This window comes from Flammeovirga aprica JL-4 (assembly GCF_012844305.1).
Classification (GTDB): Bacteria; Bacteroidota; Bacteroidia; order Cytophagales; family Flammeovirgaceae; genus Flammeovirga; species Flammeovirga aprica.
Genome location: NZ_JABANE010000017.1, coordinates 1 through 103,464, shown reverse-complemented (window position 1 = coordinate 103,464; position 103,464 = coordinate 1). Strand labels below are relative to the sequence as shown.

At 35.2% G+C, this 103,464-nt stretch carries 78 protein-coding genes; 33 read left to right on the top strand and 45 right to left on the bottom strand.

Annotated elements, in window-relative coordinates:
- The first annotated feature begins 156 nt into the window (after positions 1 to 156).
- From HHU12_RS08555 to HHU12_RS08540, 4 genes are all read left to right on the top strand, one after another.
- Positions 157 to 624: a hypothetical protein gene (locus HHU12_RS08555; RefSeq protein ID WP_169656322.1), complete on the top strand. Its 468-nt coding sequence runs from the start codon at positions 157 to 159 to the stop codon at positions 622 to 624.
- Between the two features lie 13 nt (positions 625 to 637).
- Positions 638 to 1,909 carry a S41 family peptidase gene (locus HHU12_RS08550; RefSeq protein WP_169656321.1) on the top strand — a complete coding sequence of 424 codons (1,272 nt, stop codon included), beginning with the start codon at positions 638 to 640 and terminating at the stop codon, positions 1,907 to 1,909.
- Positions 1,910 to 2,008: 99 nt separating this feature from the next.
- The gene (locus HHU12_RS08545; protein ID WP_169656320.1) at positions 2,009 to 2,323 is read left to right on the top strand and encodes a MoaF-related domain-containing protein; all 315 of its coding nucleotides are present in this window, start codon (positions 2,009 to 2,011) and stop codon (positions 2,321 to 2,323) included.
- A gap of 140 nt (positions 2,324 to 2,463) precedes the next feature.
- Positions 2,464 to 3,840, top strand: coding sequence for a family 43 glycosylhydrolase (locus HHU12_RS08540; protein ID WP_169656319.1), 1,377 nt, complete (start codon positions 2,464 to 2,466; stop codon positions 3,838 to 3,840).
- Between the two features lie 146 nt (positions 3,841 to 3,986).
- Here HHU12_RS08540 and HHU12_RS08535 read toward each other — a convergent pair whose 3' ends face one another.
- Positions 3,987 to 5,666, bottom strand: coding sequence for a M1 family metallopeptidase (locus HHU12_RS08535; protein ID WP_169656318.1), 1,680 nt, complete (start codon positions 5,664 to 5,666; stop codon positions 3,987 to 3,989).
- Between the two features lie 181 nt (positions 5,667 to 5,847).
- Positions 5,848 to 6,144, bottom strand: coding sequence for a protein kinase family protein (locus HHU12_RS08530; RefSeq protein ID WP_205959828.1), 297 nt, complete (start codon positions 6,142 to 6,144; stop codon positions 5,848 to 5,850).
- A 254-nt stretch (positions 6,145 to 6,398) separates the two neighbouring features.
- Here HHU12_RS08530 and HHU12_RS08525 point away from each other — a divergent pair, with 254 nt between their 5' ends.
- The 5 genes from HHU12_RS08525 (at position 6,399) to bglX (ending at position 11,734) form a co-directional block, all read left to right on the top strand.
- Positions 6,399 to 6,590 (top strand): hypothetical protein, encoded by a 192-nt coding sequence (locus HHU12_RS08525; RefSeq protein ID WP_169656316.1) that lies wholly within the window; start codon positions 6,399 to 6,401, stop codon positions 6,588 to 6,590.
- A gap of 83 nt (positions 6,591 to 6,673) precedes the next feature.
- Entirely contained in the window at positions 6,674 to 7,120 is a 447-nt protein-coding gene (locus tag HHU12_RS08520) for a hypothetical protein (protein ID WP_169656315.1), read from the top strand.
- A 323-nt stretch (positions 7,121 to 7,443) separates the two neighbouring features.
- Positions 7,444 to 7,671, top strand: a complete 228-nt coding sequence (locus HHU12_RS08515) for a hypothetical protein (protein ID WP_169656314.1) — start codon at positions 7,444 to 7,446, stop codon at positions 7,669 to 7,671.
- Between the two features lie 314 nt (positions 7,672 to 7,985).
- On the top strand, positions 7,986 to 9,470 hold the full coding sequence (locus HHU12_RS08510) for a glycoside hydrolase family 30 protein (RefSeq protein WP_169656313.1): 1,485 nt from the start codon (positions 7,986 to 7,988) through the stop codon (positions 9,468 to 9,470).
- Between the two features lie 11 nt (positions 9,471 to 9,481).
- On the top strand, positions 9,482 to 11,734 hold the full coding sequence (bglX, locus tag HHU12_RS08505; RefSeq protein ID WP_169656312.1) for a beta-glucosidase BglX: 2,253 nt from the start codon (positions 9,482 to 9,484) through the stop codon (positions 11,732 to 11,734).
- Between the two features lie 122 nt (positions 11,735 to 11,856).
- Here bglX and HHU12_RS08500 read toward each other — a convergent pair whose 3' ends face one another.
- The 11 genes from HHU12_RS08500 to nrfH form a co-directional block, all read right to left on the bottom strand.
- Positions 11,857 to 12,618 carry a DUF4272 domain-containing protein gene (locus HHU12_RS08500; protein WP_169656311.1) on the bottom strand — a complete coding sequence of 254 codons (762 nt, stop codon included), beginning with the start codon at positions 12,616 to 12,618 and terminating at the stop codon, positions 11,857 to 11,859.
- Between the two features lie 105 nt (positions 12,619 to 12,723).
- Positions 12,724 to 13,440: a hypothetical protein gene (locus HHU12_RS08495; RefSeq protein ID WP_169656310.1), complete on the bottom strand. Its 717-nt coding sequence runs from the start codon at positions 13,438 to 13,440 to the stop codon at positions 12,724 to 12,726.
- A 316-nt stretch (positions 13,441 to 13,756) separates the two neighbouring features.
- Positions 13,757 to 14,296 carry a DKNYY domain-containing protein gene (locus tag HHU12_RS08490; protein ID WP_169656309.1) on the bottom strand — a complete coding sequence of 180 codons (540 nt, stop codon included), beginning with the start codon at positions 14,294 to 14,296 and terminating at the stop codon, positions 13,757 to 13,759.
- A 59-nt stretch (positions 14,297 to 14,355) separates the two neighbouring features.
- Entirely contained in the window at positions 14,356 to 14,805 is a 450-nt protein-coding gene (locus HHU12_RS08485) for a hypothetical protein (protein ID WP_169656308.1), read from the bottom strand.
- Positions 14,806 to 14,981: 176 nt separating this feature from the next.
- Positions 14,982 to 15,737 carry a hypothetical protein gene (locus HHU12_RS08480; protein WP_169656307.1) on the bottom strand — a complete coding sequence of 252 codons (756 nt, stop codon included), beginning with the start codon at positions 15,735 to 15,737 and terminating at the stop codon, positions 14,982 to 14,984.
- Between the two features lie 10 nt (positions 15,738 to 15,747).
- Complete coding sequence (locus HHU12_RS08475; RefSeq protein WP_169656306.1) at positions 15,748 to 16,761, bottom strand: hypothetical protein; 1,014 nt, start codon at positions 16,759 to 16,761, stop codon at positions 15,748 to 15,750.
- A 684-nt stretch (positions 16,762 to 17,445) separates the two neighbouring features.
- Positions 17,446 to 25,515, bottom strand: coding sequence for a PKD domain-containing protein (locus HHU12_RS08470; protein WP_205959827.1), 8,070 nt, complete (start codon positions 25,513 to 25,515; stop codon positions 17,446 to 17,448).
- 17 nt (positions 25,516 to 25,532) lie between these two features.
- Positions 25,533 to 26,603, bottom strand: a complete 1,071-nt coding sequence (locus HHU12_RS08465; protein ID WP_169656304.1) for a PorP/SprF family type IX secretion system membrane protein — start codon at positions 26,601 to 26,603, stop codon at positions 25,533 to 25,535.
- Positions 26,604 to 27,051: 448 nt separating this feature from the next.
- Complete coding sequence (gene ccsA, locus HHU12_RS08460) at positions 27,052 to 30,204, bottom strand: cytochrome c biogenesis protein (protein WP_169656303.1); 3,153 nt, start codon at positions 30,202 to 30,204, stop codon at positions 27,052 to 27,054.
- A gap of 116 nt (positions 30,205 to 30,320) precedes the next feature.
- Positions 30,321 to 31,823 (bottom strand): ammonia-forming cytochrome c nitrite reductase, encoded by a 1,503-nt coding sequence (gene nrfA, locus HHU12_RS08455; RefSeq protein WP_205959826.1) that lies wholly within the window; start codon positions 31,821 to 31,823, stop codon positions 30,321 to 30,323.
- Positions 31,824 to 31,828: 5 nt separating this feature from the next.
- Entirely contained in the window at positions 31,829 to 32,422 is a 594-nt protein-coding gene (gene nrfH / locus HHU12_RS08450) for a cytochrome c nitrite reductase small subunit (RefSeq protein WP_044205878.1), read from the bottom strand.
- A 375-nt stretch (positions 32,423 to 32,797) separates the two neighbouring features.
- Between nrfH and HHU12_RS08445 the strand changes: the two genes are divergently transcribed.
- The 5 genes from HHU12_RS08445 (at position 32,798) to HHU12_RS08425 (ending at position 38,080) form a co-directional block, all read left to right on the top strand.
- Positions 32,798 to 33,277 carry a thioredoxin family protein gene (locus HHU12_RS08445; protein ID WP_169656302.1) on the top strand — a complete coding sequence of 160 codons (480 nt, stop codon included), beginning with the start codon at positions 32,798 to 32,800 and terminating at the stop codon, positions 33,275 to 33,277.
- A 191-nt stretch (positions 33,278 to 33,468) separates the two neighbouring features.
- A complete protein-coding gene (locus HHU12_RS08440; protein WP_169656301.1) occupies positions 33,469 to 35,193 on the top strand; it encodes a hypothetical protein in 1,725 nt (574 codons plus the stop codon).
- Positions 35,190 to 36,188 carry a sensor histidine kinase gene (locus HHU12_RS08435; protein ID WP_169656300.1) on the top strand — a complete coding sequence of 333 codons (999 nt, stop codon included), beginning with the start codon at positions 35,190 to 35,192 and terminating at the stop codon, positions 36,186 to 36,188. Before HHU12_RS08440 ends, HHU12_RS08435 begins: the two co-directional genes overlap by 4 nt.
- A gap of 3 nt (positions 36,189 to 36,191) precedes the next feature.
- The gene (locus HHU12_RS08430) at positions 36,192 to 37,310 is read left to right on the top strand and encodes a histidine kinase (protein ID WP_169656299.1); all 1,119 of its coding nucleotides are present in this window, start codon (positions 36,192 to 36,194) and stop codon (positions 37,308 to 37,310) included.
- A 14-nt stretch (positions 37,311 to 37,324) separates the two neighbouring features.
- Entirely contained in the window at positions 37,325 to 38,080 is a 756-nt protein-coding gene (locus HHU12_RS08425; protein WP_169656298.1) for a LytR/AlgR family response regulator transcription factor, read from the top strand.
- A 105-nt stretch (positions 38,081 to 38,185) separates the two neighbouring features.
- On the opposite strand, the gene HHU12_RS08420 is transcribed toward HHU12_RS08425, so the two are convergent.
- From HHU12_RS08420 to HHU12_RS08380, 9 genes are all read right to left on the bottom strand, one after another.
- Positions 38,186 to 39,634, bottom strand: a complete 1,449-nt coding sequence (locus HHU12_RS08420) for a hypothetical protein (RefSeq protein WP_169656297.1) — start codon at positions 39,632 to 39,634, stop codon at positions 38,186 to 38,188.
- A 163-nt stretch (positions 39,635 to 39,797) separates the two neighbouring features.
- Complete coding sequence (locus HHU12_RS08415; protein WP_169656296.1) at positions 39,798 to 41,471, bottom strand: sulfatase; 1,674 nt, start codon at positions 41,469 to 41,471, stop codon at positions 39,798 to 39,800.
- Positions 41,472 to 41,489: 18 nt separating this feature from the next.
- Positions 41,490 to 42,140, bottom strand: coding sequence for a bifunctional 4-hydroxy-2-oxoglutarate aldolase/2-dehydro-3-deoxy-phosphogluconate aldolase (locus HHU12_RS08410; RefSeq protein ID WP_169656295.1), 651 nt, complete (start codon positions 42,138 to 42,140; stop codon positions 41,490 to 41,492).
- Positions 42,133 to 43,116 (bottom strand): 2-dehydro-3-deoxygalactonokinase, encoded by a 984-nt coding sequence (locus tag HHU12_RS08405; protein ID WP_169656294.1) that lies wholly within the window; start codon positions 43,114 to 43,116, stop codon positions 42,133 to 42,135. The genes HHU12_RS08410 and HHU12_RS08405 overlap by 8 nt, the downstream gene beginning before the upstream one ends.
- 4 nt (positions 43,117 to 43,120) lie before the next feature.
- Positions 43,121 to 44,584 (bottom strand): aldehyde dehydrogenase family protein, encoded by a 1,464-nt coding sequence (locus HHU12_RS08400; protein ID WP_169656293.1) that lies wholly within the window; start codon positions 44,582 to 44,584, stop codon positions 43,121 to 43,123.
- Complete coding sequence (locus tag HHU12_RS08395; protein WP_169656292.1) at positions 44,541 to 45,701, bottom strand: mandelate racemase/muconate lactonizing enzyme family protein; 1,161 nt, start codon at positions 45,699 to 45,701, stop codon at positions 44,541 to 44,543. The genes HHU12_RS08400 and HHU12_RS08395 overlap by 44 nt, the downstream gene beginning before the upstream one ends.
- Positions 45,702 to 45,714: 13 nt before the next feature.
- A complete protein-coding gene (locus tag HHU12_RS08390) occupies positions 45,715 to 46,779 on the bottom strand; it encodes an L-rhamnose/proton symporter RhaT (protein ID WP_169656291.1) in 1,065 nt (354 codons plus the stop codon).
- 44 nt (positions 46,780 to 46,823) lie between these two features.
- Positions 46,824 to 50,078: a glycoside hydrolase family 2 TIM barrel-domain containing protein gene (locus tag HHU12_RS08385; RefSeq protein WP_169656290.1), complete on the bottom strand. Its 3,255-nt coding sequence runs from the start codon at positions 50,076 to 50,078 to the stop codon at positions 46,824 to 46,826.
- Positions 50,079 to 50,180: 102 nt separating this feature from the next.
- On the bottom strand, positions 50,181 to 52,211 hold the full coding sequence (locus HHU12_RS08380; protein ID WP_169656289.1) for a glycoside hydrolase family 127 protein: 2,031 nt from the start codon (positions 52,209 to 52,211) through the stop codon (positions 50,181 to 50,183).
- Between the two features lie 963 nt (positions 52,212 to 53,174).
- On the opposite strand from HHU12_RS08380, the gene HHU12_RS08375 reads away from it, so the two are divergent.
- The 7 genes from HHU12_RS08375 (at position 53,175) to HHU12_RS08345 (ending at position 57,199) form a co-directional block, all read left to right on the top strand.
- Entirely contained in the window at positions 53,175 to 53,483 is a 309-nt protein-coding gene (locus HHU12_RS08375; protein WP_169656288.1) for a hypothetical protein, read from the top strand.
- Positions 53,484 to 53,545: 62 nt separating this feature from the next.
- Positions 53,546 to 53,854 (top strand): hypothetical protein, encoded by a 309-nt coding sequence (locus tag HHU12_RS08370; RefSeq protein ID WP_169656287.1) that lies wholly within the window; start codon positions 53,546 to 53,548, stop codon positions 53,852 to 53,854.
- A 64-nt stretch (positions 53,855 to 53,918) separates the two neighbouring features.
- Positions 53,919 to 54,227 (top strand): hypothetical protein, encoded by a 309-nt coding sequence (locus tag HHU12_RS08365; protein WP_169656286.1) that lies wholly within the window; start codon positions 53,919 to 53,921, stop codon positions 54,225 to 54,227.
- 64 nt (positions 54,228 to 54,291) lie between these two features.
- Complete coding sequence (locus HHU12_RS08360; RefSeq protein ID WP_169656285.1) at positions 54,292 to 54,600, top strand: hypothetical protein; 309 nt, start codon at positions 54,292 to 54,294, stop codon at positions 54,598 to 54,600.
- Between the two features lie 110 nt (positions 54,601 to 54,710).
- Entirely contained in the window at positions 54,711 to 55,355 is a 645-nt protein-coding gene (locus HHU12_RS08355) for a YiiX/YebB-like N1pC/P60 family cysteine hydrolase (RefSeq protein WP_169656284.1), read from the top strand.
- 4 nt (positions 55,356 to 55,359) lie between these two features.
- A complete protein-coding gene (locus tag HHU12_RS08350) occupies positions 55,360 to 56,328 on the top strand; it encodes an oxidoreductase family protein (protein ID WP_169656283.1) in 969 nt (322 codons plus the stop codon).
- A gap of 1 nt (position 56,329) precedes the next feature.
- Positions 56,330 to 57,199 (top strand): 3'(2'),5'-bisphosphate nucleotidase CysQ family protein, encoded by an 870-nt coding sequence (locus HHU12_RS08345; protein WP_169656282.1) that lies wholly within the window; start codon positions 56,330 to 56,332, stop codon positions 57,197 to 57,199.
- Between the two features lie 109 nt (positions 57,200 to 57,308).
- Here the strand turns inward: HHU12_RS08345 and HHU12_RS08340 are convergent, their stop codons facing one another.
- On the bottom strand, positions 57,309 to 57,905 hold the full coding sequence (locus tag HHU12_RS08340) for an SRPBCC family protein (protein ID WP_169656281.1): 597 nt from the start codon (positions 57,903 to 57,905) through the stop codon (positions 57,309 to 57,311).
- 234 nt (positions 57,906 to 58,139) lie between these two features.
- Between HHU12_RS08340 and HHU12_RS08335 the strand changes: the two genes are divergently transcribed.
- On the top strand, positions 58,140 to 58,424 hold the full coding sequence (locus tag HHU12_RS08335; protein ID WP_169656280.1) for a hypothetical protein: 285 nt from the start codon (positions 58,140 to 58,142) through the stop codon (positions 58,422 to 58,424).
- Positions 58,425 to 58,573: 149 nt separating this feature from the next.
- Here HHU12_RS08335 and HHU12_RS08330 read toward each other — a convergent pair whose 3' ends face one another.
- The 6 genes from HHU12_RS08330 to HHU12_RS08305 form a co-directional block, all read right to left on the bottom strand.
- On the bottom strand, positions 58,574 to 58,987 hold the full coding sequence (locus tag HHU12_RS08330; protein ID WP_169656279.1) for a hypothetical protein: 414 nt from the start codon (positions 58,985 to 58,987) through the stop codon (positions 58,574 to 58,576).
- Positions 58,988 to 59,057: 70 nt separating this feature from the next.
- A complete protein-coding gene (locus tag HHU12_RS08325) occupies positions 59,058 to 60,053 on the bottom strand; it encodes a DNA-directed RNA polymerase subunit alpha (RefSeq protein ID WP_044205936.1) in 996 nt (331 codons plus the stop codon).
- Positions 60,054 to 60,349: 296 nt separating this feature from the next.
- Positions 60,350 to 63,565 (bottom strand): response regulator, encoded by a 3,216-nt coding sequence (locus tag HHU12_RS08320; RefSeq protein ID WP_169656278.1) that lies wholly within the window; start codon positions 63,563 to 63,565, stop codon positions 60,350 to 60,352.
- A 4-nt stretch (positions 63,566 to 63,569) separates the two neighbouring features.
- Positions 63,570 to 64,112 carry a heme NO-binding domain-containing protein gene (locus tag HHU12_RS08315; RefSeq protein ID WP_169656277.1) on the bottom strand — a complete coding sequence of 181 codons (543 nt, stop codon included), beginning with the start codon at positions 64,110 to 64,112 and terminating at the stop codon, positions 63,570 to 63,572.
- A gap of 129 nt (positions 64,113 to 64,241) precedes the next feature.
- Positions 64,242 to 65,303: an SGNH/GDSL hydrolase family protein gene (locus HHU12_RS08310; protein ID WP_169656276.1), complete on the bottom strand. Its 1,062-nt coding sequence runs from the start codon at positions 65,301 to 65,303 to the stop codon at positions 64,242 to 64,244.
- Positions 65,293 to 65,952, bottom strand: coding sequence for a hypothetical protein (locus tag HHU12_RS08305; protein WP_169656275.1), 660 nt, complete (start codon positions 65,950 to 65,952; stop codon positions 65,293 to 65,295). Before HHU12_RS08305 ends, HHU12_RS08310 begins: the two co-directional genes overlap by 11 nt.
- 381 nt (positions 65,953 to 66,333) lie before the next feature.
- Between HHU12_RS08305 and HHU12_RS08300 the strand changes: the two genes are divergently transcribed.
- Positions 66,334 to 66,708: a hypothetical protein gene (locus HHU12_RS08300; protein WP_169656274.1), complete on the top strand. Its 375-nt coding sequence runs from the start codon at positions 66,334 to 66,336 to the stop codon at positions 66,706 to 66,708.
- Between the two features lie 201 nt (positions 66,709 to 66,909).
- Here the strand turns inward: HHU12_RS08300 and HHU12_RS08295 are convergent, their stop codons facing one another.
- The 5 genes from HHU12_RS08295 to HHU12_RS08275 form a co-directional block, all read right to left on the bottom strand.
- The gene (locus HHU12_RS08295) at positions 66,910 to 67,929 is read right to left on the bottom strand and encodes a LacI family DNA-binding transcriptional regulator (protein WP_169656273.1); all 1,020 of its coding nucleotides are present in this window, start codon (positions 67,927 to 67,929) and stop codon (positions 66,910 to 66,912) included.
- A 337-nt stretch (positions 67,930 to 68,266) separates the two neighbouring features.
- Entirely contained in the window at positions 68,267 to 69,412 is a 1,146-nt protein-coding gene (locus HHU12_RS08290) for a PepSY-associated TM helix domain-containing protein (protein ID WP_169656272.1), read from the bottom strand.
- Between the two features lie 450 nt (positions 69,413 to 69,862).
- A complete protein-coding gene (locus tag HHU12_RS08285) occupies positions 69,863 to 71,128 on the bottom strand; it encodes a DUF4374 domain-containing protein (protein ID WP_169656271.1) in 1,266 nt (421 codons plus the stop codon).
- A 242-nt stretch (positions 71,129 to 71,370) separates the two neighbouring features.
- Positions 71,371 to 73,710 carry a TonB-dependent receptor gene (locus tag HHU12_RS08280; protein WP_169656270.1) on the bottom strand — a complete coding sequence of 780 codons (2,340 nt, stop codon included), beginning with the start codon at positions 73,708 to 73,710 and terminating at the stop codon, positions 71,371 to 71,373.
- Positions 73,711 to 73,723: 13 nt separating this feature from the next.
- Positions 73,724 to 74,665, bottom strand: coding sequence for a helix-turn-helix domain-containing protein (locus HHU12_RS08275; RefSeq protein ID WP_169656269.1), 942 nt, complete (start codon positions 74,663 to 74,665; stop codon positions 73,724 to 73,726).
- Positions 74,666 to 74,999: 334 nt separating this feature from the next.
- Between HHU12_RS08275 and HHU12_RS08270 the strand changes: the two genes are divergently transcribed.
- The 6 genes from HHU12_RS08270 (at position 75,000) to HHU12_RS08245 (ending at position 82,745) form a co-directional block, all read left to right on the top strand.
- Positions 75,000 to 76,532, top strand: a complete 1,533-nt coding sequence (locus HHU12_RS08270; protein WP_169656268.1) for a pyridoxal phosphate-dependent decarboxylase family protein — start codon at positions 75,000 to 75,002, stop codon at positions 76,530 to 76,532.
- Between the two features lie 11 nt (positions 76,533 to 76,543).
- Positions 76,544 to 77,857 carry a lysine N(6)-hydroxylase/L-ornithine N(5)-oxygenase family protein gene (locus tag HHU12_RS08265; protein ID WP_169656267.1) on the top strand — a complete coding sequence of 438 codons (1,314 nt, stop codon included), beginning with the start codon at positions 76,544 to 76,546 and terminating at the stop codon, positions 77,855 to 77,857.
- 164 nt (positions 77,858 to 78,021) lie between these two features.
- On the top strand, positions 78,022 to 79,212 hold the full coding sequence (locus HHU12_RS08260; RefSeq protein WP_169656266.1) for an MFS transporter: 1,191 nt from the start codon (positions 78,022 to 78,024) through the stop codon (positions 79,210 to 79,212).
- Between the two features lie 5 nt (positions 79,213 to 79,217).
- Entirely contained in the window at positions 79,218 to 79,841 is a 624-nt protein-coding gene (locus HHU12_RS08255) for a GNAT family N-acetyltransferase (protein WP_169656265.1), read from the top strand.
- A gap of 6 nt (positions 79,842 to 79,847) precedes the next feature.
- On the top strand, positions 79,848 to 81,659 hold the full coding sequence (locus HHU12_RS08250) for an IucA/IucC family protein (RefSeq protein WP_169656264.1): 1,812 nt from the start codon (positions 79,848 to 79,850) through the stop codon (positions 81,657 to 81,659).
- 3 nt (positions 81,660 to 81,662) lie between these two features.
- Entirely contained in the window at positions 81,663 to 82,745 is a 1,083-nt protein-coding gene (locus tag HHU12_RS08245) for a heparan-alpha-glucosaminide N-acetyltransferase domain-containing protein (protein WP_169656263.1), read from the top strand.
- Between the two features lie 79 nt (positions 82,746 to 82,824).
- Here the strand turns inward: HHU12_RS08245 and HHU12_RS08240 are convergent, their stop codons facing one another.
- Complete coding sequence (locus tag HHU12_RS08240; protein WP_169656262.1) at positions 82,825 to 83,685, bottom strand: hypothetical protein; 861 nt, start codon at positions 83,683 to 83,685, stop codon at positions 82,825 to 82,827.
- A gap of 398 nt (positions 83,686 to 84,083) precedes the next feature.
- On the opposite strand from HHU12_RS08240, the gene HHU12_RS08235 reads away from it, so the two are divergent.
- Together HHU12_RS08235 and HHU12_RS08230 are read left to right on the top strand one after the other, a co-directional pair.
- Complete coding sequence (locus HHU12_RS08235; RefSeq protein ID WP_169656261.1) at positions 84,084 to 85,400, top strand: O-acetylhomoserine aminocarboxypropyltransferase/cysteine synthase family protein; 1,317 nt, start codon at positions 84,084 to 84,086, stop codon at positions 85,398 to 85,400.
- A 180-nt stretch (positions 85,401 to 85,580) separates the two neighbouring features.
- On the top strand, positions 85,581 to 86,750 hold the full coding sequence (locus HHU12_RS08230) for a WG repeat-containing protein (RefSeq protein ID WP_169656260.1): 1,170 nt from the start codon (positions 85,581 to 85,583) through the stop codon (positions 86,748 to 86,750).
- A 106-nt stretch (positions 86,751 to 86,856) separates the two neighbouring features.
- On the opposite strand, the gene HHU12_RS08225 is transcribed toward HHU12_RS08230, so the two are convergent.
- A complete protein-coding gene (locus HHU12_RS08225) occupies positions 86,857 to 89,061 on the bottom strand; it encodes a SulP family inorganic anion transporter (protein WP_169656259.1) in 2,205 nt (734 codons plus the stop codon).
- Positions 89,062 to 90,372: 1,311 nt separating this feature from the next.
- On the opposite strand from HHU12_RS08225, the gene HHU12_RS08220 reads away from it, so the two are divergent.
- Entirely contained in the window at positions 90,373 to 90,846 is a 474-nt protein-coding gene (locus HHU12_RS08220) for a methyltransferase family protein (protein WP_169656258.1), read from the top strand.
- A gap of 88 nt (positions 90,847 to 90,934) precedes the next feature.
- On the opposite strand, the gene HHU12_RS08215 is transcribed toward HHU12_RS08220, so the two are convergent.
- The 7 genes from HHU12_RS08215 to HHU12_RS08190 form a co-directional block, all read right to left on the bottom strand.
- Positions 90,935 to 91,303 carry a phage holin family protein gene (locus HHU12_RS08215; RefSeq protein ID WP_169656257.1) on the bottom strand — a complete coding sequence of 123 codons (369 nt, stop codon included), beginning with the start codon at positions 91,301 to 91,303 and terminating at the stop codon, positions 90,935 to 90,937.
- A gap of 169 nt (positions 91,304 to 91,472) precedes the next feature.
- Positions 91,473 to 92,531: a vWA domain-containing protein gene (locus HHU12_RS08210; RefSeq protein WP_205959825.1), complete on the bottom strand. Its 1,059-nt coding sequence runs from the start codon at positions 92,529 to 92,531 to the stop codon at positions 91,473 to 91,475.
- An 84-nt stretch (positions 92,532 to 92,615) separates the two neighbouring features.
- Positions 92,616 to 92,945, bottom strand: a complete 330-nt coding sequence (locus tag HHU12_RS35005) for a VWA domain-containing protein (RefSeq protein ID WP_205959824.1) — start codon at positions 92,943 to 92,945, stop codon at positions 92,616 to 92,618.
- Positions 92,946 to 93,087: 142 nt separating this feature from the next.
- Positions 93,088 to 93,762: a VOC family protein gene (locus HHU12_RS08205; protein ID WP_169656256.1), complete on the bottom strand. Its 675-nt coding sequence runs from the start codon at positions 93,760 to 93,762 to the stop codon at positions 93,088 to 93,090.
- 211 nt (positions 93,763 to 93,973) lie between these two features.
- The gene (locus tag HHU12_RS08200; protein WP_205959823.1) at positions 93,974 to 94,801 is read right to left on the bottom strand and encodes a DUF4261 domain-containing protein; all 828 of its coding nucleotides are present in this window, start codon (positions 94,799 to 94,801) and stop codon (positions 93,974 to 93,976) included.
- Between the two features lie 36 nt (positions 94,802 to 94,837).
- The gene (locus HHU12_RS08195) at positions 94,838 to 95,272 is read right to left on the bottom strand and encodes a DUF3995 domain-containing protein (protein WP_169656255.1); all 435 of its coding nucleotides are present in this window, start codon (positions 95,270 to 95,272) and stop codon (positions 94,838 to 94,840) included.
- Entirely contained in the window at positions 95,269 to 96,402 is a 1,134-nt protein-coding gene (locus HHU12_RS08190; RefSeq protein WP_169656254.1) for an FAD-dependent monooxygenase, read from the bottom strand. The genes HHU12_RS08195 and HHU12_RS08190 overlap by 4 nt, the downstream gene beginning before the upstream one ends.
- Before the next feature lie 109 nt (positions 96,403 to 96,511).
- Here HHU12_RS08190 and HHU12_RS08185 point away from each other — a divergent pair, with 109 nt between their 5' ends.
- Positions 96,512 to 97,114, top strand: a complete 603-nt coding sequence (locus HHU12_RS08185; RefSeq protein ID WP_169656253.1) for a TetR/AcrR family transcriptional regulator — start codon at positions 96,512 to 96,514, stop codon at positions 97,112 to 97,114.
- 11 nt (positions 97,115 to 97,125) lie between these two features.
- On the opposite strand, the gene HHU12_RS08180 is transcribed toward HHU12_RS08185, so the two are convergent.
- On the bottom strand, positions 97,126 to 101,334 hold the full coding sequence (locus HHU12_RS08180; RefSeq protein WP_169656252.1) for a caspase family protein: 4,209 nt from the start codon (positions 101,332 to 101,334) through the stop codon (positions 97,126 to 97,128).
- Between the two features lie 340 nt (positions 101,335 to 101,674).
- Positions 101,675 to 103,378 (bottom strand): hypothetical protein, encoded by a 1,704-nt coding sequence (locus tag HHU12_RS08175; protein WP_169656251.1) that lies wholly within the window; start codon positions 103,376 to 103,378, stop codon positions 101,675 to 101,677.
- Between the last annotated feature and the right edge of the window lie 86 nt (positions 103,379 to 103,464).

The window sequence follows — 103,464 nt, the reverse complement described above, 5'->3', positions numbered from 1 at the left end:
TTATCTCTTTTGGAAGAAATTGTACAAAATAAATACAATTTTCCTTGTTTTAATCATAAGAGAAATGAAGAAGAAGGAAGCTTGAAAGTAGAATAATATTAAGCTTGTAGAAATATCGTTTGAAACTTTTACATAGTACTAATCATAACTTAAATAATGCTACTCAAAAAAACACACTTCCAAAAGGGAATTGGGGGAATATTAGTCCTGCTCTCTCTGACTTTAATACTCATAGAATACAATACTATTTTTAATGATGGAAATACACAACGCTATACAGATTATTCTATTTTGCTCTTTATCAGCCGTTGGTCCATCTATTTTGTGCTTCTTTTAGCAGGGCTAAATACTTTCTTCAAAGCGAAGAGTACCAATCTGTTTTTATTGCTATTCAGTCTCAGTGCATTATTAGAGATTTATATTAATGAGAACTATTACATCATAAAAAGTATAGATGATTTTCATGCGTACCTCTTTCTGATGCTTTCCGTAATAGCACTAATTATTGCTGTATTCAATGTATTGAAAACAGGTCAATTGAAAGTAATTAGTGTTGTTTTGAGTATAATATTGGCAGGTGTGATTGTCTATTTACCCAATGCTTTAATTACTTATTACTTTTAAAAAAATAGCTACTATGAAATTCTCTTTTTATACTAATATCCTCTTTTCAATAGTGCTATTTTTTATAAGTTGTGAAAGCGCACCTGAGGTCAAGCAAGAAATGACACCTGAAAAGTGGAAAAGCGATATTGAATATCTTATCAGTACCTTAGAAGCAAAACACATTCACCTTTATCATAGTACTACTAAAGATAGCATTCAACAACAAGTCAATGTTTTACTAAAGAAAATACCTGACCTATCAGATGATGAGATCTTTCTGCAACTGGCCAAGATCATAAAGTCTCTCGATGATAGTCATACAGGAATATGGAAACCCGGTGGTTTTTATGATAGTTACCCATTGGATGTTTTTGTCTTTGGAGACGAAGAAGTGAGAGTGGCTCGAATTGAAAAAAATCACTCAGAGCTGATAGGTGCAAAACTGGTATCCATAGATGGCACTCCATTACAACACATTTTAAAAGAAGTCTCTTCTGTAGCACAATGCACCGACAATTGGTACTCAGAAAGCGAACGATTTGCTTCTTACTTGAAATACTCAAAAATCTTGAAAGGGCTTGGCATCGCAAAAAAAGAAGATTCGGCCGTTTTTGAATTTCAATTGGAAGATAGTAAAAGGAAAAAGGTGACATTAAATGCTGTTCCCGAATCAGAATACCGCTCTACACTTAGTGCTCCGATTCAGCTGGAGAGCCCATTCCAATTTGAAAATGCGGTGATTGGTGTTCCTTACCTATGGTATCAACCGCTGGAAGAACTTCACACAGCCTATATTTATTTTTCAGGATACCCAGAATTACTGCAAATGCGACGTTTTGCTATTGCACTCACTAGAGATATTATCAAAAAAGACCTCCGAAAAGTCATCATTGATTTTAGGGATAATGGCGGTGGCAACTTTTATATAGGTCTAGAACTTATAAAGTCACTTTCTTTTATCAATCAAATTGATTGGAAAGATGGGGTGTACGTGATGGCTGATCGAACAACTTACTCTGCTGGAATGAGTAATACGGCTCAATGCAAGGAATTACTCAATGCCAAAATTATTGGTGAACCTACAGGCTCGAACCCCAATGATTACCAAGATGCTGAAGGTTTTCCACTCCCTAATTCTCAGTTGTGGGTACAGTTTTCAAAAAGGCGTTATCAATTTCAAGACAGTATTTCTAATGGAATCATTCCTGATGTACATATCCAACCTCAATGGGAAAATTGGAAAAATAAAGTAGATGCTGAATTGAATTGGATACTGGAGGATATTCGTAAGAATAATAAATGAGAGAAAAATCCTATCACTCTATAAAGCACAACAATAATCATCTGTATATTAATTCAATAGCACTAAATTAGATGACTTATCAATTTAAATAGAGTGAAAATGAACAAAAAAGACTTAGCAGGTAAAACTCTTGTTTATGCTTATGATAATGGTGAATCCTATCAATTAGATTTTGAAGAGAAATTAGTGAAATGGACTTGTATTGCAGGGAGTGCAAAGGGATATTCAGGAACTGAAATTTATGATTTTGCAGAAGTTGCTCCTGATATACTTTTCGTTAGTTGGCTAGAAAAGTCAAGAGAAGTAGTCAGTGCTGTTTTTAACCTCAATACCATGAAAGTGTTTTGCAGTTATGTTTATGAAATGGAAAAGCATCAGTGGGAGGGAAAAATTATCTCTTTTTCTGGCAGATAGAAATTAACAGAGGTCAAATTTCCCTCATTAAAAGGGTGTTTTATTATTCGATTAAAGAAAGAAAAATTACTTCCCAATCCTTGAAGTTGTTTTATGTATTATGTTTCTAGAATAAAGTTAAACTCAACGCTAGAAATGAAATGACAAATAAGCATTACCGATTTTTTAAGTACCTCATTCTGATTTTGTGTACTTTTTCTTTCTCCTGTATCAAAACACAACAACAAACCGTCAAACATCAACCTGTAAGCATCAATAGCATTGCACCCGACAGAGGTTTGGCTGACCCTCATGTTATCATTGTGAACGACACTTTATATACGATGTGCGGTCATGATAAAAGCTGGAATACTTACGGTTCTTGTGTAATGGACCGCTGGGAATTGTGGTCTACCACCAACCTCAAAGACTGGCAACATCACCTGAATATTTTGCCTACTCAAACCTATATTGGTGATCAAGACAATTGTTATGCAGGGGATGTAGCCACAAAAGACGGGAAATTTTACTGGTATTTTTCTAATAGAACTTTTAGTACTGGTGTTATGGTCGCTCCTTCTATGAAAGGCCCTTGGAAAGATGCTTTAGGTGAACCTCTGATTCCTGAAAAACTCACTTCTACCAAGTCTTACGACCCAGAGGTTTTTGAAGACAATGGAAAACACTATATCATTTTTGGTGCAGGGCAATACTTCATAGCCACATTGGGTAATGATATGATTTCATTAGCAGATCAACCTCAAAAATTGTCTATCTTTTTTGAAAACGGTAAGCAAAAATTCACAGGTGATAAACCCGCTGTTTTCAAAAGAAACGATTGGTATTACCTATTTTGGGGAAACCAATATGCTATGGCTAAAACGCTTAAAGGTCCTTACACTTACAAAGGTGAATACCTAGACGGTGGTCATGGCAGTGCTTTTGAATGGAAAGGACAATGGTACAGTATTCAAGAAAATCATGAAACTAATGCTTTTTATAGAGGCGTACAGCTCAGACCATTGTATTTTAATGAAGATGGCACCGTCAAAATTCCAGAAGTCAATCTAGAATATCCTTTGCCAGGTCGAAATTATACTTTCAACCATTCTACTCAAGGATGGCAAGCACAACAAGGAACTAATTTGAATTACGATAAAAAGGAAGGGAAAATAGTTGGTAAAACCACTGAAAAAGAGGCTATCATCACTTCCACCCCTTACCTGCACAGCCCAATTTATTTGTGTAAACAGCTTCGTGTTAAATTCAAAAAACAAAAACCTTCTCAACGTTTAAGGATTGCATTATATAGTTATGAAAGTCCAAAACGATATACCAAAAACAACCCTCATAATGTGGATTGGTCAAAAGAGGATTGGATAACAGTGGATGCTTCGAACTCAACAGAATGGCAAGAAGTCACTATCCCTTTATCTTCTTTCAAAAGCCATAAAAAATACTTGCATCAGATTGGTATTCAACCCGCTTTTGATGATGAAGATACCATTTGGGAGATTGAAAGTATTGTGGTGGAGTAGTTGAGATCAATTATGAACCTATAAAAAAAAGAGATGCCTTGTATTACAAAGCATCTCATCTACTGATCTTTTTTTTCTTGTATTCCTTAACATCAACAAACTTAGATCAGGTGAACGTATGAGAAGTACGTTCAAGTATTTTTTCATTATTTTATTTCCATCACAGAGATATAATAATTTTTATTCACCTCCAATGTTTTAACGTCTTCCTCTAAAGTAACCGTTTGCCATTGCTTTCTCGCTTTGATACGTTGAGATTTTCCATTGATTTCAACATCCACTTCCATTTCAAAACCTTCATTGCAATTTACAAAGCGGTAAAAAACAGCATCACCAAAAAATCTGTATTCTAAAGTAGGAATAATGGTTGATCTTAAATATTGATCAAAAATTGGAGACAAGTCTTTCCCTGTTTTTTGAATCATATAGCCTTCAACCTCTTCCGTATCAACCGTTTTATGATAAAAGGTCTCATTCAATCCTCTCAAAGTTGACAACCACAATGAATCATTATCGACGATCTGACGCATCATGTTCAACATATTAGAACCCTTATAATACATATCTCCAGATCCTTCCGCATTCACATTATAGGTACCGATAATTGGTATATCATTTTGAATACTAGAACGAGTGCCTCTTACGTATTCCTGCCCTGCCTCTTTTCCATAAAAATAATCCAAGAAAAGTGATTCAGAATAAGCCGTAAAACTCTCGTGAATCCACATATCAGCAATGTCCTTGTCAGTGATATTATTCGCAAACCACTCATGACCAGCTTCGTGAATGATGATAAAATCAAACTTCAAGCCCCATCCTGTTTGACTCAAATCTCTTCCTAGATATCCATTCTTAAATTGATTTCCATAAGTCACCGAACTTTGATGTTCCATCCCTAAATAAGGAACTTCTACTAACTTAAATCCATCTTCATAAAACGGATAAGGACCAAACCAATGCTCAAACGCTTCCAACATCTGTTTTGTCTGTTGAAACTGTACTTTTGCTTTTTCCACATTTGGTTTTAACACATAGTAATCTAAAGTGAGTTCACCTTTCTCCCCTTTATAACGATCATCAAAATGAGCATAATCCCCAATATTCACGTTCACACCGTAATTATTGATGGGGTTGGTAACATACCAATGATAGGTTTTCGTCTTTTTCTTTCTATTCTTCTCTACCTTAGTTAAGCGACCGTTAGAAACATCCATCAAATGTTGAGGAACTTCCACTGAAATTCTCATAGAATCTACTTCATCATACATATGATCTTTCAAAGGCCACCAAACACTCGCTCCCAAACCTTGGCAAGAAGTGGCAATAAAGTCATTTCCGTTTTCATCTTTATCCCAAGTGAAACCACCATCCCAAGGAGCTTTTACCGCTTCCTTTGGATTCCCTTCATAATAGACCTTTATACTGTTTACCTCTCCTACTTTTTGTTTTTTCTTTAGGTCAATAAAAAAAGCGTTACCATTTCTTTTATACTTAAGCTCTTGTTCCGCTTGCGTCACCTTAGTAATGATCATTGGCTCTTGCAAGTCCACTTGTATCACTTGATATTCCTTTAGAACCGTATACTCAATAATGTTTGATCCTTTGATAAATTTTTCATTGGGCATTACTTCAATATCTAAATGATAGTACTTTAAATCCCACCACTCTCTTTCAGGTGTAATACTACCTCTTAGCGTATCTTGTTCGGTAAAATGTTGGTGATTGTGATGTAATAGTTGTGCATTACTGCTGTGAAATGCTAGAAATAGAACTAAAATTAATGTTGATTTTAATGTGTTTAAAATAAATCTCTTTTGATTGATCATTATGGTTTTTACTGTGATTTGAATTGATATAAGTACAAATTCAAAATTATCTATTTTATTTTTGACTTTGTATTTAAAATCTAAAATTACGAATCCTAATTAGTTTTCAGCACTTCACCCTAAAATTTTGAACAAAAAAAAGGCACTAAATAAATAGTGCCTTTTCTTCAGGTTGGTAAGTTTATGCCACGGCATATTCTAAAAGGTCTTTTGCTTTTTCGTTACCTTCGGAAGTGATCTGCGCAAAAATACCCTTTGGACTTTTCTCGATAGAGTGTACATAACCTCTGTCATGTAGCTCATCAATCATCTGTTCCAGTTCGGGCGTTGATGCTTTGATTCCAAATTGACGGACAATTGTCTGAAGTGATGTCCCGTAGTTAAGGCAAATACCTGCTAATAGTTTAGTAATTTTAGATTCAGTTGACATGTTAAACTTGGTAATTTCAATAAATAGTGTGTTTGCAATAATATTCATTAATATTTAAATAGTAAAATGAGTTAAGTCACTTTTATAATAAATTGCTAATAAATAGGAGTTTTAACAGTCTTGTTTCATAATATTTTTGAAAACTAAAGGAAAAGCCATCCCATTTTATTGCATAAAAAGCTGAACTGATTGCACTTTCGCTCTTCTCTGCAACATTTATAACTCACTGATTGTAATAGCAATACAAGTACTTGATGAACACTCGTATTATATTCAAAAACCAATTTTATTACTACAATCTTATGAAAAACAATAGCCGTCTTATTATAATACTATCAAGTATTGTAATATTAATATTTTTAGAAGGGAAAAATCTCCAAGATAGTTTTGGATGGGGTATAGAAGAGCAAAATACCGTACTTGAAGAGTGGTTTTCAAGTGAAGAAAAGGACCTATTTCTTGAAAACGAAGTCACATTGAGAAATTCATATTAGAAAAGTTAAAATGCCATTTTGGGGAACTAAAATGAAGAGAATAGAATTCATCAATTAAAGTGGTTGGCTAATTTATTGAAACTATGATGTACAGATATATTCTCACTATTTTACTAATAATAGTAACGGAAAGTGCCATTGCACAATCGGATCATGCAGAAGCTACGGGTTACCTCGACTACTTTATATCTACCTATAATACCTATCAAACATCAGAACAGGATTCCGCACTTTTTATTAAAGACGGTGCTTACATAGGTAATGAGAAGGTGTATTTACAATATCATGTGGAGGTTGACCCTAAAGATGATTTTAAAAAAGAAGAAGATTTCTATCAGTTTTTAAATGAAACTGCCCATCATCCATTAGAAATAGAGGCGTTTGAACTACAAGTCTATGCCATTGATTACCAACTAAGTATCAGTTATCACTTTGAAGACGACTCTTATTTATTGATTAAAAAGTACTCTCAATTAGAACAAGAAGCAATCTATTTTGACAAGGATAAGAAATTGGTCAAGAAGTTATAAGGAAGGAAAATACATAAGCGACAAAATCGCCAAAAAATATCTTTGATTTCGTCGCCTGAATGTACAATTGCACTTCAAATTTATTGATTAATTAGGGTTTTTCAAACGTATTGAAAAAAGATAATCTATATCATGAATTAAAAGTATGAATTTGAACCAATTGTATTTCGAGAAATCGTTGTATAACATATTAAAGATATAATTTTCATTTTTAAAGAGAAAGTTCCCCATTTCATGTATCTTTTTTTTGTTAACGCCCGTTTACTAAGGTAAGTACCAAAATCAGTTGGTATGGTACTATTCTAAATAAACTAAATAAGGTGATGAGTTTACAATATAAATCTCTACAGATTGTAAAGGCTCTTGAACCAGGGGCTTACCATTCTATACTTGTATTAGCCAAAACAATAGGACTTACAGCTTCAGTCCATGAACTAAAAAGAATTACACACACACTGTGTAGAAATGGACTGATAGAGGCAAAAGAAGAAAAAAACGATATCAAGATCATTTTGACAGATGAGGGTATTGAAGTACTACCCTACCTTTAAAACCAAAAAGAAATTCAAAAAAAGGAGCTTGTCTCCTTTTTTTTATGCGTAAAAACTAATCCCCTAAACCAAAAATTTCAATCTCCTTTCTAAGAAACAGAATCGCACTTCAAAAAAATCTGTTTTAAATTTATACCATATAACAACATTAAACCACTGTATAACTGATACTTATATTTACCTGTAGACTTTTCGTAGACTCTCCTATTTTATTTGTAGACTTCATTTAGGCATTTGCTGTACAAAAAATTATAAGTGCACACTCTACATTTGTAAACGAAATGAAAATCAAACATTACAAATCAATTCTATCCATGAAAAAGCAAATAAGCAATATTCTAAAGGCCATTATCGCCCCCGTAATATTGACTGCATGTGTTCAATCCAATGCAGTAAATGAAGAAACAAAAGTAGAAGAAGTAAAAACTGCTTTAGCACTTAAAGAGGTTAAAATTGTAACGACTGCTTCAAATACAAAACATAGATTATCTGAAACTGGGAAAGAAACTTTTCAAAAAGCAAATCAGCCAAGAGAAGATGAAGTTTCAGTTTTTGTAAACCCTAATAAGTCTTTCCAAACATTTATGGGGATTGGTGGAGCCATTACGGATGCTTCTGCTGAAGTATGGGCAAAATTGCCAAAAGATAAACAAGATGAATTAATCAAAGCATATTATACTGAAGATGGCATTAAATATTCTCTTTTGAGAACTACTATCCACAGTAGTGATTTCTCTCCTTATTCTTATACTTATATTGAAGAAGGTGACAAGGATTTGAAAACATTCTCTATCAAACATGATTTAGAATATAGAATCCCAATGATGAAGAGAGCCATTGCTTCTAGTGGTGGACAATTAACAACATACGCTTCACCTTGGTCGCCTCCTGCATTTATGAAAGGGAAAAAAGACATGCTGAAAGGCGGTACACTTCAACCTGAATTCTATCAGTCTTGGGCCAACTATTATGTGAAGTTTATTGAGGAATATGAAAAGCAAGGTATCCCTATGTGGGGTGTAACGATCCAAAATGAACCAATGGCCACTCAAACTTGGGAATCGTGTATTTACACTGCTGAACAAGAAAGAGATTTCTTAAAAAACTACTTAGGACCAACTTTTGAAAAAGCGGGTATGTCTGATAAAAACATTGTGGTTTGGGATCACAACCGTGATTTAATTTCTCAAAGAGCCAATGTGATTTTCGAAGATCCTGAAGCTTCAAAATACGCTTGGGGTATTGGAATGCACTGGTATGAAAACTGGACTGGCGGTGAAGAGATGCAAAGAAACTTGGGTAACATTAAAGAATCATTCCCTGATAAAAACATCTTATTTACTGAAGGTTGTCAAGAGGGTTTTGATGCTAAGCACTACCAAAGATGGAGCAACGGTGAAAGATATGGCCGTAATATGATCAATGACTTCAACCAAGGAACTGTAGGTTGGACAGACTGGAACATCCTTTTAGATCAAACTGGCGGTCCAAACCATGTAAATAACTTATGTTTTGCACCAATTCACGCTGACGTATCTAAAGGTGAATTGATCTACACTCCTTCTTACTACTACATTGGTCACTTCTCTAAATTCATCACTCCTGGTGCAAAAAGAGTAAGTACAACGACAAGCCGTAGTACGCTGATCAGTACTTCATTCCAAAATGAGGATGGAAGTGTAGCGACTATCGTAATGAATGAAACAGACGAAAATATTAAATATAATTTTATTGTAGGCGATCAGGAAGTTCATGCTGAAATTCCAGCCCACGCCATTCAAACATTGCTATATAAATAAGAAAAAATAGTATGAATAGAGTGAATAAATATGTTGCAGCACTGGTATTATTGCCAGTGCTTGCACTAAATAATATGCTTTTTGCCCAATCTAATACTGAGGTCGAAAACAAAGTAAATGAGATCTTCAATCAACTGACATTAGAAGAAAAAATTGGACAGATGATCCAAATTGCTTCTACCAATGGTGATGAAGTACCACAATATGTAATTGACGCTATTAAAGAAGGACGTGTTGGTTCTATCCTTAATGCGGGTACGCCAAAAGCCATTGCAAAAATTCAAAAAATTGTAGCCAAGGAAAGCCCTAATAAAATTCCATTGATTATCGGAAGAGATGTGATTCATGGTTACAAAACTATTTTCCCAATTCCGTTAGGACAAGCCGCTTCATGGAACAGAGGTTTAGTAGAAACAGGAGCAAATATCGCAGGTAAAGAAGCCTATGATGAAGGTATCAACTGGACTTTTGCCCCTATGATTGACATCAGTAGAGATCCGCGTTGGGGAAGAATTGCTGAGTCTTTGGGTGAAGACCCTTATTTAACGGCTGAACTTGGTGCTGCTATGGTTGTAGGTTTCCAAGGCAATGAGCTTTCTGCAGAAGAAGGAAGAATTGCCGCTTGTGCCAAACACTTTATCGGTTATGGTGCCACAGAGAATGGAAAGGATTACAATGCGGTCTCTATTCCTGATTACCAATTATGGAATACGTACTTACCTCCTTTTAAAGCCGCTTTAGATGCTGGTGTGGGTACATTTATGACAGCTTTCAACGATATTAATGGAGTACCGGCTTCTGCGAATCAGTTCTTATTAAAAGAAGTTTTAAGAGACCAGTGGAAATTTGATGGTTTTGTGGTGAGCGACTGGGAGTCTATGTCACAAATGATCAAACAAGGCTACAGTGAGAACCTAAGAGATGTGGCATTACAATCTGCCTCAGCACAGTTGGATATGGAAATGGTTTCTTCTTCTTACCAAGCTCATTTAAAAGAATTGGTAGAAAGTGGTGAGGTCGACATCGAAATGGTCAATACTGCTGTAAAAAATATTCTAAGAGTAAAAGTAGCTTTAGGGCTGTTTGATAAAGATTATAAAGGAGTTCCCAAGAATACTGAAATTCTAAGCGACGCTCACAAAGAGGAAGCAAAGAAAATGGCAATTGAAAGTTTGGTGTTATTGAAAAATGACAATGCACTTCCATTAGCTATCGGAAAAGAGAAAATTGGTATTGTAGGACCATTGGCTGATGCTCCGGCAGAACAAGTGGGTACTTGGTCTTTGGATGCTGTAATTGATCAAGTGGAAACACCTTTAAATACATTCCAAGAAGCTTATGGTGATCAAATCGTTTTTGCAAAAGGATTGGAAAATGCAAGATCAAATAAAACGGATCAAATCAAAGCGACTGTAGAAGCAATGAATGAGGTGAAAGATGTAATTGTTTTTGCTGGTGAAGATGCCATTTTATCTGGAGAAGGACACAGTAGAGCATTTATCAATTTACCGGGTGCTCAAGAAGAATTAATTAATGCTTTAGCCGATGCGGGTAAAAATATCATTCTTGTAGTTCAAGCCGGCAGACCTCTTACTTTAGAAGCAGTCGAAAATAAAGTTAACGCCATTCTTTATGCTTGGCATCCTGGTACAATGGGTGGCCCTGCCCTATTGGATGTGATCACAGGTAAAGTTTCTCCTTCTGGAAAATTGCCCGTTACTTTCCCTAGAACAGTAGGTCAAGTTCCGATTTATTATTCATCGATTGAATCTGGAAGACCTGCCAACCCTCAAATGTTAGGAATTCCAACTGGTACACCATTAGATCCTGTAGGTTTAACGAACAATTACCTTGATGTTTCTGTTACACCAGCCTATGCATTTGGCTATGGATTAACGTATACTTCTTTCAGTATTTCTAAACCAAAATTCTCTAAGCTAGAGTTGACAAAAGGCGAAAAAATCACTGTTGAAGTAGAAGTGAAAAACACTGGTAAAAAGGAAGGTGCTGAAGTAGTGCAATTATATATCCGTGACAAAGTAGCTTCTTATATGCGTCCAAAATTGGAATTGAAAGGTTTTGAAAAAGTATACCTTGCTCCAGGGGAATCTAAAAAAGTTACTTTTGAAATTGGCCCTGATCAATTATCCTTCTTTGACAAAAATGGCAATGTTCTTTTGGAAAAAGGAAAGTTTGAAATTTTCGTAGGAAATGCTTCTGACAACCTTGTTTCTGAGATTATCACTTTGAAGGAAGTGAAATAGAGCGTAGAAATTATGGCATTAAAAATGAGGATATGGACCACTTATGGCTATATCCTCATTCTTGTTTATTGATTTTTTCATCTAACAGGATTTGAGTTTTAAGCCGAATAAATGACTTTAAATTAAGTACTTAAATCCGTTTCTTCCCAGCTTACACCTTTTGACAACATCCATGTTAGAGAATGCCTTCTCTCATGAATAACACCACCATTTCCGATTGGGTCAAAACCTTCTGGTACCGTTTGATGTCCTAATTGAGCACTTCTTACTGCATTATGAAGGCAATAAAATAAATCCTCTCTCTGCATTAACTGTTCTTCGGAAAGAGTTGGAGTATTCTTTATCCAATCCTCAACGTTATCTTTCAAGGGACAACTAAAGTCTCTTAAAATCTCTTGCATTTGTTCTCCTGACATCATTTGTCCTGTAATTTCAGGTTCATTATACCCAAAGTACCATGCGAGTGACCATGCATTCTCGAATTTCCAACCGATTAAATATCTCGTTTGTTCATCATCTCTAGCTAAACTTAAGATGTTTCTTTCTTGTTCAATCATAAATTCCTTGAGTCCATTTCTATCAATAAAGCTTAGAATTTCATCACTACCCAAATTTTCTTCCGGAACCATTAACCATAAAACCAGTGCTTTGATGGCATTTAACCTTTTGGCTATCTCTAAACTCGGGCGCATTTGTCTTTCTAATTCCGTTGGCAAAGAAGGTGATGGTTTATATCCTGCTCCAAGACAGACTGCTATATTTCCAAGTCTTAGTTCTGTCATCCATGGTACTTCTTTAAACGGATCTAAAATACTCTCATTTTCTCTTCCTTGATTTGACTCCTGTTCACTTTTTGAACCAAATAATTTCTTTAAAAAACTCATCTTTTTCTAGTTTATAGTTCACCTTAAATACAAGATTAAAATAATTGGAATCAGTATTAAATACTTTTGTATTAGTACTTTTCGCCTTTTAAGGTAGGTTTTATTTTAACATGCATAATACATTCTAATCAGAACTTTATTTCCATCTCGCCACTTAATCCAGCCTATTTCATCCATTATAGTTTTAATTTTTATCCAGTCCCCAAATATCTCTAAAGAAGTTGCCTCCCATATTTTATATTTCCCTTGTTCAGGGTTATCGATATTCTCGCTATCAGATTTAGGTTCTTTTTTTAAGGGATTAATTAAACGGTTGAAATCAAGCTTCATAGGTTCAGATGTCCACTTGAGTACAAAGTTTTCAATAGTTTCTTTCTTAAAATTTTCATCCGTTTTCTTAATCCATGCAAACTCTGATTCATTAAGCCGCACTTTATAAAAATTCCCAATAGAATCAGTACACTCAAAAGTAAGCCTTAAATAATCTGGATTATCTACCCACAACCATGGCTTAAAAGGATTTGAATTATCATAGGATCTGAATTGACGGCCTTTAAATGTAGTTATAATACCTAAAGTATCTACAAATTCTATGCTCGCGATTTGTTGATTATCCTTATCGGTAAGAAGAATAGGGTTTTGATAATAATCAAAATTGTTTGACAGGGTGATAAAGCAAAGGCCATCAATATTTTTTTCTGTTATAAAAGGGTACTCAATGCTTTGATTTAAATAATCCAAAGATGCCCTATGATCTCTTTCTTGAGAAAAACAGTTTAAGCAGAGTAAAAGTCCTACTATGGATAGTATTGTTTGCTTCATTTTAGCATTCTTAGATTTTAAATTAAAATGCGACGTTAAATATAACAAAAAAGAGCAAACAAAAATATATGCATTACATAATAAAATAGCAATCTTCAAAAATCTCTAATTGTATCATTGCGGCCTCAACCGAAGTGAAAGATGCGTTAATTGGCTATAATGCTGCAACTAGGAAGTACTTGGTAAAAGCCTAGGAGTTGGATGCCTTAAATAAAGCAGTATCCACTCGGAAGATCTTTTAGCAAATGGTTATGGAACTTATCTTGAGGTGTTAATCGTCAGAGAATCAGAATTATCATCTCAAAAGCATAATCTATTATTTTGATGACAAAGTTCTCACCTTCCATGCTCGATATAGCTCAGAAAATCTAGCTATATCTGCCACTACTTTATCCCAGAAAAAATAGTTATTCTTATCTTTCCCATATGCTATTGCCTTTTCAGTTTCAATTATTAGTGGTTCAAAAGTCTCAACATCAGCTTCATCAATTTTCCCATGCCTGCAATCGTATACAAAGCCTTTGTCTTTTCCATAAATAGAATTTTCAAAAGCTATGAAAGACGATCTATCAATTTCTTTAGCTGGAATAATTAAACAACAATCCGAAATTTCGTACTTACTAAACACCATATTCTTATCCAGCATAAAAGAAGATTCATTTTTAAGGGAATAGATATCAATTGGATTTTCCTGAAAATTATGATAAGAGTAATATTCGTCCAAAAATTTATCATGTACAATTAAGGTTGTTGCATCATCTAATTGTAAATAAAATTCGAAGCTTTCAGTCTCCTTTATTGGGGTACGACAGTTATTGAGCAAGAAGCAAAATATGATAAAATTGAATATTTTCATTGGCTTTTTATGATCTACTTGCAGGCTTCCTTCTTCATCATTTTATCTTGAATTTCACTTTAAATCACCGCTCCTTTTCTATTTTGAAAAAAATCTATGATAATCCCCATAAATAAGATTATTTGACTACTGTATGGAAACGTCTTATAAATATGAAAAATCACTTGTCCGTCTCCATTATTACCACTTCCAAATAACATAAAACAAAAGAACAATGAATGGACAATAAAAAATTGAAGTACAAAACACAGAAGAGCCCACCACTTTTTCCTTAATTTATACTGTAGGATTGAAATTGCAGTAAACAAGGTCCCTAGTATTACTATTTGTAATAGAGTCTCTTGAATTGGCCTTAAGTTTAAAAGTTCAATAAAGAATGCAAAAAAGATAGAAAATGACACTGAAATAAGTGGAATAAAATATGTAATATCTCTTCCAATTTCTAAGAAAACAACAATTCCCATTAATGAACTTATAACACCTACCGTTGTACCAAGATAGCTTTTCATTTTATATATTTAGCCTGATTTTAGTTTTTAATCAAAAGAGTTAATTGTGAATAAAAAAGCCTTTCCAATTACTCGAAAAGGCTTTTCCATTTTATTATCGTTACTCTAAAAAAAAGACCTATCTATCAAAGTTGATTCCCTTGTATAAATATTAATCTGAGTCCTTTTTTTTTCGACTATAATTCTGACAAATCAATATCAGTCTTCACTACATTTATGATATAGTACATAGACAATCCCATCTGACCATCCTTAGACTCAAGCTTTCTTGTTGTTGCAATCTTATAGTGGTCATTTTGGAAAATTTCAGTACCTGTAGAATCCTTTTCGATTTTAATATATCCTTCTTTCTCTAATTCTTCGTTGAAATTTTTACGATAATTGAAATCATAAGTAACATAAGTCAGAACACCTTCATCAATGGCTACTACTTCTTTTCTGTTCTCATTTTCCCAATATTCAACGGCTTCATTCTTTTTACTTACCCATCTAAAACTTGCCTTGTTTAAATGGCTTATAAGGCTGTCATTATTAGATGCACCATACACATTGTATAAATCTTCTAAAGAAAGAGATCTATTTTTAATGCCATGATAGAATAGGGCATCATTACCAGAGATAACGACATCAACAGTCTTTGGTGAATCTGGTAAATAAACAATAGGCACTTCACAGTTTAGGTATACTTTATCATACTCACTTCCTGACACTGACTCCTTCACTCTTACTTTCTGCCCTTTTTCAGTTTTGAACTCTATCTCAATTTCATAAGTGGTGCTCTTACCTTCCCTTTCTACACTTTGACCATCAACTACAATTGCTGTTGATCTAATTCCCTTTTCTTTCAGCTCGTTTCTGTTACTACAGCCAGAAAGGAAAATGGCAAAAGTAGCAATAATTAAAGTACTAGTATATAGTTTAAAATTTTTCATTTGATTCAGATTATAATTGTTGTAATTCACGACTAACACCACTACCTGTTAGTTCATAGCGATAAGTTGAATTGTCCGCATTTTTACAAGTGATCTGAACCTTATAAGTAGGCACAGCTTTGTAAGAACCTTTCAATGTAAATTTTCGATCAGCAGATGCAGTTAGGGGTAACTCTGAAGTCCACTCCACATTACCTTTAATCGGTTTGATATCTGTGATTGTTGTCGTCAACCCTTCGTTGATTAAAGTAATTGCAATTTGGTCATTTGCCATACTTCCTTCCCCTTTGTCTTTAAAGTCAGGCCCCTCAAAATGATATATATTCACCAAACGATAATTCTTTGCCTTATCATCAATTAATAATGATCCACCTTCAAAGTCATTATCTTTATATTCCGTTTGAATACAATTTTTGAAATCTGCTATTGCAAACCATTTAAGTTGCGAAGGCACTGGGTCTTGAGGAAAATAAGTATCCAATTTACCACTCGTTTGAGAAGAAGACCATCTAGGTTCAAAGTAAGGAAGTTGTGCGAAAATGGAGTCATTTTGAACAGCAAGTACCTTTAAATAAGTATTTGATTTATAATCTCCAATAGCATCTAAACGATAGTAATCAAGTGGCATTGGTGAAGCTACCTTCTCATTTAATGACGCTAAACCTTCAGTAAAACTTTGCTCTACTCTTTGACTCGATTGGTACTGTCTTATTTTTTCTTTTGCTCCATAGAATGCGAAACCTGCTATCACTAACAATGGCAGTGCAAAGGTGTAAAAAGGTGTTTTATGCTGAAGCCCTTTTGCTTCCAAAATAGCTGCATATTCTGCTGGAAGATCATAAAGCTCTCCATTTTTACGGAGTGCCCACATTTTTTCAACTGGACAAAAAGGAATCCAATACAAATGAAAGTATTTTTGTCTTCTTTCGATTGTTATGTTATGAAATTCACTGTCAGAAAGTTCCAGCTCTTTGAGAGTGTAGGATTTTAATTTAAAATGCCTAGTGCCGAATATAATTCTCATAAATATATAATTGATTATTATTGTTTGCTTACCTGTAACTCTTGTCGAATTACGTTTTGTTGAGCATATAAAAAATAAACATTCAATGCTTCAATGCTTTAAGTGCTATTTAATTAAAGACTAAATAGCCAAAATCTTCATTTTCTTTGCTTTATTAACTCATAGATCTTTGTACTTAAAGTTTGCTTAAGATGATAAAAAAGAGACTATTGTAAAGTATACAGAGATATGAGTAACATTATTGAAGAGTTATTTAATCCAGTACATCTAAACAAGTAGAACAGTAGAAAGTGCAGTTAAAAAAACTATTGCAAATCTATTCTTTGCAATATATGATACAACCAATAATTACTTTCCGAGAGACAAATTAATAATTATCTTTTTTATCTCAAACAAAAAAGAAATACTTCTCCTTTCTACACGGGTTGCAGTGTGTACTTTTCCTAAACAAATAAAGCTCAAACGAATACATCTAGAAAAATTAATCTTTTATTCATCACGCCATAACCATTGCATAAGGTTATACGTCGTTTACATTTAAAGAAAACTCTAAGGTATAGGATTTATATCTAATGTTTAATACTATTCGTATAGTGTAATTCCGTTTTCACTCCACAATTCTTTAGGGTACACAAAAAAAGCCCATGACTTTACATCATGAGCTTCCTTTGACCCTTCCTCTTACTATCGAATCACTGTCAGAGAATTCGCATCTCTATGGATACTCCCATCCAATTCACTGACATAATCTATGGTATAAGTGTAAACACCTCCTGGAACGAGTTTACCTCTGTAGGTTCCGTCCCAACCATTGCCTTCTGTTCTTGCTTCACTTGAGTTTTTATATTCTCTGCTGAAGATGATCTCTCCCCATCGGTTATAAATATTGAGTTTGATATTGAGAGAATATCTTGAACGGATCAGGAATTCATCATTCAGTCCGTCGCCGTTTGGTGTCATGGCTGTTGGGGTGAATACTTGTGGTGGACAAAGGTCTACTACATCAATCGAAGCGATCATTTCGCATGCAGTTTCATATGAGGTATCAATGATTTTCACTTCATATAAACCCTCTTCATCTCTTTTTACCACTTGTGAAGTTTCTCCCGTATCTTCCCATAAATAAACGAAGTTATTTCCTGCCGGTGCTGTTATTTCTATTTCCCCACCTGTTCTGAAACAGAAAGTGGTATCAGGATCAGCAAAATCTGATGGATTATCCCTCACATAAACATTGTAAGCTCTGGTGAAGGTACAAAGTTTACCGCTTGAATGCTCTACTGAATTCGTAACGATATACTCACCTGTTGTTGTAACATCGATACTTGGTGTTGTTTCTCCCGTTGACCAAACAAAGCTTTCAATAGTACCTTCGTAATCACCAATACTTCCATCTAAGGTATATTCCTCACCCATACAAATCTGAATTTCTGTCTTTTCATCTTCAATTTGAGGAATGACAAATACCATTACTGAATCAAATGCTAAACAGCCGTGTTCATTGATTACTCTTACCTTGTACATAGTGTTTTCGGTAGGGCTCACATTAATATCTGTACTTGTTTCAGAAGTATTCAGCCACTCATAAGCTACTCCTCCACTTACCGTCAATGTTGTTCCAGCTCCTTCACAGATATAAATATCTTCTGATATTGTGATTTCTGGTAAATCATGAACTGTAATAGACGATTGGAATGTTGTCGCACAACCGTTGGTTGTTGTAACTTCTAGGAGAATTTCAAAAGTACCTGCTTCTGTATATTGATGTGATGGAGACATTTCAGTGTTCGTGAAATTTGGGGTACTTCCATCGTAATTGAAATCCCATTTCACAGATTGAATGTCTGTATCATTTCCACTTATTAAATTACTGTAATAAGTACTTTGATTATTGAATTCTGCAAAATCATAGCGACAGATATTTTCTACTGTAAATTGAGGTTCCACTAAATTGTAAATCACAATATCTGAAGAGAATACTTCTGATGGACAACCTCCTATTGGCTGAACAGTAAGTTGAATAGTATGTGTGCCATAATCAGGGAATTGATAAGTCAATGTTGGTTCTGTTGTAATTTCAGTACCATATGTCCCTAAATCCCAAATATATTCTGTTGGAAGCCCAACGTGATCACTTGTTGAACCTGAAGCATCAAAAACTGTAGAATCTCCTAAACAAACTGGGGTTGCTGTGAAATTGGCAACTGTAACAGGTGTGATAACTTCTATTGAAGAGGTTGTTTCACATAATGTTGGATGTGAATTATCTACAATGGTCACCGTATAAGTTCCTGCTTCTGTGACTTGAATGGATTGTGACGTACGGTTATTATCCCAAAGGTAAGTGAAATTACTTCCTGATGGAGCTGTCAATGTAAGTGGTCCTTTATCAAAACAGAAAACAGTATCTGCACTGAGCATTCCAGGGTTTTCTCTGAAGATCACTTCAATATCTTTAGTGAAGGTACATACTTTGCCAGAACTATGTGTTACTGTGTTTGATACGGTATAAGTATTACTTTCTGTAACGACTATAGATGTTGTTGTTTCTCCCGTTGACCAAGAAATGTCCTCATTCGTATCTGGGTACCCTATCAATTCGGCATTTAAAGTGATCGTTTCACCATCACAAGCTTCAAAGAAAGTTGTTCTTTCGTTAAAGGATGGAATCACATAAACCATCATAGAGTCAAAAGCGATACAACCGTGTTCGTTGGTCACTTTTACTTTATACATTGTATCCTCTGTCGGACTTACCTGAATATTTGATGTTGTTTCTGAAGTAGTGATCCATTCATAGGCTACTCCTCCACCTGCTATTAACTCCGTTGTTTCTCCTTCACAGATATAAATATCCTCTGAAATCGTAACAGAAGGTAATTCATGAACTGTAATTGAAGATTGAAAACTCGTTGTACAACCATTTTCAGTAGTGATTTCAAGATAAATATCATAGGTTCCTACTACGTCATATTGATGTGATGGGGACGTTTCAGTACTTGTGAAATTTGGTGTCACTCCATCGTAATCAAAATCCCATTGTACAGATTGAATACCTGTTGCATCTCCACTGATTAGATTACCATAGTAGGTACTTTGGTTTGTAAATTCTGCAAAATCAAACTGACAAATATTGGCTACTGTGAATTTTGTATCTACTATATTATGTACTATGATGTCTGATGAGAAGACATCGGATGGACATCCTCCTATAGGCTGAACAATTAATTCTACAGTATGTGTTCCATGATCAGGGAAATCATAGGATAAAGTAGGTTCGGTGGTTGTAATTACCCCGTAAGTTCCTAAATTCCAAACGTATTCTGTAGGCACATCCTCTCTATCCGTAGTAGAAGCTGATCCATCAAATATCGTTGTTTCTCCCAAACAAACTGCATCCGCTGTAAAGTCGGCTACTGTAACTGGAGTGATGACTTCTATTGAAGACTTTGTTTCACATAATGTAGGGTGGGTGTTATCAACTATCGTGACGGTATAAATTCCTGGAGTAGTTACTTGTATGGCTTGAGTCGTTTCACTGTTATCCCATAAGTAGGTAAAATTGCTTCCTGAGGGTGCTGTGAGTGTAAGCGGTCCATTATCAAAACAGAATATGGTGTCGGCCTCAAGTATGCCAGGGTTATCTCTGAAAATCACTTCTATGTCTTTTGTAAAAGTACAAGACTTGCCAGAGGTATGCGTGACTGTATTTGATACCGTGTAGGTTCCACTTTCAGTTACCACAATTGATGAAGTAGTTTCATCGGTAGACCAAAGTATATCTTCACTTGTATCTGGGTAATCAACGATTAATGCGTCAAGTGTTAAAGATTCACCATCACAAGCTTCAAAGAAAGTAGTTGTTTCATCAAAAGATGGAATAACATTTACTCTTACTGAATCAAATTCAACACAATTATTAGCGTTTGTCACTTGAACTGTAAAGACTGAATCAGCTGTTGGTGCCACCGTGATTTTATCCGTTGTTTCACCATTACTCCATAAATATTTTACTCCCCCACTTGCTGTTAATTCTATAGATTCACCAAAACAAATTAACTGTTCCTCTGTAATGACAATTTCAGGCAAGGCATAAATCTCTACTTCATGAATAACAGAATCTAAACACCCACTTAAAGAATAAACTTCTAATTTGACTTTATGAATTCCTACCGCATCAAATGTATATTCTGGTGAAACTTCTTCAAGAACAGTCTCTTTAGTTGGATCTCCATAATCAAAATACCATTTTACTTTCTGTACGATAGATGGATCATCAGTGACACTCGATCCATTGTAAGTAGACTGATTTGTAAATGTATTGGTTTCTCCTAAACATATATCTGAAGTTGTAAACTCAACCACTGGTAAAGGATTGACTAAAACATCTTTTTCTATAGTGGATGATGAACAACTATTATCAGATGTAACCGTCAATTTTACGGTATAAGTATCTGCATTATCCAACTTTATATTGATGACAGGTTCAGTTGTAAGAGTATCACCCCAATTACTTACTTCCCAGAAATAAGAAGTGATATTTCCTCTTGTGTAATCTCCAAAGTCGCTCAGTGAGCCATCCAAAACTAACTCTTCACTTACACAAATCGCATCAAAATCATCTAGTTTGGCAATGACTTGAGGTTCGAAAACTACATTAAAAGTATCTGCTCTTACAGCCACTGTTTCTGAGTGTGAGTTAGAGGCATCAATCTTGTCTACATAATCCGCTTCAATCCAAGATTTGATAATGTATGTTCTTCCATCTTCTAAATCAGGATCTACTGTAAATGGATTTCCATCTTTACCAAAAGTAAAAGTTACTTCGTCAGAGGTTCCTCCATTGGAAGCATTAACTGCTACTCCATCAACATACCATTGATAGAAAACTTCAGCTTTGTAACTGTAAGATGTATTGTCCACATCGGCAGGAGTAAAAGTAGGATCAGAGACGTTTAGAACGTAATCACCTTGAGTTGTACATCTTAGAATATCTGTGATTGTTCTTACTGGGTCTCTTAAAATGACAATATCTCCTTGTGAATTGGCAGGGTAACTACACCCTTGCTCATCTTCAAAAATAACTCCTGGAGTAGCATTTCTGTCTACGCTTAAAGTACTATCGTATAAAAATGTAATCGTGTTCCCGATCAACTCACTTCTACCATCGCCAGAGAACCATCGGTAACTGATATTTCCTGAATTGACACTGACATAAGAAGGAGTTCCTTCTAAAGTAGAATTAAAAGGAGCATAACCGATTTTCTTGCTGATTGTAAATTTACCTCTTACACCACCTACAGTGATTTTTTGAGTAGTGGAAGTTATTGTACAACCTTGGGTGTCTTCCGTCATTAAAGTAATTTCATAATTACCAGCCTCAAAGTAATAGTCTAATTCTCCATTATCTGATTCTAGTGTAACATCAGCATCCACATCACTTGTTATTGTCCAAAACCACTTACTTATTGCAATTTCATTTCCATCAACATCTGTTCTTGGTGTGGAATTTCCTACAGAATTATCCGCATTGTCCGTAAAAGAAATCGACCCTCTACAAGGCATTGCATAATCATCACCTACTTTTACAAGGTTTGTTGCTGATGGTGTAAAATCGGCTTCCGCGAAAGGTAATGAAGGCACGTCAACATCCAAAATATCAGAAACGCTACAATTATTGGCATCTTCTACTGATAATTTAACTTGACCTGTTCCTGATGGCAAATCATTGATGATGAATTTTACATTATGACTTTCGCTTTTGTCTTCTGTAAAATCCGTTATCGGAGTTTCCACTCCCATATCATCTATGTAAACCAAATTATAAGTTCTACTTTGAGGATTTTGAAGTTTCGACCTATCCAACTTCGGGTCTAAAGTGGCTACCACTTTATCACAAGCAAAGAAGTAAGTCATATTATCACTTTCTGATACAAAATCGATGGTTGGAGCCGTTACTCTTACTCTTATTTCTTTTGTATACCCACATACATCTGTATCTGTACTATCAAGCACTGCTGAGAAATAAATTCTATATCTATTGTTCTGATTGTTTCTTGGTGATACAAAATCATAAACTATGCTTTCTGTAATAGCACTTGGATCTTTTCCTGTTTCAAATAATAGTGGTGTACCTCCATCTCCATACACTTCCCATCTCCATCTGAAGTTAGGGATCTTGGTAAGATCTCCTGATACATTAGCTGTTACTGAAAAAGTTTGTGAGGAAGGAATTCCTGTATCATTCAAACAAATGGATTCCACTCCTGTAATATCTGTGACGGATAAGTCAATAACATTAATACCTCCTTTGCTTTCTGTAAATTCACATCCACCATCATTGAAAGTTACTTTTACGGTAGCCTCATATTCTCCTGTTTCAGTAAACGTAATCGAAGGGTATGCATTGGTTATTGGACTTCCAGGGAAAACATAATCCACTCCATCTTTTTTAAAGGTCCATTCAAAAGTAGCATTACCGTCATTAATTCCTGCCCCTGGAGAGAAAGTGATCGTCTCGTCTTTACAAACTAGATCTTTACTCGTAATATCTACAGTAGGTTTGGCTTCAGGGGTAATATCATCAGTAAAAATATCCTCACAAGTTGCGAGTGTAGCAGTGAGTGCAACCGAGTAGTTTAATCCACTAGTGAGGTTCACCCCAATCTTATCTGAAAGATAAAACTTATTCTTATCCGTCGTTTGGAAAGTATAAATATTACCGTCAACATTCACTTCCCAATCAAAAGTCATAAATGCCGGATCACCATCTGAAGCATTGATGATTGCCAATGTGTTGATATCACATTCATCTTCCAAGTCAAATGTAAATTCTGCTCTAGGTGGTTCTATTGTAATCTGTTGGGTTGTGATATTACTCTCGCATCCATTATAGATAGCTCTTAACATTACATCATAGCCACCAGGAGCATAATTTGTATAAATGTTGCTTCCGTCATAACTATTGACCCATCCGCCTCCGTAGTTCCATTGAAATTGTATCTGGTTAGGATCAATTCCTAAAGCTACTAGATCTGTGGTATTTGTAAATGTTGCTGGGTTTTCATCATCATTACAAATTGGGTTTTGGTCAATATCAAAAGTAGGTGTAATAATAGTACCGATCAGCACTGTTGCTTCCGTCACTTCTGGAGTAGGATTACAGCCATCTAAATTTTCGACTTCATATTGTATTGTATAGGTACCATGATCATTGAATGTATAATTCAAATCGGTGGTAAAATATTCTTCAGGAGCTCCCCCGACTTTTATCACAGACCATTTTACATTTTGCAATTCAGCATCACTTAGAACGTTCCCAAAATGAGTGACTCTTGATGTAAAAGTAGAATTCAAACCTTCACATCCTTCCCATCCATTAGAACTGTTAATTGTGGCATATAATTCTTGAGATTGCACCGTGATTTGATCCAATGTACATTCAATTCCATTGCCTGAAGCTACAAGCTCAATCGTATGAGGATTTCTATCTGAAAAAGATAAAACGGAGTTTGAAGCATCTTGTGTATAAGTTCCTACTTTCCAACTTAAAGAATAACCAGCAGGTAAGTCCGATTCATTGATGATGGATAAATTTACATCATAATTCAACTCACAGTATTCTGTTTTCGCATCAATGGCAATAGTAGTTGGAAGTAAATCAGGAATAATAACATCTTCCGTCTGAGTACAACCTTCATAATCTGCTTCTATTGTTACTGTTTTGCCTCCACTTGTAAACGTTCTATTTATAGTAGAAGGTAATTGACGAGTGATCGTAGTAGGCACTCCATCTTCTGTAATTGTCCAAGTGATGTTCTGTCCGTTAAGTTCTGAAGGCAATGTAGAACGTAATTGTATCTCATAAGTATCACAGAAAGTGGAAGGTGGAATTACTTCGAAGAGGTTTTGGGCAACATTTAATGTCACATAAGCATTTTTTGTAACCGTACATCCGTTCTTTTCACCGGTCACTGTAACCGTATAATTGTCACCTCCAGCATCATTAAAATTGTGAGTTACATCATCTCCATTTTGAAGTGCTGATCCATCACCAAAATCCCAAGTATAAGTAATTCCAGTAGTAGATGCAGAAGTGATTTGATAACGTTGACTTAAATTGTCTGAACAGCTTTGAGCAAATTCTGGTGTGATTGAAAAATCAAAGTCTTCAATGATTTCTATTGTTTCTACTTTCTTTATATCCACAATACACCCTTCTTTTGTCACCCCTTCCATTACTACTTCATAAGACCCCGCTTTCGTAAAAGTATATGATCCTCCATCAGGAATTTCTGCACCGAGAGAGTTAATCAAAAATCTTAATGAACTGTATTGATATGTATCTTTTGAATTAAAAGTGACGGTTGTTCCAATACACCCTTCATAAGCGGATAATTCAAAATCTGCTGATGTCGGAGTACTGATGACTTCTACTTTCGCAGTAATTGATTTCTCAACTCCTCCTTCAGTATAAATTGCGGTGATGGTATGTTCTCCCTCAGAAGAAAATAAATAACTTGGGCGTGTTAAGCTACTTGGGTTGGATCCATTGGCTAACCAAGAGTCTACAGTTGCACCCTCTAATCTAAATTCACCGCTGACTCTATCACAAGCCCTAAGTACATCTCCGCCACTTAAATTATAATCTTTACCGTCTGCATCACTTCTCACCCAGATCTGCTGTGAAAAGGATTGCCCCGCGGAAAGGATTATAATCAAGAATGTTAGTATAGTATATATTTTGCTCATCATCATTTAATACTTAAGTGCTATAAACTAGGGACTGGACATTTATCAGTTGGTCCATCACTGTTGTTTGACTTCTTTTTCTTTCTTCTATAATTCGGATAAAAATTGAATTGGTAACGAAGGGAAACTTCATGTGATGTTCCTTCCGAAAATCTTAAACCTCCTATGGGGAGATCAAAACTATATCCTACTGTTAATCGTTTTAATTTTACTCCGCTCATAAAAACAATGGCATCGTGATTAAATTGGTTGGGGTTTTCATTTTCTTTTAAAATCAAACCTCTATACCAAACCCCAATTACAATGGGATTGTAATCCAAATTTACCCCAGTACTGAGTTGGTCTTGTTTTCCCTGTGATTGATAGTGCATCATAAAACTGACATACTTATCATCATAATTTGCTACACTGCCATGCCATCGGTACGTTAGGGGAATTCTGTAGCCTGCTTGAAGTGAAAACCTTAATGGGAGTTGATCTGTTCCTTGGTTAAATTTTGTAATGGAAGGTTGATTAATATGATAAAAAGAAAGGCCAAACCACATGTCTTTACCATAAAAAATAGTTCCAGCTGAAACGTCTGGATATATATTCGATTCTCTGTCTACTTTATCTTGAGTGGGATTACCTGTTTGACCATCATCATCTATCTGATCTCCAAAAAGTAACTTATAAAAACCCAGTGATGACTGTTCAAATCCTAATTGCAATCCAAAACTTAAAGTATAGTCTTTTGTCAGTTTTACTTTATATCCTCCTGTGGCATTAAAAATCAGCCGGTCGACTACTGCTCCATTATTTTGAGCCATAATATCTTGCTGTACTTGCCCGCCTACTGATAAGTGACGGTTGGCTAAAGGTGCATCAAAACCTCCAATAAAAGTCATATAATTAGAAGGGATGCCAACCCATTGATTCCTGTAGTTAATGTTAGCTCGTCCATCTCCTGATGAACCGACTAAGGCAGGGTTTAAATACAATGGCGCTGCATAATATTGAGATAGTTGAGCATCTTGCCCAAATACTTCAGTTAACAAGCATAGTTGTAATGCTAAACAGATCAGATAATATGGGCTGTATGATTTATTCAATTTAAGGAGCGGAAGTAATTTATTATAAAAAAATAGTACAATAATATATAAGCATTATTCTATAATAATATTAACAAATCTTATTCCTAATTACTTAAGACACTACAAACCAAACCCCTAACTTATCTCAGAGCTTATTTTTTTATAGATATAATGAAGATTTCTATGTCTAAGAAACATAGAAAAAAGGTACGGGGAGTACATCATTTACTTATACATTAGGCTAAAACACCTAACGGATGAAAGTCTAAATATCATTTTTTGAAGAAATTTTAGGCAAAATAAAACCCCTACAACAAAGATTATTGCAGGGGAGTATTACTTTTTTTAGATATTTTTCAATATCTATGATTCTTTACCCAATTTGAAGTTATAAAAATTATATGAATAATAAAAAAAAAATTACGATTCACATTGTGTACAACTTCTATCAGATTGAAAATCAATATTATTCTTTTGACTTAATTTTTGTATTACCTTCTCTAAAATAAGCGGCTACACCTAAAATAACCACCATCGCTACAACATAATAAACGAATGCTGGAACTGGAACGGGATCGCCAGTTGCATAACTGTGTAAACCTGTCAAATAATAGTTCACACCAAATGATGTCATTACAATGGATGAGAAAGCAACCAAACTACTTAAGTTGAAAATATATGTCCCTTTTAATGCTGGAACGAGTCTTAAGTGCAATACTACTGAGTAGACAATCACAGATATCAAGGCCCAAGTTTCTTTTGGATCCCAACCCCAATAACGTCCCCATGACTCATTGGCCCAGACACCTCCTAAGAAGGTACCAATTGCCAGCATATATAAACCTATTGTCATCGACAACTCACTAATGTAAGTCAGCTCTAAAATAGGGTTTTTAAACTTCTTGTTTTGGATGACCATAAAAATCAAATTGATAAATCCTAGCAAAGCAGAAAGTGCCAATGGTGCATAACTACTTACAATAATTGCCACGTGGATTTTCAACCAATAAGATTTCAATACAGGTACCAAGTTTGTGATTTCAGGGTTTAACCAATCCAAGAAACTCACAAATAATAGCGTTCCTCCAAATAGAGATACCAATGGCATAATAAAGTCACTCTTTCTATAGAAGATAAATCCAAACAAGAATAATGACCAAGCCACTAAGATCAGCATTTCATAACCGTTAGTCCAAGGTGGGTATTGTGCAATATACCATCTTAAACCAAGGTTAAATGTGAAGGCAATAAATGCGGAGAATCCAATACCTATACCGGCTGTATATGCCAATCGTACTCCTTTATTATTATAGAATACTTTTAATAATGCGAAAACTAAAAGGTAAACACCCAATAACCAATAAATAGGGAATAGATTATTGAAGATATTCAACTTGTTGTATGACAGCTCCCATTTGATAGCGTCATCTGACAAGTAAATATTTTCACCCATCACCTTCTGGAAAGTTCTTACATATTCAAGGTTTGTGCCCGCTTCAGACCAATCACCAGATTCTCTTGCTTTGATGATTTCCATATAATAAACCTTCATTATATTTCTTACAAAAGCAGAGTCTTCTTCAGCAAATGGAGAACCTACAAAGTTAGGGTTGTACCAGTTATTGTTTGGATCTTTTGGCGCTGGAAATACCTTTAAATAGTTACCTGATAACCCTTGGAAAAGGATATTGAAACGCTCATCAACCTTAATCACCTCTTTATCCAATTCTCCTCTTTCTGAAGGCTTCTTTTTCTGAGCTTCATCCACCATGCTTCTTAGCAAGTACTCTCCTTCATTATTGATAAGATCATCAAATGATACTAAATCAGTGGATTGTTTTTGAATACGAGTGAATATTGCTCCGCCTGCATCTTTATCAATTTTGATGATAGGTGCAGACTGCCAGAATGCAGGGTCAATATGCAAGGATAAGAACACCTGATCACTGTTCATTTTCTCTTTTGAACCATCAGGTCTTTCTAAAGTATATTTCGATTTACGAGATAACTTTCTTAAAAATTCAGAACTCAAAGTATTGATAGGCTTCAATCTTCCGTCCATATCTTGAACTAACAACCTACCAAAATTTTCTGCATGTTCTTTATCTATATACTGAGATCTTGATTTAATCTCTAACCTTTGTTGCTCTAATTCCTCTAATGTCTGAGCATAAGTTTTATTGGCTCCCAAACCTAAAAGCATCGCCAACAGAATCACAAAGTTCTTTTGCTGAGCTTTTAATTTAGACAGCTTACCACTTACCAATCTAAAACGAGATTTCTTTTCGAAGAAAGAGAATAGCATACCCAATGTCATTAAAGTATAACCGATATAGGTGATAAATGTACCCGGTCTGTCTTGATTTACAGAAAGGATAGTACCCATTTCATCTTGATCAAATGAAGACTGGAAGAAACGGTATCCTTTATAATCTAATACATTGTTCATAAAGATCGTATAAGGAAAAGTCAAATCCCCATCTTGCACAATCACTTCACTTGAATAAGCTGAAGGGTTGTCAGAACCTGGATATTTTTCCATCTCAAAATTATTTAAGAACAATGAGAAAGGAAGTTCAGTGACCACAGCACCGTAAGATAATTCTACATGATAACCTCCAATATGAACCTCTTTAAAAGGAGTAACAACACCTTCCAAACTTGCTAGAATCACTTCCTCAGTCTTATCGTTGACCGTTACATCAACAAAAAGTAAATCGGCCGCTTGAGCTTTCATCTTCTTAGTAGTAGCAGATGAATACCCTAGCTTCATTCCATCATATATATCTTTGATTACAAACTTCAACGTGCCCATTGTGTACAAGGCCTGTTGCTGTAATTTCTCTTCTGTTTGTGCAGGAGTTGCTCCACTTTGCTGACTTGCCATAATAAAATATGACATTCTTTCTGGAGCATTGACTGAGTAGTCATTTGAAGTCTCCTTGATATTAATCGCCCCTTCTTTGTAATTATCAAAAGTGACTTCTTGTCCTTGAAGGAACATACTCTTTCCCTTCTCAAGGAAAACGGAGTTTCTTCCGTCACCAGAACTTGTTACAATCTCAATCACTGCATCACTTACCTCACCTTCTACTATTGATTGCACCGCATCTGGAACAAAAGAAGTGGGTTTAATTACAATTTCGTCTTGATTGTTGGTTTGTTCCCATTCAAAATCAGGCTGGTGAATCTGAGTGAAAATACTTTTTCTTTTCAACTCTTCATTCATTCCATTACCATGAATGTGGGCTTGGAAATATCTTTCGAGAGAGATAATTTGATTACTGCTGGCACCTTCACGGATTCTGATATTTCCTTCATATCCGAAATATCTTGTTACAAAAGCGCCTAAAAGGATAATGATAAAAGCAACATGGAAAGTAAGAACACCTAATTTTTCAACACGTAGCAATTTGTATTTAAAGATGTTCCCAATGAAATTTAATCCTAATAAAGCTTGTACAATTTCGAACCAAGTAGCATTGTAGACCATCTCTCTAGCTGCGGGAGTACCAAAATCATTTTCTACAAATGTGGCATAAGCCATGGCAAACCCGTAGATCAATAAGCAAACTAATGTCAACTTATTGGAGAATAAGAATGTAAATATTTTTCGCATGCTTAAAATTAACACATAGACTATTTTAAGTCTAATATATTGTATAAAAAAATGCTGTTGTTGAGGAATGTTATATTCCCCTACAACAGCACTTTAAGTAAGATGTAATTTTTATATTACTTGCTTGATACAGTTTCTACACCGTAAGCATTTTCACGAGCCTGAGCTTCTTTTAACCATTTAGGAAGAACGTTCTTCTTGAATGTTTCTTTTTCAGCCTCTAATTTCTCCATATCTAAACCGATATATTTTTGAGCTTTCGCTTTCGTTTCGATATCTGGGTAAGGTACTTCACCTTTGAAACCAAGATCGCTTAATAAACGAGCTAATTTGATACGAGCTTCTTGCGCTTTGTCAGTACCAGTGTTTACAATTCTACCCACCTCAACTGGTGCATGGAATGAACCACCGTGTGACGCTACCGCATAATCCCATCTCCATTGTGCGTGACGGATATCCATTTGGATAGGCTTCATCTGCTCTGGGGTTGCTCCTAAGTCTAACGCTTTTTTCGCTTCAACGTGAGCTCTAACTAATAATTTCTCTAAACGCTTCGCACCTTCTTTGATTTTTCTTTGGTTTGAATAAACGTTCTCCACCAATTCTTTCTCTTCCTCACGGTGACAAACCTGACATGAGTTAGCTGGGTTTGCTAAAGGAGATTGGATATGGTGATCAGTGAATTTTTGTCCACCTTCAGTTTTGTAAGGCATGTGACAGTCAGCACAAGAAACACCTCTCTTTGCGTGAATACCTTGCTCGTGGATTTCGTAACCAGGGTGTTGTGCTTTCAACATTGGAGTTTTTGACATACTGTGAGTCCAGTCAGAGAATTCGATATCATCGTAGTATTTCTCAGCATCGTCTACAGTTAAACCGTTTTTCCAAGGGAAAGTTAAGTAAGGAACTCCTTTTTGAGGAACGTCTTTGTTGAAGTAGTATTCAACGTGACACTGTGCACAAACTAAAGATCTCATTTCTTGGTGAGAAGCTTTAGAAATATCTTTACCCATAGACTCAAATGCTTCGATCAAAGCAGGTCTTGAGATTTGTAAAGCCATTGTTTCGTTGTTGTGACAATCTGCACAACCAATAGCGTTGTTGATTTCAGCACCTTTGTCTGCCCATTTACCAGCGTAGAACTCTGCAATACCGATCTCGTTCATTAATCTTGGAACGTCCGGAGATTTACAAGTCCAGCAAGTAGATGGCATTGGACCTGTACCAGGACCTGTAGGACCACCTGTTCTTAATGTATTTCTGATATCCTCAACTGCATGTTGGTGACCTCTTGGTTGGTTGTAATCTTTAGAGAAACCGTAACCGGCCCAAAGTACAACTAACTCTGGAGTATCTTCTAATGCATCAGTAAGGATATTACCGTTGCTCATTGTTTTGAAAGTCTCCTCTTCTGTTTTAGTAAATGACTGGTATTGACGAGGATAATTTTCTCCCCAAAGCTCGTTACGAGGTTCAAACTTTGTAACTTTTACTTTAGGTTGGTAAGCGAATTGTGACTCGCTTTTACGGTCAGCGATGTTACTCCCTAACATTGCTAAAAGGACCACGACTAAAAGAGTGGCAAAAAATAATAGCCAATTCTTCACTTTAGAACTCATAGAATTTATTTTTTATTATTTAAGGCGTCTTTCAGCCAGTTTGGTACAACATTTTTCTTAACATTCTGAACTGGTAGTTGCTCAATTCCCAGTCCAACAGAAGATAAACTTCTCACGCGTCCATGAGGAACTTCACGGTGGCATTCCCAACATGCTCTGTCCGTTCTATCATGGAAATTGGAAGGCACCCAAGCAACAGTCTTAGCATCAGTTACTTGATCACCGTGGCATCGAATACAATTTTGTTGAACTACCTCTCTGCCCGCCTCATGCATAATGATCGCTTGTGGCTCACCACGGGTAGTATAAACATAAGAGTGATACATGCCATCCTTAGCTTTGAAGTAATATTTGGAAGCAAAACTGTCTTGAGGAACATGACAGTCGTTGCACGTAGCTCGTTCTCGGTGTGAGCTATGCTTCCAACTCTCGAATTGAGGAGTCATAACATGGCAATTGACGCATGTTGTAGGGTCATCTGAGAGGTAAGAATCTACACGAGCAATATGTGCTGTATAGAGTGCCAAACCCACAATAGCCCCTACTAATACAAAGACGACAGGTTGCCATTGCTTAGGAGGTATTAACTTGTTAAACATAAAAGATAATTCTCTTCATTTATTTGTATTGAATACTTACAGTAGCATTTTTTCTTATCTACGTAGCAAATATGAATAATCCTTTTCATTATTGGTAGATTAAAAATCATCTTTCACTAATATAGAATGATTCTAAAATAGCAGATTCAAAAAGATGCTTAAAGTCTTGATTTTGTATGACTTAAGACTCCTTTTTTAGGTGATTGAAATCATCTTTTTGAGTGTTAGTAAATAATGTTATTAGATACTTATATTAATAAAGGAATATTTACACTCATTCACTTATTAATGCAATTTTCAAATTGTTATTCAAGCCAGATTAAAAATATCAATTTTATGACTTATATTTGTTGTAACACATATTTAAAAATAATTATGATGAACAAAATTTTATTAATCTTACTTTTTACTTTTTCTATAGGAAACATCGTTTGTGCCCAAGAGAAAAAGGAGATTCCTAAGATAACGGATGAAGTAAGTAATGAGGGATGGACCAATGATGCAAATGAGGCGTTCCAGTTGATGGAAAAAGAAAATTATCCTATTTTATTAAACTTTACTGGAAGTGATTGGTGTGGATGGTGTAAAAAAATCAAAGCTGAAATTTTCGATACAAAAGAATTTAAAGATTGGGTGAAAGAAAATAATGTCATTTTACTAGAACTTGATTTCCCTAAAGGAATCAAACAAAGTGATTTATTGAGATCTCAAAACCAATATTTAGCACAAGAATTTCAAGTGAGAGGCTATCCTACTATTTTCATGATTAAGGGTCAAAAAATGATTCAAACAGGATATGTGAAAGGAGGACCAGCCAATTGGATTCAAAGTGTAGAAGCTGATCTTAAGAATTAAACTCCACTTAAGACACTCATAATAAGCCACCTAAATAAGGTGGCTTTTTTATTTGATCATAACGTCTCAAATCATCAATTACATTTCACTACATAAAAACTACAATTCACTACATCTTATTTTTTTCATCAAATGGCTTCTGTTACTATTGTGACATCAAAATTCTACTAGTGTCAAATTAATATAGTAACATGAAGAAATTTTTTAACAACATATTATTATTAGTATTCCTCTACTTACTTACTTCGCTTGCATCATTTACCAATGCACAGATCAAAGTCATTGAAATACCTGGTTCTGATAGTACGATTGTAATTAATATCGGTGAGATTAAAGAGAAAGCGCTCAAAGTAGCTAAAGAGGCACAAAAAATTGCCGCTGAGTCGCAGTTAGAAGCGATGGAAGAGTATATCAAAATTATGGGGGAAGTTCCTGAAATTGAAGATATTGATATACAGATTGATCAGCAAGCTATTGAGGCTGAGATTCGTAGAGCGGAAGCTCAAATCAGAATGCATCAGGCTGAAATTGAACGTGCGGCAAGGGAAGCGCAACGCCCTTATAAAAGAATGGAATATACCAATTTCGTTTCTTCTTTTAAATTGGATTACAATGGAAAAATCGAGCTCACTGAAGATGAGGATGAAATTAAAAGCATTTCTAAGGGAGGTAAATTTGTCATCTCAAAAAGCACTTTCGGTAATAAAAGAAAAGTAAGTATCCGACCTAATGAAAAAGGAGAGTTAGAATATACTTTCTACGTTGGCAATAGTGAAGTCCCTTATGATCCTGACGGAAAAAAATGGCTTTTAGATATTCTTCCTGAAGTGATCAAAAGTTCTACGATTGCTGCTGAAAGCCGACTGAACAACAGAATGAAGGAAGGTGGGGTTGAAAAAGCTTTAAAATATATCAGTGAAATTTCAGGTCAAAGCAATAAAATAACGTTTTATAGATTGCTAATTGGGAGAAAGGACATAAGTGCAGATGAATTGGTAAAAATCACAAAAGATGTTACAAAATACGTTTCTTCTTCAAGTGAACTTTCTGAATACTTCAAAGAAAGCTTTGCGATCTACAATAATAAAAAAGGGTTGAATGCCTACTTCAATGGCATCAAACAAATTTCCTCTTCCTATGAAAAAAGTGAATGCCTTTCTGGTATCATTGAACTAAAGGAGATAAGATCAAGTTTTACCAAAGACCATTGGGAACTTTGGCTGAAAGCTACCCAAACTATATCAAGCTCATATGAGGCTTCAAAAACACTGCAGGAAGCATTTAATTATGATGCAACAGCTATGCCTGCTAGAACTTTAGAACAAAGCCTCGAAATCATCAGTTCGTCTTACGAAAAAGCAAATACTATAGAAGCAGCTTTCTCTGAACCTAATAATAAAAGGTGGAATGAAGATCAGAATAATGCACTTTTATTTGCCGCTAAAACAATTACTTCTTCTTATGAAAAGAAAAACACACTGGAAGAAGCATTGGAAAACTGGAAATACTGGTCTGAAGAAACAAAAAACATTTTCTTTCAAGTGGCCTCTACAGTTTCTTCCTCGTCTGAAAAAGCTTCTTTATTAAGTGAACTTGAAGACTATAAAATTGAAAATCAAAGCAACATTCATCAGTTTTATTCTGCTATAAAAAGTATCAACAGCAGTTATGATATGGCGAGTACTTTGGAAGATATTGCCTCTTCAGATTATTTCCACAAAGGTCATTTTGAAGAGTATTTAAATGCAACGCCTTTAATTTCATCAAGCCATGATATGAGAGGTGCCTTAGAAGAAATTGCTCCTCATATTGCAAAGTCAAAAGACGAAGGTCTTATCCAACTGTACAAGGAAAAAGTAGAATTAATTTCTTCTTCTTATGATAGAGAAAAAGCGAGGGAGGCGCTTGAAAGATGAAAAACATTACACCCAATCTCATATTTATTCTTTTAGGGATTAGTCTTTACAACTATTTCCTATACGATCCTGAGCCTCAAGTGGCACCTTATGTTAACAACCTTGAAACGTTTTTATGGTTTGCGTTTGGCACTTCACTTTTCGTAATAGGCGGAGCTATTCCTAATTATTTATATAGAAAAAGAAACATATTATTTCAAGTGGCTTCAAGAGGCATTGGATCAGTAGTCATGTTTATTCCGCTCTATTATACACTGAATTATTATATGGAACGTGATTTGGAACCGATCGTTATTTTTGATCTCTCTACCAAGATTATCATTTTATTTACGGTACTTCTGATCGCCATACTTGTAATAGAGTTTTTAGTGATTGCCTACCAACAATATTCATCACAGCATATTTATGTGATTCAAAACAAGAGAAAAGCCTCTGAATTAAGATTAGAAGCACTTAAGGATCAATTGAGCCCTCATTATCTTTTTAACAGTTTAAATACAGTTGCATATTTGGTGACAAGCAATGCGAATCAGGCTGAAAAGTACATCAGAAGCATTGCCAAAACTTATCAGTATGTGATGCGTTATGCAGATCAGCCTTTAATCTCAATTCATGATGAAATACAGTTGGTGAAGGCTTTTGCTTTTCAATTGAAAACCCGTCATGGAGAAAGTGTTGAGGTAGAGGTTGAAAATGAAATAAGTTTAATTAAAGGCAATGTACCTCCTCTTTCCATTCAGATGCTTGTAGAAAATGCAGTGAAACATAATGTGCTTTCAGATAAGACTCCCGTTCATATCTCTATCAAATATGATGAAAGGACAAATGCTATTATTGTTTCCAATAACATTACTAAAACACCCCGCAAAAGAAGTTCTACTAAAGTTGGCTTGGAAAATATTAAAGAGCGTTATGCATTGATGAATCAAAGTCAAATTACTATTCAAAAATTACCTGAAACGTATACTGTTCAACTTCCACTTTTAAGCTCATAAATTATGTTGCATCATATATGGAATAAATCCGCTGTCTATTACAGAATTTTCTATCCTTTATTCTCGGGAAGTATTACATATTTTTTATTACTCCTTGCTTTCAATCGGATCGGTGAACTGTCGGAATCTTATTTTAGAGCAGAGTGGCTAGTGTGTATTGTATTTGCTTATTTTTGGAATACTTCAGTACAACTTTCTTCTCGGTTTATCGGTCAGAAAATAAAATTCATTTCTTCCATTCCTGAGCAGGTCACTTATCATGTGATAGGCGTGGCTATTAGCAGTAGCATTGTTATAGGCATTATAATTTATTTATACTTTTATTACCTGATTGGCTATACCAGTATTGAGAACTTTTTGTCTGAAATGTATGTGCTTCAGGGACTCTTTTTGTTCCAGACTTTTATCTATGAGTGTGCATGGTGGGGTGCTACATTGATTGAATTGAAAAATGAAACAATCAATCATGAAGAAGATAAAAGAGCCGCTTATATCTCAAAAGAGATGCGATTATTTGCTGAGGATGCAAACCTGCCTCTTTTGTATGAAACATTGGAAACGCTGATCGGTTTAGCGTATCAAAATCCTGATCATGCTGAAGAGTATGCTGAGAAATTGGCGAAAGTATATAGAAACACCATTAATAACAGGAAAGAGGAATTTGTTTCCATAAAAGAAGCCATCAAAACTACCAAAGATGTAGTGCAATTGCTTACTGATGCACGTTCTGGTGGGCTCACGGCTGAGTTTAATATTGATGAAAAACTATCAGAAGAGTTGGTAATACCTCCTGTGATTCTCTCAAGGCTAGTTGTTGCAATTGCAAGTGATCATATCGCAACACCAATACAGCCGCTTCATTTGAAATTCTATATTGAAGATGATACTTTACTTGTTGTAGCACACAGCTGTAATGAGAAAATTGACAAACCGGACGCTATGCATGAAATCATGCAATCCTTGGAAGAAACTTTCCGAATTTATACCAAAACGCCTATCTTGAGAATCAAAAAAGGAAAGGAATGCTTAATTAAACTTCCAGCATTTCAGGTTGAAAATGAAAATTGGAAAAAAGACGGTGACGCCCAAGTTTCCACAGGTGACCAATCACTTTTTAAATAAATGAACATCGAAATATGAAAGCCTTAATTATAGAAGACGAAAAACCCGCTCAAGCAAAACTGAAAAGACAACTCTCCAAAACACCTTTTGATGTTGAAGTGGTTGATATGATCGATAATGTGGAAGAGGCTTCTTCTTGGCTTGAAGAGCATCAGGAAAGCATTGACTTAGTGTTTATGGATATCCACCTTTCGGATGGTATCGCTTTTGACATTCTTTCCAATGTCACGGTGACTACCCCCATTATTTTCACTACCGCTTATGATGAATATGCTTTAGATGCCTTCAAGGTCAACAGTATTGATTACCTCTTAAAACCTGTGGATTATGAAGCACTGACCAAAGCCATTCAAAAACTTCAGGTATTACAAAACAATCAAGACACGACTTCTACGGGACAAATTGACGCTCTTTTGGATACTTACAACCAAAAATTCAAAAAGCGATTTATGGTGAGAGTGGGTGACAATATCAAAAGTATTCAAACAGAAGAAATTGCCGCTTTCGGGGCTGAAAGCAGAGATACTTTTTTATATACTAATGAGGGAAGACGCTATATTGTAGACTTTAAAATGGAGCAATTGGAAGAGATGCTCGATCAGGAGGAATTCTACAGAACAGGCCGTAGTTTTATCGTAAACAGAAATGCTATTGATAAAATCCAGAAGCATTCCAATAGCAGACTTTTAGTGAATTTAAGTATTGAAACACACAAAGAAATTGTTGTAGGAAGGGATAAAGTAAAGGATTTTAAAGGTTGGTTTTCTTAATAAGAATAAGATAGGCGGTTCGTGAGCTACAAGGCGTAATGCTTTGTAGCTCACGAACCGCCATAAGAACCATCAAGCTACCTAAAAAATGGTTTAGAAAGATCTCTACAAATCCCCTTTAACAAAAGAATCCAATTCATACTCTTTCCCCTCTTCATCCTTTACAACAACCTTCAACTGAGAGAAAGATTTTTCTAGCGTTACATCAACATCAATACCTTTTAAGGGAGAGACAGCTTTCAACTTTATTTCCTCGATGATTTCTTCTTTTTCATTCAAAGTCATCAAAAACAAATCACCTTTTATAAAGGTGCCGTATTGAGCAGTAATGTGATTCGTATGTTTGTCAAAATTAAGCTGCTTTGTGATTACACCCGTTTCATTGACGGACAGCAGAGGTAAACTGAGCACTTTAGTGGCAGCATGAGCTTCTTTAAATGAAACCGATTCTTTCCCTTTTAATTTGTAAATCGGTGTTTTCACCTCCGTCTCTAAATACCCCGTTGCCATACCACTATTAAATACTGCGATGTTTACACCATGATCGTATTCCAATGCAGGGTTATATTCCTCAAATGTTTTTACAAATACAGTATTTTCAAGTTTGTTGGCATAAGCAATCCATGAGGCTGAGGAAATCATATGAAACCCTCCCATCAGATTATAATCGAAATGGATTTCAAAAATTCCTGGAGCTACCTCACCAGTCCAATTCGTACCTTTATTAAAATACTTCTCTACATGTTCTGGATTGTTTTTATCCAACGGAAAACGATTTCTGTGCACATATCTCCAATGAGATTCAGGTGTTACATTAATATGATATTGTTCTCCATCCTTCATTTTGAACTTAGGGCTGAATGGAATATAAGCCACAAAATTTTCTCCATCCTGTAACTTCACATCTGACCAAGATTGATGCTGACTTGTGGTCATAATACCTCTATTTATAGTCTCTTTCCCAACATTGGTGAGCTTATGAATATAAAAAACCTTGCTTGAGTTTTTCTCTATTGTCAATGCCCTTTCATACGTAAATGCCTCTTCCACTTTTTGAGGCTGAGTGAATGCTTTATCCTTCGGAATCCACTTTGGCACTGGCAAATGCTGTTCTCCTGACTTTACAGTAATCCCCACTTGTCCTTCTGATTCTTTTACATCAGTCACAGTATAAGGAGCATCACCAATTGATACTGGAGGTGGCCAGCGTTGTGATCGCTCACCGTTTTTGCCTAGTGCACAGTTTTCCACAGGAGTAGGTACCAGACGATAACCGCCAAAGTTTCTCCATTGGTTCATTTTCACTTCTTCAGAATCAGAATACTTCTGGCCAAATTCCTTAGGGTTTATCCATAAAGATTGAATATCGGACAGGTTGTATTCCAATACCCTGCCTGCAGCATCTGGAACGACAGCGAGGCTGATAAATTCATTGGTTAAAACGTAGGTCTCTTCCCACTTCCAACCTTTGTAGTTGTCTACTTTCTCTATGGCTTGTGCGTGACTAAAGTGACAACAAAATAATAGTAATAAAACATTTAAAATTGTTTTCATTGAGCAATTGAGATTTGTGTACCAAAGCACTTTTAAGTGTATTAGTACGATTAAAAAAAAGTATGAAAAGGGCCAATTTCATATCAAAAAAGGCCCTTCTAAGCTATAATTAAGTCACACACGTTCAAGTACAGAGTCTGTAAGCCATTTGCTTACAATTATTCTATATCAAGGATCTACCCTTGTTAGTTTTTGCTTTGTTTCCTTCCCAGCCTTTATTGAATTGATCCACTAATTCCTGTACCAATTCAGGTTGCTGTTTGGCTATATTTACCGTTTCTTTTGGATCTTTTTGATGATCGTATAATTCGATAAACAAAGGCTCTTTTTCTTTATTTTTTCTATCTTTCCACAGCACTAACTTATAGCGTTGTGTTTTCATCGCATACCCCATCAAGTCGTTTTCAAAAAACTCTCGGTCCCACTTATCCTTCATCACTTCCTTAATGTTGGCTTCTACGTCTTTGATTAATGGGCCGAAATACGTTTCTCTCATTCCCTTCGACAACGGATTCGCCGCCCATTCTCTTAATGCAGGGTTAGGGAAAGCTGAGAACACAGCTGATTTCCATTCTTGATTTGGATTGTCTAAAAGAGGAGCAAATGATTGTCCTTCCAAATGCTTTGGCTTTTCTAAACCAGCCAAATCACACAATGTAGGGTACATATCCACTAACTCAACAAGTGCATCAGTTTGAACTCCTCTGCTTTTTTCAGATTGATCAGGTGTCCAAACAATTAACGGTACTCTTGTGGCAATATCATAGTTTGTCGCTTTGCACCATACACCCATTTCTCCAAGGTGGAATCCATGATCAGACCATAACATCACAATGGTATTATCTAGCATACCCAAATCATCTAAAGCTGCTAATAGTTTACCTACTTGAGCATCGATATAACTTGCTGTAGCCAAATAGCCGTGTTTAAGGTCACGCGCTAAAGTATCTGGAATCGCACCGTATTTTGGGATATTAGAACGCACTCTTAATTCAAATGAAGCATGCAGTCCCATTGGAGCACCATCAATTGGCCCTTTAATTTGATTGGTCAATTTGATGTCTTCCTGATCATACATGTCCCAATATTTTTTCGGGGCTAAAAAATCAAGGTGTGCTGCAATATATCCAACACCTAAAAACAGAGGCTTTTTTGATTTTGATGCTTTATGCTCTTTCATAATGTGAATAGCCATATCTGTATTCACACCATCGATGTAGGCATTATCTTGAACATCAACACATTCGAATGCAGGACCCATTCCCAAACCATGTTGATCACCGTATTTTGCCTTCATTTTTGCTTTGTTTTCCTTGAAGGTTCTGATGTTATCAGGGTCCACAAATTTCTCCACTAAGGCATTCACTTTGTAACCAAGTGCATTATAATCGGGTTTCATTGACCACGACTTCTCTTGATCTGAGAATTTTCCATGATACACTTTCCCACAATTTACAGTCTCGTATCCGTTTTCTTTAAAATGCTGTGGTAATGTGATAATATCAGGATTCTCGTCTCTGAAGTACGTATAGTTTTCAATTACATTGATAGTTTCAGGTCTTGCACCTGTCATCAAACTCGCTCTAGATGGACTGCAAATTGATTGTTGACAATAGGCTTTGTTAAATTGAAGACCTTTTTGAGCCAGTTTATCAATATTAGGGGTTTTCGCTATTTCTGAGCCATAAGTTCCCATTTCTGGTCGAAGGTCATCAAAAGATATAAAGAGAATGTTCGGTTGCTGTACCTCTGCTTTTTTATCCATTTTTTTGAAGCTACAAGCCCCTAAAAAACCAATCAGAAGAAATAATACAGCTTTATATAAAGAGTGTTGCATTGTTGTAAAGTTTAAAGATCATGCAGTTTGAAAGACAGATTCATACGCACTTTTCACTGCTTTCAAATGATCAAATAGTTGTTGTTCAAATCCCTCTTTGAGGAATTGTTTTGGAAAAAGTGAGCTTCCCATTCCCACGCCTGTCACACCTGCTTGGAAGAAATCTGCTATATTTTCAAGCGTCACCCCTCCTGTTGGTAGTAATGGTATTTTGTTTAATGGCGCCATCACATCTTTGATGTACCCTATTCCAAATTGAGAACTTGGGAACACTTTCACCGCTGTTGCTCCAGCAGTCCAAGCTTTGTAGATTTCAGTTGGCGTCAATGCTCCTGGAAATACAGGAATATTCAGTGATTTACACTTTCTGATGATCGCTTCATTCGTAATAGGTGTAACAATAAATTGTGCTCCGTATTTCAAAGCTTCTTCCAGATCATCCATATCACAAACTGTACCTGCCCCCACATTCAACTGCGGATATTCTTCTGACAGTTTTTGAATCATATTGGTAGCTCCTTCTGTATTCATTGTAATTTCAATGGTAGAGAAGCCGGCATTAATATATATAGGGATGATTCTGTCTAAAGTTGCGTGATCCACACCTCTTAGTATTCCCACTACAGGTGCCTGTTGAAACCTTTCTTCAGAAAATTGAGAATTAGACATAATTATTTAATACTTTTCGTTGACCAATTAATAATGCTTTTTCGAGGACCTCATCTTCAATAAATTGAATCTTTTTCTGCATCACTTCCTCCAAAGCAATTCTATATAGTTTACCTAACACTCCGTTTGCCGCCATGCTGATATGCTCATTGACATCTTTTAAATACGTCAGCTCTTCACCGATCATCAAGCCACTCAAGAAATAATAGTTTTCAATTTTTACGGCCTGAGGGTCAATATTTTGGTTACGCATAAAGTATTCATTATGCATTAAATCCTTAGCCCTGATTGAAAACAATGAAGAAGATAAATTTCCCTCCATACCTTTTCTTACCCCTGCCATAAAAGCAGGTTGATATTGTGGTTCAAAAAATGCTTTTTGAATAGAAACACTTAGAAGGCTTTGGGATGAAATCAAATCGAAAATCTCACCTGTCATATACGTTTTGAAGCCATTAAAAATCCCTTTCTGATATGTAATGTGCTTACTGTGCGTACCCGGCAATAGAAGGATTCCCTTTGATTTAATCGGCAAGTAATCCGTTAACCCAACAGCTTGTATTTCCTCCCCTCTCATTACATCATTCCCTGTTTTCACACCAGAAACCAACACCAATGAAAGGTCTTTTTCTAGAGTAATAAACTTACTGAAAAGGTTCTGACCATAAGCGTCAATCGGCATTTGTGCATACCCTAGTTCCTGCAACCCAATAGAAGATGAAGCCATACCAGAAGCAACGATATAATTGCTCTTTTTCTCTTCATCGATTTCTTTTAACTGGTTGGTCAAGTAATCCGAAAAAAACTTATACTGACTTAATTGAGAGGTAGAAGTAAACTCCTGATACAGTGCTTTTACACCCTTGTTGGTTTTGTGCTCTTTCACTACATCCAAAGAGTCTGTATCAATCAGGCGTAATCTAAAATTAGAAGTACCCCAATCACAACTCACAAACTGTTTAGGTAAACTATTCATAGTTTTAGATCTTTTTAGAAATACGTTTTAATATCAAATAATCATCCAAGGCATATTTTGAACAATCCATACTGATACCACTGTTTTTTACACCTAAGTGAGGAAGATTGATATCGTACTTCACACCGTTTTGCTGTACCTCACCAAATTCTAATCTTCGAGCAAATTCATCTAAAACAGCTTCATTTTCAGAGAAGATATAAGAAGCCAAGCCTGCTGTTGAATCATTGGCTAAAGCAAGTACCTCTTCCTTCTCCTCAAACTCCATGATCACACACACTGGACCAAAAACTTCATGCTGTAAAATGGATGCACTTCTGTCTGTCATTTCTATTACAGTTGGAGCAAAGTAACAACCTGCTTTATCCAGGGTTGTTCCACCTGCCAATACTTTTCCACCTTCCTTAACACATTCGTCTACAAAGTGCTGAACAGATTCCACTTGTGCCTTATTGGCCAAAGGTCCCATATCCACCTCTTCTTCCTTATAATAGCCTACTCTTGTCTGGTTTGCTCTTTCAACTAATTGTGTCTTAAAGCTTTTGTAAACATCACTTTGGATATAAAAACGGTTAGGTGCCACACATACCTGCCCTGCATTTCCACCAAACTTAATCGCCGTTGTGATATCCAATGCATCTTGCATATTTCCATCTTCAAACACTATAAATGGTGCATTTCCACCACATTCCATAGAGTATCTTTTGATAGATGTTTTAACAGATTGTTCAATTAATTTTTGAGCTGTAAATGTAGATCCGATCATTGTGATCAACTGAGGAATTGTACTTTCACACAAAGGAACACCTACGTTTTTTCTATTGCCATGCAGTACTGTGATCACACCTTTAGGAAAATCTATTTCATGGGCTAATTCTGCAATAATAGAAGCTGAAATTGCTGATGATTCTGAAGCCTTAATGATGATAGAACACCCTGCTGCCAAAGCCGGACCTAACTTGAATCCAAGGTTCAGTAAAGGGAAATTCCAAGCTAAAAATGCAGTCACTACACCCAATGGCTGATAGATCATTTGGTGTGTATGTGTGCCTTGACGGTCCTTTATTTCAAACCCTTCTTTTACTTTAATCTCCTCTGCATAAAACTCCAAGGCATCCAAGATACTATTGATATCTTCTTCAGAAGCCGCCCAAGTTTTACCCATCTCATGACAAACCGCTTCTCTTAATAAATCAGCGTTTTTTTCTAATTGTTGTCTGAGTTTCAACATCCACTCCACACGCTCATCAACAGAAAGACGAGACCAATATTGGAAACCTTCTTGCGCTGTTTGCAGAGCAAATTGAGTATCTTCAAAAGTGGCTTGTGCCAACGTGGCCACGGGTTGGTTATTGGCTGGACAAACTAATGAAGAAACTTCATTGGATTGTCCGTTTACCAATCTTCCATTTATATAAAGTTTTTTATGACCAAACTGCAGCTGTTTCTCTTCTATTGTTGATTGCATATTTTTCTAAATAATTTTGGTTAACATCTATTCCTAAACCTGGAAGCTGAGGTACTTTGATTTCTCCGTTTTCCACTTTGATGGCATGTGACACTACATCATCACGTAATGGGTTTTCTGTACGATCCAATTCAATCATTGGAGCGTTTCTAAACATTCTTCCAGGGTTTTGATCTAAATTGGATACAAAATGAACGGCCGCACTGATGGCAATCCATGTTCCCCATGAGTGAGGTACAATGTCTTTATGATAGCTTGAGGCTAATGTCGCAATACGCTTCATTTCTGTCAGTCCACCAGTTGCACACAAGTCTGGCTGAGCAATGTCTACAGCATCTGCATCAAACAACCTTTTAAATCCATGTTTCAAGTATTCACACTCTCCACCCGCAATAGGAATAGAAGTGTTCTCTCTCAACTTAGCGTACCCATTATAATCTTCAGGGTGAACTGGCTCTTCAAACCAACCAATATTTAAATGCTCAAGTTTCTGACATAATTCCAACGCCTCTCTATAGTTGTAAGCATGATTGGAATCGATCATTAAGCGAACGTCATCTCCTAATTCTTCTTTTAATAAGTGGACATAATGCAGGTCTTTTTCCAAGCCCAAACCCACTTTCATCTTTGCAGCTTTGAAACCTTCCTTTTTATAGAACTGTGCTTCCTTTCTTAAATCTTCATCCAAAGTGGGTGAATCTGTGAAATAGAAACCTGTGGCATACGGATGTATTATTTCATTTTTCACTCCTCCCAACAACACAGAAACGGGCTGGTTCAAAACCTTTCCTTTACAATCCCAAATCCCTACATCAATGGCACTGATTGCCGCGTTGAAAATACCACTTCTACCAAAATCCAGTGTTCTCAAATACATGTTCTGCCAGATCTTTTCATTCTCCAGCACATTCTCACCTATCACAAATGGCTTGAGGAAATTGATACCTGTTTCAATCATATCTGCAGGCCCATAACCCTCACCCCATCCATAAGTTCCGTCTTCTAAAATGATCTTTACAAGACAAATTTTTCTTGCTTTGTAGTCCCACTGAGAGAAGTAAAATGGCTTCTCTAAATCCTGTGCGATTACATAAGGTATAATATCTACTATCTTCATTTTGATTTCTTTTTTACATGTTGGAGTATCCTAAAACACAGGTAGCAAAAATCAATACTGCCAATCCCCCTAATAGCTGTTTGAATGGCTTTTGTGCTCCATCCCATTCTCCCATTCTATAACCCCAAACGTTACTGATGATCAATGAAATACCTAGCATCATTGGCCAGCCGATTACTGCTCCTAGTTCCCCCATTAAAGCGGCACCTTGACCGTATACACCTAATGCCGCAAACCAGAATAGACCAGCTAGAATAGACCACATATAGGCTTTCTGACTTCCTTTTACTTTAAACCCTGACCAAGAATTATTTTTGATCAACTGATAAATTGCATAGCCTGCATTCATAATATAGGCCCCTACTAACACGACCACCCATGCTACTAAACTTGCATCTGTAGCATTGGCATTGTATTTATTTATGGCGATATCAACAATGGGTGAAGCGTTCGAAAAACCTACATTCAATAAGGCTGATAATACGCCACATGCCACTGCTATTAACACTCCAACTTTAATCGATTTTTTCACTTGAGTCACTGCTGTATCTGGAGCAACTAGTACATCACCTTCTTCCTCATACAACTCCTCTTCTGTTTCTTGAACTACAGCATTTGATAACTTATCTCTTTGTACACCTGCATAGGCAGTAATGGCTACTCCTACTAACAAAAGCGCTACTCCCGCCAACACAATTGTGTAATTATCAGGCAATGTTTCCATCTGTACTAACGGGATCAGAGAACCCATAGAAGCGGCTAAACCCATCACAATACCATAGGTGATACTGATGCCTGTATATTCCACACTCATACCGAATAAAATACCTCCAATTCCCCAAAGGAATCCGAAGAACATGGCAATTAATAAAACGTCATTGCTCGTCTCCATGATGATGTTGAATGTATCAGGAATAGCGATCACTGACCATGCCATCGGAAAAATAATCATGGCTACTGTAGCATGAAGGATCCACCAATTTTCCCATTTCAATGGTGAAATATGTTTCATGCCTAAACCGAATGTGCCTTGAAAAAAGCTGGCACAAAGTATAAGTACAATTGCTAGTAAATTCATTTCAATGTTATTTTGCTTTCTAAAAAATGTTTGTTGTGATACGGTTATTGGCTTAACCGATCTGTGTTTAAATTACTTCCCAAAGTAAATTTCAAAGTGTATTTCCCTGACGGATGCTTCTGATAAGCAAGGGGTTTCGCTTGCATTCCTCCCACTCCCGCTTGAAACAAATCTATGTTCAAAGTGTAGTAATCTTGTTTCTTTAAGTCAAAAGGATGTTTTGCTTCGTCAATATTGCTGATGGTATAAGGCCACACTGAAAAGTTGAAAAGTCCTCTGACCATTAAATTACTCTTCCCTTTTTGAGCAGACATTTTCACCCATCTCACGTCTGTATGATTACCGTTTTCCTGAGGCATCACATAATTGTAAAAGAGATCGTCAGTGGGTTGCTTATACAAGCCTACTTTTACAGCTCGTTTTCTGTCTTCATAACTTTCCCAAGGTCCATTTCCAAAATAAGCTGTGTTTTTGAACTGTCCAGTAATACCCATTGTCACACCAAACTTTGGAAGTTCAGGCAGTTTTTCATCCGCATCTAATTCCAGCTTCACAGTCATATTTCCATCATTGAAAACGGTATAAGTTGTAGTTAAACTGATTTTATCAGTATGCTTCTGATGTACGACTACTTGCTGTGTATTCTGATTCAACTCTAAAACGCTCACTTCCTCCGTCTTCATATTAGTAGAGGCTTCCTTCCAGATTTTCATCTTATGCTGAAATTTTCTAAACCTAGAATCATTATCCGTTAATGGACGCCAGAAATTTGGTTTAAGCGGTGTTACAAGCACATCATTTCCATCCTTGTTATAAGCCTTTAAGTGCCCTTCCACTGCATCAAATTTGATGGTGAAATTCTTACCAGAGAATATGATTTCATCCGAAGACTTTTGTACTTCTAATGCAGACTTTCCTTTTGAGGTGTGCTGATACACTTTTGCATCTTGAATCTGAAGATGTTCATGAGCCACCTCATAGCCTTTCGCACACCATTTTCTATCTTGTTTTTCATGAAGTGTCACCCTCAACCAATACTCTTTATTGGGTTTGATTTTATTAGCATCGAATGGTACATCAATAGTTTTACTTTGTTTTGGAGCAAGATCTATATTCAAGAATTTTCCTGACTGAATACTCTTTCCTTCTTCTTGTAACTCCCATCTGATTTCATATTGATTAAGGTTTGTGAAGTCAAATCGGTTGATCACATGGATGGATTGCAGTGAAGATGCTTTTTCAAAGACAACGGGCTGGAATACATATTTAGCTTCCCATGCATGTGGGTTTGGCTTTTTATCTGGTGAAAAGACACCATTAATACAGAAGTTGGTATCATTTGGTAAATCACCGAAGTCACCACCATAAGCATAAAATTCATTGCCGTCTTTATCGTGCTTCACTAAGCCCTGGTCTACCATGTCCCAGATAAATCCGCCAATTAAGCTTTTATGAGAACGGATTGCATCCCAATAATCACCTAATGTTCCTAATGAATTACCCATACCGTGTACATATTCACAAAGAATCATGGGTCTATCGATATAAGGAGAATTGGCTAGGTTTTCAATCTGATCAATACGAGCGTACATTCTACTAATGACATCTACATAGGATGGATCTCTTGGATTGGCCATAAAAGGTGCTCTGTTAATCGCCTTAACAGCCTTTTTATCCTCCTTGTAATTGGGGTGCGTAGGGTCGCCCTGTGCACCTTCGTAATGAATAAATCTTGATGGATCATAATCTTTCACCCAAGCAGAAGCGGCCGCAAATGCTGGTCCTGTACCTGCTTCATTTCCTAACGACCAAGAAATTACACAAGGGTGATTTTTATCTCTTTCCACCATTCGAATCACTCTATTCAAAATAGCGGCAGGCCATCTTGGGTTTTGAGGAATATAAGAACCTAAAGCGTGTGCTTCTACATTGGCTTCGTCCATTACATAAATACCGTATTCATTGCAAAGCTGATAGAAATAAGGATCATTTGGGTAATGTGATGTTCTTACTGCATTAAAGTTGAACTGTTTCACCAATTCTACATCTTTTTTAATGTCTTCCCTTGTCAATGCTTTTCCTCTTACAGGGTGATGATCATGACGATTCACCCCCATAATTTTCACTTCCTCTCCATTGATCAATAGCTCATTATCTTTACCAAATTCCACTTTTCTAAAACCAATCTTCTGCGTTCTTGCTTCCACTATTTCACCTTCAGGGTTAGTCATTTCAAAAACCAACTGATAAAGGTAAGGCGTCTCCGCTGACCATTTGTGAGGAAGATGAACATTGGCTTCTAACATCCCGAACTTATTGACATCACGTTGAGGCCATCTTTCGTTGTAGATTTCATCTACTGAAATTTGTAATTTTTCGGCTAGGACAGGTTGCTGTTCGGTATCATAAAGTTGTGCCTTTACAGTCCATTTTTTAAGTTCTTCTGTGATAGACTTCACCCAAACTCTAGGACGGATTGAAAGTGTAGCATCTTGCATTTGAGCATCAAACTTTGTCTTTACAAAGAAATCATTCAAAGCGATTTTAGGTTGTGCTAAAAGCATCACTTCTCTATGAATACCACTCAAACGCCACATATCTTGATCTTCAAGGTAACTTCCATCAGACCATCTGAATACTTGTACTGCTAAACGGTTTTTTCCTTCCTTTAAATATGGGGTGATATCAAACTCTGCCGCCAATCGACTTCCTTGGCTATAGCCTACTTTTTCTCCGTTGACCCAAACGTAAAATGCAGAGGACACTCCACCGAAATGTAGAATTACAGACTGATCTTCCCATGCTTCTGGCACTTCAAACTCTTTCAAATAACTTCCCACGGGGTTGTCTCTGTAGATATAAGGTGGTTTGGGAGGTTGTGGACCTAGGTACGTAGACTGCTTAATTGATTTTTTTGCAAGCTCTACGATGTTTGGCGTAAAGGGGTAAACAATATTGGTATAAATCGGCTGACCGTAACCTTGTAATTCCCAATTGGAAGGAACCGGGATTTCAGCCCAGTCTTTGGCTTTAAAATTAGTTTGATAAAAGTCTAATGGGCGATCTTCTTCCTTTTCTACAAAGTTGAATTTCCACTGACCATTCAAGAAAAGTACTCTGCTTTTGTTTCTATCATCTTCCAAAGCAAGTTCGGTACTAGAATAAGAGTAAGTAGGTACTCTTGCTGATAATTTATTTTCTTCGAACATCAACTCATTTTCCCAATCATTGGTCTGACCGAAGAGGTTTTGAGTCAAAAAGAGTAGTAAAGGGATAGTAATATATTTTAGCCTCATCATAATAGTTATCTATTCATTTCAAAAATTAGTTCTCAAACGGTTGGGTTTAAAAAACTGCCACTTATGTGGCAGTTTTTACACACTATACTATTTATTACCTGTTTATAAGTCGTTCCACACCACAGGCATAAAGACCGTCATTTCGGCGTCTCCTCTATTGCTCCATGCAAAGTAAGGCACCAATTTAGTCTTGTATGGTTTGAAAATTGGTTTGTCAACTTTGTTGTACATTTTATTGTCCGATTGATCCGTTCTTAACAGCAATGTTGTTTCGATTGTAGTCACACCCCCTAATAAATCTTTATCATAAGACGCTACTAGTGGAGCGTTACCTTGAACATACACATCTAAAATTCCGTTTTCCTTTGGAATATCTGGCGTTTCCATGCAGTACACTACTGGACCTCTCTTAATCGCCACTTGATTCCTTGCTTCCTCAATTCTTGGATGACCTTCAACTAAAGTAGCCTTCATTGGCATATCAATAGAGATGATATCTCCTTTCTTCCACTTTCTATTGATCGTTGTAAACTGACCTGCAGTCACCTTCTCGCTTACCGCCTCATTATTCACTTTCACGGTAGTTCCAATAGCCCAATCAGGAATTCTTACTAAAATATCAAAAGCATCTTTCTTACATTTTTCCACAGTGATATTCACAGCTCCTTCCCAAGGATAATTTGTTACTTGATTTAAAACCAAAGCAGAACCATCCTCTAATTTTGTATCCAAACGATTTCCTCCGTAAAGGTTCACTGCGATTCCATTGTTTGATAAACTGTAAGCCCAAGCTGAAGATTTTGCAATTGTTCTCACTAAGTTTGGAGGACAACAGAAACACTCTAGATACGGCATTCTATGAGGGCTTTCAGTATTATGTTTTGCATAATCTCTTGAACCGTGCACCATTCTTAAAGGATTTGAATAGAAATAATCTTTTCCTTCAATAGAAATACCTGAAAGTGCAGAGTTATACAACACCAATTCCATCACATCAGCATATTTTGATTCACCATGTAAACCCAGCATTCTATATGAGAACATAGAGTTACAAACATTCGCACACGTTTCATTGTACGCTGTCATGTTAGGCATCATGTACTCGCCAATAAAACCTTCCTCAATCTTATCTCTATGTGATGACGCTCCATAGTGAGCCTGACCTACTGCACCTGTTACATACATTTTTTGCTCCGTAACATTCTCCCAGAGACGATCCAATGCATCTACCAATGCCTTCTCACCTGTTTCAGCCGCAACATCTGCTGCACCTGCATAATAATAAAGTGCCAAAACCGCATGACCTACAGCTTCTGATGATTCTCTCAAAGGCGTTCTCTCCTGCACCATATCACCAATCGGATAACCTTGGGTTGTAGGATGATCTTCGACCTTATATTTACCTCTGTTATTAATAAATACTTCTGCTAATGTCAGATAACGCTTATCCTTAGTAGTTCTATAAAGTTCTACCAAGCCCATAATCTGCGTTTGGTTAAAACCAAAACGACCAAATTGTTTTGTCTCAGGGCTGAAAATAGTATATAACAAGTCCGCATGTTTGATGGCAATATCTAAGAAATTACGTTGCCCAGTAATACGGTGATGAATACAAGCTGAAGTCAATAAGTGACCCGAATTGTACATTTCATGATACTTACGGTTTTCATAACGGTCCACATCATCTGTCAACTGTACGAAAGTTTGTAAGTAACCGTCTTCCTCTTGTGCCTTTTCAATGATTTCAACGTAACCATCAATCTCTTCCAGTATACTCTTATCTCCATTCTGAGCATAGACATACATTGCTGCTTCCATCCATTTATAGAAGTCGCCATCATGCCATCGCATCCCCTTGTGCTTCCCTTCTTTCATACCTGCTGCAATCTTGAAGTTATTCAAGGCATGTCCCACATCTCCTGTCAATACTTCACCCATATAAGGCACCATAGAATGTTCGGCTACGTCAAATTTTGTTGCCCAAAAACCTTCTGTCCATTTACAATCTCCTATATTGATACTTTTCAATTTTACATTAGGCGTATCTTCTTGACCTAAAATTCCTTTGTCTTGTGCTACGGACCATTGTGATAATAAAGCCGCACATGCTACTGCTAATAATTTCTTCTTCATTTCTATTTCATTTTTACTGTTGCCTGAACAGCATTTCGTTCACCTTTAATTAGAAGTGGTATTGTTTTTTACTTTCAAGCAATTTGCTCGTTCATTTAAAAAATCTTCTTTGTAATCAACAGTCACAAAATTATAGCAGGGGGTAGCTTCCAGAGTTGTTTTCCATTAATATAATGTTTCAATCCGTACACAAAGCAACATTTAGGGTGGTCCGATACTTAAAGCAACATTCTAAATCCAAAATAAAACAAACTAAATAGCTGATAATAGGAGATCTAATTTAAGTGCAGATCAATAGCAAGGTTTTAATGTTGTTTTGGGTAAAAATGACTGAAAGAACAATTGCTGACAGGAGAAAAAGAAAGTTAACAGTAAAATCACTGATTAGAACCTTATGAACAGATCCTAGTCGAGTTATTTATCAGTAGTGATTTTTTTAAAACAGGGATTACACATTAACTCAACTTACTATATATAGAAAGGAAAAGAAACAAATCGTCATAACAATAAGTTATACATCAAAATTATTAACTCCAATTCAAACAAAAGTAAATATTTACAAATCACTACTGATATATATCACTTTTAATACTCTTAAAACCTCATCTCATCCTTGTATTTATCTCACCAAAAACAAAAAATCAGAACAAAAAACGTTGTTTTTACGCTTTTCCGGAATAAAACGGCTAATAAAATTGTTTTTCTTTTAGATTAAATCGTTAAAAAACTTAAAATGAAAATGATACAAAATCAGACAAAAAGTGCTTGAAACCCCTAAAAACAGCGCTAACACGTTGCACTTGTTGACCGTCGTCATCAGAAAATAGATTCAGAAATCACTAAATTTAATTAAATAAAAATATTAAATATCATTAAGAAATAGAGGGTAACCAAAGCCGATTTTAACAGTATATATAACCATAACAATAACATATCAATCACACAATAAACATTATAATACTTATGTCATTAACAAAAAAAATCTTCGGTGCTGTATTATTAATTGCAAGCTTTTCTGTTACAACTTTTGCAGGTAATAATCCAATTAAAGATAAAAACAATATTCGAAAAAATTATAAAACTTCGACTGTAGCTACTTCTAGCACTCAAACAACTGAGGATGTTAAGGTGACAGCGAAAAAACGTAAGGGTGCTTATCACATTCAAAATAAAGCGGGTGTAAATACTTTAGCAGAAGCAAATAAAGTGGAAGCGGGTAAACAACTTGAAAGAGGGAATGCGGTATACCCTTACCAAAAATGGACAAGATAACTTACCATATATATAATACCATACAATAAAATATCAATCACACAATAAACATTAAAATACTTATGACAATTACAAAAAAACTCATCGGAACTGTATTACTTGTTACTGGTTTTGCTGCTACTACTTTTGCAGGTAACAATCCAATTAAAGATAAAAATCAACTTCGTAAGAATTATAAAACTACTACGGTAGCTACTGCTAATATTCAAACGAATGAGGATGTTAAAGTGACAGCGAAAAAACGTAAAGGTGCATATCACATTCAAAATAAAGCAGGTGTGAATACTTTAGCGGAAGCGAACAAAGTGGAAGCAGGTAAACAACTTGAGAGAGGGAATGCGGTATACCCTTACCAAAAATGGACAAGATAACTTACCACATACATATATAACCATACAATAACATATCAATCACACATTAAACATTATAATACTTATGTCAATCACTAAAAAATTCATCGGAACTGTATTACTTGTTACAAGCTTTGCTGCTACTACTTTTGCGGGTAACAATCCAATTAAAGATAAAAACCAACTTCGTAAGAATTATAAAACTACTACGGTAGCTACTGCAAATATTCAAACGAATGAGGAGGTTAAAGTGACAGCGAAAAAACGCAAGGGTGCTTACCACATTCAAAATAAAGCGGGTGTGAACACTTTAGCGGAAGCGAATAAAGTGGAAGCAGGTAAAAAACTTGAAAGAGGAAATGCTGTATACCCTTACCAAAAATGGACAAGATAACACACCACATACACATATAACCATAAACAATTACATATCAACCACACATTAAACAATAATACTTATGTCATTAACAAAAAGAACTATCGGAACTGTATTATTGATCGCTAGCTTTTCTGTAGCATCTTTTGCAGATAACCCGATTAAAAATAAAAATCAAATTCGTAAGAATTATAAGAGAGCTAAAGCACCTACTACAGCAAGTATTCAAACGACTTCTGACGTACAGGTGAAGGCTAAAAAGCGTAAGGGCGCTTACCACATTCAAAACAAAGCCGGTGTCAACACTTTGAGCGAGGCAAATAAAGTGAACGCAGGTAAAAAACTTGAAAGAGGGAATCCGGTATACCCTTATCAAAAGTGGAAAAAATAATTCTTAATAAGTTTTTATTAAGTAGCATCTATCTGAAAAGGTAGATGCTTTTTTGTTATATAGCTATGAATTTATTCTTTTTGCAAAAAAAAAAGAATAATTCAAATAGCATGAAGTACCTATACTCCGTTATCATTTTATTGGTAACTTTTTCTTGTTCCTCCAAAAAGGAAAAACTTTCTATTCAACAATTAAAAGCTGGCGATATCATTTTTCAGGATGTAGACTGTGGCCCTTTCTGCGAAGCTATTAATAAGGTCACATCAGGTGTTGACGGAAAGAATTTTTCTCATTGTGCAATTGTTGCCTCTGAAGGTGATTCTCTTTTTATTATTGAGGCTGTAGGAAAAGGGGTAGTGAAAACTTCTTTTGATGCATTTTTCAGCAAAGAAACAGGCAGTGGAGGTACTTTGGTAGGCAGAATGAAACCAACATTCAGTGGCCTGGCTCCCAAAGCTTCAAAAAATGCTTTCCAATACCTCGGTAAATCTTATGATGAGGTTTTTGATATTGAGAACGATAAATATTACTGTTCTGAACTGATCTATGAAACGTATAAAGAAGCCAACAACAATCAGGAGGTTTTCAAATTATACCCTATGACTTATAAAGATCCGGATACGAATGAGTTTTTCCCTATTTGGGTAGATTATTTTAAAGAATTGGACTACAAAATTCCAGAAGGTGAGGCAGGGCTTAACCCTGGAGGCGTCTCTAAATCAGATTACTTAGACATTTACGAAATAAACCTTTAGAACTATGGAGCTATTAGAGAAAATTCAAAACCTGATTGGAGCTTCATACATTGAAGAAGTGGAGATGATCCAACAGCTTTGGAGTGGTTATGGAAGCATAAAAAGATATAATGTGGAAGGATGCGAGTATTCAAGCATCATTGTAAAACATGTACAGCTTTCCTCTCAAAAGAATCACCCTAGAGGATGGAATACGAATCTCTCTCACTTGAGAAAGGTAAAATCATACGAAGTGGAAACGTACTGGTACCAGCATTACAGCAATGCATGTGATGAAAATATGGTCGTTCCTGAGTGTTTGGCTTTTGACGAATTCAATGGTGACGTTTTGATCATCATGGAAGATTTAGATCAGATTGGTTTTCCAGAAAGATTGCATCAAGTGGGATTTACGGAGATAGATGCTTGTTTGAAATGGCTGGCATTTTTCCATGCAAAATTCCTCAATCATACTACTGAAGGGCTTTGGGAAATTGGTACCTATTGGCACCTAGATACCCGACCTGACGAACTGAAAGCTTTGGAGGATCTTCCACTGAAAAAAGCCGCCTCCAAAATTGATCATGCCCTCAATCAGGCAAAATATAAAACCCTCGTTCATGGAGATGCAAAACTAGCTAATTTCTGCTTTTCCGCAGATGGAAAGAAGGTTTCAGCCATTGATTTTCAATATATTGGCGGTGGAATTGGAATGAAGGATGTAATTTACTTTATTGGTAGTTGTATGTCTGAAGAGGAGTGTGAAAAGTATGAAGAAAAATTTCTAAATACCTACTTTTCATATCTTGAAGAAGGAATTCAACTCTATCACCCTTCGATCGATCCTAAGGAAGTAATCACTGAATGGAAAGGCCTGTTTAAAATGGCTTGGACAGACTTTCACCGCTTTCTAAAAGGGTGGAGCCCTGGGCATTGGAAAATCAACTCATACAGCGAGAAATTATCCCAATCCGTAATCCAACAATTCCAATAAAATGGGACTATCAACAGAAACTTACAACCTATTACTGCAAAAGGGCATTGAGGCAGCATTAGAAGCAGGAAAAATCATACAATCCTTTGATAAGAAATCTCTCAACATAGACAAAAAGGAAACGTTTAAAAGTTATGCCACACAAGTTGTAACTGAAGTAGATTTTTTGAGTCAGGAAAAAATTTTAGAAATACTCACGCCTACTATTCTGAAGTATGACCTTGGATTGCTGACTGAAGAAAGTCAGGACAATGAAAGCAGGTTTAACAAGGATTTTTTCTGGTGCATTGACCCACTAGATGGTACGCTTCCGTATATTGAACAAAATGATGGATATTCTGTTTCCATCGCCTTAGTAAATAAAGATGGGAAAAGTATAATGGGGATTATCTACAATCCACAAACTGATAGTCTGTACTATAACACTCATGACAATAAACTCTATAAAAACAATAAGCTTTTTCAACTTCCTGAAAAGGAAAATGACCTCTTCCTGGTTTTTGACAGAGGCTTTATGAAAAGAGAAAATATTAATATGATTTACGGCTATTTTAAGAAGCTCAACTACCCTAAACCTACTGTAGTTTCTCATGGCGGTGCCTGTATGAATGCTATTTGGGTGCTTGAATCAAAAGCTAGAGCGGCTTATTTCAAGTTGCCTAAAAAAGAAAAAGGAGGAGGAAGCCTTTGGGATTTTGCCGCTACCAGTGCTTTATTCGGCCGACAGAAACTATATGGTTCAGACATAAAAGGCTGTCAATTGAATATCAATAAAAGCGAGCCTTATTTTAATGAAGAAGGAATCATCTACACCAATGACCCTACGCTCATGAATGATATTATTTTGCTGAATGAAATCTTAAATCATTAAAAGATGTTTCAAACATGTTCTAAACGCATAAAAAAACCAAAGATATGATCTTTGGTTTTTTGTTTTGATAATGAATAAATACTACTGTTCAATCTTTATATGTTTGACTTTATAAACTGCTTACATCATACTTTTGTTTTAAGTGATCGATGTTTTTATGATTCACATCCTCACCCGTTAACACATAATGCTGTATTCCCACTAAATAATCCTTCAAATCTTCTTTCATAAAAGGCTTCATTACATCGCCTAAGAAAAAAGGAGTAGTTTCATACTGGAAAGAGAAAATCAGCTCGCAAGTATTAGCGTCTTTCGGTATCAATTTGTATTCTGCAAAAGACTCTTCCTCCTTCAATGGAGTACCATGCACATGAAATACTTTCACTTTAAAAGAATAATTATCTGGATTGAAGTCCACCTGCTTTTCATGGATATAAGATGTTCCTTCATAATTGAAATTACATACTCTTTCTGCTCCTTCTCCCGCTCTTTCAAATCCATTGATCAATGATGAACTTACAATGTTAGGGTTCGTTTTCGCAATCCCTCCAAAATCTTCACCTACAACAGCCCAAACTTTGTCTACTCTAGCTGGGATGTATTGTTTAATTGTGATTTTATTCGTTCGCTCTCTAGTAAAAATAAATGACGTTAGACCTGTGACTACAATAATTAATGCGATGAATAATAGATACTTCTTTTTCATGATTTCGATGTTTTTAGTATGATTTATTTTTCTTAATACAAATATCTGTTTATTCTGAAAATTACAGTTGGCAATTTAGCCCTAACACTTGGTCAAATAGCCCAACATTGAAAACAATGGAATTCAACAGAAAACCAAAAAACACTAACTAACTGTTTACCAATTATTAAGACAAATGAATTGCTTTTTAGTTTAACATTAACCATATTTAAATAAACCTAATATTTGTACGTCATGAAAAGCATAAAAGATTATATTCTAAATTTCATCATTGGTGTATTTCCCTTTTTAGCATTGGCTTACCACCTCTTTTTTGTGCATCAAGCCTACAAGCTGAAAGGGTTATTGGCAGCTGCCATTTCCTTCTTCACTCCTCTCTTAAGTGATACATTTTGGTTCTTCTATACTATGAATCTAAATGGTTTCAGACTAAGTCATACCATTGGAATAGCAGGCCTATTTGCAGGTGCACTATGGTATTACTGGGGAAAAGATGAAAGACCTCATCAACATGCTTAACCGCAATGTTTAAAATGAAAAACAAACCCCTCAGACATGATTTTCTATCACATCTGAGGGGTTTATTCTTTTGTTACAAGAGAATATTTGTATTGAATGCGGATGATATTATCCTTTACAGAATTAATTTATCTACACTGATTTCATCTTTATAATTTATCAATGATATTCTCCATCAAAAGTAGCTGCAGTTCCTGTACCTGCTTTCTATCGTATTCTTTGATACTTATGGAGATCGTCTCTCCATTTTTCAATTTAAGTAGAAGAAACTCCTTCTGTAACACACATGAATGCAAATAAGAGAACTTCAGTTTAATTCCTTTCCCAGTACCCAGTTTCAGGTAAATCTGTTTCTTATTCCACTCTACATAGTCTTTAAACCACCATACTCTGCTTTGATACAGCAACAGCAGTCCAAACCCTACTATTATCAAAATATTCTCAAGAAGTTCTGAAATCCCAAAATTATCTGAAAAGCTTCCTAGTGCCACCACTAAAAAACTGAAGCCTAGAATAATTTTTTCAATGTAAGAAGGGATATTATAAATTTTAATTGTCTTCATTGGCCTAAAAATAAAAAAGCTGACAAGTTCTGCAACTCATCAGCTTTATATATCATTATAAGATTATTTCTTATTTCTCGCCTAAACGGTACTTTGAAACATCCATACCGAAAGTTAAATCTCTTTCTGATAATAATTCTTCTAATTCTGTAAGTGTTTTCTTACCGAAGTTTCTGAATTTCATCAAGTCACGGATTTCTAAAGAAACTAAATCACCAAGAGTTTTCACTTCACCTGCTTTCAAACTGTTGTAAGCACGAACTGATAATTCAAGATCAGCGATAGAAGTTTCAAGGATAGCACGTCTTTTGATTTCTGCTGGATCCAATTCCACTTCACTCTCTCTCTTATGGATTTCGAAAGTGATATCCTTGTCAGTGATTTGAGCGTAATGCTGAATTAAGATATTAGCACCACCTTGCAACGCTTCTTGAGGGTCGATTGAACCGTCAGTTTCAATAGTGATTGTTAATTTCTCATAGTCAGTACGTTGCTCCACACGAGTGTTCTCCACATGGTATTCTACGTTTTTGATTGGAGTGAATACTGCATCGATAGCAATAACACCTACACCTTCAGTAGACTCAGGAAGTTTCTGCTCTTTTGCTTCAACATAACCTCTACCACTTTGGATAGTTAATTCCATCTTAAGGCTTGCGTTCTCAAGATTACAGATCACTAGATCTGGGTTCAAGATTGTAAAGTCCTCAGTATATTGTGCAATATCACCTGCAGTAAACTGGTTTTTACCGCTAAAATCAATGCTGATTTTTTGAGATGGCTCTTCAGCGAAACGCTTGAAACGTACTTGCTTAAGGTTAAGCACTACTTCAGCAACTTCTTCGATAATACCACTAATCTTAGATGATTCTTGTACGACATTTGGGAACTTAACGCCCGTAATCGCATATCCTTCAAGAGATGAAAGTAGTACTCTTCTGAAAGAGTTTCCAATCGTTGCTCCGAAACCTCTTTCTAATGGTTTAAATTCAAAAAGACCTTTATTATCGTTATCGGTCTTCTCCATTACTACTTTATCTGGCTTTTGGAAAGATAGTACTGACATATTTATTTTTCTACTTTGAAATTATATTCCTGTTCAAAACTAATTCTAAACGAACTATTTTTTTCACTCCAAAATTGAAGTGAAAAAGCCTAATCAAGAAAATGATTGTAGTCAATTCTCAATTAGCCCACAAATTACTAAAATAGCGAGTACAAAAAAAAGCTTTTACTCTACCTTTTTTCAGAATAATGTTGAATCTTTAAATTTATTTGATTTTTAAAGGTGAAAAGTATTGAAAATTATTTTTAGATGGACCAAAAATGAGTGTAATTCTGTTTTTTGTAAGTACATAGCACCTACAGGTATTTCATAATTGATTTCTGCAGTTCTTCCTGACCGTAAGGTTTTGGGATACAGCCATTCATCCCCACATTGAAATATTTTTGAACTAAATCGGGTTGAGAGTTAGCTGTAATGGCAATAATTGGCTTATCTATCTTCAGATCATTGCGAATAATTTCTGTCGCTTCTACTCCATCCATTTCCGGCATTTGAATATCCATTAGGATTAAATCATAATCAGTGATTTTAACCATATCAACGGCTATTCTGCCATTTTCAGCTTCATCAATCATGAGGTCCCATTGCTCTAAAATCCCCTTCAGCAATAATACATTAAAAGGGTTGTCCTCTACAATAAGTACACGTTTTTGAGAAGAAGCAGGAGTATCTGGCTCTTTCTCATTGATTATATTATCTTGGGTCAAAAAGTTTTTAATCGTTGTTTCAAACTCCTCCAAGTCAAACGGTTTTGCTACACAGGCATTCATACCGCTCATTCTGTATAACTTCTGATCATCAGCACCTGAATTAGCCGTTAATGCAATAATTGGCAAAGTGTCATCAAATTTTTTCCGAATTATTTTAGTAGCCTCAATACCATCCATAACAGGCATTTGAATATCCATCAAAACAATATCAAAAGTGTGCTCTTCAAATTTTTCAATGGCTTCCTGACCATTTTCTGCAGTGACAATTTCCATTCCCCATCCTTCTAAAATGTTCACTACCAGAAGCTGATTGAACATATTATCTTCCACTACTAGCACTTTCTTGCCCTGCCACTCTTCTTTTGGTTTTTGAATTACATTGTCATCATTATTATTCAATGAAAATACATCGTGAATGATCTTTTTCAGCTGCCCTACTTTAAAAGGTTTTGGTATACAGCCATTCATTCCCACCTCTAAAAATTTCTTTTCTATTTCTTCAGATAAATGAGCTGAGAAGGCAATAATAGGCGTATTTCTGGAGAGTTTATTTCTTATATTTTTTGTAGTTTCAATGCCATCCATTTTTGGCATCTTTATATCCATCAGTATAAGGTCGTAATTCGTATTTTCTATCAATTCTAATGCACTAATCCCATCGTCAGATTTATGCACCTCCAGCCCCCAGTCTGTAAGGATAGAAGATACGAGCAGCTGATTGAATTCGTTATCTTCTACCACTAATATTTTTTTACCTTGCCATTGTGACAAATCTACTTCGTGCTCATCTACTACATCCTTATTGATCAGTAATTTATAAAGCTCATTTTGGAGATCGTCTTGCTGGAAAGGTTTGGTCACGCAGGAATTCATCCCTATTTGTTTGTAATAAGCCAAATCGTCTTTCATGGCATTGGCTGTTAAGGCGATAATAGGCGTGCCAATCTGAAGTGTATTTCTAATATAATTTGTTGCCTCAATACCATCCATAACTGGCATTTGAATATCCATTAGGATAATATCAAAAGTATGCGTTTTCAGTATTTCAACAGCTTCCTCTCCATTATTGACCATCTCAATCTGCAACTTCCATTGGTTCAGAATATTCTCCGCCAATAGTTGATTGAACTGATTATCTTCTACCACTAGTACTTTAAATTCACTCCAATCTACTTCTTCAGGCACATCCAATCCTGACTTCACAACCTCTACATGTTCACACATCTCAAATGGAATGCTGACGGTAAAAGTAGAACCTACTCCCACTTCACTCTCCACTTTAATATTACCACCCATCAGTTCCACCAAGCTTCTACTGATCGTCAGTCCTAAGCCAGTACCTCCAAACTTACGTGTAACAGAGGCATCTGCCTGTGAAAACCCATCAAAAATTGATTCATGCTTTTCAGGTGGAATACCCTCACCAGTATCTACCACTTTGAAGCTAACATGTTGTTTTTCTCCTTCTACATTATCAAGGTTCACTTCTAACTTCACTTCACCTTTAGTAGTAAATTTAATAGCATTGCTCACCAAGTTTGTCAGTACTTGATTGAGTCGGTAAGGGTCACCGAGGATAGTAGGGTGCACATTATCATCCCAAATGTGTTTTAAAACAATATTTTTCTCTGTGGCTCTTATTTCTAAAGATTTTACAAATAATTTTATTTTTTCTTTGAGGTCAAACTCAATAAATTCAATCTCTAGTTTTTCCGATTCAATCTTTGAAATATCCAACACATCATTGATCACCACCAGAAGGTTTTCTGCTGAAGTTCTAATAGCGTCAATAAATTCTTCCTGTTTAGGTAATAATGGAGTTTTAATTAATAAATTGGAAAGGCCAATAATTGCATTCATTGGTGTTCTTAACTCATGCGAAGTATTAGCGATAAAACGCTCTTTGATTCTCGCAGATTCCAATGCTTTCTGACGAGCATTCTCCAACGTTTCTTCCATTTCTTTACGCAGTGAAATATCTATTCCCACCGACGTATAACCTACTACTTCTCCATCGGCGTCTTGAATTGCAATGACCGTTTGAAGGATCCAAACCTTTTTCCCTGCCTTACTAGCAATGCTAAACTCATAGACATCCTTGGAAATTTTTTCTTCTAACTGCTTTTTAAACTTCCTAGTAATATCAGCCCTTTGGTCAGAGGAGATTAAACTAAAAAACAATTTACCATTTAGTTCCTCTTCTGTATACCCTGTAATTTTCATTGTTGCAGGGTTGACATACAAAAGTTTACCTTCTAGATCATAACGGCAGATCATTTCTGAAGCATTCTCAACGAGACCTCTATACAATATCTCTTTCTTCTGAATATCAGCTTTTTGAGACCTTAATTTGGTCGTCATTTCTTTCAGCTCATTGAGATTGATTTCGTTCATCTTCAAGAGTTGAATCGCATCAGGTGTAGGGTCATTTAATGCAAAATCTGTAAGGGCTAACTTATGTTTTACCAATTCATCAGTGGTATTCATCCATGGCGATCCTAAAAAAATCAGATGATCTTCCTCTTCTAATAATATCACCTGCCCTCTAAGCACCAATTCCCTTTCCTTATTCTGAAAGACAAAAACCTTTTTCAATTGCGTACAAATGGGGTCAAACTCCATTTTTATACTCCAAGGCCTTGCCATTGCCAATACATTCTCCAGTTTTTCATTAACAGAATTAGGGAAGAGCTTGTCTAAACTTTTCCCTACTGATATGATTTTCAAGTCTCTATTGACTATAAAGTAAAAAGGAGATATTAAATTTATATCCAGATTTGCTTTCCCTACCTTTATCTCCATTGAACTACCACTTTACTGAAAACTCATCATACGGCAAACCGTCTTTTCTTCCTTGAATCAAATGTGTTTCCACCTCAATATCAAAAGCTTCACCAAGGCCTAAAATTAAACCATGAACAAAATCTGTTAATCCTTCTCTTTGTGAAAAATATTTTAATTTCATTTCAGACTCACCAATATATTCAACATCAAACTCCGGTGGTTGAATATTAGGATAAAGCAACATTACTCTACTGTGAAAGTTTGGTAAGTTCACAAAAAACTCTTTCAATGTTTCGCCTCCTGTTTCCATCAATGAGCCATAATGCTTCTTAGCAGTTGTCAAAACCCAGTATTTTCCAAATGCTATTAATACATCGCTTACAGAAATACCTAAGACTTCTGAAGCAGCGATTGCTAAATCAAAAGTAATTTTATCATCATATATCTCATTTGTAGAAAACACATCATGATCTACACCGCTTTCTTCAAGTATTTTCTCCCATTTTTCTTCTCCGAAATTAGTAGTTACTAAACCTTCGATGGCTTTGTTTACAATACCGTACATTCCTGTGCTAAGTTTAAGGTTATAATTATAATAGAAACTAAAAAATTATACCGTCGAATAAAAGAAAGGAAGCCATTAATTTGAAATAATCTTATAAAAGTACTCTCTTTATCTGATTATTATTCAATGTTAAAGCAGGTCCTTCTTTTCTATAAAATGTGCAAGTGAGTCTGCCATTTCCTGATGCATTTCCGCACTTGGATGGGCTGTTTTGGCAAGGTAGGGCATTCTTAAAAAGTACAATTTTGGATCATCCATTCTTCTGATGGCCTCTGTCACATATTCAGGCCATGGTGAGCCTTCTTTTACAATATCCATACACCCTAAAGCACAGATAATAGAGGTGTTCGGATATTTTCCTTTAAGTTTTTGTAGAAATGAAATATAATGCTCAATGATAAACTCCTTATTCGGTACAAGATTTCCAATCCTTTTTCTATAGTTCTCATTATCGCGGTTCAAATACAGCCAACTATCATTTTGAAGTAAATTGACGACCACTAAGTCGGGTGTTTTTTGATGAAAATCCCATTTTGAAGTAGGGTCATTAGGATTAAAACGGTCATACAATTCAGGCATGATCAGATCAAACCAACTTACGGTTATCCCAATGCCTGATTTAGCGATACAGGATAGTGATGCATCAAAATGTCTCGCGGTAAGTGCTGAAAAGGCTTTATAATTATTAGTATAAAGTGGATTGTCTGTTCCTGTTTGATCTTCATTGGCATAACCTACTGTAATTGAATTACCGTAAAACTCAATCCATTTTTTCTTGGGCTGTGTCTTTTGGAGCGTACCGTCTGTTATTATATTATATATGGTTGTCGTTCCTTTTGAGAAATCGTTTCTTCTATGAATAGTAAAAGTATGTGTTTCTTTTTGATCTGATTCCCACACTCTTAGCGTGGACCTCTCCACTGCAGGACGGATAATAGCATCTTGTTCTTCACCATCAATAATTAAAGCGTATTCACTTTCGCCTATATCATCGCTTAATTCAAGATCGAGGTACTTTCCTTCCAATTGGAATGAGACCGAAGTTCCAGGCCAGTACAGTTCTGCCTGACTTTGTTCTACCTTTACTCTTCCCTCAAATGTCAGTTGCTCCATCATACTTTTGTTGTTAGTTTGCGCACAACTCAGTGTTGCTATACCTATTAATAGTAGAAAAAATGTTTTAATCTTCATCTTTATTAAAAATTGAACTTAATAGAAGGTCTACTGCTTCCAAGTCTTTTTCTTCAAAAGAGAATTCAGCTTTTGAAAGCGACTTATGTATTTGCTGTAAATCCTCAAAATTGGCATTAGGAATATGTTTTGGAATCTTGTAGATACGCTCGTCTTTCTTTTCAAAAGGGCATTTCACTTTTGATGTAAATAAATAAGGCAACAGAATTTTCGAACAGCTAAATGCGATGCGTTCTATGTTATTCTCCTTAAAGTAAACTTCCAATCTTTCATTGATATGTTCGAAGAAGTTGAGTGTATTTGCCAAGCGTAACCTTGAACCTGCCTTTGACTTCCCTCTTGTTTTTAAATATTTGATCTGACTTTTTCCCTGCTTCTTTCTCACTGCATAAGTAGAAAAAGTTTTATGATCTACTATTTTTCCATTTTTGACCAAAGCCACAGAAGCACTCTCCGTCTGAATAATACAAATCACATAAACGACATGATTACGTGAAAGATCAGCATTTAAGTGCCAAGGCAATCTCAGTGTATAATGAGGTTCTGCTGATAACACTCTATTTTGAGCATTTTCAACTTCTTCTTTATGATCTGGGAACTTCTCTAAAAGAGTTTCTATCTTTTCTATGGGAATTATTCTCTGTGGCATGTCAACCTCCTCGTTTTTTACTGTAAAAATAAGAGGTTGTGGCTCAAAATTCAGTCTACATCTTTAAAAATGATGGAAAAAGAGACTGAATCTGCTGATTTTGAATTAAAAATTTCAACCTGACTCCTCTATTTGATGTTATGTTTTTAGTGAAATGTAAAATTTTCACCTCATAAATATTAAAAACGCACTTAGCATTACATGATATGTAACCCTGATTTACTGTACTATTCCAATATTTTTACAGCACATTTCATATAGGTTACATAAAATACAGTAATTTTCATTCCAAAAATAGAAATACATTACAGCGTAGAATTAAAATTTCTCACTTGCTGTTATCTAGGTACAACACCCAATGAAAACCTAATATTGATTCTTATGAAAGCCTTATTTTGTACACTAGCATTTTTCTCACTATTATTTTCATCATCCAGTCTAATGGCCAAAGATGAATGGTTCCTAAAATTCGAGGCAATCATGAACTACAGGCTGGATGATACGCAAGCGAGAGATATTCTAGAGGAATGGGTAGGACTTCATGATGAGGATAAATCTACTTACCTGTACAACTTGAGCACAGAAGAACTTTTCTGCAAGTTTGAAACAGGGATCAGGTATGCCGAAATAACGGAAATTACTTACACATCAGGTGTGGTGAATGTAAGAATGAATGTCAATGAAGACGCCCATATTTATGTGACTTTCAATAGAAAAACAGGTAAAGTGATACACTGTAAAGCATCACATAGATAATTATATATATATTCTAACTGTTACTAACATATCGACTGTTTCATTAAATTACAATGCTTTAATAGTACTAACGCTACATTTTATTTGGTTTTAGACGTAAACCCTGCTGTTTTCAATTAACTAAAAAACTATCAAAGAATTCTTCTTATACTTAAAAAGAAAGGGATGTGAAATGCATCCCTTTTTACTTTTACCAAAATCTTAAGTCGTCGACTCTCTTACAAGAAGATTGGTGTTTAATATTTTATGGATGAAACCCAGGGTTTCGCGGTCATCTGTCTCAATTTCCATGATTAAACGTTTGGCGGCTTGAACACCAATATCAAAGGCAGGCTGTTCTACTGTAGAAAGTTGCGGTTCTACAATTTCTGTGATTGGATCGCCTGCAAAACCTGCTAAAGCTATATCTTCTGGTACTTTTACACCATTGGATTTTAGTTCTTTTAAAACCTGAATTGCCATATAGTCGCTCATACAGAAAATTGCATCAGGTCGCTTTTTTAAACCTAAAATTCTCTCTGTTGCTTCTTTTGCGTCTAAGCTCAAGTTATCACATTGTAAAACATAGGCATCAGTAGTAGATCTACCTGCATCTTTCAATGCATCCATAAACCCTTTATATCTTTTTTGGCTGATGGACAGTGACATTGGACCACTCAAATGAGCAATATTTTTGTAGCCTTGCTGTATTAAATGATTGGTAATTTCATAGGCTCCTTTATAGTCATCTACCAGTACCTGTGAGATTTCTATCTTATCTGTTCCTCTGTCAAACAATACGACAGGAGTTTGTCGGTCCTGTGCATTTTGAATGTGCTTGTAGTCATTCGTTTCTTTAGAAAGAGAAATTAATATCCCAGCCACCCTACTATTCACCAATGCATTGACCTGATTAATTTCCTCTAAAAACTCTTCGTTAGACTGACAAACCATCACGATATAACCATGCTCTTTTGCCACTTTCTGAATACCGCTCAGTGCTTGGGCAAAAAAGTGCTGACGGGCAATTTCGGGAATCACCACTCCAATCAAGTTGGTATTTTTACTTGCTAAATTGGAAGCTAAAATGTTTTTCTGATAATTCAGTTTCGAAGCCATATCATGAACAAGCATTTTAGTTTCTTTACTCACATCGGGGTGATTTCTCAAGGCTCTTGAAACTGTAGATTTTGAAATGTTAAGTCGAATTGCGATATCGTGAATTGTATATACCTTGCCCATGAAAAAATTTGTTGTTTAATTATTACAAATATATCATTTTTCGGTGAAGGTGAAATCGAAATATAAAAAAAGAAGCCCCTCTGTTCCAGAGAAGGCCTCTCGCCATTTACAACTTAATACCATAAGTTTATGTTGTATTTACTGATATGTTGTGAATAGATCAAAAAATTGAAGCTTTAGTTAAGCTAACATTAAAGTTTGTGTCAGTTGTTGATTAAAGTATCTCATTCGTTAACTACTTGCATTTCAATTATTCCATTGTCTCATTGTCAATTATAATACACCACACAACCCTCCCCTCCCTACCGTAATTAACTTTCGATAACATTTTAATGAATCAAACCAACTCTACAGCCTTTTCTTGAGGTGTAGCTTTCTTCTTTTTCTTCCTTCCTCTCCACAACAAGAAGCCTGTAATTGGTAAACTACTGGCTATCAGGGAAACAAAAAACATAATAAACTTTCCTGCTAAACCTAAAATACCTCCGGTATGAATGTCATAGTTCAAACGGATAATTTTATCTGTTAGCGTAGCGTCTTTGTATCTTCCACGGTAATCTTTCACGGAAAACTCCTCTAAAGTATGCTGATCAAAATATCGCCAATCCAGTTTGCCGTATTTTCCGTGCTCTGGGCTTGTATAAATCTTAATGATATCTTCACTTTTTTGAGGTACATAAATGGCTGAACCCAAAATAGTCTCATCTTCTTGTAAGACCTTGTACCAAACTTTATCAATAGTAGTGGAAGTGGAATCAAAAGTAAACTTTGAATCAGATAAAAGTTCTCTTTGTTCTACTAATGTTTCTCCTCCCGATAATATAAAATAGACGCCTTTTTCAAACCATGAATAAGACCAGATTAAACCTGTGATTACAGTAAATATTAAAATCCATGTAGCATAAAAACCTAATACACTATGCAGATCGTAGTTTTGCCTTCTCCACCTTGCATTCCACTTGATTTTAAATTTTTGTTTGAGTGCTTTTTTCTTCTTGTTTTTGGGCCACCATAATACCATTCCTGAAATTAATAATACTAGGAAAATAAGAGTGGAGGCGCCTACTATTTGTTCTCCATATGGCAAGAGTAAAGAGATATGCAAGTAAAGTATTATGGTAAAAAAATCAGTTCTAAGGTTTTTTACTTTCAATACCTCTCCAGTATACTGATCAATAAAAGTCAGATAAAAATAAGGTGCATCATCAGCATAGTGTAATGCCATTGAAGCGTTTTGGGGTGTTTCGTAATAAATACGTTGCACTTTCATTCCATCCGTAGCTTTGTAAGCAATTTTTTTTATTTCTGATGGAGGAAGAATTTCACCTTTCACTTCTTTGACGAATCGATAAGGTTGAATGAGTTCTTGAATTTCATGTTCAAAAGCATAAATACATCCGGTGATCGAAACTATAAAAACGACCAAACCGGAAACTAGGCCTAACAGTAAGTGTATTTTTCCTATTATCTTTTTCAGTGTCATGCGTGTGGGAATATTTAAAAAGGCCATAGGAAAAATAGGATAAACTAGTCTCTAGTAAACTTTTAGGGTGCTACTTTCAAGCTTCCTTCTTCTTCATTTTTGTCTTGAAACAAAAACGAAGCAAAAAATTCAAGGCTTTGAAGGCAAAAGCTAAATTCCATTTCTTTCACCTAAATGATTTTAAACTCGCTAAAGCTCAAACAAAAAAATCATTTTTAACGGTTCAATACATGAAATTCTTAACGCTTTTCCCTTCAAGACCAGGAAAGCACTACCAAACGAATAAGATAGAAAGTCCACTGATATGAATGTCACATGTAAGTGCCATTCATGTCCTAAAAATCATCAAAAATTTAATTTACAATATCTTTACCTATGGCCTAAGATTGGTTAGTGGTTGTATTGAGCACTCCATCTGTTACAATGGTGTCAATGTCTTATTTATTCTGATTATTCAACAGTTGCTGATAATTCAAAAATTCCTTTGGCGTAATGCCCTACAATACTTGCTCCTTTAGTAGCAGTTGCTGTCTCGATATCTATCTCATAAAGACTACCTCCTTTTGAGTTTGAAACATTGACATACACTTTACCTTCTTTCACTAAAGCAGCCATTTCCCCGCCGCCAGTTAGTGGAATATTTGATACAGGAACTACAGTTTGAGTATTTAAATCTGCAATCATAAAACTTAAGTGCTCATACCCTTCCTCGATATTAGGAGCGTAGGCAGACCAGTGTTGTTGATCAGCGACTACAGCACGAACAAGCATTTTTCCGTTACCTAAATACACTGCTGTATTGATTTTAGCTCCACCGCTTTTCTCTTGAAAATTGAAGAAATAATCCGTATCAAAATCTGTTTCATCCTTCTTGATTCTTAAGAAACCTGATGGCACATTTGGAGCTGGGTTAAATCCACTAGCCAATGATGCGGTAGAGAAAGAATAAAGGTTACCATTTTCATCTTCTTGTAAGGAGAAATCTGTTGTGTATCTGCCAATTTCTGAAGTTCTATCATCCACTATCAATTTCACAAATGTCATCGAAGGATAATCGTACACTGCAATTTTAGCTGTTTCTGCTTTAGGCGTGTCTCCAATTTTCTCTGATTTTGTTAAGAAATAAGAGATAAATAACTTGTCACCTCTCACTGCCACTCCTGAAGGGAAAGCGACTAGATCTTCTGCGTGTCTTTCATCAATTCTTGTTTTTGTTCTTCCTGCAATAGACATATCATTTTTGTCAATAAGGAAAATCGTTCTTTCCTCAAAACCTGCACGAGGAGCACCAATAGCGATAAAATGATTTTCATCTACGTTTGTTGTAGCGTAAACTCCTTGATCTGTGATCAGTTGTCCCTTGTTTTCCAATTCGCCATTTTGATCACTCAAAGCGTAACCTGTAAAAATATTATCGCTTGTATACCCTGCCGCAATAATCATATTTCCGGCCTTGAAGAACGACATCCATGCAGGTTGTTCAAAACCATTTCCGATAGGAGAAACTTCTCCATCTGTCAACGTTTCTGTGGTTAGTAGGACATCTTGAGCTCCTTCTGCTTCTATGCCCAATACAAACTTATTGATTTCTACAGTTTCGACAGAGTCTTTACCGTCTGGATCAAGGATGGTTGCCACCTCTTTTGTCTCTTCACAAGAGTAGAATGAAATGAGTGAAAAACTTAAAAGTAAGAGCGTTAAAAATTGCTTTTTCATGTTGAAAAGATGTTTGTTTTAAATGATAGAACATGGGTGTATGCAGTTGAATAAATACACATTGAGAATGTTCTACTTAGTACTAGGGCAGAAGAAAAGGGATAATTTTAGGTTAATATTTTTTATTCAAATCGAGGCAGATTTGCAGAGCATAGCCTTAGTTACGCGATAAAAATCTAACGAAGAGTAGAATAAAAAAGATAAGATAAAATGTCCGTTTACTTTTGTCCTGGTACTTACAATTAATTATGAATAAAATAGCGTGCTTTAAAACTGAAAGCACGACCTGGCTTTTGTTGATTCAGGTTGTCATAAACCTTTGTATCAAGAATATTAGAACACAACAAGGAAAGGTTATATTTCCCTTCTTTGAGCGTGTACGTAATGTCTATATTATGAGTGAGTTGACTAGGTATTTCTGTTTTCGTATTGCTATTCCCCAGTGTTGGCCATTTGTAATAAAAGTCATGGACATACCTAGAAGTTGTGGTCACTGTGAGTCTCTGATTTCTAGGTAACTGATGATTATAACTTAAAGTCAGATTGCCAAAAAGGTAAGGCTCATTGGGTACTCTATCTTCGTAAAAAGCAGAAGCTGGATCAGCATTTCTTAAATCCTGATAGGTTCCTGCAAACCCAATATTAAATTGCTCTTTAATGAGATAATTCAAAGAGAGGTCCACTCCTTTTGCGGTCACTTTTTTATCATTGACATAATGACTTCTGGTCATTCTCGATTCAAAACGGATATAATTGATGGTATTTCTTACAAAACCATTTACTTCCATCATTAGTCTACTTTGCTTTTTAGGGCTTGTACCAAACCTTACACCTACATTTAAGTTTTCACTCTCTTCGGGAAGAAGTTCTTGATTGGGAATGACATTCAGACCATCACCAAACAATTCATAAGACTCAGGAAATCGATATGCTTTTTCAAAAGAGGCTTTAATTTGAATTTTGTTTAACTTGAAAGTACTCGCAATACCATAACCATTTGCATCATCTTTATAGATGAAATCTTCTTTTGTGGTTCCGTCATGCGAAGATTCAATAGCAGATAGGTCATAAAAATATTTCTTTCCAAACACAATGGTATTCCATCTGTCGTCAAAAACTGAGTAAGTATAAGAGGCGGCCAATACTTGTTTTACAACATCATTTGGGTCTGCAAACTGCGTGTTATTTTGAGGCTGAAATTTATCTTCTCCTTTGATACTAAGGTTATTCAAAGAGTAATTGACTGCCACATTATGGTGATTACTAAGACTATATTCAGCATTGAAATTGCCAAGCAGGTTTTCCTGATAGAGGTAAAGATCTGATTTCCTTCCCATCTCACCTGTTGTAATATGGTAATCTTCTTGATAACCACCCAGCCAATTGTATTTGTGCGGACTGACATCAACTGTATTCGTTTTAGAGTCTACATACACAATGTAACTATTGGCATTTAACCCATCAAAAAATAGGTTTTTCTTATGATACGTAAGGTTATAAATTAGTTTTTCCTCTGTCATATATGCTTCTCCATTCGGGAATGCAGGAGTGCCATCAGCATAGGGATTTTGTTGCATCTCTTTATAATTATCCGAATACATTACCCCTACCATCAGCTCATCAGCAAACTTTTTCCCTACAAAACCTACTTCTCCCCATATCATTTTTGAAGTGTAGGCATCATGAAACCTTTGAACTTCGGTAGTTTCATCATCTAGTTTTCCTGTTTCCTCATTGATTAAATAAACATCTATGGGAAAGTTATTATCACTGTGGTTATAAAAAGACTTTATTCTAGCTGTAAATCCAGATGCATTATGATGAAATTGTGTATTGACTGATGCTCTGTGGGTATTGAAACTTCCATAAGAATAGGATGCATCAACGTAACTGATAGGCTTCTTGGAAGTGATAATATTTACTGCACCTCCCAATGCATCTGATGATAAGTGAATGGGTACAGCACCTTTATAAACTTCTATTCCCTCTATAAGATTAACAGGGAAATTGTTCAATGTTAGGGACGAACCAAAATAATCCATTGGAACCCCATCAATAAAAGTTCTGATTCTATTGCCTGATAAACCATTTAAAGACAAACTGAAATTGGACCCTAATCCTCCATCTTGTCTGATATTAACTCCTGAAATTCTTCCCAACAACTGGCTAGCATCTACAGTTGTGTTTTTAAAACTTTCCGTTTCGATCACCTCTACGGCGTAAGCTTCCTCCCTCAGTAAAGTCGCTTCTGACTTCCCAAGAATAGTCACTTGATCCAATCTTGTAGTGGACGATTGAAGCTTAATTTCTAACGGTTTTGATAAAGGATACTTGATGGTTTGCTCCTTTTTTTCGAAACCAATAAAAGAAACCTGAAGCGTATAATTTCCATTTTTTACATTTTGGAACTCAAAGTTTCCATCGACATCAGTAAGAGTGGTCTTTTTAACTTCTTTCAGATGCACTGTAGCGAAGGCAACACCTTCATTGTTTTCATCTATCAATTTTCCTGATAGGGTACTTTGAGCCAATGAGAGTGAAGTAAAAGAAATTAAGAATAGAAGTGAGATGATTGTTTTCATTATAGATTGAGACTTAAGCCTCTGATTGTTTGTGTTGAGCTCTATATTTATTAGGTGTAATTCCAATGCTGTTTTTAAAAGCATAAGAAAAATGTGATGCGTGTTGATAGCCTATCTTTTCTGAAATTATAGCAATAGGCAGTGTGGTAGAGACTAATAATACTTGTGCTTTTTGCATTCGTTTTCGATTCGCGAATTCAAAAATGGTCTCATTAAATATGGCCTTAAAATTCTTCTTCAAGTAAGACGCATTCATTCCTATCTGCTTTGACAGATCTGGTATAGAATACTGAAATTCAAGGTCATTGGTGATAATGTTTTTTACTTTATGAAGCTTTTCTTCTCTTTCATCCTGTACTTCTTCCACAGGAAATCTGACTTCATAAACTTCAGTGAGAAGTTCGTATATTTTAGCATTAATATAGAGGTACTCACTATCTCCTTTTTTATCATTTTCAATAATGTTCCAGAGTATGTTTTGAATTTTTTTATTCAATTCAAAAGTAGAAGAGACTGTTTTGGGGAAAATTTCTTTAAAGAGATTAGATGAATCAACAAAGCTTGATTGGAAGAAAGTGGCATCGAAAGAAAAGATCAAAAGTTCTGTATTATGACCTTTCGAAAGATGACATTCTAGTTTTCTTTGTTTTAAAATAATACCTTCCTCTACAGTGAGCGATTTATGGTTGAGTATAGAAAGTGCATTATCTTTTAGACTAAAAATCATATAATAATGATGTGCGTCTAATATAAAATCTAATGATTGATAGGTCTTTAGTTTTATAAACTGTAATTGATAATTTGAAAATGAAAATGTCTCCACTACTCCACTTGCGTCTGTAGTGTTCCATTTCCTCACCTTCTTCAATTTATTGTCATTATTGACGACAGAGACTTTAGTAAGTTCTTCTAAGTTTTTTGAGTAGGATAGTTCTGATATTTCAATTTTCTCCATGTTAGAGAGAGAGCATTTTGTTTTTGTAATTGATTTATTTACACCTCAAAACTATACTTATTTAGATTAATTTAAAATAACTCAAGCAATAAGTCAACTCAATATATAATTGTATTTATCAAAGTATAAATATTAAAATAGACTACATTTCAATAAGTTAAAATTGAATTATTTGAATTGAGACCGCTTACTCTTTAAATAATTTATACCCAAATTCGTAATTTTAATTTCCGAATCCGATACTTTTAGTCCTAAAACCTCGTCAATATTTGCAATGTTATTTATAACTATTCTAAATAACAAAAACTAAATTACATCTTAACTTTCCAACATAATGATGCCTTTATTAGCAAAGGAAAACAACCAGCAAAAAGCCAATGACTCTACTAAATTTTCATTTCTTTTCAACCAAGAGGAAGAAAATGTAATTAATTATAAAAAGGGAGTCATCTCGGCTACAAAAAGAATCTTCAAGTTTTTAAAAAGAAGAAAAAAACCGTTTAGTGGCATTCAACATGAAAAAATGAGAACCGTATTTGAACAAATCAACATCAACAAACAACCGCTTGATGAACAATTTGTGATGGACGAATTGGAAAGCATTTATCTGGATCATGCAGTGGCTTTCCATCTTCCGAAATATATAGCTCACCTCAACTGTCCGGTGGTAATTCCATCACTGATTGGTGAGCAGATCCTCTCTGCAGTCAACTCTTCATTAGACACCTATGATCAGAGTGCTGGGGGAACATTTATAGAACAAAAATTGATTGATTGGACAGGTAAACAAATTGGGTTTGAAACTCCTGATGGTGTGTTTACAAGTGGTGGTACACAATCCAATTTAATGGCTGTTTTATTAATGAGAGACGCTTTTTATCATAAAAGACAACAACATGATGTTACGATGAAAGGAGTTTCTCAGGCAAAAGGTCGATTGAAGGTCTTCTGTTCTGAATGCAGTCACTTCAGTATTAAAAAGAGTGCCGCACTTTTAGGTCTTGGTGAAGAAGCCGTGGTCAGCATTCCGGTTTCTGATCAATTTGTGATGGATACTGAAGCTCTAGAATCCGCTATTTTAAATGAATATATCAATGGCAATTGTCCTATTGGTGTGGTAGCGACTGCAGGTACTACAGATTATGGAAGTATTGATCCATTAAATAAAATAGCTACAATAGCACAACGCTATCAGATTTGGTTCCATGTAGATGCTGCTGTGGGTGGAGGTTTATTACTTTCAAACAAACACCAATACTTGTTAGCAGGTATAGAAAAATCAGATTCTGTCACTGTAGATTATCATAAAACTTATTTCCAAACGGTAAGTTGCAGTGGTTTTGTGGTGAAAGATCCAAATGCTCTGAATTTGATCAGTCACCACGCGGATTACCTCAACCCTAAAGATCATAAAGATGCAGGTGTACCGAATCAAGTAGACAAATCTCTTCAAACTACAAAAAGGTTTGATGCTTTAAAACTATGGATGACCTTCAGATTAATGGGCACTGAACAGCTTGGTTCTTATTATGATCAGACTTTAGAATTGACTAAAAAAGCGGCTACTATTATTCAAAATCATCATCAGTTTGAGTTATTGAATCCGCCTGCTTTACACTCTCTAGTCTTTAGATTTAAGCCTGAAAATATGAATGACAATCAGCTGAACAGCTTAAATATTCTTTTAAGAAAAAAGTTATTTGCTGATGGTGAAGCAGTCGTTGCAGGCACAAAATTCAAAGGAAATTATTACCTGAAGTTTACAATACTGAATCCAATCATGACGGAAGAGAATTTTGAAGAAATCCTTTCTATTCTCTCTCGTATTGGGCATCAAATAGTAGAAGAAGAAAAAAACATAGCATAACAAACGGACAAATGGACAACAAAATATATGATATCATTGGGATCGGAATTGGTCCTTTCAATCTTGGGTTAGCTTGTCTTACAGACCCTATTGAAGAACTGGATTGTTTATTTCTAGACAAATCAGAAAGGTTTAACTGGCACCCTGGCATGTTGATGGAAAATACTACTTTACAAATTCCATTTATGGCCGATTTGGTGACTTTAGCCGACCCTACCAGCCCCTACTCATTTCTGAATTATGCTAAGAAAATGGGACGTATGTATTCTTTCTATATCAAAGAAGATTTCTTACTCCTTAGAAATGAATACAATTTGTATTGTCAGTGGGTGGTACAACAATTGAATACCTTGAAGTTCTCCACGAATGTAGAGATGATATGCTACAATGAGGATGAACAAATCTTTTATATCACTTGTCTGACTACTGGAACCGATAAACCTTTGATTTACAAATGTAAAAAAGTGGTGTTGGGAACAGGAACTAATCCTCATGTTCCCGATGCTCTCAAAGGGGCTGGAGAAAATGCGATTCACTCTGCTTCTTACCGTTCTAAGAAAGCTTTCTTACAGCAAAAGAAAGCCATCACAGTGGTAGGAAGTGGACAAAGTGCGGCTGAAGTTTTCAGTGATTTATTGGAGGAAGTAGATACTTATGGCTACCAATTAAACTGGATTACGCGTTCACACAGATTCTTCCCAATGGAGTATACAAAGCTTACTTTGGAAATGACTTCTCCAGAATATGTTGATTATTTCTTTGAGCTTCCACTAGAAAAAAGAGAAGCTTTACTGCAAGAGCAGAAACACCTTTATAAAGGCATTAACTCTGATCTGATTAACAGTATTTTCGATACTATTTACGCTAAAAAATTAATGAATGATGTTGATATTAATCTTAGAACCAACTCAACCGTTACTGCTTCTCATGTAAAAGGGAACGAAATTCAATTGGAAGTTTTCCAAAATGAAGAAGAAAAATATTATAGGCATTCTACAGAAGCAGTAGTGATGGCTACAGGCTATCATTACCAACTTCCTTCTTTTATGGAAGGGCTTCTGAAGCATGTACAATGGGATGAAAAAGGAAGGTTGAGAGCCAACCGTAATTATACCATTGACAAAGAAGGAGATAACATTTTTGTTCAAAATGCGGAATTATATACGCATGGTTTTGTATCTCCAGATCTTGGTATGGGCAGTTACCGTAATTCCTACATCATCAAAGAAATTACGGGTAAAGAATACTACCCTATTGAGAAGAAAATTGCTTTCCAACAATTCAAAGTTTCTGAAAAAGAAGAAATTATGCAGTTGCACATTTAAAATTGGGAGAAGTTGGATAATTATTTTTTAGTCTAATCAAGGCAGAATAGAAGAGCATAGCTATAGTTACGTGATGATATTCTAACGCAGAGTAGGCTAAAAAAGAAAATCCAAAACTTCCGATTTTAATTGTACAACTGCTTATTTAAAGACGAAGTACTTGTATGAAAGTAAAAACAATATTAATGCTCATCACACTTGTTGCTGTGGTGAGCGATACTATGCTGCACCCCTTCTACCCTCAGTTTTTTGGGGAGCGGTTTGAAATATTTGATCCTTCACATGTCGGTTATTATTTAGCGGCATGCTGTCTTACTGTGATGATCGCCTTTCCATTTTGGGCAAAAGTGCAAAAGAATGCAGACCTTTTCTCACTTTTGATCTATACTCAATTGATTGCAGGTTTACTCTGTGTGAGTATTTATTGGGTCGATCATATTGCTCTTTTTTGGGGTATAGCACTTCTGATGATATTTTTCAAAGGAAGTTACTTATTGATTTACCCCTATATTATGCAATTGGATGAGGAAGACGAACATACTTCTTCTATCAGTATTCTATCCGTCATTGTTCACTTGGGTGCAATTTTGGGAGCCTTTATTGGTGGTGCAATTGTAGATTTCATTGATACCTACGTGGTTTTTTTCATTATGGCCGCTGGCGATTTCCTTCAACTTGGTGTGTGTTTCTATTTGAAATACAAGCGAAATGTGAAGTCTATTGTCCACGAGGAGGCAAGTACGCAACAGGGGTTCTTTCATATTAAAAAGCCTATTTTTATGGTGGGTGCAATCACCATGATGTTGTATTTCAGTACATTTTTAATCCGCCCTTTCTTTTCAGTGTATTGGGAAAGTATTTCTGAATTTGACAGCAAAGTTGTTTCCGGTTTTATGTATTCTCTTCCCGCTTTTGTTGGTTTGGTGGCACTATGGTACAATCATAAATTCAAATCGAAAAGAAGTAGTTTCAAACAGATTATTCCTGCTATTGCATTAGGTATTGTGGGTATTGCATTACAAGGTAGTATGATTGAAGGAGTAGTCATTCTTGGACGTTTAATTTATGGATGGGCAATCTTCCAATTGTACGTACAGTTTGATGTCATTGCTTTCACACTTTCCACACCATCAGAATACGCTACAGATTACAGCAGAATTCATTTAATGCAAAACTTTGGCGTACTGGTTTCATCGATGATCGCAGGTTACACTGTAGATTACTTTTCAATTCAAATGACATTCTGGATGTCAATTTCTGGTTTCTTAGTTACTGGAAGTATCTTCTTATTAGGGTTTAATGAATACATCAATAAGAAGGAATCTAAAACTGAGCTGACCACCGCAAATGCTTAATAAAAATGTTACAAGATATATTAGAAAAACCTTTCGGCACTGACTTCTGGTCAAAAAAGGCCGCTGAAAGTAGTTATAAAATAAACGAGGATTTATCATTTAAATTCGCTCCTTTTCAATTAAACAAAGACATCCCCACTTTACATCATTGGGTGAATCTTCCTTATGCTAAATACTGGCAACTGGGAAACAGTTCCGTGGAGACCGTTTATGATTCTTACAAAGAGATTTTAGATGGAAAGAACACCTGCGTGTTTTGGGGTGTTCTCAATGATAAGAAAGTATTTTTAGTAGAGTTTTATTATGCTCCTAAAGATAGAATGGGTAAACATTATGATGCACAAATTGGTGATTACGGTTTTCATATTCTTGCTGGTCCTAAAGAAACAGTGATCTCTCAGTTTACTACTCATATTTTCGTTTACCTGCTCACTTTCTTATTCCAACAAGAAGAAGTAGAAAGAGTAGTGGTAGAACCCGATGTCAATAACGATAAAATTCATGCTTTAAATAAAAGAGCTGGGTTTAAGTATGATAAAAAAATCGAGTTTGAAGAAAAAACAGCCTATCTCGCTTTTAATGATAGAGCACAATTTCAAGAAGCGTTACATCACATTCAACTTCCATAACCTATCATGAATACACTAACATTAGCCAATCACAAAGAAGCCATTGATCATCTAGAGGCTTCAACATGGCAAAAAGTCAATTTGAAGTATGTGAGCAAGGCCATCAGCGAATTTGCTCATGAAAAACTGATCAGCCCTGCACTTATTTCTGAAGATGAATTTTCTACTTATCAAATTCAAAGTACTGATCAGCAAGTCAGTTATATTTTCAGAGCAAAGGTCTTGCAATTAGATCACTGGTGGATCAAAGCAGATACCATTGTTAAGCAAGTCTATGGAAAGAAAGTAGACGTTTTCCTTTTAGATTTTATTCAGGAATTTAAAGATCAATTGGAAATCCCTGCCGATATGTTACCGACCTATTTGGAAGAGATTACCAATACGCTTTATTCTTTAAATTATAAATATTCAAACAACAATCTTAATGCACTTACTCTTGCTAATTCAAGTTTCCAGACAATAGAGGGTAATATGATTGAAGGACACCCTTGTTTTGTGGCCAACAGTGGGAGAATTGGCTTTACTGCTGAAGACTTCCTGCACTATTCCCCTGAGGCTTCAAAAGGGTTTCAATTATTGTGGTTAGCAGGACACCGTTCTGTGGCTACATTTACCTCTGTTGCTGGGCTGAATTATGAAGATTTGATGCATCAGGAAATGGGAAAAGCTCAATTTGAAATTTTCCAAAATGTACTCAAAGTAAGAGGTCTAGACCCAGAAGATTATGTTATTTTCCCAATGCACCCTTGGCAATGGCAAAGTAAATTGTCTACTATTTTTTCATCAGACATCACTAAAAAGAAATTAATCTTATTGGGCGAAGGTGCTGATACTTACCAACCTCAGCAATCTATCAGAACACTTTTCAATAAAAGTTATCCTGAAAAGTTTTATGTAAAAACGGCACTCTCTATTCAGAATATGGGATTTTTGCGTGGATTATCTCCTTACTATATGCAATCTACCCCTTCTATTACGGAGTGGATCAATGCTAAACTTCAAAAGGATGAATATTTGCAGAAATACGGTTTTGAGATGCTGGGCGAGGTAGCTACGCTTGGGTATAGAAATACTAATTTTGAATCGCTCGGAAGAACCAATGCCTACAATAAAATGCTGGCGGTGCTGTGGAGAGAATCTCCTGAAAAATATTTAAAAGAAGGACAGAAAGCTACTACTATGGCTTCCCTTCTACACATCACGCCAGAAGGTGACGCCTTACTTAAAGCTTACATTGAAACCTCTCAATTAACTCCTCAAGAATGGATGAGTTGTTATTTAAATGTTTATCTCAAACCACTTCTTCACTGTCTTTACCAACATGAAATTGCCTTTATGCCTCATGGTGAAAACCTTATTTTAAGGATGGAGAATAATGTTCCAGTTGGGGTATTTATGAAAGATATTACAGAAGAAGTGGTTCTATTTGAAGCAGAAGAGGGATTGCCTGAACCAGTTCAGCGATTAGTGGTAAAAACTACCGATGAGATAAAAGCTTTAAGTATCTTGACCGATGTTTTTGACTGTTTCTTCCGTTTTATCGGACAAATTGTAGAAGAGCATGATATTATGAAAGAAAATCAGTTCTGGGAATTAGTCAGCCACTGTATTTTATCTTACCAAGAAGAAAATAGACACCTTTCAGATAAATTTATTAAAAGTGATTTGTTCAGTGAGGACTTTATTCTTTCCTGTTTAAACCGTCTTCAACTTCAAAACAATAAACAAATGGTAGACCTCACTGACCCTGTCAACAGTCTTCAATTTATCGGTAGGATCGACAATCCTATTCATCAATTTCAACCCAATCTTGTATAAATTATGAGTTCGCAAAGATTACATTCACTTGACTTTTTTAGAGGTGTCAGTGTACTTTTTCTTATTCCTCTGCACTGTATGATGATGTACGCTTCGGCTGAAACCTGGAGCGATTCTAACTTGGGTTTTATCATGAAATGGATTGAAAGAGGAAGTCCTTCATTTATGGTAGCAATGGGTATTTCATTTGTCTTCTCCAAGCGTCAAAGTTTCAAGGCATTACTCATTAGAGGTTTTAAAATACTAGGTATTGGCTACCTTCTCAATACATTTAAATTTATTATCCCGATGCTCCTGGGTTTTTTCCCTAAAAATCTGATCGTTGCTCATGGATTAAACCCGGAGCATCTTGTGGATAATTCTATACATTTTTTCTTGCTTGGTGATATTCTACAATTAGCAGGTGTATCATTGATCATAATGAGTTTATGTGTCCCAATTTTCAAAAACAAATATGTTATTCTTGCCGCCGCATTGGGAATCATACTTTTCTCCCGAGCAGTAAGCGGTATCCGATTAGGAATTGATGGCGTTGATTATGTATTAGATTTACTTTGGGGTAATCAATACAACGTCTACTTTCCAATATTCCCTTGGATGGGTTTCATTTTGTTGGGCAGATTTGTGGGGGAACTCTATAAGGATGATAAAAGCAATATTCCTGCTTTCTATAAAAAGGTAGTTATACTGTCTATTTCAACAATGGTAATAGGTGCTTCACTTTGCTATTTTGATTATGAATATCATTTTGGAGATTACTATCACTTAGGCCCGGGTGGTATGCTGTTATTACTCGGTGTCAACACCTCATTTATTTATATTTCTCACCTTATTTCAAAAGCCATATTAAAGACTAACTTCTTTCAATTTCTGGTTTATGCAAGTAAGAACGTGACCCTAATCTATTTCCTTCAATGGGTGGTGATTGACTGGGGAATGGGTCTGTTCGGATTTGCTACAATGAATCAACAAGGTGTATTAATGATCATACCGATGTATTCGTTTTTCGTTTTCGCTTTATTGACCGCTATTCATAAAGTGATCAAAACCAAATCAACTCTTACTGAAAGTGTTGTTCCTCAGTAAGGGCAATTTCCTATAACTATAAAGAGTCATACCTAAAACCACCTTAATTTTTAAGGTGGTTTTTTAGATGAAATAGAGCCTAAAAATAACCTTCCTTCTGCTCTAAAGTATAATATGTTTTATCGTGTCTAGGATTATGTACTAACAAACACAACGCATTTTTCTCTCCGTAAAAACAAGCACTTTTGAAAGTACACTTATTTAATTTTTTATGGAAGATAGGCATTCCATCTTCTATTGTCGTCAAGATATCTTTATCCGATTTGATGGCAAAAACACTCACTTCAGAATTGGTCACAATCATAATTTCTGAAAGGTCATCAGAAAGGTGCACATCTGTCACTTCAGCAATTGGCAACTCTCCCACTTTTTCCAGGGTTCCTTTCTTCAACTTTGAAGAAACACTATAGATTTCGGTCTTTTCTTCACCATAGGTAAAAATAAAAAACTTCTTCATAGTAGGATGATACACCATTGCCTTGGCATCTTTTTTACTTTTGGGATAGGAGAAAGTCTTCATAGAAGGTACAGCAAACTGCTCACGGATTTCCCTTTCAGAAATAGAAAGCACCTGAATGTTTCTCCTTCTTTTTTTAGGATCTCCAATATCACCAATGTGCAACGTATTCTCATGGTTTGAGATACCCTGCCAACCCAAGGAAGTACTTCTGACAAATACTTTTTCCTTTGTCTTTCCAGTAGCTGGATTAATTAAAAACAAGTAAGGTTCATTGTCCGTTTTCGTCTGAACCCATAGTGACTTCAGATTTTTGGAATACACCATGCCTGTGATATTCTTTTTATGTAAGTCTAATTCTTGTTTGTGAATAGTCTTATAAGTTATTTTTTTCGGAACCTCATTCTGGTTTTCAATTGCTTTACATCCTAAGAAATTCAGTCCAAAAGAAATAGTGATAATAAAGTAAAGTGAATGTTTCAATTTAGTACGGTAGTAAGTAAGTATTATAGTATAGCCACAAATTTACCTGCTTTAATAAAGAGTTGTGAAACTCATAATCATACATTTAGAAAGATTAAGATAGATTGTGATTTAACAATAAATACAACTACCAAAGTGAGCTTTTTTAACATCGTATACTCCTGTTATACAAATCACGTTAACAGCATTATTCGCTTCTCAATTTTCAATAAAATAGGTCATTAATTACTATCTTTTAAACAAAAGAAGCATTATATTAAATTCTGCAAAATTTATGTCGGATATTTTGATTGTAACCCAAGTTATCTTTATTTTGCCTATAGATTCAGTAGAGTATTACTTTTCACCTGAATCTGTATTATCAATTAAGTTGTTTATTTAAAAATAGATACTAAGAAATGAGCGATTACAAATTCGAAACATTACAATTACATGCTGGTCAGGAAGTAGACCCAACAACTAATTCAAGAGCCGTACCTATTTATCAAACTACATCATATGTTTTTGATAACGCTGAACATGCTGCCAATCTTTTCGGTTTAAAAGAGTTTGGTAACATCTATACTCGTATCATGAACCCAACAACTGATGTTTTTGAAAAGAGAATGGCCGCTTTGGAAGGCGGTGTAGCTGCAGTAGCAACAGCTTCTGGTCAGTCTGCTCAATTCCTTGCCTTGACAAACATCATGGAAAATGGTGATAACTTTGTCTCTTCATCATTCCTGTACGGTGGTACTTATAACCAATTCAAAGTACAGTTCAAACGTCTTGGTATCGAAGCAAGATTTGCTGAAGGTGATACTCCTGAAGCATTTGAGGCCAAAATCGATGATAAAACAAAAGCGATTTACCTTGAGACGATCGGTAACCCAGAATTGAATATTCCCGATTTTGAGAAAATTGCCCAAATCGCAAAAGCAAATAAAATTCCATTGGTAGTAGACAACACTTTTGGTGCAGGCGGCTACTTATTCCAACCGCTTAAACATGGTGCCAACATTGTGACAGCATCAGCTACAAAATGGATTGGCGGTCATGGTACTTCTATCGGTGGTATCATCGTTGATGGTGGTAACTTCGACTGGGGTAATGGTAAATTCCCAATCTTCACAGAACCTTCAGAAGGTTATCATGGATTAAAATTCTGGGAAGTATTTGGAGAAGGCAACCCACTTGGTTTACCTAACATTGCTTTCGCTATCAGAGCAAGAGTAGAAGGCCTGCGTGATTATGGTCCTGCTATCAGCCCATTCAACTCTTTCCAATTGACACAAGGCTTAGAGACACTTTCTTTACGTATGGAAAGAATTGTGGCTAATGCTCAGACACTTGCAGAGAAGCTGGAAGCTCACGATTTAGTTGAAAAAGTAAACTACCCAGGTTTGAAATCAAGCAAATATTATGAGCTAGCACAAAAGTACTTGACAAACGGTGCAGGTGGTGTATTCAGTTTTGAAGTAAAAGGCGGTTATGAAGCAGCCAAAACTTTTGTTTCTTCATTAAACCTTGTTTCTCACTTAGCCAATGTTGGTGATGCTAAAACTTTAGCGATCCACCCTTCTTCTACTACTCACGAACAATTGAGTGCAGAAGAGCAAATTGCAAGTGGTGTTACACCGGGTATGGTCAGAATCTCTACAGGTTATGAGCATATTGATGATATTTTAGCAGATATCGAACAAGCATTGGAGAAAACACAAGTACCTGTTGCTTAGGTTTTAATCTAAAAATATTTATTATTGAAGCGCCTCATTTTTTATCAAAATGGGGCGTTTTGTATTTAACTCCCCCTTATAAATAGATTTTCTAAAAAAGAATTAGTTTCTATTTTTCATCCTTGTCTATCAAAAAAGAACTAATTTGAAACACATTTTAAATGATTAAGTAAAACTATTATGAAAGCAACACTATTACTGATCTCACTTTTTTTTATCCTTACCAATAGTTATGGACAGGATTTTGAGCTTGTCCCTTACAGATTTAAAAATAAATGGGGATTTGCTGACAGCACAGCCACTGTGAAAATCAAACCTGTTTATCAGGATGTTATTCCTTTTAACCGTGGATTGGCAGCGTTTAAGAGAGACAATAAATGGGGCTTCATCGATCTTAAAGGTAAAGAGGTATTAGAAGCAAAGTATGATTCGGTGGGTACTTATTTCCAAGGTTACTATGCGAAAGATGAGAAAGCTTCCAATAAAAGTAGCGTTGTCAGCGGATTATTAGTTTATGAAAATGGAAAAGGAAGCATTGTTGACATCACGGGAAAAGTCATTTCAACGGTAAGCCTCATGTTTGCCGATGAGGAGGAGGAAACCGCTGCTTACAAAAACAAGATTGAACTCATTAAACTAAATGATAAAGTCGGTTTTAAGATCAAAAAGAGTGGTTTTACTATTGAACCATTATATGACAGCCTTATTTATGCTGATACCGATATGATCTCTATGTTTGGCAATAGAGAAACGCCTTACTTTTTAGCGATGAAAGATGGAAAATGGGGCATTATCACCACTAGAAATACTGAAAAGCTAGCCTTTGAATATGATAACCTTATTGATCTTGAATTTAATGGAAAAAAACTGTTCAAGAAAAATGGTAAATGGGGAGTAATGGATCAACATTATTCTGTTTTGCTGCATAATGAATATGATTCTTTAATCTACGAAAATGGAAATTACTTAGCGGTGTCCAATGGTAAATGGGGTGTATTAGATTATAATTTTAAAAGTACTCTTCCTTTTGATTATGAAGCATTAAAAATGTCCTCTGACGAAAAAGGGTTTTATGTAAAGAAAGGGAACTGGGGATTCTGTGACACCAATGGTGAGCTAAAAGTGCCGACTAATTTCTCTTCGCTTGAGAAATTGAGCTATACCGATTTTTTCAAATTCAGTAACGATATAAAGAAGAAAAAGTTTGGCTTATTCAGCCTGGATCAGACTATTAAAATCGATGCCATTTATGACGATATAGCCCCTTTTACAAAGGGATATTCTCTTGTAACAAAGAAAGGAAAACGAGGGTATATCAATGAAAAAGGTGTTGAGTTTTTCAAAAAGTAATAGCTGAACCTTTAAATCTAGGATAAAAGAAAAAAATTAATGAATATAAAAGGGACCTCAAAACAATGTTCTGGGGCCCCTCAAAATATAAATGTATTCTAAATTATTATTTCACTTTCTGCGCTTCTACCAACCTCTTCTTTACCACTTCAGAAGCGAGTTGATCTACAAAAGACAACATATTCTCTAATGATTTACCTTCAGAAACCGTCTCCCATTCTTTGTGGATCAGCATCTCTCTACGCTTACATTCTATGGTGTAAGGCTGTTCCGCAATCAATTCTGTGATTTGAGGTGTAAAGAATGAATCCACAAGCTGTTTATTATTACCAAACACATTGAAAGGCATTGTGTTGGATTTCGGCATCAGGTCAAAATCGTATTGTGTAACGAAGTCAAACAGATCTCTTTTTTCTTTGGTGTAGAAATCAGGGATGCCCCCTTTCGCAATATTGAATATTAACGCTATTGTGGCAGTACGGCTTTCTGTAGAAAAGTCACTTACATTGACATAGGTAATATCACAAATCATAAAGCTGTAATGTTCCCTTGTGCCAAGTACAAAGTTTTGTGCCCTTCTAAGTCTTGATAGGATCGAAAACGCACTCAAATAAGGTCTTACAAAAGATGGACTTAGGTTGGCTTCGAAATCCAGTTCATGTACAAGTGCCATATTTTGAATGGCTCCAGCACGTTTTGACAATTCGTATTTCGGATTGGACTGACGGTAAGGGTTAGTCACTAGCCTGCGAGAAGATAAATGATGTTGTGACTGGAAGTGATGGTTTTCAAATCCTGTCTTAATCAATTCTCCTCCCTCTTTCATAAACTTATTCTGAATGTTATGAATATTACTGAGGAATGTATGATCAATGAAATAGGCATCACTGAAATCAAGTACGATTTTCTGGTTTTTAGGCTGTGCATCGATCAGCGATTTAAACTTAAGGTAGTTGATAAAAGAGGCTACACCTGTAAACTTAATTACTAAACCATCTTCAGAGGCAGAAATCTGAGTTTTTAGATCAAACATTTCCTTGAGTTTCACACCTTGAACCAATTCAATAGCCACTTTTAATGCAATACCTGCTGCTACACCTACCAAAAGGTCTGTCATGAGTGTAACAATCAAAGTGGTTAGAAATTGCATTAATTGGTCTATACCTACATTATTTATTTTTTTGAATTCCTTAGGAGAAGCTAATTTAAAACCTGTGAATACTAGCATTGCCGCCAACGCTGCATTTGGTATTGTTTTAATCACAGCGGCCGCCAATACAACAAACAGTAATAAGAAAAGACCGTGATAGAAATTACTCATTCTTCCCTTTGCTCCAGAATTAATATTTGCTGAGCTTCTTACAATTTCAGATATCATTGGCAGACCACCAATCAATCCGGCAATTGTGTTACCAATACCCACTGCTACTAAATCTTGATTCAAGTTTGTCACTCTTCCTTTCGGATCTAAAGCATCTACCGCTTTTGCACTCAATACAGATTCTATACTTCCCACTAAAGCAAACATCAAGATATATTTGATAGAAGTGTAGGTCAACAGCTGTGAGAAATCAGGAAACGTGATACCTCCCAAAAAGCTTTCTGGTAGTACTACTAAAAACTGTGATGGGTTAATATTATAATCAATGGTGCCAATACTGTAACTGTGCTCTTCAGAAAGATTAAATATAAAGCCTAACGGAATGGCCACTAACAATATGAGTAGCGGTGCGGGAAGTTTCTTTACTGTAGCATTCTTTATATAAGGATGACCGAAAAGTAAAGCTAAACTTAATAGACCAATGGCAGCCACTTTAGGATTGAGATGTAAGAGACTGTGAGGAATTTCAGCCAGTAATCCCCAAGCAGATTTTGCTTCTGGTACTACTCCCAAAATCACATGGGCCTGCTTACTGATGATAATAACACCAATGGCGGCTAGCATACCTCTAATCACCGAGATGGGAAACATATCTCCCATTTTACCAAACTTGGCAAATCCCAGCAGAATTTGAAGTACACCTGATACGGCAATCACAGCCAAGGTCAGCTTGTAACCCAAAATAGGATCGTTACCTCCCAGTTCTTCCACAGCACTGATCGCAATAGCAATTAGTCCTGCAGCAGGCCCTTTAATGGCCAACGGTGCTTTCGTTAAGAAAGTGACAATGAGTCCGCCGATAATAGCAGTATAGATACCAGCAATAGGCGGAAAACCACTTGCTTTTGCAATTCCCAAACAGAGTGGAAGTGCAATCAGAAAGACTAAAAAGCCAGAGATGAAGTTGGATTTGATGGATTTACTAATCATTTTTTCCTAATTGTAATTTCAAACTGAGCTCAAAATTGAACAATCCATTTCAGATTAATAGCATAAATACTATTAATTGATTTTATGATTTACATAAATATTTTTAATGAATTGCGCTTTTATATTTAGGATTACTTGTCTTATTGGGTCTTAAAACAATGTATTTCAGCGTTATCTTAAACTCAGAGATTTATTATTTTACACAACACAAAAACTAAATTTCAGTTGTCTTTTTTTATTCACCAACTGAATAGAGCCTCATAAAAACTACTCAATGCTAAAAAAATACTCCTTACAAATTCGATTGATTGGCTTGACGAAGTAATCTCTTCTTAAAAGGTAGCATACAGTCTGAACCGTATTCTGAAAGAATTAGTTCAGAATAAAGTCATTGGAAATAATAAATTGCAGTAAAAAGTCGAATTTAGAACACCTAAGTGTAGAGGTCTTAAGTACTGTGACAAAAGTAAACGAGTGTTCCGTGCACCATAGTTAAAACTATGGGCAGGTGATATAACAATCTAATCAAGACTAAAGTCTTGAAGATTGATAACGTAAGCAACACTTTAGTGTTGGTAGAGTCTGTATCACCTGCCCATGACTTCAGTCATGGTGCACGTAATTATTGTTCCATTTCTTCTGTCATAGTACTTAAAGAAAATGGAATGAAGAGTATGAAAGCTTTAATCAAAAAATAAAAATAATTATTATTTGATTTTCAATAAATGAACTATAAATTAGGGATCGAATTAAAACTATTGAGTAAACTAAATTTAATGCAGTACTTTATGCCATAATCATTTCTTCATCGAGTGATTAGCTAAAACGACAAATAAGCAAACGGATAAATTGAAGAATTTCAATCTTTAATTCATTAAACAGAAATACAAGCAGACAATTTAAAGCAAATGGATTTAAGGCATCACATCTATAAAAACTAAGATGGAGCCATCATTTCTCAACTTTTAGTGTGCTAAATATAAAAAGCAAATGATTTGTGGAGACTTGAAACCACTTTAAAAAACGGGGCAAACTCCGAAAGGCCATATGAGTAGGAATAAACATTTTTTTATTATGAAAGAAGAAAGCAGCGGATCAAACTGGTGGGTTTACATTTTAATTTTACTTGGAGTAAACTTGATGAGTTACATTTTTGACTGGCCATTTTGGATTTATTAGTCTATGAGAAAGAATGAGTTTATTTTCAACATCCTTCTAGGATTATCTATAATAGTATGGGGAATAATGGGTTTGGTGAAGTGTTTTACCACCGAGTTTTCCGTTATTCGGATCTCTGCTTCAATACTCAACATGTTTATTGGCACTCTGTTTATACTAAGAAAACCTGTCATTGAGGAAGGTTCTACGTTTACTATGATCATTAGCGTCCCTTCATTCCTGCTTGGAGGATTCTTGTTTAAAATGACTCATTCTTTTCAAAATCTTTCTCCTTTTATTGAAGGATTATTTTTTACGGGTGTGGCTATCACTATTTTTTCCTTTTTCTATTTAGGTAAAAATTTCGCTATCTGCCCCAATTTAAGAGAAGTAACCACAAAAGGACCTTATCAGCAAGTAAGGCACCCTGGCTACTTTGGAGAAATGCTGATGACTTTAGCATGTTGCATGGTCAATACTTCTTTTCTTTCTGTGATTGCCTTTTTATTATTTATAGGAAGTTTGATTTTGAGAATTAGAGAAGAGGAAAAGTTGCTATCAAAAACCGTTGAATACCAAACTTACAAAAGTGTTGTAAAATGGCGGTTAGTGCCTTATGTTTGGTAGGTTGATCAATAAAAGCTACAAATACAAAAAACGCTTCACTTTGAATGGGATCAAAATGAAGCGTTTTTATTTTTTCTTTAGAAGAAGCTTAGTCTCTCTTCACTCCAAAAAGACTATCAAGGAACGTCAATACTGTAGAGTAAACAAGGCTGAATATGAATGACATCATTAAACCGCCTGTTCCAAAACCATTGATCAAAGAACCTGCCCAATAGAACATTAAGGCATTAATCACTAATAAGAAAAGTCCTAATGTTAATACTGTGATAGGCAGTGTCAATACTGTCAGAATTGGTTTTACAATCGCATTCATAAAACCAATGGCCAAAGCGGCCCAAATTGCTGTTCCATAATTTGTCAGATGTACTCCTGAACTTGGAGCAATCCATTGGAAAAAGCCTGCACATGCCCATACGGCAATGGCTGAAACTAAAATTCGAATAATAAATTCTTTCATATTAATATCTTCTTCTTGATTTTGGTTTATAAGTACTTTGTATTAAAAAGTCATTCCAAAGTAAATGAAAATCAATTAACAATCAGATTTATTAACGTTATTTTCTTACTTAGAACCAAGACAAAATGAGTTATCAACTGTTTTGTGTTTAGTTCTTGAGTAAAATATTTTATTCTTGATAAGATCCCACCAATTCTTTAAACTCATTTTTATAACCAAATTGATCAAAAGAATCAGAGGTATTGGAAAGGTCTAAAATCATAGATTTGGAAACGGTTCCTTTATATTCCGACTCTTTCATCATTAATCCAAAACCAGTTACAGCTACCGCAAATTTCATGTTATTTGATGCTTGTGAAATATCGACAGGATTAGTGTCAATTTTATGCGTTAACGCTCTTGATGCTTCTTCATCTGGCTTTTTATACCTGAAATCAAAAGTGGCAAATTCTGTTCCTACCGTATTATCCAATAGAGCCACTTCATAAATCGCAGTTATTGTCTGTGATGAACCGATTTCTCCTGCATCTTTTTCGTCATCTTCAAAATCTTCTTCGCTCAATTTTCTATTTTCATAACCAATCAAACGGTAAGATTTCACCCTTTCAGGATTGAAAGTGATCTGGATTTTAGCATCTTTGGCTACTGTGTAAAACTTTCCAGTCTCATTGACAAATACTTTTTCCACTTGTTTCACATTGTCAATGTACTCATAATTTCCGTTGCCTTTATTGGCAATCTGCTCCATCATATGGTCATTCAGGTTGCCTGTACCCACTCCCAAAACAGTGAGGTAGATGCCTGTTTCTCTCATTTCTTCTATCAATTCGATCAACTCATCTGTACTTGACGGACCTACATTAAAATCACCATCTGAACCAAGAATAACACGGTTGTTTCCTCCTGGAATAAAGTTTTCTTTGGCAATAGCATAGGCTGTTGTAATTCCTGCTGCACCTGCTGTAGAGCCACCCGCTCCAAGACGATCAATTGCCTCTTTAATTTTCTGTTTTTCATCTCCAAAAGTAGAGTTCAACAACAACCCCGCTTGACCGGCATAAGTGACTATAGCAATTCTGTCGGTGGGATTAAGATGATCTACCATAGTTTTAAAACCTGCTTTCAATATTCCCAACTTATCGTCTGAACTCATAGAACCAGAAACATCTATCAAGAATACATAGTTTGAGCTTGGCAGTGAAGTTTGAGGAATCGTCTTCCCTTTCATCCCGATTCGCATCAAATGATGTTCCTCGTTCCAAGGGCAAGTGGCAAGTTCTGAATTCAGGCTTACATTTTCATCACCTGTTGGCTAAGCATAATCATAAGTAAAGTAATTGAGGTACTCTTCAATTCTCACCGAAGCAACGGGAGGTTTTCTCCCAAAGTACATAAACCTTCTCATGTTAGCATAAGAAGCACCATCGGCATCAATTGAAAAAGTAGAAAGCGGTTGTTCTACTACATCGATAAAAGGGTTTTCACCATGGTCTTTGTAATTTTCCCGGAGTGTTTCAGGAAGTTCTTCGTAAAAAGAATCATCATAAATACCTATATCAGGGGCATTCACATCTTCATTTACACCACAGCTGAAAATAAGGAACGGAAGAGAGAAGAGTGTGCTGAATAGTTTGAAATTCATTCTATTCGCATTGTTGTTGAGTAACATAATAAGATAAAAATTAGTTTGCGGTTTTTTATTGTCAGTACTATAACAATGCAAATAAGGTGTATGACAAAAAATTTGTACTTAACACAAATCAAGCAATTATTCAATCAGAGATTTACTGTTTTTCGAAGAGCCCCTCTTTCTCATTGTAAACCATTTTCACTTCTTTCCCTTTTTCTAAAAAATCAATTTTAAAACCGGAAGACAGTGCACTATCTTCTGTTGGAAACCATGTTCCTTTCTTTTCATTATTAATACAAATAAACAATCCTTCTGGATCACCTACGGCACAAAAACGATGAAAAGATCCATCATAGATTGGCAACTCGATCACTTGAGAAAGAGATTGATAGACCTTTTCAATAGCAGTGGAAGGCACACCAATTTCTGAAATTGAAATAATAGAAGCAGCAGAAAAATTCTTATCTCCATTTCCTTTCACATCTTCTCTTCCAATCAGTTCTACAATATTTTCATCTTTATCGTAGAAATAAATGGCCTTTGCTTTCCACGCTGAAAAGTCTTGTATATCGGAGTCTGCCTCTTTTAAAATCACTACTCTTTCTTTCACCCATTCCACTGCTTGTTCTACTAATTCAAAAGGAATATTTAATGCAAAATGATAAGGTTTACTCTCTTCTGAATGTTGAAAAATCAGTTCAGATTGACCTATTTGAAAAGCGATTGACGTTTCATTTTTATAGTTGAGTGGAAGGCCTAAAATATTTTTATAGAATTGTAACTGTTCTTCTAATTGAGGAGTGTTTAAATAAAGTTTTTGGATTTTCATGATGATGGATTGGTTGTAAAACTTCTTCTACACTAAGATAAAAGGAAAATTGTTTTTAATATCATTCCTTGCTTGGTTAGAATTTACTAATGTCACGATTTTGTTAGTTGAGTTATTCGTTTAATGGAAAATGTTACTTTGAGATAATAAGTACAATTTGATTTTTTACTTAAAAAGGGCGATGTAAAAACAACGCCCTGATATCAAATTTTTAATATTCTATTTTCAATGTATTTCCTTCAAGATACCTTCCTTCTGACTCTGTAATTGGAAGTTTTTGCTCAGCAGTCATCCCAATCGTTTCTCCGTGGTTCAATGTTACATCATAAGCCAAAACATAATGTGTGATGTCATAAATGATTAAACTCAAATCCTCTAAGCTTTTGGCTGAGTTGACAATTTCCATTTCCTGCTTTCCAAAATCGGCAAGCCCATAGGTATAAACTGATCTTTTATTGTTTTCTTCTCTAAAACCAAAATATACCCAATTGCCCACAGGTAAGTCCTGCTTAGACATCCTCTCCATGTTTGCAAGATAAAATTCCTTTTTCAACAAAAGACTTCGTCCCCCCATATAAAAACCTGTGGATTTACTGTTCTTTAAAACCGCTCCAGCAACTTGGTTAAAAAGTATATTTTCTTTGATTGGATCTTTACCTGCATTCATGATGGATACAATCACGTGCCCTTTATGTTTAGGAGCCTCTGTAATGCCATTCGGCCAAAAGTAACTGTATTCGGCAGTCTTCTTCACTTCATCTCCAGGAATAGGAACGTCCATACTTGCAACGACAACACTGTATCCGTTTATTGTGAATACAGAGGCAACATCTGACGTTTCCTTTGAAGTAATCTTGAGGTTCCAAGTCTTTTCTAAATCAGCGAATACCCCGTCTTGGTCTAAAGAGTTTGCTTCTTCCAGAAGTACCATTCCTAAAATACTAGCGTCTTCTTCTGTTGTATTTTCTGAGTTTCCACGAAAGCTAAATAGCGTCATCAGCATCATAAATAATGTTGCTGCATTTAAAGTTTTCTTCATTAGTTTGAGATTTAATAGTTGCTTTATATTAAGCTGTCAAATATATTTTACCACTTCTATCATTAACCCTATCACCCCTACTCCCAAACATAAGGGAGAGAAAAATTTAGTATCGGCCTCTGCAAACTCAGTACCTCTTACTCTTTTAAAGAAACCAACATAATTGAATTCCCCTATAGCACGTAGGATAAAAATAAATGGGATTCCCCAATAACCATAACGCAGTATTTCTTCAGACACAGGAGGAATGAATAGGTTGAGCTTCAAAAAATAAATCAAGCCGAAGGAAAACAATATCATCCCTACCATAAATGTGGCTATTGGTGGCGTTTCAAAGGCTGTAGCTTCATTGGCCTTAGTAGGGATGACTTTATGAACACCCCATTTTCCACCGAATAACCAATAGAAATGAATACCGCCTAAAAAAGTAAATAGCAGTACCAGAAGAGAAGAAAGAATAATTGTGATCATATGTTTGAAATTTTAAAGAGCTGTTTGTATTGCTCTTGGTTGAAAGATGACGGTGTGAATTGCATCAATTGATTACGACACCATCTTAAAATTGGATTAGAAAGATGAGCTACTTTTCCGACCCTCCAACTTGTTTTTACCACTTGATGTGCTTTGGGCATTCTTAATTTCTGAAACACTTGAAATGCCTGTTGACTTTTATACTTACTCAAACATTCTGCGAGCACATTAGCATCTTCAACCGCTTGACATGCTCCCTGCCCCATATTGGGAGTTGTAGCATGTGCTGCATCACCCATTAAACACACATTCTGATGAAACCACTGCCTTGTTGGTTTTAAATCTGAGATCTCTGCAGTATTGATTTGATTTTGAGAAGTGGAAGTAATGATTTCATTGACAATAGGATGATATTCGGTGAAGAACTTCTCTATCTTTTCTCCCCTAAACTCCTCTTTATGATCAGAAAACGATTTTAATGCATACCAGTACACTTTGTTTTCTGCAATTTGTAGAAAACCAAAACGGTCTGTTTTCCCCCAAGCTTCATTGAGTTCATTTTTGTAATGATCAGGCAAGTCAAAATCTGTAACTCCTCTCCAGCAAATTTGATGGGCATGCCTGATAGTCGTTTTGTCAAAAAGCTGTTGTCTTACATTTGACCTCAATCCATCGGCACCAATTACTAAAGGGGATTGCTCTTGATGACCATTTTCAAATTGTAATAGAACCTCTTCTTGATTTGATTCAATTTTGTGCAGTTGATGATCCAAATAAAGCTCTTCAGTAGTAAGCTGTTCCATTAAAATTTGCTGTAAAGCACCTCTATGAATAGCTATATTTTTTACCTGATATTTCTTTTCAAAAAACGTCAGGTCAATTTCAGAAATTTGCTGAAGATTGGCCTTCGTAATATTCATTGATGAAATCGGGTTGCCATTTTGCTCTATAAAGTCTTTTAACCCTAGCTTTTCATACACCTGCATGGCGTTGTTGGCCAAAATAATTCCAGCACCCACAGGCTTGATTTCTTTGGCCTGTTCAAAAACCCTTGCCGTAAATCCTTTTTGTTTAAGTGCAATGGCAGTAGTTAGTCCACCAATTCCTGCTCCTATAATGTCAATTTTCATAGTGTTACTGTTTAATTAGTACAAACGTACTAAAAATAAATTAAAATAGTACATTTGTACTAATTATTATATATTTGCACTTATGAGTACTACCAAACAAAGAATTTTAATGAAATCCTTAGATCTCTTTAATGAAAAAGGAATTTCAAATGTATCCTTAAGGACTATCAGTGATGATTTAGGTATCAGTATCGGCAACCTGCAATATCATTTTAAAAAGCGAGAAGACATCATAGAAGCTCTCTACTTTCAGTTAGCCGAAAAGATTGATGGTATTCTCTTCTTAAACGAAAATGATTTGCTGGATTCGTTTTTTAAAACTTCCCAACAGATGATTACCATAATGTTTGAGTACCATTTTTTCTTATTGGATTTTGTGACGGTGCTCAGAAATAATCTGAAGATCAAACAACATTATGCTGTTCTTTCCAAACAGAGAGAAAAGCAATTTTTAATGGTGGTTGAGACGATGATGCAGCACAACTTATTCCGTAAGGAACTTTTAAAAAATGAATATAAAACGTTGTTCCAGCGAGTGGAAGTGATCAGTAATTTCTGGTTTTCATCTGTACTGGTCCAAGCTTCATCTCTCACTGAAAGTGTGATCGAAGATTATCTTTTAATTATCAGCCAGAGTATTTTTCCTTATCTGACGGAAAAGGGAAAGAAAAGGTATATTGATTATTTTCCTGCACAGAAATTGGAAAGTTAGAATGAATCAAATTAATTTCTAATCACTTTATCAATATCTTTTAACCACACATCAAATAAAGGAATTTCAAAAATATTGTAATTTCCATTCAAATAAATATTAGAACCGTTTTCAGACCTTCCTCCACAAACAAATTTTAATTTATCATTATAAATATCAAGTATTGCCACTTTATTATTCAATGATAGTGTCATAGTTTCATCTCCCTTGTGATCAAAGAAATAGAGATTATTGTCTTTATATCCAATAAAAATATTCTTTTCCTTGATGTACTTGATTTTATCAATAGACTTGAATTTATTCAAGAATTTCACTGAAAATTTGTTTTGGGCTATGTCAAAAAAGAAGGTGTTTTCTGCATTTTTAACTAAAAAATAATTTTCGTCGGAATACATACTTTTAATAAAATCTTCCTTACTATTGAGTGGTAGTTTAATTTCTGATAAAGTGGTATCAGTCATATAATAATTCCAGTCAGAAATGGACTTCATAAAACTCGGAACTTTCCTATTTTGTAACCTATATAACCTAATAGTACTCTTATCCTTTTCTTCTACTAAGTAGTTATTGTTTAATGTTATTTTTAATTCCTTCTCAACAGGTGACAAGTCTTTATTATTAAAATCTATTTCAAATAAAACATCATAGTATCGAAAATAATAATTACCGTCTATAGAATAAATAAACTTTGAATTGGAACTACCGACCCAAGATGGCTCAGTGTAGTAGTTATTATTTTCATGGTGCTCTTTTATTTTATGAAAAATTGAATCATTTATAGAATATGAAAATAGTTTATTTAGTTGATCAGAGGAATAGACATCAAGTATTGAATCTTTTTCATAAACAAAGAAATAATCATTATTTAAACTATTGAAGTTAGGGTATTTGTACTCATTATTTAGTACTTTCTTTCTATTATTGAGCAGGTTAATTATTGTAGTTATTGAAGTTACTGTATCTCCATATGTTGTTTCATAGGATAAACATATATTACTTTCTACCCTACAATTAGAGTTTATAGAAATATCTTTTAAAGAATCTTTACTGTTTAGATTATAGATGAAATCTCCAATTGAAAAATGCTTACCAACAATTAGGCTGTCATTAATAATATTTTGGTTATAAATAATATTAGGGATATAAATAAAGGAAGATGCCCTATCAGGAGTATACTTAAATGTTTTTTTAACCTTGTTAGATAAGGTGTAAATATTATCTCCTACGTAGTCAAACTTTTTAATCTTAAAATCATCAAATAGTTTAAATTCATAGTCACTATCTAGCTTTTGGGTATTGAGTATATCATATTCTCTTGCTCCTTCATTATTTGATATTGATAGTGTCTCATTAATGGATCTAAAATTATTACTCCCGTCATATTTTATAAACTCTATTTGCTTATTTTCAGAATCAAAACTACTCTTCCTTAAATTGTAATAACTATACTGATTTCCATAAGTTCTATCGTCTACATAGCAAGGTAAAAATGGATACTCAAAATCAAATTCTGGTATTATGGATAGTTCTGAAGGATGCAAAACTGTGTAAGTAGTGTCGTAGCTATTATCAGCGATAAGCTTAATAGAGTCAACTTTAATCCACTCATTATTATCTTTCTGGAAAAATGTAGTAGCTTTATTATTGACTATTACAAAACATGATGAGTCTAATTTATGCACGTTTGCATGAATGTAACTATCATTCTTTTTTAAATTCCATTTTCCAAAGCTATGAATGATATTTCCCTCTTTATCCATCTCAATAACATAATTTACACTATCATTATCGATAAATGTTGAAAAGATCATATTACCATCTTCAACATTGATCATGTTATTAAAAATGCTACTTCCCTCATGTAGTACACTTTCATCATATGTAGTTAATACTTCTCCTTCCCTATTAAATAAGCGAATATTATAAAGAATATTTGCATAGGTGTAACTACTATGCTCTATGTCAAAGACTAAGAACTGTTCTTCATTTAAAAATTTTATTTTTCTTCTGACTCTACTTTCATAAGAACGATTGAACCAAACAGGGTCAGTATGAATAAAAGTGGATATAAATTCGAAATTTTTATTTAATGTAGATAACCAGAAAGATTGGTAAAAAATCACAATTGTCTCCCCTTTAGGGCTTACTTCCATATCAATTGCTTTCTCTGATAATTTGAGTACTTCAATTTGCTCTCCCATAGTATTATAATGGAAAAGTAAATCTCCGGTTAAAAGGTAAAATGTATTGTCAGTTGGGTTCTTTACCATTTTCACAAAGTCCTGCGTTCTTTTCCTTAAAAGCGCCTTCTGATCTTTGGTTGACTTAATGCAGATATCATTTTTATGGGCGATAATAATAGTACTGTCATTCAACACTAAATAGTCAACAGGAAAAGGGGAATCATTATTTACACTGATTTTATTCTTATTAAAACTATCATAGATAATTCCACCTTTAGTTTTAAAACGCACTTTACTTTTCAGAAATTGAGTTTCATTTTCATATTCAAAATGGAACACATCATCTGTAATTGAGTCATAGTTGAATTGAAAATTTTCAGACTCCATATATGAAAACACTACTTTCTCTGTTTCGGTATCCATCACACTTGAATACCCGTTGTTATAATACTTTCTTCTATTGTTTTTAATATTCTTCCTACTTATTTTTTTGCCGGTAGTATTGTATGTCTCATCTTTATATACTCCTAAGTAGTATAGTCTAATGTTTAAGTTTTTATCCGTATCCAAATAAATACTTTCAACAGCGCTTTCATCATCTTGTTTTATTATTTCTTTTACCAACTTATTCTTATGGTAATATTCATATTTGTTGGTTATTGAATTAAAAAATATAGTAGTGGTTTCATCTTCTGATAAATCATATAGACTAAGGTTTTCTGGTTCTTTATAATGGCCCAGTTTTTTTAGATTATAGTCAAAAATAATCAGCTCTCCATTTATTGGTAAATAGAATTTTTCATCGAAAAAATAGCCACCATATATTAATTGATCAGCCTCTAATTTCGTCTGATAAGTATTGAGAATAAAGCCGTTAAAATCAACAGTGAGTAGTTTAGTTTGCTGTTGGGCAATTATAATTCTTTTTTCATAATTTACATTTATAATCCAATCCAGTTTTATATCTAAGGGAGTTGTCTCTATGATTTCTAACTCTTCAAGTGGTAGTGGATCTGTACTTAACACTTCATCCAAATAGATGGGATCATTTTCCAGCATCATTTTATAATACAATTCCTTTGCACTATAATTGGTGCTATCGTATTGATAAGCCTGTATAATTTTCTTAAATGCTGTACTGCTCTTGTGATCTTGATTTGCTTGAATAGCCTCTTGCACTAACAAAAGACTTTTAGCTTCTCTCTCCCTGCGCTCTGCTTTTTCTTTTAACTCTTTCTCTTCTAAAAGTTTATTGACAAGTGAGGAATTATCAGCACTTTTGATTCCTCCAATAATAAATTCACTACCAGGTTGATTGTCACCAAAAAAGCCATACATAGACTCTGTAATATTTAACTGAGCCTGTTGGTGCATCCATGATAGAGTGATTGGATAACCCTTATCATTACCATTTTCTAAAGCATCTAGCAAGAGGTAGCAAAATGGCGAATGTTTACCTTTATATCCATCAGGTACAGGTTCCAATGCTCCTGATGTTAAAAACAGCCTTGATTTTTTAGATAGTTTCTGACGGACATAAGCATCTGTGCTTTTTGCATTATAGGTCGCGTTTGCTGATCTATAAGAATTTACTTTGCTGTTGAATGTACCACCAAAACATACGTCTAGTATAATGCCTACATGTTGGGAGGGTAAAGAATTTAATATTCCATTCAGTTGATTATAGGCAAGGTAGGTGCTTCTTGCAAAGTCTTCATCAGAAGGTTTCGAATCTTTGAATACAAGAAATCCATCATTATACATCGCCTTGTCATAATCTCCGTGCCCAGCAATAAAAATTAAGAAACGGTCATTTCTATTTAGTCTCTTATGGTATGAAAATATGGTTTTCAATACTTCATTTTTCGTTGGAGACAAGAGCAACTGTGTTTCAAACTTATACTTCACTTCAAGTATTTCTTTCATACTTGTCGCATCGTATTCTGCATTTTTAAGATCACTCCACATCGGTTTGCCATCGTATTGATTAGAACCGATAATGAGAGCATATTTTTTACTCTCAATATTTTCATTCATAATCTGGTCTAAATTTGGTACAAGACCTCTGCTGGATAAGGTGTCCTGACTAAATACATTATGAACAAATAAGTGAAGTACAATGCAAAATAAATATGTATGAAAAAGTTTGGAACGAATAGACATGCGTTATTTGTCTTAAAAAGTAACATTCAGTTGATGAAATACCAGAACAGAATAAAAAAATGTCTACTTACTTTTGTCCTAGTACTAAATTCAAAGATATAAAGATTTACAAACTAGCAAAACTTTTATACATGAAGTACTGTATTGATCAACGCTCATAAAAAAAGGATCAGGCACTAAACCCAATCCTTTTCATTTCAAACTTCATCTTGCTCTATTCAAAACTCAGTTCATATTTTTTAGAGTAAGTTTCAAAGCCTTTACGGTCAGCATATACCACTGGAATATCGCCATCGGTTGGTAATCTGAAAAATGTTTTTGTGATAGATTGTTTCTCTAAAATTGCATTACATATTTCTAATACACTATCTAAATCATAGTATTCCAGTAAGTGACCACACGTTAAAGTAGTGATATAGGTTATATTATTCACCTCAAAAACGACAATAAACCTATAATAATCTTCTTCTAATTCATAGGCCAAATCACAAATTATATTACACTCAATATCAGACTCTGCTAAGGAAAACACATTTGAAATAAGATAAGAATAATCTAATCTAGCAATCCCATGTTTTTCAGCTATAAGGTCGAACATAGGTAAGTCTTCAATGATAAAATGAGCTTTCTTTTGATAACCATATTCCAGGAATCTTTCCTCTGCTTTAAGAAGAAAATCATCTTCTAATTGACCATCAAAAATATCTAAATAGGCTAAATCGTTGAAGATTTGTTCATAGGGAATTCTGACATTTTTCAATTCTTGAATAAAGGCATCTCTCTTATTTCGATCAGGCCAATACATCATAAGATAGTTCTCTAAATTCATAACATTTGATTGACTGACGGTTTTCGCCAATTCATGATACTCTTTAGGATCTACCACCTTTAGAATATTAAAAATTTCTTTTCGTAAATCCAAAATAGGATTTATACTATGAAGATCGCATAGCATTTCTAAAGTATAACTTGGGAGTTCTTTGGAAAGACTTTTTATTTCATCTAAAAACTGAAAAGCCATCTTTTCATTAGGATCATAGACTTTAATGAAGAAAGATAATAAGTCACGTTTTTTATAATCTGATAAATGGTTAGAATAGTAATAATCCATTACTTCATTAAAAAAACATGCATTAGCAGGACGAATAAATAGATTTATGCAATCACTCTTCTCGTATAAATTATGCTGATATACATGTTTTAATATATTAATCACAGATTTGCTCAATGAGTGTTCTTCCTGAATTTTTAATTTAAACACTTCAAACAATCTACTGTTAAATTCTAATTTCCCTGCTAAAAGGTCATAGAACATTTTTTGGTAGATAACATCATCATCTTTCCCAAATTTTGCCAGTTTTTCCAATGCATAGGGATAGTTTTTATCTAAGATAAGGGATATTAAGAAAGCAGGACCATCAGAAACATTGTTGATTAATACCTCAATGACATACCTCTCTAAGAAACCTCTTAAGGTTCTTTTTTCCACTAATTTTTTAAACAGATTACAGATTTTCTCCTCCTTAATTGTTTTTTCTTTGGGAAAATAAAGTGCGATATCATCTACCGTTTCTTCAATTTTATCATTGTCATCAGAAGACAGATAAGCAATATATTGGTCTGTAACTTCTTGATTACCCTCAATAAATTTTGCAACCCTTTGCTTTCTCTCCTCTTCCTCCTTATAATACTCAGAATCATTTTTTGAATTTGTCTGATCTATTTCATCTTGCAACTCTTTTGTAAGAGATTTGATGTCACTTATCAACTCAGGGTTATTTAAAATTAGTAATTGCTTGGAAGTATCTCTCAAGCCCTCACTTCCATTTTTTGTAGAAATTTTTAAGACTAAATCTAATAGTTCAGATGCTTTTGAAGATAACTCTCCGTCAATTTTCTTTGTTAGTTCTAATGACATTATTAAAAGTTTGTTTTAAGTATTGAGACATTTTAAAGTATAACTAAAAATGAGCTTTTGAAAATTGAAGAAACAACTGTTTACCA

What these genes read in the sequence shown, in the direction of transcription:
- HHU12_RS08555 (WP_169656322.1), top strand. Translation starts at nt 157, where the DNA reads ATGCTACTCAAAAAAACACACTTCCAAAAGGGAATTGGGGGAATATTA.
- HHU12_RS08550 (WP_169656321.1), top strand. Translation starts at nt 638, where the DNA reads ATGAAATTCTCTTTTTATACTAATATCCTCTTTTCAATAGTGCTATTT.
- HHU12_RS08545 (WP_169656320.1), top strand. Translation starts at nt 2,009, where the DNA reads ATGAACAAAAAAGACTTAGCAGGTAAAACTCTTGTTTATGCTTATGAT.
- HHU12_RS08540 (WP_169656319.1), top strand. Translation starts at nt 2,464, where the DNA reads ATGACAAATAAGCATTACCGATTTTTTAAGTACCTCATTCTGATTTTG.
- HHU12_RS08535 (WP_169656318.1), bottom strand. Translation starts at nt 5,666, where the DNA reads ATGATCAATCAAAAGAGATTTATTTTAAACACATTAAAATCAACATTA.
- HHU12_RS08530 (WP_205959828.1), bottom strand. Translation starts at nt 6,144, where the DNA reads ATGAATATTATTGCAAACACACTATTTATTGAAATTACCAAGTTTAAC.
- HHU12_RS08525 (WP_169656316.1), top strand. Translation starts at nt 6,399, where the DNA reads ATGAAAAACAATAGCCGTCTTATTATAATACTATCAAGTATTGTAATA.
- HHU12_RS08520 (WP_169656315.1), top strand. Translation starts at nt 6,674, where the DNA reads ATGATGTACAGATATATTCTCACTATTTTACTAATAATAGTAACGGAA.
- HHU12_RS08515 (WP_169656314.1), top strand. Translation starts at nt 7,444, where the DNA reads ATGAGTTTACAATATAAATCTCTACAGATTGTAAAGGCTCTTGAACCA.
- HHU12_RS08510 (WP_169656313.1), top strand. Translation starts at nt 7,986, where the DNA reads ATGAAAAAGCAAATAAGCAATATTCTAAAGGCCATTATCGCCCCCGTA.
- bglX (WP_169656312.1), top strand. Translation starts at nt 9,482, where the DNA reads ATGAATAGAGTGAATAAATATGTTGCAGCACTGGTATTATTGCCAGTG.
- HHU12_RS08500 (WP_169656311.1), bottom strand. Translation starts at nt 12,618, where the DNA reads ATGAGTTTTTTAAAGAAATTATTTGGTTCAAAAAGTGAACAGGAGTCA.
- HHU12_RS08495 (WP_169656310.1), bottom strand. Translation starts at nt 13,440, where the DNA reads ATGAAGCAAACAATACTATCCATAGTAGGACTTTTACTCTGCTTAAAC.
- HHU12_RS08490 (WP_169656309.1), bottom strand. Translation starts at nt 14,296, where the DNA reads ATGAAAATATTCAATTTTATCATATTTTGCTTCTTGCTCAATAACTGT.
- HHU12_RS08485 (WP_169656308.1), bottom strand. Translation starts at nt 14,805, where the DNA reads ATGAAAAGCTATCTTGGTACAACGGTAGGTGTTATAAGTTCATTAATG.
- HHU12_RS08480 (WP_169656307.1), bottom strand. Translation starts at nt 15,737, where the DNA reads ATGAAAAATTTTAAACTATATACTAGTACTTTAATTATTGCTACTTTT.
- HHU12_RS08475 (WP_169656306.1), bottom strand. Translation starts at nt 16,761, where the DNA reads ATGAGAATTATATTCGGCACTAGGCATTTTAAATTAAAATCCTACACT.
- HHU12_RS08470 (WP_205959827.1), bottom strand. Translation starts at nt 25,515, where the DNA reads ATGATGAGCAAAATATATACTATACTAACATTCTTGATTATAATCCTT.
- ccsA (WP_169656303.1), bottom strand. Translation starts at nt 30,204, where the DNA reads ATGCGAAAAATATTTACATTCTTATTCTCCAATAAGTTGACATTAGTT.
- nrfA (WP_205959826.1), bottom strand. Translation starts at nt 31,823, where the DNA reads ATGAGTTCTAAAGTGAAGAATTGGCTATTATTTTTTGCCACTCTTTTA.
- nrfH (WP_044205878.1), bottom strand. Translation starts at nt 32,422, where the DNA reads ATGTTTAACAAGTTAATACCTCCTAAGCAATGGCAACCTGTCGTCTTT.
- HHU12_RS08445 (WP_169656302.1), top strand. Translation starts at nt 32,798, where the DNA reads ATGATGAACAAAATTTTATTAATCTTACTTTTTACTTTTTCTATAGGA.
- HHU12_RS08440 (WP_169656301.1), top strand. Translation starts at nt 33,469, where the DNA reads ATGAAGAAATTTTTTAACAACATATTATTATTAGTATTCCTCTACTTA.
- HHU12_RS08435 (WP_169656300.1), top strand. Translation starts at nt 35,190, where the DNA reads ATGAAAAACATTACACCCAATCTCATATTTATTCTTTTAGGGATTAGT.
- HHU12_RS08430 (WP_169656299.1), top strand. Translation starts at nt 36,192, where the DNA reads ATGTTGCATCATATATGGAATAAATCCGCTGTCTATTACAGAATTTTC.
- HHU12_RS08425 (WP_169656298.1), top strand. Translation starts at nt 37,325, where the DNA reads ATGAAAGCCTTAATTATAGAAGACGAAAAACCCGCTCAAGCAAAACTG.
- HHU12_RS08420 (WP_169656297.1), bottom strand. Translation starts at nt 39,634, where the DNA reads ATGAAAACAATTTTAAATGTTTTATTACTATTATTTTGTTGTCACTTT.
- HHU12_RS08415 (WP_169656296.1), bottom strand. Translation starts at nt 41,471, where the DNA reads ATGCAACACTCTTTATATAAAGCTGTATTATTTCTTCTGATTGGTTTT.
- HHU12_RS08410 (WP_169656295.1), bottom strand. Translation starts at nt 42,140, where the DNA reads ATGTCTAATTCTCAATTTTCTGAAGAAAGGTTTCAACAGGCACCTGTA.
- HHU12_RS08405 (WP_169656294.1), bottom strand. Translation starts at nt 43,116, where the DNA reads ATGAATAGTTTACCTAAACAGTTTGTGAGTTGTGATTGGGGTACTTCT.
- HHU12_RS08400 (WP_169656293.1), bottom strand. Translation starts at nt 44,584, where the DNA reads ATGCAATCAACAATAGAAGAGAAACAGCTGCAGTTTGGTCATAAAAAA.
- HHU12_RS08395 (WP_169656292.1), bottom strand. Translation starts at nt 45,701, where the DNA reads ATGAAGATAGTAGATATTATACCTTATGTAATCGCACAGGATTTAGAG.
- HHU12_RS08390 (WP_169656291.1), bottom strand. Translation starts at nt 46,779, where the DNA reads ATGAATTTACTAGCAATTGTACTTATACTTTGTGCCAGCTTTTTTCAA.
- HHU12_RS08385 (WP_169656290.1), bottom strand. Translation starts at nt 50,078, where the DNA reads ATGATGAGGCTAAAATATATTACTATCCCTTTACTACTCTTTTTGACT.
- HHU12_RS08380 (WP_169656289.1), bottom strand. Translation starts at nt 52,211, where the DNA reads ATGAAGAAGAAATTATTAGCAGTAGCATGTGCGGCTTTATTATCACAA.
- HHU12_RS08375 (WP_169656288.1), top strand. Translation starts at nt 53,175, where the DNA reads ATGTCATTAACAAAAAAAATCTTCGGTGCTGTATTATTAATTGCAAGC.
- HHU12_RS08370 (WP_169656287.1), top strand. Translation starts at nt 53,546, where the DNA reads ATGACAATTACAAAAAAACTCATCGGAACTGTATTACTTGTTACTGGT.
- HHU12_RS08365 (WP_169656286.1), top strand. Translation starts at nt 53,919, where the DNA reads ATGTCAATCACTAAAAAATTCATCGGAACTGTATTACTTGTTACAAGC.
- HHU12_RS08360 (WP_169656285.1), top strand. Translation starts at nt 54,292, where the DNA reads ATGTCATTAACAAAAAGAACTATCGGAACTGTATTATTGATCGCTAGC.
- HHU12_RS08355 (WP_169656284.1), top strand. Translation starts at nt 54,711, where the DNA reads ATGAAGTACCTATACTCCGTTATCATTTTATTGGTAACTTTTTCTTGT.
- HHU12_RS08350 (WP_169656283.1), top strand. Translation starts at nt 55,360, where the DNA reads ATGGAGCTATTAGAGAAAATTCAAAACCTGATTGGAGCTTCATACATT.
- HHU12_RS08345 (WP_169656282.1), top strand. Translation starts at nt 56,330, where the DNA reads ATGGGACTATCAACAGAAACTTACAACCTATTACTGCAAAAGGGCATT.
- HHU12_RS08340 (WP_169656281.1), bottom strand. Translation starts at nt 57,905, where the DNA reads ATGAAAAAGAAGTATCTATTATTCATCGCATTAATTATTGTAGTCACA.
- HHU12_RS08335 (WP_169656280.1), top strand. Translation starts at nt 58,140, where the DNA reads ATGAAAAGCATAAAAGATTATATTCTAAATTTCATCATTGGTGTATTT.
- HHU12_RS08330 (WP_169656279.1), bottom strand. Translation starts at nt 58,987, where the DNA reads ATGAAGACAATTAAAATTTATAATATCCCTTCTTACATTGAAAAAATT.
- HHU12_RS08325 (WP_044205936.1), bottom strand. Translation starts at nt 60,053, where the DNA reads ATGTCAGTACTATCTTTCCAAAAGCCAGATAAAGTAGTAATGGAGAAG.
- HHU12_RS08320 (WP_169656278.1), bottom strand. Translation starts at nt 63,565, where the DNA reads ATGGAGATAAAGGTAGGGAAAGCAAATCTGGATATAAATTTAATATCT.
- HHU12_RS08315 (WP_169656277.1), bottom strand. Translation starts at nt 64,112, where the DNA reads ATGTACGGTATTGTAAACAAAGCCATCGAAGGTTTAGTAACTACTAAT.
- HHU12_RS08310 (WP_169656276.1), bottom strand. Translation starts at nt 65,303, where the DNA reads ATGAAGATTAAAACATTTTTTCTACTATTAATAGGTATAGCAACACTG.
- HHU12_RS08305 (WP_169656275.1), bottom strand. Translation starts at nt 65,952, where the DNA reads ATGCCACAGAGAATAATTCCCATAGAAAAGATAGAAACTCTTTTAGAG.
- HHU12_RS08300 (WP_169656274.1), top strand. Translation starts at nt 66,334, where the DNA reads ATGAAAGCCTTATTTTGTACACTAGCATTTTTCTCACTATTATTTTCA.
- HHU12_RS08295 (WP_169656273.1), bottom strand. Translation starts at nt 67,929, where the DNA reads ATGGGCAAGGTATATACAATTCACGATATCGCAATTCGACTTAACATT.
- HHU12_RS08290 (WP_169656272.1), bottom strand. Translation starts at nt 69,412, where the DNA reads ATGACACTGAAAAAGATAATAGGAAAAATACACTTACTGTTAGGCCTA.
- HHU12_RS08285 (WP_169656271.1), bottom strand. Translation starts at nt 71,128, where the DNA reads ATGAAAAAGCAATTTTTAACGCTCTTACTTTTAAGTTTTTCACTCATT.
- HHU12_RS08280 (WP_169656270.1), bottom strand. Translation starts at nt 73,710, where the DNA reads ATGAAAACAATCATCTCACTTCTATTCTTAATTTCTTTTACTTCACTC.
- HHU12_RS08275 (WP_169656269.1), bottom strand. Translation starts at nt 74,665, where the DNA reads ATGGAGAAAATTGAAATATCAGAACTATCCTACTCAAAAAACTTAGAA.
- HHU12_RS08270 (WP_169656268.1), top strand. Translation starts at nt 75,000, where the DNA reads ATGATGCCTTTATTAGCAAAGGAAAACAACCAGCAAAAAGCCAATGAC.
- HHU12_RS08265 (WP_169656267.1), top strand. Translation starts at nt 76,544, where the DNA reads ATGGACAACAAAATATATGATATCATTGGGATCGGAATTGGTCCTTTC.
- HHU12_RS08260 (WP_169656266.1), top strand. Translation starts at nt 78,022, where the DNA reads ATGAAAGTAAAAACAATATTAATGCTCATCACACTTGTTGCTGTGGTG.
- HHU12_RS08255 (WP_169656265.1), top strand. Translation starts at nt 79,218, where the DNA reads ATGTTACAAGATATATTAGAAAAACCTTTCGGCACTGACTTCTGGTCA.
- HHU12_RS08250 (WP_169656264.1), top strand. Translation starts at nt 79,848, where the DNA reads ATGAATACACTAACATTAGCCAATCACAAAGAAGCCATTGATCATCTA.
- HHU12_RS08245 (WP_169656263.1), top strand. Translation starts at nt 81,663, where the DNA reads ATGAGTTCGCAAAGATTACATTCACTTGACTTTTTTAGAGGTGTCAGT.
- HHU12_RS08235 (WP_169656261.1), top strand. Translation starts at nt 84,084, where the DNA reads ATGAGCGATTACAAATTCGAAACATTACAATTACATGCTGGTCAGGAA.
- HHU12_RS08230 (WP_169656260.1), top strand. Translation starts at nt 85,581, where the DNA reads ATGAAAGCAACACTATTACTGATCTCACTTTTTTTTATCCTTACCAAT.
- HHU12_RS08225 (WP_169656259.1), bottom strand. Translation starts at nt 89,061, where the DNA reads ATGATTAGTAAATCCATCAAATCCAACTTCATCTCTGGCTTTTTAGTC.
- HHU12_RS08220 (WP_169656258.1), top strand. Translation starts at nt 90,373, where the DNA reads ATGTTTATTGGCACTCTGTTTATACTAAGAAAACCTGTCATTGAGGAA.
- HHU12_RS08215 (WP_169656257.1), bottom strand. Translation starts at nt 91,303, where the DNA reads ATGAAAGAATTTATTATTCGAATTTTAGTTTCAGCCATTGCCGTATGG.
- HHU12_RS08210 (WP_205959825.1), bottom strand. Translation starts at nt 92,531, where the DNA reads ATGAAAGGGAAGACGATTCCTCAAACTTCACTGCCAAGCTCAAACTAT.
- HHU12_RS35005 (WP_205959824.1), bottom strand. Translation starts at nt 92,945, where the DNA reads ATGAATTTCAAACTATTCAGCACACTCTTCTCTCTTCCGTTCCTTATT.
- HHU12_RS08205 (WP_169656256.1), bottom strand. Translation starts at nt 93,762, where the DNA reads ATGAAAATCCAAAAACTTTATTTAAACACTCCTCAATTAGAAGAACAG.
- HHU12_RS08200 (WP_205959823.1), bottom strand. Translation starts at nt 94,801, where the DNA reads ATGAAGAAAACTTTAAATGCAGCAACATTATTTATGATGCTGATGACG.
- HHU12_RS08195 (WP_169656255.1), bottom strand. Translation starts at nt 95,272, where the DNA reads ATGATCACAATTATTCTTTCTTCTCTTCTGGTACTGCTATTTACTTTT.
- HHU12_RS08190 (WP_169656254.1), bottom strand. Translation starts at nt 96,402, where the DNA reads ATGAAAATTGACATTATAGGAGCAGGAATTGGTGGACTAACTACTGCC.
- HHU12_RS08185 (WP_169656253.1), top strand. Translation starts at nt 96,512, where the DNA reads ATGAAATCCTTAGATCTCTTTAATGAAAAAGGAATTTCAAATGTATCC.
- HHU12_RS08180 (WP_169656252.1), bottom strand. Translation starts at nt 101,334, where the DNA reads ATGAATGAAAATATTGAGAGTAAAAAATATGCTCTCATTATCGGTTCT.
- HHU12_RS08175 (WP_169656251.1), bottom strand. Translation starts at nt 103,378, where the DNA reads ATGTCATTAGAACTAACAAAGAAAATTGACGGAGAGTTATCTTCAAAA.